A 114,738-nucleotide genomic window follows, 5' to 3' on the forward strand; every position below is an offset into this window, starting at 1 on the left:
CACGGTTCAGGTGCGTTAACAAGGTTTGTTTTTCTTGCGCGGTCACCGAGTCATCAGCGGACTTCGGGATCCCTGCGTCAGCAAATTGCTGTACCAGGCGGTCCACGGAGGTCTGAATCTCAGCAGCCAGCGATTTTACAGTTACATCAGTCATGCTGTTCCTTCCTGCTACAGTTTATTACGCTTCGTCGCCGAACCAGCAAATATTACGTGCGGCCATGATGAGCTCGCCGGCTTTCTCGTCGGTTAAACCTTCGATATCAGCCAGGTCATCAACGCCTTGCTCAGCGAGATCTTCCAGCGTACAAACACCACGGGCAGCCAGCTTGAACGCAATCGCACGATCAAGACCTTCCAGATTCAGCAGGTCATCAGCCGGCTTCTTATCGCCAAGGCTTTCTTCCTGAGCCAGTGCCAGGGTGGTCAGTGCGTTTTTAGCGCGTTCACGCAGGGCTTCAACAGTCTGTTCATCCAGACCGTCAATTTCCAGCAGCTCTTTCATTGGCACATAGGCCAGTTCTTCCAGCGTAGAGAAACCTTCTTCAACCAGAACAGTGGCGAAGTCTTCGTCAATGTCGAGGTATTTAGTGAAGGTATCGATCGCCGCATGGGCTTCAGCCTGATGCTTAGCCTGCAGGTCGTCAACGGTCATCACGTTGAGTTCCCAGCCGCTCAGCTGTGACGCCAGACGTACGTTCTGACCGTTACGGCCAATCGCCTGCGCCAGGTTACCCGCTTCTACAGCGATATCCATGGTGTGTTTGTCTTCGTCAACAACGATAGACGCTACATCAGCCGGAGCCATTGCGTTGATCACGAACTGCGCCGGGTTGTCGTCCCACAGAACGATATCGATACGCTCGCCACCCAGTTCGGTCGAAACCGCCTGAACACGCGCGCCGCGCATACCGACGCAAGCACCGACCGGGTCGATACGCTTGTCGTTGGTTTTCACCGCGATTTTCGCACGGGAACCCGGATCGCGAGCCGCCGCTTTGATCTCGATAACTTCTTCACCGATTTCCGGCACTTCGATACGGAACAGTTCAACCAGCATTTCTGGTTTAGAACGGGTCACGAACAGCTGTGCACCACGCGCTTCAGGACGCACAGCGTACAGAACACCACGGATACGGTCGCCTGGACGGAAGTTTTCACGCGGCAGCATGTCTTCGCGCAGGATTACGGCTTCAGCGTTACCCGGCATCCCTTCGGATTTGATCTCCAGAGAGATGTTGTCGCGATTCACTTTCTTCACCACGCCGGTGATGATTTCGCCTTCCTGATCGCGGAACTGATCGACAACCAGCGCGCGCTCGGCTTCGCGAACTTTCTGCACGATAACCTGTTTAGCGGTCTGGGTCGTGATACGGTCGAAGGTCACAGATTCAATCTGATCTTCAACGTACTCACCCACGTTCAGACTTTCGTCTTCATAACGCGCCGCTTCCAGCGTGATCTCTTTGGTCGGCTGGGTCACTTCTTCAACGATTACCCAACGACGGAATGTATCGAAGTCACCGCTTTTACGATCGATTTCTACGCGAACATCGATCTCTTGTTCGTATTTTTTCTTGGTTGCTGTAGCCAGTGCACTTTCCAGCGCTTCGAAAATCTTCTCACGCGGCAGTGATTTCTCGTTGGAGACGGCTTCAACAACAGCCAAAATTTCTTTGTTCATCGCGGGCTTTTCACCTCAATCCAGACTGTTAAAAGTGGGGAACCAGGTTCGCCTTCTGGATATTACTCAGCGCGAACACTTCATCTTTGCCGTCGACTGTCACCGTGATCATTTCACCATCAACGGCTTTGATAATTCCCTGCCATTTACGGCGGTTCTGTACGGCCATACGCAGAACGAGAGCCACTTCTTCACCGGTAAAGCGCACATAGTGCTCGGCCGTGAACATCGGGCGATCGAGGCCAGGTGAGGAAACTTCCAGGTTGTACGCAACGGTAATCGGGTCTTCAACATCAAGAACCGCACTCACCTGGTGGCTAACATCAGCACAATCATCAACATTGATGCCATCTTCACTATCAATATAGATGCGCAGCGTCGATGTACGGCCGCGAACGAATTCGATGCCGACCAGTTCGTAGCCCAGTGCTTCGACCGGTGCAGTAATCATCTCTGTTAATTTTTGCTCTAATGTGGACAAGCCCACCCCCAAGACATAAAAAAAGGGCGTAAAGCCCAGTTATTCTGTAGTCAGATAACAAAAAACCCCGATAAATCGGGGCTTTAGATAACTGAACCCTATAGCCACAACTGTGGCCTGGAGCACTCTCCGAAAGAATTTTTTCAAATCCAGCTACGAAGGCTCTAAGTCTTCACAGTATATTTGAAAAAGAACTTTATGGGAAAGTGGTTGCGGGGGCCGGATTTGAACCGACGACCTTCGGGTTATGAGCCCGACGAGCTACCAGGCTGCTCCACCCCGCGCCTGAAACGTGGCAAATTCTACGCGTTTTAGGTAGAAAATGCAAATAATGCTGGGATTTGGTACCGAAGACGGGACGTAAAATCGGCGTTCAGTATATTGATAGTTGACCCCGCCTGTCAAGGCGACTTCCGCCAGATCGTTTAGACCAAATTTTTTACAAAAAACGCATGAGTCTCTTCCGGTCTTCGGTAAAAGATGATTAAATGAATACTCACTTATTTTGCATAAAAATGCACAAGAGAGCGAAAGCGGTCTCTAATCAGTCAATCAAGCAGGGTTTTATTATATGACGACGATTCTCAAGCATCTTCCGGTAGGACAACGTATTGGCATCGCTTTCTCAGGCGGCCTGGATACCAGCGCTGCACTGCTGTGGATGCGCCAAAAGGGAGCGGTTCCGTATGCATATACTGCGAACCTGGGACAGCCAGATGAGGAAGATTATGACGCGATCCCTCGTCGTGCCATGGAGTATGGCGCAGAGAACGCACGACTGATTGACTGCCGCAAACAGCTGGTAGCCGAAGGTATCGCTGCGATTCAGTGCGGTGCTTTTCATAACACCACTGGCGGCCTGACCTATTTCAACACCACTCCGCTGGGCCGCGCCGTGACGGGCACCATGCTGGTTGCCGCCATGAAAGAAGATGGCGTGAATATCTGGGGTGACGGCAGTACCTATAAAGGCAACGATATCGAACGTTTCTATCGTTATGGGCTGCTGACCAACGCCGAGCTGCAGATTTACAAACCATGGCTGGATACCGACTTCATCGACGAACTGGGTGGTCGTCATGAGATGTCTGAATTCATGATTGCCTGCGGTTTTGACTATAAGATGTCCGTCGAAAAAGCGTACTCCACCGACTCCAATATGCTGGGTGCAACGCACGAAGCGAAAGACCTGGAATTCCTGAACTCCAGCGTGAAGATCGTTAACCCGATCATGGGCGTGAAGTTCTGGGACGAGAACGTCAACATTCAGGCTGAAGAAGTCACCGTACGCTTCGAGCGCGGCCATCCGGTTGCCTTGAACGGTAAAACTTTCTCAGACGACGTTGAGCTGATGCTGGAAGCTAACCGCATTGGCGGTCGTCACGGTCTGGGCATGAGCGATCAGATTGAAAACCGTATCATCGAAGCGAAAAGCCGTGGCATCTATGAAGCCCCGGGAATGGCGCTGCTGCACATCGCTTACGAGCGCCTGCTGACCGGTATTCATAACGAAGACACTATCGAACAGTATCACTCTCATGGTCGTCAGTTGGGTAAACTGCTGTACCAGGGCCGCTGGTTCGATCCGCAGGCGCTGATGCTGCGTGATGCACTGCAGCGTTGGGTGGCAAGCGCGATCACCGGTGAAGTAACGCTGGAACTGCGTCGCGGCAATGACTACTCCATCCTGAATACCGTGTCTGACAACCTGACCTATAAAGCAGAACGTCTGACCATGGAGAAAGGTGATTCGGTCTTCTCTCCGGATGACCGTATCGGTCAACTGACCATGCGTAACCTGGACATCACCGATACCCGTGAGAAGCTGTTCAACTATATTGAGAATGGCTTGCTTTCCGCGAACTCAGGTAACGGCCTGCCGCAGGTTGAGAACCTGGAACACAGCGATAAGAAGTAATCGGCAGCAAGACATGCAAAAGGCGCCCAACCGGCGCCTTTTTTATTTGGTATTTTTAGGGCGGATAAGCACAGCGCCACCCGCCATTTTGGCCGCCACCACAATATACAGACGAAAAAAAAGACGTCTTGCGACGTCTTTCTTCTGGAATATTGGTACCGAGGATGGGACTCGAACCCACAAGCCCGTTAGGGCACTACCACCTCAAGGTAGCGTGTCTACCAATTCCACCACCTCGGTACTGAATACTTACTGCGGGATATCGCTGGTTGGCTTAGCCGGTGCAGCTGGCTGAGTTTGCTCAGTTTTCGCTGGCGCGCTCAGATTTTCCCACTCGCTTCCTTTACTGGTCTTGTTGCTGTTGATATTACCCAGCACCAGACTGATGATGAAGAACAGCGTAGCCAGAATCGCCGTCGTACGGGTCATGAAGTTCGCAGAACCACTTGAACCAAACAGCGTACCGGAAGCGCCTGCTCCGAAGGAGGCTCCCATATCAGCGCCTTTACCTTGCTGCAGCATGATCAGCGCTACAAGAGCGATGGCTACAATAAGGAAAATAACTAAAAGAGCTTCGTACATAATCAACCTGTTCCTTGCGGATTTGCCGCATACCAATGCTTCGACCAATTAGCAGGATTTTTGTTTCCCACTGAAGCGGGTGTGAATACTAACCAAAGCGAATGACCTTCGCAAGGGCATTTTCGACGCATTGTATCAACTGCGGAAAAAAACAGCAAAAAGCCATTAAATGCTTAAAACAAAGGCGGCAAGCGCCGCCTTTTTAAACACTTACTGTGAAAAGTTATGCAGCTTTTACCGCATCCGCGATGCGATGCGCGAATTCAGTCACCTGCGCTTCGTCTTCGCCTTCAACCATCACGCGAATCAGTGGCTCAGTACCCGATTTACGCAGCAGTACACGGCCACGATTGCCCAGGGCCGCTTCAACGTCAGCCATCACCGCTTTCACGTTGTCATTTTCAAGCGGATCGCCTTTACCCGCGGTGAAACGCACGTTAACGAGGATTTGCGGGAACATCTTCATACCGCTGCAGAGATCGTGCAGGCTCATATGGTTGCGCGCCATGGCAGCAACAACCTGCAGGCCCGCCACGATGCCGTCACCGGTGGTGGTTTTATCGAGCAGGATCACGTGACCGGAGTTTTCCGCACCGATTCGCCAGCCCTTCTCCTGCAATTTTTCCAGCACATAGCGGTCTCCCACTTTCGCGCGGACAAACGGAATACCGAGCTGTTTCAGCGCCAGTTCCAGGCCCATGTTACTCATCAGCGTACCTACCGCGCCGCCACGCAGCTGACCCTGACGCAGACCTTCACGTGCAATGATGTAGAGGATCTGATCGCCATCGACCTTGTTACCTTCGTGGTCGACCATGATCACACGGTCACCGTCGCCATCGAGGGCAATACCCAGATCGGCTTTTTCCGCCAGCACGCGCGCCTGCAGAGCACGCACGTCCGTCGCCCCCACTTCTTCGTTGATGTTAAGACCATCCGGCTCACAGCCGATGGTGATGACTTTCGCACCTAGCTCGCGGAAAACATTCGGAGCAATGTGGTAGGTCGCGCCGTTTGCACAGTCCACCACAATTTTAAGATGGGCCAGACTCAGCTCATTCGGAAAGGTGCCTTTGCAGAATTCGATATAGCGACCCGCGGCATCGACGATACGGTTCGCTTTACCCAGCTCAGCGGAGTCGACACAGGTGATCTCTTTTTCCATTTCCGCTTCAATGGCCTCTTCAACATCATCCGGCAGCTTGGTGCCGTCAATGGAGAAGAACTTGATGCCGTTGTCATAGAACGGGTTATGAGAAGCCGAGATAACAATCCCCGCTTCCGCACGGAAGGTGCGCGTCAGGTAAGCCACAGCAGGCGTTGGCATTGGGCCTGTAAAGGAGGCAGAAAGCCCCGCCGCTGCCAGACCGGCTTCCAGCGCAGATTCCAGCATATAGCCTGAGATACGGGTGTCTTTACCGATGATGATCTTACGGGAACCATGACGTGCCAGCACCTTGCCAGCAGCCCAGCCCAGCTTCAGGACAAAATCAGGGGTGATTGGAGCATCGCCTACGCGCCCACGGATACCATCGGTACCAAAATATTTACGATTACTCATAGCGTTTGTTTTCCTTCGCTGCCAGTGTGGCTTCCACCACACGCATGGCTTCAACTGTTTCTTTTACGTCATGGACACGAATAATGTGCGCGCCTTGCATCGCTGCGATCACCGCGCAGGCCAGGCTACCACTCAGGCGTTCGCTCGGCCCCACATTCAGCAACTGCCCAATCATCGACTTTCTCGACATCCCCACCAGCAACGGCAGGCCGAAGTGATGAAATTCTGATAAGCGCGCAAGCAGCGCATAATTGTGAGAGAGATTTTTACCGAAACCGAACCCCGGGTCGAGCAGCAATTTCTCTTTTGCGATACCCGCACGCTCGCAGCGTGCAATATGCTCAATAAAGAAGCGATTCACGTCGGCAAAGACATCGTCATACTTCGGCGCTTCCTGCATGGTTTTCGGCTGGCCCTGCATATGCATCAGACAAACTGGCAGCCCGGTTTCCGCTGCTGCTTCAATCGCGCCAGGCTCAGTCAGTGAGCGAATGTCATTGATAATGTGAGCGCCCACTCTCGCCACTTCACGAATCACTTCAGGCTTGGAGGTGTCAACGGAGATCCACACCTCAAATCGCTGAGCAATGGCCTCAACCACGGGCACGACGCGCGCCAGCTCTTCTTCCACAGAAACGTCCGCCGCGCCCGGACGCGTCGATTCGCCACCGACATCAATGATGGTGGCACCTGCATTGATCATTAAATTTGCGTGCTTAACCGCCTCGATAAGCGTGTTATGCGTGCCGCCGTCAGAGAAGGAGTCAGGGGTAACATTCAGGATCCCCATCACGTGCGGATGCGAGAGATCGAGATGCGAGTCCTGGGCGAAGAGTTTCATGGCTAAAATCCCTGGTATTCATAAGGTTTAACGGATAAGAAAAACCCCGGAGCAAGCTCCAGGGTTTGAGGTACAGACAAACATTTCAACAGAAGAGACTTACTTGTCGCCCAACTGTTCTGACATGGTATTACCCGGGTTTGGCGTACGCGGTTCATCAACCGGGCGCGGCGCACGCGGGGTGCCATTGTTGTCAGAATTGTTGGAAGCACCTGGATCTTCCCAGCCAGCTGGCGGACGCACTTCACGGCGTGCCATCAGGTCGTCAATCTGCGGTGCATCGATGGTCTCATATTTCATGAGCGCATCTTTCATCGAATGCAGGATGTCCATATTGTCGTTCAGGATCTGGCGAGCACGTGCATAGTTACGCTCTACCAAAGATTTTACTTCCTGGTCGATGATACGTGCCGTCTCATCGGACATATGTTTCGCTTTAGCCACAGAACGGCCCAGGAATACTTCACCCTCTTCCTCTGCATACAGCAGCGGACCGAGTTTGTCGGAGAAGCCCCACTGCGTCACCATGTTACGTGCCAGGTTTGTCGCGACTTTGATGTCGTTGGACGCACCGGTAGAAACATGTTCCACACCATAGATAATCTCTTCTGCCAGACGACCGCCGTACAGGGTAGAGATCTGGCTTTCCAGCTTCTGACGGCTGGCGCTGATCGCGTCGCCTTCAGGCAGGAAGAAGGTCACACCCAGCGCACGACCACGCGGGATAATCGTCACTTTATGCACCGGATCGTGTTCCGGTACCAGGCGACCGATAATCGCGTGACCTGCTTCGTGGTATGCCGTGGACTCTTTCTGCGCTTCCGTCATCACCATGGAGCGACGTTCCGCACCCATCATGATTTTGTCTTTCGCTTTCTCGAACTCCACCATGGACACTACGCGCTTGTTACCGCGAGCGGCAAACAGGGCAGCTTCGTTGACCAGGTTAGCCAGATCCGCACCGGAGAAGCCCGGAGTACCGCGCGCAATAATTGCTGCGTCGATATCTGGCGCCAGCGGTACACGACGCATGTGGACTTTCAGAATCTGTTCACGACCGCGAACATCCGGCAGACCCACCACGACCTGACGGTCGAAACGGCCTGGACGCAGCAGCGCTGGGTCAAGTACGTCCGGACGGTTAGTCGCCGCGATAACGATAATACCTTCGTTACCTTCGAAGCCGTCCATTTCAACCAGCATCTGGTTCAGCGTCTGCTCACGTTCATCATGACCACCGCCCAGACCTGCGCCACGCTGGCGGCCTACGGCGTCGATTTCATCGATGAAGATGATGCACGGTGCTGCCTTCTTGGCCTGTTCGAACATGTCACGCACACGAGATGCACCCACACCCACGAACATTTCTACGAAGTCAGAACCTGAAATAGTAAAGAACGGCACCTTCGCTTCACCTGCGATAGCTTTCGCCAGCAGGGTTTTACCGGTACCCGGAGGACCCACCATCAGAACGCCTTTCGGGATCTTACCGCCCAGTTTCTGGAAACGGCTCGGCTCACGCAGGTATTCAACCAGTTCGCCCACTTCTTCTTTTGCTTCGTCACAACCTGCAACGTCAGCAAACGTGGTCTTGATCTGATCTTCCGTCAGCATACGCGCTTTGCTCTTACCGAACGACATGGCACCTTTGCCACCGCCGCCCTGCATCTGACGCATAAAGAAGATCCAGACGCCGATAAGAAGCAGCATCGGGAACCAGGAAATGAAGATAGAAGCCAGCAGGCTTGGTTCTTCTGGCGGCTCGCCGACCACTTTGACATTTTTAGTCAGAAGGTTATCGAGCAGCTTAGGATCGTTCACCGGGATGTAGGTCGTGTAACGGTTACTATCTTTCTTGGTAACGTTTATCTCACGTCCGTTGATACGCGCTTCGCGAACCTGGTCCTGATTGACCTCCTGCAGGAAGGTAGAATAATCCACCTTGCGGCCATTCGACTCGCTGGGCCCAAAGCTCTGGAATACTGACATCAGCACGACGGCAATGACCAGCCAGAGAATTAGGTTTTTCGCCATGTCACTCAAGGGATTAACCTCACATTACAACTGTGTTAAAAACAGCGTCAGGATACTCTATATCCAGTTTCATTCAAACTTTCGCCTGAAATCTACCGGTTATCATTTTCGCCCGGTCGCTACAATATACACTTCACGGGAACGCGCCCGGGAAGAGTCCGGCTTACGAACTTTAACCTTCGCAAACAGGGAGCGAATTTCCTTAAGGTACTCCTCGAAACCTTCGCCCTGGAACACCTTCACAACAAAACTACCACCAGGCGCTAGTACATCACGACACATTTCTAACGCTAGCTCCACCAGATACATGCCGCGGGGGATATCCACCGCCGGTGTTCCGCACATATTTGGTGCCATATCAGACATGACAACCTGGACCTTACTGTCACCCACACGTTCAAGTAACGCTTTTAGCACTAATTCATCACGAAAATCGCCCTGAAGGAAGTCGACACCGACGATGGGATCCATTGGTAAAAGATCGCATGCGATGATTCGACCCGCTCCGCCGATCTGCGTTACCGCATACTGGGACCATCCGCCAGGGGCAGCACCGAGGTCAACAACCGTCATCCCCGGTTTAAAAAGTTTGTCACTTTGCTGTATTTCATCAAGTTTAAACCAGGCGCGGGAACGTAACCCCTTTTTCTGCGCCTGCAGAACATATTTATCGCTAAAGTGTTCCTGAAGCCAGCGGCTGGAACTGGCAGAACGCTTTTTACCTGTCATTTAACTTTTCCGTCCGGGTTCATCGTTGCTTACCTTTGACGTAAATTTCTACGCTGCTATTTGGCGATATTAGGGAGATGGCGGTAGAATGAACCGTTTTCAATCCCAACGTAAGCAAAAATATACGATGAATCTGAGTACTAAACAAAAACAGCACCTTAAAGGTCTGGCACATCCGCTCAAGCCTGTAGTTATGCTTGGCAACAATGGTTTGACCGAAGGGGTGCTTGCCGAGATTGAACAAGCGCTGGAACACCACGAGCTGATCAAGGTGAAAATCGCCTCTGAAGACAGAGACACTAAAAACCTGATCGTGGAAGCCATCGTGCGCGAAACCGGCGCCTGTAATGTACAGGTCATCGGTAAAACGCTGGTGCTCTACCGCCCATCTAAAGAGCGCAAAATCTCGCTGCCACGTTAAGGATATCCCTAATCGAACACATTTTCTGTGTAAAACGAGGGATTTCTGTCAGCAGGTGAGCAAAATGCCACGCTCCTTGAGTTGTTAAAAGGCCGCTATGCGGCCTTTTTCTTTTCTTTACAATGTATCAACATCTCAGTGGAGAAGCGAATTACAGGTACTCGACCTTAATAATTTCGTATTCCACTTCACCACCTGGGGTACGGATCACGACTACATCGTCTTGCTCTTTGCCAATCAGGCCACGCGCGATGGGTGAGTTCACTGAAATCAGGTTCTGCTTAAAGTCAGCCTCATCGTCACCCACGATGCGGTAGGTCTGCTCTTCGTCGTTGTCCAGGTTCAGGACGCTCACGGTACAACCAAAGATCACGCGGCCATTGTTTGGCATCTTAGTGATGTCGATCACCTGCGCATTAGACAGCTTTGCTTCGATGTCTTTAATACGCCCTTCACAGAAGCCCTGCTGCTCACGCGCCGCATGGTATTCAGCGTTCTCTTTCAGGTCGCCATGCTCGCGCGCATCCGCGATAGCGGCGATGATTTCAGGGCGACGCACGGATTTCAGGAAATCCAGCTCTTCGCGCAGTTTTTCGGCACCACGTAAGGTCATCGGAATAGCTTGCATTTGTTATACCTCTTAAACATTCCTGTTGGGAGCAGTGTTCCCTGCTCCTGCCCCCCTAAGCGGGCAAGAAGCAAAAAGAAAACCGACCCGGGAGCAACGCCCCAGGTCAGCAGCAATTTTTCAATTTGATACGCATTTTACCGCGAAGTTCACTATGGGTCATCGTTTACTTTGCAGTGCTATGCACCGTAGTATGACGGTTTGTTTTCGGGTTGTTAGCGCGAGATTATGCGATTTTCCAGTTTTATCATCGGATTGACTACCAGTATGGCGTTCGCCGCTCAGGCCGCGAACGTTGATGAGTACATTAATCAGCTGCCCGCAGGCGCTAATCTCGCGCTAATGGTGCAGAAGGTTGGCGCCCAGGCCCCTGACATTGACTTTCACAGTCAACAGATGGCGCTGCCTGCCAGTACCCAGAAGGTGATCACTGCGCTCGCCGCCCTGCTTCAGCTTGGCCCTGACTTCCGGTTTACTACCACGCTTGAGACCAAAGGTAACGTCGAAGGGGGCGAACTGAAAGGCGATCTGATTGCCCGCTTTGGGGGTGATCCAACCTTCAAGCGCCAGGATATCCGCAATATGGTGGCGGTGCTGAAAAAATCCGGCGTGACAAAAATCGATGGTAACGTGCTGATCGATACCTCCATTTTCGCCAGCCACGATAAAGCGCCCGGCTGGCCGTGGAATGACATGACGCAGTGCTTTAGCGCCCCGCCTGCTGCGGCCATCGTTGACCGTAACTGCTTCTCCGTGTCCCTCTACAGCGCCCCCAAGCCGGATGATTTAGCCTTTATCCGCGTAGCGTCATACTACCCGGTCACGATGTTCAGCCAGGTACGCACATTAGCAAAAGGATCGCCGGATGCGCAGTATTGCGAACTGGACGTCGTGCCGGGCGATCTTAACCGTTTCACTCTCACCGGCTGCCTGACGCAGCGTGCCGATCCGTTACCGCTGGCCTTCGCCATTCAGGACGGAGCGGGTTATGCAGGTGCGATACTCAAAGACGAACTGAAACAGGCTGGCATCACCTATTCTGGCTCACTGATGCGTCAGACACAGGTTAATCAACCGGGTACCGTCATCGCCAGTAAACAGTCTGCGCCGCTACATGACCTGCTTAGGATTATGCTGAAAAAGTCAGATAACATGATTGCTGACACCGTGTTCCGCATGATTGGTCACGCCCGTTTCGGCGTACCCGGTACCTGGCGTGCGGGGTCAGACGCCGTTCGTCAGATCCTGCGCCAGCAGGCGGGGATCGATCTTGGTAATACCATCGCCGTCGATGGCTCCGGGTTATCGCGTCACAATCTGATCTCCCCAGCCACCATGATGCAAGTGCTTCAGTACATTGCCCAACATGACACTGAGCTAAACTTTATTTCGATGCTGCCACTTGCCGGGCATGACGGTTCGCTTCAGTATCGGGCAGGGCTTCATGCTGCGGGTGTTGATGGCAAAGTGTCAGCGAAAACAGGTTCACTGCAGGGGGTTTATAACCTTGCAGGCTTTATCACTACAGCCAGCGGACAACGCATGGCATTCGTGCAGTATCTTTCCGGCTATGCCGTCGAACCGACCGATCAGCGTAATCGCCGTATTCCGCTGGTGCGCTTCGAAAGCAGGCTATACAAGGACATCTACCAGAATAACTAGCGATGAAACTACTCATAGTTGAAGACGATTTGTTATTGCAGGAAGGGTTGGCGCTCGCGTTGGCGAATGAAGGATACGCGCTCGATTGCGCCGCTACGGCGGCAGAAGCCGATGCGCTGATCCAGAGCGGTGAATATAGCCTGGTGATCCTCGATTTAGGTTTACCGGATAAAGACGGCGCGACGCTGCTCAGCCAGTGGCGCCGCCGTGGCGTTGAAAATCCCGTGCTGATCCTCACGGCGCGCGATGCCATTGAAGACCGCATTAACGGTCTGGACTCCGGTGCGGATGATTATCTGGTTAAACCTTTTGCCCTCGCAGAACTTCAGGCGCGCGTGCGGGCACTGATCCGCCGCTATCAGGGACACAGCGATAACATGCTGACCGATGGTGATATTACGCTGAATCTTCAGACGCAGCAGGTGTTGCGTAAGTCCCAGCCTGTCGAAGTGACCCCAAAAGAATTTGCCCTCCTGACGCGTCTCATCATGCGGAGCGGTCAAACGGTACATCGCGAGACGCTGCAGCAGGATATCTACTCCTGGCAGGACGATCCGGGTTCAAATACCCTTGAGGTTCATATTCACAATCTGCGCCGCAAGCTCGGCAAAGAACGGATCAAAACGGTACGTGGCGTCGGATACCGCCTGGAGAGCCAGAAATGAACAGTATGCGTCGGCGATTAATGGTTTTGCTGGCGATTATCTTGCTGTTTTTCCAGTTAATTAGTGTCATCTGGTTATGGCATGAAAGCCGTGAACAGATTGGCTTTCTGGTGAATGAAACACTCTCGGCAAAAGCACGTAACAAGCACGTTGAGAAAGAGATCCGTGAAGCGATTGCGTCGCTGCTGGTCCCTTCTCTGGTGATGGTCGGTTTTACCTTGCTCTTCTCCTTCTGGGCGGTGACCTGGATAACCCGGCCGCTTAACAAATTACGGGCCAGCCTGGCCAACCGCTCAGCCGACAATCTGACGCCGCTGCCCATGTATTCCGATATGGAAGAAATTGGCGCAGTGACGACATCGCTAAACCAACTACTGGCGCGTCTTGATCACACCCTACAGCAGGAGCGTCTTTTCACCGCTGATGCCGCACACGAGCTACGCACACCGCTTGCCGGGATTCGGTTGCATCTGGAATTAATGGCCCAGTCTGGCTCACCACAAGCCACCACGCTGATTAGTCGTATCGATCAGTTGATGCACACCGTTGAGCAACTGCTCATGCTGGCGCGAGCCGGACAGGCGATGGCAAGCGGTCACTACGATACCGTCAACTGGACAGAGAATATTATTGCGCCGCTGGGTCTTGAGCTCGAAGCCAAAGACCATACGGTGATATGGCCCGCTAAAAGCACACTTACCGTGCAGGGAGACGCCGTACTCCTGCGCCTGATGCTCAGAAATTTGCTTGAAAATGCCGCCCGCTATAGCCCAACGGGGACGACCATCGAAGTGAAATTAGTGGAAATTGACGGCGGAACGCAGGTCAGCGTGGTGGATCAGGGCCCCGGAATCGATGAGGCACATCGACAGTCCATTACCGAGCCTTTCCGTCGGCTCGACCAGCGCTACGGTGGCAGCGGCCTGGGGCTGAGTATTGTTCAGCGCATCGTTCAACTCCACCATGGCAATTTAATGCTGGAGAACGGCGCTGAGGGCGGCTTAATCGCCAGCTGCTGGTTGCCGTCGACGTTAGGATAAAAAAAAGCCCCTTAGCGGGGCTTCTTTCAGGTATTAATGCTTGTAGATGAACTCAACGCCTTCTTCGTCGTCTTCATCCCAGTCATCGTCCCAGTCTTCATCATCGTCTTCCGCTTCCAGCTCTTCGAGCTGCTGACGGTGGTAGTCATCCCACATGAATTCGACTTTTTCAGGCTGTTTCGCCTCTTCCGCCTGAACGATTGGGTTCTCGATGATAAAGGTCATCACATCCCAGCAGAGATCTTTCACGCCAACCTGGCTTGCCGCAGAGATCAGGTAATATTTATCTTCCCAACCCATCGCTTCAGCAATGGCTTTCGCTTTTGCTTCAGCTTCGGCTTTATCCATCAGGTCGATCTTGTTGAAGACCAGCCAGCGTGGCTTACCTGCGAGTTTTTCGCTGTATTTTTCCAGTTCGCCGATGATGATACGGGCGTTTTCGACCGGATCGGACTCATCGATTGGATTAATATCAACGATGTGCAGCAATACGCGGCAGCGCTCAAGGTGTTTCAGGAAGCGAATACCCAGTCCTGCGCCTTCTGCTGCGCCCTCGATCAAACCAGGGATATCAGCGACAACAAAGCTCTTTTCGTGGTCCATACGGACAACGCCCAGGCTTGGCACCAGCGTCGTAAACGGATAATCCGCCACTTTTGGCTTAGCGGCTGATACAGCACGGATAAACGTCGATTTACCGGCGTTAGGCATACCCAGCATACCGACGTCAGCCAGCAGCATCAGTTCCAGCTGCAGCTCGCGCGTATCGCCCGGTGTCCCCATGGTTTTCTGACGCGGAGCACGGTTAACCGATGATTTAAAACGGCTGTTACCCAAACCGTGCCAGCCACCTTTAGCAACCAGCAGGCGCTGACCGTGTTTGGTCATATCACCCATGGTTTCACCGGTGCCCTGGTCAATCACACGCGTACCGACCGGAACCTTGATATTGACGTCTTTACCACGTTTACCCGTACAGTCACGGCTCTGGCCGTTCTGGCCGCGCTCGGCACGGAAAGATTTTTCGAAACGGTAGTCGATCAGCGTGTTGAGGTTTTCATCAGCCTCCAGCCACACGTCACCACCATCGCCACCGTCACCGCCGTCAGGGCCGCCACGAGGAATATATTTTTCACGGCGGAAGCTTACACAACCGTTACCGCCATCACCTGCCACGACCAGAATCGTCGCTTCATCAACAAACTTCATTTTACTCTCCGTAACTCATTCGCCTGAGCGGGGGACTACTACGACCGCTTCATTTTTGCGCCAACGCCCCCAGAGACGATGACCAATGGCGGAATACATCGCACCCGCAACCACGACAAACGCACCGAGATAACCCAACAAGTTGAGCATCGGCTTGACGAAGACATCGGGCCAGGCCATTGATAACAAATCTGAAAATAACAGCGTAAACAGCGGAGTCAGCGTGATTAACGCACTGACCTGCGCTGCCTGCCAGCGCGCCATTGCCTCAGCCAGCGCGCCATAACCGACCAGCGTATTAAGCCCACAAAAGATGAGGCACGCCAGTTGCCAGTCGCTAAGCTGAGTAATCACACCCGGCTTTGCTAACGGCAGTAATGCTATTGTACACAAAGTGTACAATAAAAGGAGGATCTGCGGTGAGGCCAGACGACGCAATAACACCTTTTGCGCGACGCCATAACTCACCCAGACCGTTGCTGCCCCGACACCGAAAATCACACCCCAGGTGTAATCCGTCAGGCGGGTGAAAATCTCAACCAGGCTGGTGTTGAAAAACATCACCAGACCACAGAGCAGCATGCTCGCCCCGATAATCTGCGTTCCGCGCATCTTCTCCTTGAGGATAAAGACGCTGGCGACCATCATGCCGACCGGTGAAAGCTGGCCGATCACCTGCGACGCCGTAGGGCTGAGATATTGCAGGGAGGAGCTAAACAGGATGAAGTTACCGAACAGACCACCCGTCGCAATAGCCAGTAAAACCAGCCAGCGCGGCTTTCGGAAGAGACGCAGCGGTGGAAGCTTACCTTTGATCGCCAGAATGGCACCGAGGCCTATGCTTGCCATCAGGAAGCGATAAAACACTACCGTCGGCGGCTCCATCACGTCCAGTACCTGCTTCATTGCAATTGGCAGTGCACCCCAGCACATTGCGGTGGTGAGCGCCAAAAGAATACCTATGCCGGCCTGCTGCTTCATGCCCGTTTTCCCTACAGAAAATTTTCCGGGTTTCCAATGTAAAAAGCCCCGCAACACGTTGCGGGGCTTTAATCCGTTACCGGACCGAGAAAACCTTACTCAGCAACGATGCTGATGTATTTACGGTTGTTCGGGCCTTTAACTTCAAATTTCACTTTACCGTCTGCTTTAGCAAACAGAGTGTGGTCACGACCGCAACCTACGTTGTTGCCAGCGTGGAATTTGGTACCACGTTGACGAACGATGATGCTACCCGCCAGAACGGATTCGCCACCGAAACGCTTAACGCCAAGGCGTTTAGCTTCTGAATCGCGACCGTTACGTGTGGAGCCGCCAGCCTTTTTATGTGCCATTTAAATCTCTCCTCAGGTCTTAGGCGCTGATGCCAGTAATTTTCACATCAGTGAACCACTGACGGTGGCCCTGCTGCTTACGGTAGTGCTTACGACGACGAAACTTAACGATTTTAACTTTCTCGCCACGACCGTGTGCAACAACTTCAGCTTTGATCACGCCGCCATCAACGAAAGGAACGCCGATTTTGACTTCTTCACCGTTTGCGATCATCAGAACTTCAGCGAATTCAACAGATTCGCCAGTTGCGATGTCCAGCTTTTCCAGGCGAATGGTCTGACCTTCGCTTACTCGGTGTTGTTTACCACCACTTTGGAAAACCGCGTACATATAAACTCCGCTTCCGCGCACATCCTCGTATGAATCAGAGTGCGCTATAAATATTCACAATAGGGCGCGAATATTACGCAAAACGCGAGCCTTTGACAAGTGCTACCATCAATACATGAAGAAAAAAAACACAACACGTACGGTAACGTTTATCTGAGCCGTTTTTTCAGTACAATCAGCGATACTATTGATAAACCGAAACCCTTTGTGAACCCACACTCCGTGGGATAAACAGGATAAAAAGCCCGGCTTTTGCGATGAATTTAGAAAAAATCAACGAGTTAACCGCGCAAGATATGGCGGGTGTAAATGCAGCAATCCTGGAGCAACTCAACTCTGATGTTCAGCTGATCAATCAGTTGGGCTATTACATCGTTAGCGGCGGCGGTAAACGCATTCGCCCGATGATTGCCATTCTGGCCGCTCGCGCCGTTGGCTATCAGGGAAATGCCCACGTCACGATTGCGGCCCTGATCGAATTTATCCACACCGCCACGCTGCTGCATGATGACGTGGTGGATGAATCAGACATGCGCCGTGGCAAAGCAACCGCGAACGCCGCATTTGGCAACGCAGCCAGCGTTCTGGTGGGGGATTTCATCTATACCCGCGCTTTCCAGATGATGACCAGCCTCGGCTCGCTGAAAGTGCTGGAAGTGATGTCTGAAGCGGTAAACGTTATCGCTGAAGGTGAAGTCCTGCAGTTGATGAACGTTAACGACCCGGATATCACCGAAGAAAACTACATGCGCGTGATTTACAGCAAGACGGCGCGCCTGTTTGAAGCGGCGGCGCAATGCTCTGGCATCCTTGCTGGCTGCACTGAAGCCCAGGAAAAAGGGCTTCAGGATTATGGCCGTTATCTGGGGACTGCCTTCCAGCTGATCGATGATTTGCTGGACTACAGTGCCGATGGCGAAACGCTCGGCAAAAACGTTGGGGATGACCTGAACGAAGGCAAACCAACGCTGCCGCTGCTCCATGCAATGCGTCACGGAACCCCCGAGCAGGCGAAACTGATCCGTGAAGCGATCGAGCAAGGAAATGGTCGCCATCTTCTGGAACCTGTACTGGAAACAATGGCACTCTGCGGATCGCTGGAATGGACGCGTCAGCGTGCTGAAGAAGAGGCAGATAAAGCCATCGAAGCACTTCAGGTGATTCCGGACAGCCCGTGGCGTGATGCGCTGATTGGCCTTGCCCACATCGCCGTTCAACGCGATCGTTAATCCTTCCCCCTTCTCCCCGTGGCTACACGGGGAGATTCTAATAAGCACCAATAAATTCCATAACCATGTTAAATCATCGGCTTACATCCCGCATGAATAAAGCCATGTCATATTCTGAATATTGCTTCCAGTAACGCGAACTTTTTAGAACACATGTTCGAAGAAGGTATAGTAGCCCTGTCATTTCAGAAGAAATGGCGTGGGTGAAAACGAACACAAGGACAGCTTTATGGATATGAAACTGATCGACTGGCACTCAGCGGATATTATTGCGGCACTGCGCAAAAAAGGGACATCACTGGCGGCGGAATCGCGCCGTAACGGGTTGAGTTCATCGACGCTGGCAAACGCACTGACTCGCCCGTGGCCGAAGGGAGAATTGATTATTGCGACGGCGCTGGAAACGCACCCGTGGATCATCTGGCCGTCACGCTATCACGACCCTATAGACAGAACGCGCACGATGCGCCAGAAGAAGTTGCAGAAGGAGCAGTCGAAGTAACATTGCAAATTTGACAGCATCAGCAATCCCCCGGCCTTTACAGGCCAGGGGGGTGCAAGAACGATTACTCGCCTTTCACACGCTCGATATTTGCACCCAGCGCGCGCAGTTTGTCTTCGATACGCTCATAGCCACGATCGATGTGGTAGATACGATCAACAACGGTCGTCCCTTCCGCGATACACCCAGCCAGCACCAGGCTTGCAGACGCGCGAAGATCGGTTGCCATCACCTGCGCACCAGACAGTTTTTCCACGCCATGGCAAATGACCGTGTTGCTTTCGATCTCAGCGTGTGCGCCCATACGGATGAGTTCCGGTACGTGCATGAAGCGGTTCTCGAAGATGGTTTCAGTGATGAAGCCAGTGCCTTCAGCAACCAGGTTTAACAGCGTAAACTGAGCCTGCATGTCCGTCGGGAACGCAGGATGCGGTGCAGTACGCACATTGACGGCTTTTGGACGCTGGCCGTGCATATCAAGGCTGATCCAGTCTTCGCCGATTTCGATATCCGCACCCGCATCGCGCAGTTTAGCCAGCACCGCATCCAGGGTATCAGGCTGTGCGTTGCGACAAACAATCTTACCGCCAGAGATCGCCGCAGCAACCAGGAAGGTACCGGTTTCGATACGGTCCGGCAGAACGCGATAAACACCGCCGCCAAGGCGTTCAACGCCTTCGATGGTGATACGGTCAGTGCCCTGGCCGGAAATCTTCGCACCCAGCGCCACGAGGAAGTTTGCGGTATCCACAATTTCCGGTTCACGTGCGGCGTTTTCGATGATGGTCGTGCCTTCTGCCAGCGTCGCCGCAGACATAATGGTGACGGTAGCGCCCACGCTCACTTTGTCCATGACAATGTGCGCACCTTTCAGACGACCGTTAACGGACGCCTTGACGTAACCTTCTTCCAGTTTGATCTCCGCGCCCAGTTTTTCCAGGCCAAAGATGTGCAGGTCAACCGGACGCGCACCGATAGCGCAGCCGCCCGGCAGTGATACCTGACCCTGACCAAAACGCGCCACCAGCGGGCCAAGCGCCCAGATGGATGCGCGCATGGTTTTCACCAGATCGTATGGCGCAGAGAAGTTGTTCACGTTGCTGGCGTCGATCCAGACGGAGCCGTTACGCTCGACTTTCGTGCCCAACTGGGTGAGCAACTTCATGGTGGTGTCGATATCTTTCAGCTTAGGTACGTTCTGAATTTCTACCGGCTCTTCCGCGAGCAATGCAGCAAAGAGGATGGGTAGCGCAGCGTTTTTTGCGCCAGAAATTGTGACTTCGCCCTGGAGACGCGTTGGCCCCTGTACACGAAATTTGTCCATGTAATTGCTCTCTTATAAATTCAACCGTGCTGCGGGCGTCTCGCCCTCAGCTCAAAAACCGTTTAGTTTGCGATCGCGTGCCCACTCTTGCGGGGTGAACGCTTTAATCGACAGGGCGTGGATGCGGTTATCCGCAATGTATTCCATCAGCGGCGCATAGACAGCCTGCTGTTTCTTCACACGACTCATCCCGTCAAAGATCTCACCCACAGCAATAACCTGGAAGTGACTGCCATCGCCTGAGACGTGGACTTCCTGAAGGGTGAGTGCATTCATCAGCACTGCCTGGATTTCATTATTTTCCATGGGGTCTATATCATCTGATAGTGAAAACAAGCCCAACATCTTAGAGCAAAGTGGCGTCGTCTTAAACAAGCAAAAAGCCCCGACGATGAAACTGTCAGGGCTTTCAGAAGTAACGCACTGAAAATATTAGTGCGGTAAAACGTCCTGAGGCAGATTATAAAGCTGCGCCAGGGTCATGACGTTATCGCTCGCGCCGTGAAGCCTGACGCTTGCTCCCTGCGTTTTACCCACTGCGATCAGATGGGTGAGCAGCGCAACACCCGCCGTATCGACACGCGAGACATCGCTTAAATCAATCAGCGTCACGCCCTGCATGGCTTCATGGCGTTTATCCCACAGCGGGTTCAGCAGATCCTGATCGAGCTCACCCGACAGCTTCAACGTCTCGCCTTCACGCGACCAGCTCAGCTGCTGCGACATTACTTCTTCTCGTCCAGGGTAATTTTCTGACGAGAGATAGACTGCAGCTGTGCGGTCAGGCCATCAATGCCTTTCGTGCGCAGCAAGTCGCTCCACTCGTTCTGTTTGGTGGTGATCATGCTCACCCCTTCGGCAATCATGTCATACGCCTGCCAGTTTCCAGTCTGGCTGTTTTTACGCCACTGGAAGTCCAGACGAACCGGAGGACGGCCGTTAGGATCGTTAATCGTCACGCGGATAGGCACGATGGTGGCATCGCCCAGCGGCTGTTCAGGCGCAATCTGGTAGGTCTGGCCGTGGTACATCGCCAGCGCCTGGCCGTAAGCCTGTTTCAGGTATTCACGGAACGCAGCAAAGTAAGCCTCACGCTGTGCAGGGGTTGCATCTTTGTAGTAACGGCCCAGCACCAGCGCGCCTGCATATTTGATCTGCACATACGGCAACAGTTCCTGATCGACCACATCACGCAGATAATCAGGATTAGCACGAATCTTCGGCTGTTCATTTTTAAGACGATCAAAGGTTTTCTTCGCGGCCGCGTCCATCTGTTTGTACGGGTTGCTCTGATCTGCAGCCTGTGCCGCAGTGAGAGGGGCAATGACCAGCATGGCAACCATTAGCAGTCGTTTAAACATGAATGACTTCTCCTGAAATTAATTCGCAGCACCAGGGGTTGGCGCAACATTGGTAGGGTCTTCACTCTGCGCAGGGGCAGCGTCAGACTTTTTATCATCCCCTTTACTGTTGTAAAGGAACTGACCAATCATATCTTCCAGCACCATCGCGGACTTCGTATCCTGGATCACGCTCCCGTCTTTAAGGATAGTCGTTCCCAGCTCAGGATCTTCAAAGCCAACGTTAAGTGCCAGATATTGTTCGCCAAGCAGACCGGAGGTACGGATGGAGAGCGAGCTGGTATCAGGAATGTGGTTATAACGCTCTTCAATATCCATCGCGACGCGCGGCAGATAGGTTTTCTCATCCAGCGTAATGTCTGATACGCGTCCAATCACCACGCCGCCAATACGGACCGGTGAGCGCGCCTTCAGGCCACCGATGTTATCGAAGGTGGCATAAACGCGATACGTCGGCTCGGTGCGGACAGAGGTGATATCCGCCGCTCTCAGGCAGATAAACAGAGCTGCCAGCAGCGCCAGTAACAGGAATACGCCAACCCAAATTTCATTTTTTCTCGTTTGCATGAACTCAATTCCCAAACATCAGTGCGGTGAGCACAAAATCCAGACCCAGTACGGCCAGCGACGAATGAACGACGGTACGTGTCGTTGCACGGCTGATGCCTGCCGAGGTTGGAATAGCATCATAACCGTTGAATAACGCAATCCAGGTGACCGTAATGGCAAAGACCACGCTCTTGATTAGACAGTTCACAAGATCCATCCGCAGGTCGATGGCGTCCTGCATCGCGGACCAGAAGAAACCGGCATCAATACCTTTCCAGTGCACGCCGACTAACGACCCACCCCAGATACCGACCGCCACAAAGAGGATAGTCAGCAGCGGTAACGAAATCACACCCGCCCAAAAACGCGGTGAGATGACGCGACGCAGCGGATCGACCGCCATCATTTCCATACTGGAAAGTTGCTCGGTGGCGCGCATCAATCCGATTTCTGCCGTTAAGGCAGAGCCCGCACGTCCGGCGAACAGCAGCGCAGCAACAACCGGCCCCAGCTCACGCAGCAGCGAGAGCGCCACCAGCATTCCGAGGCTGGTTTCCGCACTGTAGGTTGTCAGCACCAGGTAGCCTTGCAGCCCAAGCACCATACCAATAAACAGACCGGACACGATGATGATCAGCATCGACAACACGCCGACATTATAAAGTTGCCGCACCAGCAAAGGCGCGTGCTTGCGGAATTCCGGTTTGCCGACCAGCGCGTTGAATAACATCAATCCGGCACGCCCGAACGTCCTGATGGTTTTTATGCCACGGTGTCCGAGCGCAGCCAACGCATTTAACAGCATGAGTGGCTTAACTCCCTATTCCCAGTAAATCGTCACGATAGTCGCCAGCCGGGTAGCGGAATGGCACAGGGCCATCGGCAATACCGTCGAGGAACTGCCGCACCCGCGGATCGCAATTTTCCTGCAGCGCCTGGGCGCTACCGTGTGCGACGATCTTTTTGTCCGCCACGATGTAGGCGTAATCGGCAATGCTCAACACTTCCGGCACATCGTGAGATACCACAATGCAGGTGACGCCCAGCGCGCTGTTTAATTCAGAAATTAGCTTCACCAGCACGCCCATGGTGATAGGGTCTTGTCCCACAAACGGTTCGTCAAACATGATTAAATCGGGCTCAAGCGCAATGGCACGCGCCAGCGCGGCACGGCGCGCCATACCGCCAGAGAGTTCAGACGGCATCAATTTTGCTGCGCCACGCAGACCAACGGCTTCAAGCTTCATCATGACGGTGCTTTTCAGCAGTTCGGGCGGCAGATGGGTATGTTCACGCAGCGGGTACGCCACATTGTCAAAGACGTTCATATCTGTGAACAAAGCCCCCGACTGAAAGAGCATGCTCATGCGTTTGCGGACGGTATACAGACGCGAGCGCGACATCTCCGGGACGTTCTCGCCGTCGAAGAGGATTTCGCCGCCGTCCGGGGGAATTTGCCCCCCAATAAGACGCAGCAACGTCGTTTTACCGATCCCTGACGGGCCCATAATGGCGGTGATTTTGCCATGCGGCACAGTCAGCGAAATATCATCAAATATCAATCGGTTGCCGCGAGAGAAACTGACACCACGGACATCGACTAAATTCGCCATCGTTTGGCTCATTTATGGTTCCTTTCTTACCCTGCCTCACGCTAAGCATGAGGCTTAAATCAGCCCTAAACGCCACATTTTTACAGAATATTGCCTGTAGAGGTTAGCGAAAGCTGGCATTTGTTTTACTTTTCCGGCGCATAAAGTCAAAATTAGGAATTCGTTACGACTCAGGCTGTATGCAGCGCCAACAATTCCTGCGCGGTGGACCGGCAAGTATACCTGAAGAAAGGACTTTTGATGCTTTTAGCAACAGCACTGTTAATAATTGGTTTACTTTTGGTGGTCTACAGTGCTGACCGTTTAGTGTTTGCCGCATCAATTTTGTGCCGACTGATTGGCGTTCCCCCTCTCGTCATCGGAATGACGGTTGTTAGCGTCGGCACCTCACTCCCTGAAATCATCGTCTCTGTCACGGCATCGCTGCATGACCAGACAGACCTTGCTATTGGCACCGCGATTGGCTCCAACATCGTCAATATCCTACTGATTTTAGGTTTAGCCGCATTGCTGCACCCATTTCGCGTGCATTCCGATGTTCTGCGCCGTGAATTGCCGCTAATGTTAATCGTAAGTTTGCTGGCGGGCTATGTGCTGTATGACGGGGTGCTGAGCTACGATGATGGCATTTTCTTGCTCGCCCTCGCCGGGATATGGCTGCTGTATAGTGTTAAAATCGCCCGTCAGGCAGAAAAACAGGGGCACGACAGCCTGACCCGAGAACAGGTTGCCGAACTCCCGCGTGAAGGTACGCTGCCTGTGGCGTTATTGTGGCTGGGCGTCGCGCTAATCATTATGCCGATGGCAACGCGCATGGTCGTCGATAACGCGACGGTGCTGGCAAACTATTTCGCCATGAGCGAACTGACAATCGGCCTGACGGTGATTGCTATCGGTACCAGTCTGCCTGAGCTGGCCACCGCCATCGCGGGCGCGCGCAAAGGTGAAGATGATATCGCCATTGGTAATATCATCGGCTCGAATATTTTCAATATCGCGATCGTGACGGGCCTGCCAGCCCTGATCGCACCGGGGCCGTTTAACCCGATGGCGTTCACGCGCGATTACGGAGTGATGTTGCTTGTCAGCGTCATTTTTGCCCTGCTCTGCTGGCGGCGGCAACGACAAATTGGCAAAGGCGCAGGCGCACTGCTGACGGGTGGATTTATCGTATGGATGGCGATGCTGTACTGGCTCTCGCCGCTTCTCTCTGGGTAAACGGAAACGCATTATGTCGCAAATAGAATTGCAGCCGGGTTTTGACTTTCAGAAAGCAGGAAAAGAGGTTCTGGAGATTGAACGTGAAGGTCTGGCGCAGTTAGATCAGTACATTAATCAGGATTTTAGTCTGGCATGTGAGAAGATACTCTACTGTGCCGGTAAAGTCGTGGTGATGGGCATGGGCAAGTCCGGCCACATTGGACGTAAAATGGCGGCGACTTTTGCCAGCACGGGAACGTCATCGTTCTTCGTGCACCCAGGGGAAGCTGCGCACGGCGACCTCGGGATGGTCACCCCGCAGGACGTGGTTATCGCACTGTCGAATTCCGGTGAATCCAATGAGATCCTGGCCCTGATCCCGGTACTGAAGAGACTGCAGGTCCCGCTTATCTGTATGACCAGCCGCCCGGAAAGCAGCATGGCGCGTGCGGCGGATATTCATCTGTGCGTAAAGGTGCCCAAAGAAGCCTGCCCGCTTGGCCTTGCGCCAACGTCCAGCACGACGGCAGCACTGGTGATGGGCGATGCCCTTGCCGTTGCGCTGCTTGAAGCCCGTGGTTTTACCCCTGAAGATTTTGCGCTTTCTCACCCAGGCGGTGCGCTGGGCCGTAAGCTGCTGCTCAGGGTCAACGATATTATGCACACGGGCGATGAGATCCCTCACGTCAGCAAAGAGGCTTCCCTGCGCGACGCGTTACTGGAAATTACCCGTAAAAATCTGGGTATGACGGTGGTGTGCGACGATCTGATGAAAATTCAGGGAATATTCACCGACGGCGACTTACGCCGGGTGTTCGATATGGGCGTGGACGTTCGCACATTGGGTATCGCAGACGTCATGACGCCAGGCGGAATTCGCGTGCGTCCGGGCATCCTTGCGGTAGATGTCCTGAACCTGATGCAGTCCCGTCATATTACCGCAGTGATGGTTGCCGATGGCGACCAGTTGCTGGGTGTGGTACATATGCATGATCTTCTGCGCGCAGGCGTAGTGTAATGAAGGATAAGACAATGAGTAATGCGGGTGCATCCCTTGCAACCTGTTATGGTCCGGTAAGCGCGCACATGATGGCAAAGGCGGAAAACATCCGTCTGTTGATCCTTGATGTGGATGGCGTGCTCTCCGATGGCCTGATTTATATGGGCAATAGCGGCGAAGAGCTGAAAGCATTTAACGTTCGCGACGGGTACGGCATTCGTTGCGCGCTCACGTCCGGCATTGAAGTTGCTATTATCACCGGACGGAAAGCTAAACTTTTAGAAGACCGCTGCGAAACGCTGGGCATTACCCATTTGTATCAGGGGCAGTCCGACAAAATGGTCGCCTTTAACGATTTGCTGGCGAGGCTGGCAATCGCACCTGAGAACGTGGCCTATGTTGGCGATGATTTGATCGACTGGCCGGTAATGGCGGAAGTGGGTTTGAGCGTAGCGGTTGCTGACGCGCATCCGCTGCTTCTCCCACGCGCGGATTACGTCACCCGGATCAACGGTGGACGTGGGGCGGTCCGTGAAGTCTGCGATCTGCTTCTGCTCGCGCAGGGCAAGCTTGATGAGGCCAAAGGGCAATCGATATGAGTAAAACCAGACGTTGGGTTATCATTCTGCTTTCGCTTGTCGCATTGGTACTGATTGGCGTGAACCTTGCCGACCGTGACGATGAACAAACAGAAGTGGTTAATACGAGCGATCCAACCTATAAAAGCGATCACAGTGATACTGTGGTGTATAGCCCTGAAGGTGCGCTGAACTATCGCCTGATTGCCCAGCATGTGGAATATTTTTCCGATGACGGTATCTCGTGGTTTACCCAACCGGTGATGACCACTTTTGATACTGACAAAACCCCGACATGGTCAATTAAGTCAGACCGGGCAAAACTGACAAATGACCGTATGCTTTATCTGTACGGCCACGTTGAAGTCAACGCCCTGACCGCTGACTCACAACTGCGCAAAATTACGACGGATAACGCCCAGATCAACCTGGTGACCCAGGACGTGACTTCGCAAGATTTGGTCACACTGTATGGCACAACATTTAATTCCAGCGGTTTAAGAATGCGCGGGAACTTACGCAGCAAAAACGCCGAGCTGATTGAAAAGGTTAGAACCTCCTATGAAATTCAAAACAAACAAACTCAGCCTTAAAGCCATTATCGCCAGCGCACTGCTGGCGGCCAGTCTTCCCGCGATTGCTGTGACTGGCGATACCGAACAGCCGATTCATATCGAATCCGACACTCAGTCCCTTGATATGCAAGGTAACGTCGTCACCTTCACCGGTAACGTCGTGATGACCCAGGGCACCATCAAAATTAACGCCGATAAAGTGGTCGTTACCCGTCCGGGCGGCGAGCAGGGCAAAGAGATTATTGATGGCTATGGTAATCCGGCCACGTTCTACCAGATGCAGGACAACGGCAAACCGGTGAAAGGCCGCGCGTCGCATATGCATTATGAGCTGGCGAAGGATCTGGTCATCCTGACCGGTAACGCCTATCTGGAACAGCTGGACAGCAATATTACCGGCGACAAGATCACCTATCTGGTCAAAGAGCAGAAAATGCAGGCCTCCAGCGAGAAAGGCAAACGCGTCACCACCGTGCTGGTTCCATCGCAGCTGCAGGATAAAGGCAAAGCCCAGGCTCCGGCACAAAAGAAGAGTAACTAATTCGTTATGGCAACATTAACTGCAAAAAACCTCGCGAAAGCGTATAAGGGCCGCCGTGTCGTCGAAGATGTCAGCCTGACCGTCAACTCCGGCGAAATTGTGGGTTTGCTTGGCCCTAACGGTGCAGGGAAAACCACCACCTTCTACATGGTGGTGGGCATTGTGCCGCGTGATGCTGGCAACATCATCATTGATGACGAAGACATTAGCCTGCTGCCGCTGCACGCGCGCGCGCGCCGTGGTATCGGCTACCTGCCGCAGGAAGCCTCAATCTTTCGTCGTTTGAGCGTCTACGACAACCTGATGGCCGTGCTGCAGATCCGTGACGACCTGACCAGCGAGCAGCGCACCGACCGCGCCAACGAGCTGATGGAAGAGTTTCATATCGAACATCTTCGCGACAGTCTTGGTCAGGCGTTGTCCGGGGGTGAGCGTCGTCGTGTCGAGATTGCACGTGCGCTGGCCGCCAACCCGAAATTCATCCTGCTGGATGAACCCTTCGCGGGCGTTGACCCAATCTCCGTTATTGATATCAAACGCATTATCGAACACCTGCGCGACAGCGGGCTTGGCGTGCTGATCACCGACCACAACGTCCGTGAAACGCTGGCCGTCTGTGAACGCGCCTACATTGTGAGCCAGGGCCATCTGATTGCCCACGGTACACCGCAGCAAATCCTCGAAGATGAGCATGTTAAGCGCGTGTACCTTGGGGAAGACTTCAGACTCTGATAGGGTAGAGGTAACGTAACGCCGAACCGGAGAAAAATGCTCTGAACATGAAGCAAGGTTTGCAATTAAGGCTCAGCCAACAACTGGCGATGACGCCGCAGCTACAGCAGGCGATTCGTCTGTTGCAGCTGTCCACGTTAGAACTCCAGCAGGAGCTCCAGCAGGCGCTGGACAGTAATCCGTTGCTGGAGCAAACCGATCTTCATGACGAGGTAGAAACCCAGCAAACGCAGGACACTGAAACGCTCGACACCGCTGATGCGCTCGAACAAAAAGAGATGCCGGACGAGCTGCCGCTGGATGCCAGCTGGGATGAAATCTACACCGCCGGAACCCCTTCCGGCACGCGTGCAGACTACCAGGACGACGAGCTACCGGTTTATCAGGGTGAAACCACCCAGTCACTACAGGATTACCTGATGTGGCAGGTGGAATTGACCCCCTTCTCTGATACCGACCGCGCCATTGCGACCTCGATTGTCGATGCCGTTGACGATACGGGTTATTTAACCGTAACCCTGGACGACATCCTGGAAAGTATCGGCGACGACGAGATCGAACTCGAAGAGATCGAAGCGGTTCTGAAGCGCATTCAGCGTTTCGACCCGGTCGGTGTGGCCGCGAAAGATCTCCGGGATTGCCTGCTGATCCAACTGTCGCAGTTCACCAAAGAGACGCCGTGGATTGAAGAAGCCCGCTTAATCATCAGCGATCATCTTGATCTGCTGGCGAATCACGATTTCCGCACCCTGATGCGCGTCACGCGTCTGAAAGAAGAGGTGCTGAAAGAGGCGGTGAATCTGATCCAGTCTCTCGATCCGCGCCCCGGCCAGTCGATCCAGACCAGCGAACCGGAATATGTCATTCCGGATGTGTTAGTCAGAAAACACAACGGTCGCTGGGTGGTCGAGCTGAACTCAGACAGCATTCCTCGCCTACAAATCAACCAGCAGTACGCCTCCATGTGCACCAGCGCGCGCAATGACTCCGATAATCAATATATTCGTAGCAATTTGCAGGAAGCACGCTGGCTGATAAAAAGTCTGGAGAGTCGAAATGACACGCTGCTGCGCGTTAGCCGCTGTATTGTTGAACAACAGCAGGCCTTTTTTGAGCAGGGCGAAGAGTTTATGAAACCGATGGTACTGGCGGACATCGCCCAGGCCGTCGAGATGCATGAATCAACCATTTCTCGCGTGACCACGCAGAAGTATCTGCACAGTCCACGCGGTATTTTTGAGCTTAAGTATTTCTTCTCAAGTCATGTGAATACCGAAGGCGGCGGCGAAGCCTCGTCAACGGCCATTCGCGCACTGGTGAAGAAGTTGATCGCCGCGGAGAACCCCGCGAAGCCACTGAGTGACAGTAAGTTAACCACCATGCTGTCCGACCAGGGTATTATGGTGGCACGTCGTACTGTTGCGAAGTATCGAGAGTCTTTATCCATTCCGCCGTCTAACCAGCGTAAACAACTGGTTTGACACAACCGATAAGGAAGACACTATGCAGCTCAACATCACAGGACACAACGTCGAGATTACTGAGGCTTTACGCGAGTTTCTGAACACGAAGTTCGCGAAGCTTGAACAGTATTTCGAAAGGATCAATCAGGTCTATATTGTGTTGAAAGTGGAGAAAGTGACTCATATCTCGGATGCAACCCTGCATGTTAACGGGGGTGAACTCCATGCCAGTGCGGAAGGGCAAGACATGTATGCGGCTATCGACGGCTTGATTGATAAGCTTGCGCGACAGCTCAATAAACATAAAGATAAACTGAAACAACACTAATTGTCCGGGCAGTTAACGGGTGCAGGACGGCCTGTTGTGCGACACAACAGGCCATTTGTACAGTTAGCGCTTAGGTGAAATTATGATGAACAACGATTCGGCTCTTCAACTGAGCAATGTCCTTAACCAGGAATGTACCCGCAGTGGCGTTCACTGCCAGAGCAAAAAACGTGCGCTGGAGATCATCAGTGAACTGGCCGCAAAACAGCTGGGCCTGCCGCCACAGGTGGTGTTCGAAGCTATCCTGACCCGTGAAAAAATGGGCAGTACCGGCATCGGCAACGGCATCGCGATCCCGCATGGAAAACTCGAAGAAGACACCTTGCGTGCCGTCGGCGTGTTTGTGCAGCTTGAAACACCCATCGCCTTTGATGCCATTGATAACCAGCCCGTCGATCTCCTCTTCGCGCTGCTGGTGCCAGCAGACCAGACAAAGACCCATCTGCATACGTTGTCGCTGGTCGCTAAACGCCTGGCCGATAAAACCATTTGCCGTCGACTGCGTTCAGCGCAAAGTGATGAAGAGCTCTTCCAGATTATCACTGAAGCAGAAGGCAATCAGGATGATGCGTAACCGGGAGATGGCATTCACATCTGTTGTCCTGAGGAGAAACGGAACATGGTGCTGATGATCGTCAGCGGTCGCTCGGGGTCGGGGAAATCCGTCGCCCTGCGCGCGCTGGAAGATATGGGTTTTTACTGCGTAGATAACCTGCCGGTGGTGCTGTTGCCCGATCTGGCGCGGACGCTAGCGGACAGACAAATTTCTGCCGCCGTCAGCATCGATGTCCGTAACATGCCAGAATCACCAGAGGTCTTTGAACAGGCCATGAGCAATCTGCCAGAGTGCTTCTCGCCTCAGCTGTTGTTCCTTGATGCCGATCGTAACACCCTGATCCGTCGCTACAGCGATACCCGTCGTTTGCACCCGCTTTCCAGTAAAAACCTTTCGCTGGAAAGTGCCATCGACGAAGAGAGCGATCTGCTGGAACCGCTGCGCTCCCGGGCCGACCTGATTGTTGACACCTCCGAAATGTCCGTACACGAACTGGCGGAAATGCTGCGAACCCGTCTGCTGGGTAAACGCGAGCGTGAATTGACGATGGTGTTTGAATCCTTCGGCTTTAAGCACGGTATTCCTATCGATGCGGATTATGTTTTCGACGTGCGCTTCCTGCCGAACCCGCACTGGGATCCCAAACTGCGTCCAATGACCGGTCTGGATAAGCCCGTGGCGGCCTTCCTCGACAGACACACAGAAGTTCACAATTTTATTTACCAGACGCGAAGCTACCTTGAGCTATGGTTACCTATGCTGGAGACAAACAATCGTAGCTATCTGACGGTAGCGATTGGCTGTACCGGCGGTAAACATCGTTCGGTTTATATCGCCGAACAGCTGGCCGACTACTTCCGCTCACGCGGAAAGAACGTTCAGTCCCGTCATCGCACGCTGGAAAAACGTAAAACATGACCGTAAAACAAACCGTTGAGATCACCAACAAGCTGGGCATGCATGCACGCCCGGCAATGAAATTGTTTGAACTGATGCAAGGTTTTGATGCAGACGTTTTGCTGCGCAATGACGAAGGCACTGAAGCTGAAGCGAATAGCGTCATTGCGCTGCTGATGCTGGACTCAGCGAAAGGTCGCCAGATTGAAGTCGAGGCCACCGGCCCCCAGGAAGAGGAAGCGCTGGCGGCGGTGATTGCGCTGTTCAACGCAGGGTTCGACGAAGACTAAGGTCTGCCAGTCAGGCGGGTGGCGCTGCGCTTACCCGCCCTACATAAGGTTATTTCGCTGCATAAACCCTTCCCCACCTAGCTGACGCATCTGGCGCATGATCCACGCCTGACGGCTTCGCACGTACCCTGACGGCGCACTGGCTTTAAAACGGATGGGATTCGGTAAAACAGCGGCCAATAGCGCCGCTTCTGACATACTCAGACGGCTGGCTGGCTTATTGAAATAACGCTGCGCGGCAGCTTCCACACCGAATATGCCGTCGCCAAACTCAGCGACGTTGAGATAGACGGTCAGAATGCGCTTTTTGCTCCAGACCGTTTCCATCCCCAGGGTTAACCCCGCTTCCAGCCCTTTTCGCACCCAGCTTCGACCATCCCATAAAAACAGGTTTTTGGCCGTCTGCTGCGACAACGTCGACGCACCGCGCACGCGATTTTCGTGACGCTCGTTGTGGGCGAGCGCCTTCTCGATGGCCGCCATGTCAAAACCCCAGTGCTCCGGGAATTTCTGATCTTCTGCCGCAATCACGGCCAGCCCCATGAACGGTGATATCTCATCCATGCTTACCCAGTCCGAATGGGCGACATAGCCGAAATCACCGGTCAACCACGCGCTGAGCTGGCGCTCAACCATCACGGCGGAAAAGGGTACCGGCAGAACGCTGAATAAGGCGATCCCGCCGCCCCAGAAGACGGCCAGTACAAGCACAACGCGTAACAGGGTACGTTTTATCCACGTACCCGCAGCAAATTTACGGCTCATTGCGAGAGAACCAGCACTCTGTCCACCAGCTTATCAATGCCCGTGGCTGCTTCAGCGATGGATTGCGCCAGCATATAGGCGGGCGTGGTGACGATCTTGTTGTCTTCATCGACCACAATATCATCCACCGGACAAGGAACATGCTCGCCGCCCATATCTTCGACGATCTCTGCGGTATCAATATCGGTCCCGATGGTCAGGCGCAGCGGGAAGTCAAAGATCCGGGGCAGCATGGCTGGGGCAATACAGATGAAACCCAGCGGCTTGCCTGCTGCATGCAGCGCCTGGGCAAGCCGTTTTAAATCGGGATCGACATGGCACTCCGCCCCTTCCGAAGCAAAAGTGCTGAGATTTTTAGCTGCGCCAAAGCCACCCGGCACGATCAACGCATCCAGCGTTGAGGCATCAGCCTGCGCCAGGGGTTGGACCGCGCCCCGGGCGATACGCGCGGCTTCAATCAGGACGTTACGCGTTTCCGCCATCGGCTCGCCGGTAAGATGGTTGATCACATCCGCCTGGCTTTTATCCGGCGCGAAGCAGATCGCTTCAACGCCCTGACGAGATAATGCCAGCAGCGTTAATACGGCTTCATGTATCTCTGAACCGTCGTAAACACCACAACCGCTCAGCACGACACCAATCTTTTTCATTATGACGTTCCTTCTTTGCAACCTGCTGAAGCACATTAAAAATTCTGATTAAATCGCTATGCTTCACACATTTCACTGATTCATGTAACAAACCATTTAAGATTTGCTATCTTATCTGCGTGCGGCCTCAATATTCAGGCGGCGTCCAAGCGAAAACAACACGAAAAATCAGGCGCAGCCACGATTTCCCTGGTGTTGGCGCAGTATTCGCGCACCCCGGTTAAGCCGGGGTCATTTTTTTCTGGCATCCACCCAGGCTTTCAGTACCGCCACATCGTTTTGCCACTCTTGTTTCATCTCTTCAACCCATTCACCAACATTATCTTCCCACGCAGGTAAATCAGGCGATTGAATCTGTTGACCCAGCTGCTGCAGATGGCGTAAACCCACCGATCCGGCCGCACCTTTGATTTTGTGCCCCTCTTCAACGATACCTTTCCGATCGCGCGCCGTCAGGTTGGACTCAAGCACGCTCAAGTAGCCCGGCATCATTTTTTCGAATACCGCCAGACCATCGGTAATCAGTTTTGGCCCCACCAGATCGATATACTGCTCCAGCATCGCGGTATCGAGTAGGGTATGTGCTTTCGCGCTATCAACAGACGTCATGGTGCTCTCCTTTTCATCACGGGTATCCCAGAACTTCTTGATCATGGCGGTCAGGGCAGGCACCGCCAGCGGCTTGCTGAGCACATCATCCATACCGGCATCGAGGTACTCTTTTTTGTCTTTCAGTACGTTCGCCGTCAGCGCCACCAGCGGCGGCAGCTCATCGGCAGCATATTTGCGCGTAAGCTCACGGGAGATATCCAGCCCGGTCATGTCCGGGAGCTGGATATCCAGCAGGACGAGGTCATACTCGCCAGGCGTAAACATCTCCAGCGCCGCTTTACCGGTCATCGCCACATCCACGCTGTTACCAAGTTTTTCCAGTACGGAACGCGCCACAATCACGTTCAGTTCGATGTCCTCAACCAGCAGAACATGCAGAGCGGGCAGCGGCATATCGTCGTTCTCAAAGGTATCTTCCACCTCTTCAGCCACCGCGGGCGCATGCACGGTCAGGGTAAAGGTTGAACCTTTGCCCGGATGGCTGGCAACAGTGATATCACCGCCCATGCTTTTCGCCAGACGTTTCGACACCGCCAGACCAATACCGGTCCCGGTCGCCGGTTTACCGCCGTTACTGTCTTTTACCTGGTAGTACATGGCAAAGATCTTATCCTGCTCTTCCTGCGGAATGCCGATACCCGAGTCCTCAACCTCGAAGTGCAGCATGTCCCCTTCGTCATAGCGAATACGCACCGCAACCCGCCCCTTCTGGGTAAACTTCACGGCGTTGCTGATCAAATTCCACAGGATCTGGCGCAGGCGCGTGCCGTCCGTCACCACTTTATGCGGCAGCGGCAGGGTTGGCTCCATCACAAAGCTCAGCCCTTTTTGCTGGGCCTGCAGGCCGGAGAGGTTCTCCAGGTCTGCCAGGAAACCGGTGAAATCCACCGGCTGGTTATCAAGCTGCACCTTACGGCGCTCCATTTTATCCATGTCGATAATATCGTTAAAGATATTGCCCAGCGTGACTGCCGAGACATGGATCGTTTTGAGGTATTTTTCCTGCTCGCCGGTCAGGTCGGTGTCGAGAAGAATACGGCTCAGCCCAACGATGCCGTTCAGCGGCGTACGCAGCTCGTGGCTGATGGTTGAGATAAAGGTGGTCTTGTCGCGGCTGGCGCGTTCCAGCGCATCCTGATAGCGCTTACGCTCGGTGATATCGCGGCCAAAGCCCATCAGACCGTGGCGTTTCCCCACGCGGTCGTAATACGGCACTTTGCGAATCTCAAAGCAGGCTTTACGCCCGTCGGGATAATCCAGCCACTGTTCATAGGTGAGCGACACGTTGTGGCGGAAGACTTTTTCATCCGTCTCCATCACTTTGGCAGCCGCTTCTTCAGAATAGACATCCTGCGGTTTGAGGTTAACCAGCTGTTTTTCACTTTTGCCGGTCAGCAGCTCCATTGCGCGGTTACAGCCGGAGAATTCTTTATCTTCGTTACGATAGAAAACCAGATCCGGCGAGGCATCCAGGAAGGAGCGCAGGAAAGAGGATTGTTGTTCGAGCTGGATCTGCGTCACTTCGCGCTCTTTCATCTCGATTTTCAGTTGCTCCAGCGTAGCCTGACGTTCAGCTTCAGCCTTCTCGCGGTCCGAAATCTCCTGATTCAACTGCGCAATATTATCCTTGAGCTGGACGTTAAGCTTGAGATCGCGCTCGCGCATCTCTTCCAGCTTATCCACCAGTTTTGATAAACGCTGACGGGACTCCTCCAGTTGCTCCACGACCACCGACAGGAAATAGACCGCCCACGGCGTGATCAACAGGCCGAAGAAAATAGAGCGGATCACGTCGATGCTTTCAACCTGACCATGCAGAACCATGGTCACGGCCATTTGCACGACAATCGCCAGAACGACCAGCGCCAGTGCCAGCAGTAAGGAGAAACGCACCAGCCCGAGCTTCATCATCAGGTCGACGTAATACTGGGCCAGCATTCGAATTTGCTTCATAGGGGATCCCTTCACGACGTTATCGCTCAATAATACTCAAATTCGCGGCGAGGCGTTGAAGGTTGTGAGAAAAAGTGCGGGGTGAAACAGGTGATTAGCCTCGCTTCCGGCAAACCGGAAGCGAGGAGAGAACAATCAGGAACGTCTGAGCAGCAGCCAGAGGCTGATCAGGAAGAAGCTGGCGCTTGGCAGCAGCGCGCCGATAATCGGCGGGATACCGTAAACCAGCGTCAACGGACCGAAGATCTGGTCGAGGACGTAGAACACAAAGCCGAAGCTGATCCCGGTCACGACGCGCACGCCCATCGGCACGCTACGCAATGGACCGAAGATAAACGACAGCGCCATCAGCATCATTACCGCGACAGACATCGGCTGGAAAATTTTGCTCCACATATTGAGCTGATAACGCCCGGCGTCTTGTCCACTCGACTTCAGATACTTCACGTAGTTATGCAGGCCGCTGATAGAAAGCGCATCAGGGTCCAGCGCAACCACGCCCAGCTTGTCCGGCGTCAGGTTGGTTTTCCAGGTACCGGAAACCGTCTGCGTCCCGGTGATCTGTTTCGGATCGTTCAGGTCAGACTCATCCACCTGTGAGAGACGCCACTGTTTGTGTTCAGCATCAAATTTTGCAGAGGAGGCGTGACGCACAGACTTCAAACGACGTTCATCGTTAAAGGTGTAAATACTCACACCGCCCAGTTCGTCATCACCTTTCACGCGCTCGATATAGACGAAGCTATTACCGTCTTTCGCCCACAGACCTTGCTGCGTTGAGAGCAGTGAGCCGCCGTACATGGCCTGAGCGCGGTAGTTACGCGCCATCTGTTCGCCCTGCGGCGCCACCCACTCGCCAATCGCCATGGTCAATAGCACCAGTGGGATCGCGGTTTTCATGACGGACAGCGCAACCTGCATACGGGTAAAGCCGGAAGCCTGCATCACCACCAGTTCGCTACGCTGCGCCAGCATCCCCAGCCCCAGCAGCGCGCCGAGCAAGGCCGCCATCGGGAAGAAGATTTGCACGTCTTTTGGCACGCTGAGCAGGGTATACATCCCCGCGCCCAGCGCGTCATAGCTCCCCTGCCCGGCTTTTTTCAGCTGGTCGACAAACTTGATAATGCCGGAGAGCGACACCAGCATGAACAGGGTCATCATGATGGTGGTAAAAATCGTTTTACCGATATAGCGGTCAAGAACGCCAAATGCCTGCATTAGATGGCTCCTTTACGCGTAAACCGGGCACGGATTCGACGCATTGGCACCGTATCCCACAAGTTGAGGCCCACCGCCAGCAGCAGATACAGACCATTCACTACCCAGGTCCAGACAACCGGGTCAATTTTCCCTTTGCCACCGTTGGACTTAATTGACGTCTGGAGCAGGAAGAACACCAGATACAACAGCATGGCCGGAAGCATCGACAGCACGCGTCCCTGACGCGGGTTCACCACGCTCAGCGGAACAACCATCAATGCCATCATAAACACGGTGAATACCAGCGTGATGCGCCAGTGCAGTTCAGCACGCGCACGATCGGTATCGGTGTTGATCAGGGTACGCATATCCATCTGTTCGGTGTCAGTCGGATCGAGCGCGACGGCCTGATGACCAATAATCGCCTGGTAGTTCTGGAAATCGGTGATACGGAAATCGCGCAGCATCGCTGTGCCTTCAAAGCGCGTCCCTTTGTTCAGCGTCACAACCTGGGAACCATCTTTACGCTGTGCCAGTTGACCAGAATCAGCGACCACCACGGAAGGACGGGCGTTACCTTTGGTACGTAACTGAGCAAGAAACACATCGTTAAAGCGGCTGCCGTCAACGCTTTCGATAAAGAGAACTGAGTTACCGTCGGTGGCCTGCTGGAACTGGCCCTGGGCCAGCGCGGCCAACCCCGGGTTAGCTTTTGCTTCCGCCAGCACTTCGTCCTGATGACGAGATGACGCCGGGCCTGCCCACATGACGTTTACGGCAGCAACGATCCCCGTGAACAACGCCAGCACCATAGCCGCTTTCACCAACACGGCTTTGCTTAAGCCGCAGGCGTGCATCACCGTGATTTCACTTTCGGTATACAGCTTACCGAGCGTCATCAGTAAACCGAGGAAAAGGCTTAACGGCAGAATGAGCTGCGCCATTTCAGGCACGCCTAATCCGAGCAGAGAAAGCACCAGATTTGTTGGGATTTCACCGTCAACCGCCGCGCCGAGGATCTTGACCAGCTTCTGACAGAAAAAGATCAGAAGAAGGATAAAGAGGATCGCCAGTTGGCTCTTCAGCGTCTCCCGCACCAGATATCTTATGATTATCACTTTAAATACGCCCGTTAAAACTCGTCTTTTGCAGGAATTTAGCTTGTTTCATGGCTTAAACGTCATTTATTCTCTTGAGTCGTCGAAATCATCGCTAAGATTAAAAAACCCGGCGGATTCGCGCTTCAGAACATTTAATGACGTGCCGAAACCGTAGTAACGTAAGATTAACACGAAGTCACCACAACCGCGGACATGAGTTACGAAAGGTTTCAATTCTATCCGTAGCTGCCGCCGTTGTCTTTAAGATTCAGGAGCGTAGTGCATGGAGTTCAGTGTAAAAAGCGGTAGCCCGGAGAAACAGCGGAGTGCCTGCATCGTTGTGGGCGTGTTTGAACCGCGCCGACTCTCCCCGATCGCCGAACAACTCGATAAAATCAGTGACGGCTACATCAGCGCCCTGCTGCGCCGTGGCGAACTGGAAGGTAAACCTGGGCAGACGCTGTTACTGCACCATGTTCCGAACGTCCTGTCCGAACGCATTCTGCTGATTGGCTGCGGCAAAGAGCGTGAGCTGGATGAGCGTCAGTATAAGCAGGTGATTCAGAAAACGATTAATACCCTGAATGATACCGGCTCAATGGAAGCCGTCTGCTTCCTGACTGAACTGCACGTCAAAGGCCGTAACACCTACTGGAAAGTGCGCCAGGCCGTCGAAACCGCAAAAGAGAGCCTGTACAGCTTCGACCAGCTCAAGACCAATAAAAGCGAGCCGCGCCGCCCGCTGCGTAAAATGGTCTTCAACGTGCCTACACGCCGTGAGCTGACCAGCGGCGAGCGCGCTATTCAGCACGGTCTGGCGATTGCCGCCGGTATTAAAGCCGCTAAAGATCTCGGCAACATGCCGCCAAACATCTGTAACGCCGCGTACCTGGCCTCTCAGGCGCGTCAGCTGGCGGATTCCTACAGCAAGAATGTCATCACTCGCGTCATCGGCGAACAGCAGATGAAAGAGCTGGGAATGCACTCTTATCTGGCGGTCGGCAACGGCTCGCAGAACGAATCCCTGATGTCGGTGATTGAGTACAAGGGCAACCCGTCCGAAGACGCGCGCCCGATCGTGCTGGTCGGTAAAGGCCTGACCTTCGACTCCGGCGGTATCTCCATCAAGCCTGCCGAAGGCATGGACGAGATGAAGTACGACATGTGCGGTGCGGCGGCGGTTTACGGCGTCATGCGCATGGTCGCTGAGCTTCAGCTGCCGATTAACGTCATCGGCGTGCTGGCGGGCTGTGAAAACATGCCTGGCGGTCGCGCTTACCGTCCTGGAGACGTGCTGACTACCATGTCCGGCCAGACTGTTGAAGTGCTGAATACCGACGCCGAAGGCCGTCTGGTGCTGTGCGACGTGCTGACCTACGTTGAGCGCTTCGAACCTGAAGCGGTGATCGACGTGGCAACGCTGACCGGCGCCTGCGTGATTGCGCTGGGTCACCACATCACCGGCCTGATGTCGAACCACAACCCGCTGGCACACGAGCTTATCGGCGCGTCCGAACAGGCCGGTGACCGCGCGTGGCGTCTGCCGCTGGGCGATGAGTTCCAGGAGCAGCTGGAGTCCAACTTTGCGGATATGGCAAACATCGGCGGTCGTCCTGGCGGTGCGATCACCGCGGGCTGCTTCCTGGCGCGCTTCACCCGCAAGTACAACTGGGCGCACCTGGACATCGCGGGCACCGCATGGCGCTCCGGTAAAGCCAAGGGCGCAACCGGTCGTCCGGTCGCGCTGCTGTCGCAGTTCCTGCTTAATCGTGCGGGTTTTAACGGCGACGAGTGATGAAAAACGCCGGGTGGCGGCTTCGCCTTACCCGGCCTACAGCGTTACTCAACCGTAGGCCGGGTAAGCGTAGCGCCACCCGGTTTTGCATTTAAATCCACGACAAGAAGCCCCATATATGAAGAATGCAACGTTCTACCTTCTGGACAACGACACGCATCAGGATGGCCTCAGCGCCGTCGAACAACTGGTGTGTGACATTGCCGCAGAACGTTGGCGGGCAGGTAAACGCGTGTTGATTGCCTGTGAAGATGAGCAGCAGGCGATTCGCCTTGATGAAGCGCTGTGGGCCCGCCCGCCGGAGAGTTTTGTGCCGCATAACCTGTCGGGCGAAGGCCCGCGCGGTGGCGCACCGGTCGAAATTGCCTGGCCGCAGAAGCGCAACAGCAGCGCGCGCGATATTCTCATTAGCCTGCGGGTAGACTTTGCAGATTTTGCCACCGCTTTCACAGAAGTGGTAGACTTTGTCCCTTACGAAGAATCTTTGAAACAACTGGCGCGCGAACGCTATAAAGCGTACCGCCTGGCTGGTTTTAACCTGAATACGGCAACCTGGAAATAATGGAAAAGACATATAACCCACGCGATATCGAACAGCCGCTTTACGAGCACTGGGAACAGCAGGGCTATTTCAAGCCTAACGGCGACGAAAGCAAAGAGTCCTTCTGCATCATGATCCCGCCGCCGAACGTCACCGGCAGTTTGCATATGGGACATGCTTTCCAGCAGACCATCATGGACACCATGATCCGCTACCAGCGCATGCAGGGTAAAAACACCCTGTGGCAGGCGGGGACTGACCACGCGGGTATCGCGACCCAGATGGTGGTTGAGCGTAAAATTGCCGCTGAAGAAGGTAAAACCCGCCACGACTACGGTCGCGATGCGTTCATCGACAAAATCTGGCAGTGGAAGGCAGAATCCGGCGGCACCATTACCCGCCAGATGCGCCGTCTCGGCAACTCCGTGGACTGGGAGCGCGAGCGCTTCACCATGGACGAAGGCCTGTCCAACGCCGTGAAAGAAGTCTTCGTGCGCCTGTATAAAGAAGACCTGATTTACCGCGGCAAGCGCCTGGTAAACTGGGATCCGAAACTGCGCACCGCAATTTCTGACCTGGAAGTGGAAAACCGCGAGTCTAAAGGCTCCATGTGGCACATCCGCTATCCGCTGGCCGACGGCGCGAAAACCGCCGACGGCAAAGATTACCTGGTGGTCGCAACGACGCGTCCGGAAACCCTGCTGGGCGATACCGGTGTCGCCGTTAACCCGGAAGATCCGCGTTATAAAGATCTGATCGGCAAATTCGTGGTGCTGCCGCTGGTGAACCGCCGTATTCCGATTGTGGGCGACGAACACGCCGACATGGAAAAAGGCACCGGCTGCGTAAAAATCACCCCGGCGCACGACTTCAACGACTACGAAGTCGGCCGTCGTCACGCCCTGCCGATGATCAACATTCTGACCTTCGACGGCGATATCCGCGAAAGCGCAGAAGTGTACGACACCAAAGGTGAAGAATCCGACGTTTACTCCAGCGACATCCCGGCTGAGTTCCAGAAGCTGGAACGTTTTGCCGCGCGTAAAGCGATTGTGGCTGCCGTCGACGCGCTCGGACTGCTGGAAGAGATAAAACCTCACGATCTGACCGTGCCGTACGGCGACCGTGGCGGCGTGGTTATCGAGCCGATGCTGACCGACCAGTGGTACGTGCGTGCCGACGTGCTGGCGAAACCGGCGGTGGAAGCGGTTGAGAACGGCAGCATTCAGTTCGTGCCGAAGCAGTACGAAAACATGTACTTCTCCTGGATGCGCGACATTCAGGACTGGTGTATCTCCCGCCAGCTGTGGTGGGGTCACCGTATTCCGGCATGGTACGACAACGACGGCAACGTCTACGTTGGCCGCACCGAAGACGAAGTGCGTCAGGAAAACAACCTGAGCGCTGACGTTGCCCTGCGTCAGGACGAAGACGTGCTGGACACCTGGTTCTCCTCCGCGCTGTGGACCTTCTCCACGCTCGGCTGGCCTGAAAACACCGACGCGCTGCGTCAGTTCCACCCAACCAGCGTGATGGTGTCCGGTTTCGACATTATCTTCTTCTGGATTGCCCGCATGATCATGATGACCATGCACTTCATCAAAGACGAAGACGGCAAGCCGCAGGTTCCGTTCCATACCGTCTACATGACCGGTCTGATCCGCGACGACGAAGGCCAGAAGATGTCCAAGTCCAAGGGTAACGTTATTGACCCGCTGGACATGGTTGACGGTATCTCTCTGGAAGAGCTGCTGGAAAAACGTACCGGCAACATGATGCAGCCGCAGCTGGCTGAGAAAATCCGCAAGCGCACCGAGAAGCAGTTCCCGAACGGGATTGAATCTCACGGTACCGACGCCCTGCGCTTTACCCTGGCGGCGCTGGCCTCTACCGGCCGTGACATCAACTGGGACATGAAGCGTCTGGAAGGCTACCGTAACTTCTGTAACAAGCTGTGGAACGCCAGCCGCTTCGTGCTGATGAACACCGAAGATCAGGATTGCGGCTTCAACGGCGGCGAAATGACCCTGTCGCTGGCGGACCGCTGGATCCTGGCGGAATTCAACCAGACGGTGAAAGCGTTCCGCGACGCGCTGGACAGCTACCGCTTTGATATCGCCGCGGGCATCCTGTACGAATTCACCTGGAACCAGTTCTGCGACTGGTATCTGGAGCTGGCGAAGCCGGTGATGAACGGTGGTTCTGAGGCGGAGCTGCGCGGCACGCGCAACACGCTGATTACCGTTCTGGAAGGTCTGCTGCGCCTGGCGCATCCGGTCATTCCATTCATCACCGAAACCATCTGGCAGCGCGTGAAGGTAATTGCAGGCATCAACGCTGACACCATCATGCTGCAGCCGTTCCCGGAATTCGATGCGGCGAAGGTTGATGAAGCGGCGTCTGCGGACACCGAGTGGCTGAAACAGGCGATCGTTGCGGTACGTAACATCCGTGCTGAAATGAACATTGCCCCAGGCAAACCGCTGGAGCTGCTGCTGCGCGGCTGCAGCGAGGCTGCGGTGCGTCGCGTCAGCGAGAACAACACCTTCCTCAAGACCATGGCGCGTCTGGAAAACATCACCGTGCTGCCTGCTGATGACAAAGGTCCGGTTTCCGTGACCAAAATCATCGACGGCGCCGAACTGCTGATCCCGATGGCGGGCCTGATCGACAAAGACGCCGAACTGGCGCGTCTGGCGAAAGAAGTGGCGAAAGTCGACGTGGAAATCGGCAAAATCGAAAGCAAACTGGCGAACGAAGGCTTTGTGGCCCGCGCGCCGGAAGCGGTCATCGCCAAAGAGCGTGAACGTCTGGTTGCTTTCGCCGATGCGAAGACCAAACTGATTGAGCAGCAGGCGGTTATTGCAGCCCTGTAATGCTTTTACCCCTTACGCTTCAGGGCGTAAGGGGTAACCTTCCTGAAAACTCCTCGCTTGCACTCCCCTTTCTGCGGTGCTATTAACAGCAGTTGTGTGTCAATTTTTGTCATGAGTAATGCTATGAGCGTGATTACCCCCGTCGCGACGACAATGCGTCGGATCACTGAGCAGGACAACCCGGCCATTGCCGCTGTTATCCGCACGGTTTCCGCCGAATATGGCCTGACGGCCGATAAAGGCTACACCGTGGCCGATCCTAATCTCGATGAGCTTTTCCATCTGTACAACCAGCCCGGCCATGCCTACTGGGTTATCGAGCAGAATGGCAAGGTCGTGGGCGGCGGCGGCGTGGCACCACTGAGCTGCAGCGAGCCGGATATTTGTGAGCTGCAGAAAATGTATTTTCTGCCGTCGGTTCGCGGACAGGGTCTGGCGAAAAAGCTGGCGCTGGTCGCCCTGGAACATGCGCGCACCCAGGGTTTCAAACGCTGTTACCTCGAAACCACCGCCTTCCTCAAAGAGGCCATCGGCCTGTATGAGCATCTCGGCTTTGAGCATATTGATGCACCGCTGGGCTGTACCGGCCACGTTGATTGTGAAGTCAGAATGCTGAAAAGTCTGTAACTTCCGTTCCTGCCCTCTTCTGTTAAGCGGCTGTAAACTGGATGCTCTACACTCACAGTTCACACCATAACAGGGGAAACACGATGTCGAAGATAAAAAGCTACGCCGCACCGCAGGCGGGTGCAGAACTTGAGCTGTACGAGTACGATGCGGGCGAACTAAAAGCAGAAGACGTCGAAGTACAGGTTGATTACTGCGGGATCTGCCACTCGGATCTCTCGATGATCGACAACGAATGGGGCTTCTCCAGCTACCCGCTGGTTGCCGGGCACGAAGTCATTGGCCGCGTCGTGGCGCTTGGTAGCGCCGCGCAGGACAAAGGGCTGAAGGTAGGCCAGCGCGTGGGCATTGGCTGGACGGCACGCAGCTGTGGTCACTGCGACGCCTGTATCAGCGGCAACCAGATCAACTGCCTCGAAGGCGCCGTTCCCACCATCCTGAATAAAGGCGGTTTTGCCGACAAGCTGCGCGCCGACTGGCAATGGGTCATCCCGCTGCCGGACAGCATTGATATCGAATCCGCCGGTCCGCTGCTGTGCGGCGGTATCACCGTCTTCAAACCCCTGCTGATGCACCATATCACCGCCACCAGTCGTGTGGGCGTGATCGGTATTGGCGGTCTGGGCCATATCGCCATCAAGCTGCTGCACGCGATGGGCTGTGAAGTCACGGCATTCAGTTCTAACCCAGCGAAAGAGAAAGAAGTGCTGGCGATGGGTGCGGATAAAGTGGTGAACAGCCGCGATCCGGAAGCGCTGAACGCGCTGGCGGGTCAGTTTGATCTGATCATCAACACCGTTAACGTGGATCTCGACTGGCAGCCGTACTTTGAAGCGCTGGCCTACGGCGGTAACTTCCACACCGTGGGTGCGGTAATGAAGCCGCTGCCGGTTCCGGCGTTTACCCTGATCGGCGGGGATCGCAGCGTGTCAGGCTCCGCGACCGGTACGCCGTTTGAGTTGCGCAAGCTGATGAAGTTTGCCGGACGCACCAAAGTGGCCCCGACCACCGAACTGTATCCGATGTCGAAAATCAACGAAGCGATCCAGCACGTGCGTGACGGCAAAGCCCGCTACCGCGTGGTGTTGAAAGCGGATTTTTGATGTGACATTGCCGGGGTATGTGCGGCCTGATGCTCTCACCCCAACCCTCTCCCACTGGGAGAGGGCGCAAACACTATAAACGGTAACGGTTGTTACCGTTTTGCTTCTACCATGGCCTTAAACACCTCTGCCACCGCGACCGCACCCGGATCCATCACCCCGTCCAGATTCTCTTTATTCACATACGACGAGCGCCCCGCTCCGGCTTTCTCCATTTTCGCCGTTGCCTCTGCCCCCTGCTGTGCCGCCTGCGCCGCTGACTGAAGATCTTTTTTCTGCAAGGCCTCCAGCGCCGGTTGTAGCGCGTCGATCAGCGTGCGATCGCCAAGATCTGCACCACCATACTGCTTCATCTGCGCCAGTCCGCTGAGCAATGCCTCCGGTAGCGGCTGTCCATCGTGAAGCTTTTGTCCGGCCGCCGTGAAGAAGATCGACATCAGCACCCCGCTCGATCCGCCCATCACCGTCGCCAGCCGCTCGCCCACCAGCAGCAGCAGCGTCGACACGTCGTTCAGCGGAAGTTTGTGCTTCTCCAGACGCTGCGCAATATCCCGCGCGCCTTGCGCAAAGGTAGAGCCCGTATCACCATCGCCCACTTTCGCATCCAGCGCGTTCAGGCGATTTTCAAGTTCGATCAGCGTCCCGGTTACCGAGGAGACATACTCACTCACCCGCGGGTTTTCCGACGGGGTGTATTCCACACGATCGTGAATGGCGCTATGCGCAACGGTACGCAGCGGTGCAAACGCCACCGGCTTCTGCCAGCCCAGCGTCTCGACCTCGGCGTGAATCGCCTTTTCGAAGAAATCGTTGAGCTTCAGCAGCGTCAGAGAAAAGCCTTTCATGTCCAGCGCGCTCACCAGCGGCGCCGGACCAATCAGGTACGCAATGTTCTCTTTCAGCGCCGAATGCGCCAGCTCTTTGGTCAGCAACGCCATTTCGAGCGCCGAGACGCCGCCGAGGTTGTTAATCAGCACGGCAAAGCGCCCTTCGCCTGCCTGCGCTTTGAGCGGTGTCACCAGCGTGTCGATAATCGCTTTGCTGTTTTGCGTATCCACCACGGACGCCCCCGGCTCACCGTGAATGCCCAGTCCCAGCTCGACGTGGCCTTGCTTAATCCGCCCCTCTTCCTCGTCGCTACCGGGTAGGTTGCACGTTTGTATCGCAACGCCCAGGCTCCAGAGGTTGTCGCAGGCCTGTTGCGCAATATCCCGCACCTCACTCAACGATTTCCCGTGCTCCGCCGCATAGCCCGCAATCTTATGCACCAGCGCCGTACCGGCAATACCGCGCGGCTGCTTGTTGTCCGGCAGCGCGATATCGTCTGCCACAATCACCATCTCCACCTTCAGGCCGTAGCGTTTGGCCTTTTCTGCCGCCAGACCAAAATTCAGGCGGTCACCGGTGTAATTTTTGACGATCAGCAGGCAGCCGCGATCGCCCGTGACCGCCACAATGGCATTCAACACCGCATCCACGCTCGGCGAGGCAAACAGGTCGCCACACACTGCCGCCGTGAGCATCCCTTTTCCGACAAACCCAGCGTGCGCCGGTTCGTGGCCGGAACCCCCACCTGAGATCACCGCTACGCGGCTTTTATCCCAGTCACCGCGCGCAACAATTCGAATGGCAGGATCAACATCAAGCTTGACGAGGTTTCCGTGCGGAGCAGAAATCAGAATGCCTTCAATAGCATCGTTGACCAGTTGTTTGCGATCATTAAAAAAGAATCTGGACATACATTCCCAAAATGTTGTGAACCGTATGCAAAAGCATAGTCCGCGCTGGATAATGCGCCGCAAAGTCAGGAATTTACTCAACCAAATTGCGACCAGTTTGCCTATACTCCACCCAGGACAAAGAGAGGAAGCGCATCATGAGTACACCATTGTTAATTGCCCGGACGCTGGAAAAAGAGCTGTATTTACTGCCCGCGATGGCGAACCGCCATGGTCTGATCACCGGAGCGACCGGGACGGGGAAAACCGTCACCCTGCAAAAGCTGGCGGAGTCGCTTTCGGAGATTGGCGTACCGGTCTTTATGGCTGACGTGAAAGGCGATTTAACCGGTGTGGCTCAGGAAGGGACGGCCTCTGAAAAACTGCTCGAACGGCTGAAGAATATTGGCATCACGGACTGGACGCCGCATAGCAATCCGGTGGTGGTGTGGGATATCTTTGGTGAGAAAGGCCACCCGGTGCGCGCCACCGTCTCCGATCTCGGTCCTCTTCTCCTGGCGAGGCTCCTTAACCTCAACGACGTGCAGTCCGGCGTGCTGAACATTATCTTCCGCATTGCCGACGATCAGGGACTGCTTCTGCTTGATTTCAAAGATCTGCGCGCCATTACCCAGTACATCGGCGATAACGCCAAATCCTTTCAGAACCAGTACGGCAATATCAGCAGCGCCTCGGTAGGGGCCATTCAGCGTGGGTTGCTGACGCTGGAGCAACAGGGGGCCGAACACTTTTTCGGCGAGCCGATGCTGGATATCAAAGACTGGATGCGCACCGACAGCAGCGGCAAAGGCATCATCAACATTCTGAGTTCAGAAAAGCTCTACCAGATGCCAAAGCTCTACGCCGCCAGCCTGCTGTGGATGCTCTCCGAACTGTACGAACAGTTACCCGAAGCGGGCGATCTGGAAAAACCGAAGCTGGTCTTCTTCTTTGACGAAGCGCACCTGCTGTTTAACGACGCGCCGCAGGTATTGCTGGATAAAATTGAACAGGTCATTCGCCTGATCCGCTCCAAAGGCGTTGGCGTCTGGTTTGTGTCGCAAAACCCATCGGATATCCCGGATAACGTGCTCGGTCAGCTGGGCAACCGCGTGCAGCACGCCCTGCGTGCCTTTACGCCAAAAGATCAGAAAGCGGTGAAAGCCGCCGCGCAAACCATGCGCGCCAATCCGGCCTTTGATACCGAAGCGGCGATTCAGGCGTTAGGCACCGGTGAAGCGCTGATCTCGTTCCTGGATGCGAAAGGCAGCCCGTCCGTGGTGGAACGCGCTATGGTGATCGCGCCCTGCTCGCGCATGGGGCCGGTTACTGACGATGAACGCAACGGCCTGATTAACCACTCTCCGGTTTACGGGAAGTACGAAGACGAAGTGGACCGGGAGTCCGCATTCGAGATGCTGCAAAAAGGGGTTCAGGCGACGACGGAATCGCAGGATGCGCCTGCCGCAAAAGGGCAGTCTGTCGTCGTGGATGACGGTATTCTCGGGGGGCTCAAAGACATCCTGTTCGGCAGCACCGGGCCGCGCGGCGGCAAGCGCGACGGCGTGGTACAAACCATGGCGAAAAGCGCCGCACGACAGGTCACCAATCAGATAGTGCGCGGCATGCTGGGGAGCCTGTTAGGCGGCCGTCGCCGGTAGACGAGGAACCCACGGGCGGCCAAGCGCCGCCCCCTGTACACCGTTCTCCTGTAGATAGCGGTCGATTTCCACCATCCCCGTCCAGCGGTTCTCACACCATAGCGGTGCCAGAAGCGTTGGACGGCGGGCGCTGGCGGAGATGCGGTGGTAGACAATTTCCGGCGGCGTGTGGCGAATCATCTCCCCTGCCGTCACCGTATAGTCGTCGAGCTCAATACCGCTTAACCGCCCGGCTTCCCAGGCTTTCGCCATAATGCTTCCCGTAACGATATGCAGCGGATGCAGCTTAATGCCGTCCACGCCGGTCTCAACCACCTTTTCCAGCGTTTCAAGACCATGCTGTTGACCTTCACCGGGTAACCCAACAATCAGATGCGAACAGACTTTCAGCCCACGCTCACGGGCCAGCCGCGTGGTGCGCTGGTAGCAGGCGAAATCATGACCGCGATTGATGCGGTGCAGGGTTTTGTCGTGCGCGGTTTGCAAGCCCAGCTCCAGCCAGATCTCGTAGCCTTGTTCTTTGTACTCGCTGAGCAGGTCCAGCACCGCGTCCGGTACGCAGTCCGGGCGCGTCCCCACGCACAGCCCTACGATGTTAGCCTGGCTGACCGCCTGCTGATACATCGAGCGCAGCACCTGCACCTCCGCCCACGTGCTGGTGTAGGCCTGGAAATAGGCCAGATACTGCTTCGCGCGGTTCACCAGGCTCGCCTGATGCGCGAGCTGTTCCGCGATAGAGTGATGCTGCTGAGCTTCGTCAGCAAAGGACGCAACGTTACAGAAGGTGCAGCCGCCGCGCCCGATGGTGCCATCGCGATTCGGGCAGCTAAACCCGCCGTGCAGCGTCAGCTTATGAACCTTTTGTCCGTATCGCTGCAAAAGATCCCCACCAAACATATTGACTAATTTCTGTAACTGCATAATCTGATAGACCGTCCCGGAGAAAGGGGACAAGCCTGCCATTTTTAGCCTCTGTCGGCGATGACCTGGATCAATCGCCCTGGACGGCCTTTATCCATATGAATAAATACTCAAGATTACTGCAATTTCATTCACGCCACTCGTGATTACTTTTCCTTATGTTCTGATTGTTTTTTTCATTTATAGCGCCACCACTGAAAAACAGTGGGTTTATGCGGGTTTGCAGTCAATGCCAGATTATTATTCTGCTATAAAACGGCTATTCAGCACGCTACATTGATAATACCGCTTTCATATAGTGAGTCAGATCACACTCCGCTGCGTCCTGTCAGGGCATACAATCAATGTAAAAATAGTTAAATACCCTTTAATTACAATCAGATAAACTCTCTTTAGCACATTTTTGTATAAATAAGATTGCCATTTGACCTGTGTACCAATTCCCGATAAGTTGGAAATCCGCTGGAAGCTTTCTGGATGAGCGGCCTGCTCATCATATTTATGCAGTAATTGAGATTCCCTCTGAAGCAAGTCCTCAAACTTGTTTACCTGCGCGAAAGGATGAAAAAGAGGGCGAATGCGAGGTCCGCGTATGAAACGCAAACCCCGTCGCCATGCTCTTTCTGTGCCTGTGCGCCACGGTAAAGTTCAGTGGGAAGCCCGACGAGCCTGGGGAGGTTCACTGATATGTTGTACGATAAATCCCTTGAGAAGGATAACTGTGGTTTCGGCCTGATCGCCCACATAGAAGGCGAACCTAGCCACAAGGTAGTGCGTACTGCTATTCACGCACTGGCCCGTATGCAGCACCGTGGCGCCATCCTGGCTGATGGTAAAACCGGCGACGGTTGCGGTCTGCTGCTGCAAAAACCGGATCGTTTCTTCCGCATCGTGGCGGAAGAGCGCGGCTGGCGTTTAGCCAAAAACTACGCTGTCGGCATGCTGTTCCTGAATCAGGATCCTGAAAAAGCTGCCGCCTCACGCCGCATCGTCGAAGAAGAACTTCAGCGTGAAACCCTGTCTATTGTCGGCTGGCGCGATGTGCCAACCAACGAAGGGGTGCTCGGTGAAATCGCCCTCTCCTCGCTGCCTCGTATTGAACAGATTTTCGTTAACGCGCCTGCGGGCTGGCGTCCACGTGATATGGAACGCCGTCTGTTCATCGCCCGCCGCCGCATTGAAAAACGTCTCCAGGACGATAAAGAGTTCTACGTCTGTAGCCTCTCTAACCTGGTGAACATCTATAAAGGTCTGTGTATGCCGGCTGACCTGCCGCGCTTCTACCTGGACCTGGCGGATCTGCGTCTGGAATCGGCCATTTGCCTGTTCCACCAGCGCTTCTCCACCAACACCGTTCCACGCTGGCCGCTGGCTCAGCCGTTCCGCTACCTGGCGCATAACGGTGAGATCAACACCATCACCGGTAACCGCCAGTGGGCCCGCGCCCGTACCTATAAGTTCCAGACGCCACTGATCCCTGACCTGCACGATGCCGCGCCGTTCGTGAACGAAACCGGCTCTGACTCCAGCTCCATGGATAACATGCTGGAACTGCTGCTGGCAGGCGGGATGGACATCGTGCGCGCCATGCGTCTGCTCGTGCCACCGGCGTGGCAGAACAACCCGGATATGGATCCGGAGCTGCGCGCGTTCTTTGACTTTAACTCCATGCACATGGAGCCGTGGGACGGCCCGGCGGGCATCGTGATGTCCGACGGTCGTTTTGCCGCCTGTAACCTGGACCGTAACGGTCTGCGTCCTGCGCGCTACGTCATTACTAAAGACAAGCTCATCACCTGTGCCTCTGAGGTTGGGATCTGGGATTACCAGCCTGACGAAGTGGTCGAGAAAGGCCGCGTCGGTCCGGGCGAGCTGATGGTTATCGACACCCGCGGTGGGCGCATCCTGCACTCCGCCGAAACCGATCACGATCTGAAAAGTCGCCATCCGTACAAAGAGTGGATGGAGAAAAACGTCCGTCGTCTGGTGCCGTTCGAAGATCTGCCGGACGAAGAAGTGGGCAGCCGCGAGCTGGACGACGATACCCTCGCTAGCTTCCAGAAGCAGTTTAACTACAGCGCGGAAGAGCTGGACTCCGTCATCCGCGTACTGGGTGAAAACGGTCAGGAAGCGGTCGGCTCCATGGGTGACGATACCCCGTTTGCCGTGCTCTCCAGCCAGCCGCGCATTATTTATGACTACTTCCGTCAGCAGTTCGCGCAGGTCACCAACCCGCCGATCGATCCGCTGCGTGAAGCGCACGTGATGTCGCTGGCAACCAGCATCGGTCGCGAGATGAACGTCTTCTGCGAAGCCGAAGGCCAGGCGCACCGTCTGACCTTTAAATCGCCGATCCTGCTGTACTCCGATTTCAAACAGCTCACTACGCTGAAAGAGGATCACTACCGCGCCGACACGCTCGATATTACGTTCGACGTGACCGAGGCGACCCTCGAAGAGACGGTGAATGCGCTGTGTGACAAAGCCGAACAGATGGTGCGTAACGGTACCGTTCTGCTGGTACTGTCCGACCGCAATATCGCGAAAAACCGTCTGCCGGTCCCTGCGCCAATGGCGGTGGGCGCAATTCAGACGCGTCTTGTCGATAAGAGCCTGCGCTGCGACGCCAACATCATTGTTGAAACCGCCAGCGCCCGCGACCCGCACCACTTTGCCGTGCTGTTAGGCTTTGGCGCGACGGCGATCTATCCGTACCTGGCCTACGAAACGCTGGCCCGCCTGGTGGATACCCGCGCCATCGACAAAGATTACCGCGCGGTGATGCTGAACTACCGTAACGGCATCAACAAAGGCCTGTACAAGATCATGTCCAAAATGGGCATCTCGACCATCGCCTCCTACCGCTGTTCGAAGCTGTTTGAAGCGGTCGGTCTGCATGACGATGTGGCCAACCTCTGCTTCCAGGGCGTGATCAGCCGTATCGGCGGTGCCGGTTTTGCTGACTTCCAGCAGGATCTGGTGAACCTGTCCAAACGCGCCTGGCTGGCACGTAAGCCGCTGGATCAGGGCGGTCTGCTGAAATACGTTCACGGCGGCGAGTATCATGCTTACAACCCGGACGTGGTGCGCACGCTGCAGCAGGCGGTTCAGAGCGGCGAATACAGTGATTATCAGCAGTACGCTGAACTGGTAAACAACCGTCCGGCGGCGACGCTGCGCGACCTCATTGCCCTCAATCCGGGTGATGAAGCGGTCAGCATCGACGAAGTAGAGCCTGCGTCCGAACTGTTTAAGCGCTTCGACACCGCGGCGATGTCCATCGGCGCGCTGAGCCCGGAAGCCCACGAAGCATTGGCGGAAGCCATGAACAGCATCGGCGGCAACTCCAACTCCGGCGAAGGCGGTGAAGATCCGGCCCGTTACGGCACCAATAAAGTGTCCCGTATCAAGCAGGTGGCCTCAGGTCGCTTTGGCGTCACGCCAGCGTACCTGGTCAACGCCGACGTGATTCAGATTAAAGTCGCTCAGGGTGCAAAACCGGGCGAAGGCGGTCAGCTGCCAGGTGATAAAGTCACCCCGTACATCGCCAAACTGCGCTATTCGGTACCGGGCGTGACGCTGATCTCCCCGCCGCCGCACCACGATATCTACTCTATCGAGGACTTAGCGCAGCTGATTTTCGACCTGAAACAGGTCAACCCGAAAGCGATGATCTCCGTGAAGCTGGTTTCCGAACCGGGCGTTGGTACCATCGCCACCGGTGTGGCGAAAGCCTATGCGGATCTCATCACCATCGCCGGCTACGATGGCGGCACCGGTGCAAGCCCGCTCTCCTCCGTGAAATACGCGGGCTGCCCGTGGGAGCTTGGCCTGGTAGAAACCCAGCAGGCGCTGGTGGCTAACGGTCTGCGTCACAAGATCCGCCTGCAGGTGGACGGTGGTCTGAAAACTGGCCTCGACATTATCAAGGCGGCAATCCTCGGCGCGGAAAGCTTCGGCTTCGGTACCGGCCCGATGGTTGCGCTGGGTTGTAAATACCTGCGTATTTGCCACCTGAACAACTGCGCAACCGGTGTTGCGACCCAGGACGAGAAGCTGCGTAAGAACCACTATCACGGCCTGCCGTTCAAAGTGACCAACTACTTTGACTTCATCGCCCGTGAAACCCGCGAGCTGATGGCGCAGCTGGGCGTGAAGCGCCTGGTCGACCTGATTGGTCGTACCGATCTGCTGAAAGAGCTGGAAGGCTTCACCGCGAAGCAGCAGAAGCTGGAGTTGAGCAAGCTGCTGGAAACCGCGCAGCCGCATCCTGGCAAAGCGGTTTACTGCACCGAGAACAACCCGCCGTTTGATAACGGCGTGCTGAACGCGCAGCTGCTGCAGCAGGCGAAACCGTATGTGGACGAGAAGCAGAGTAAAACGTTCTGGTTCGATATCCGCAACACCGACCGTTCTGTGGGTGCCTCCCTCTCCGGTTATATCGCGCAAACGCACGGTGACCAGGGGCTGGCAGCGGATCCGATCACCGCGCACTTCAGCGGTACCGCGGGTCAGAGCTTCGGCGTGTGGAACGCAGGCGGCGTTGAGCTGTACCTGACTGGCGATGCCAACGACTACGTTGGTAAAGGCATGGCGGGCGGTCTGCTGGCGGTGCGTCCTCCGGTCGGCTCAGCCTTCCGCAGCCATGAAGCCAGCATTATCGGTAACACCTGCCTGTACGGCGCGACCGGCGGTCGTCTGTTTGCTGCAGGTCGTGCGGGCGAGCGTTTTGCGGTGCGTAACTCTGGTGCTATCACCGTGGTGGAAGGCATTGGCGATAACGGTTGTGAATACATGACGGGCGGGATTGTTTGCGTAATGGGTAAAACCGGCGTGAACTTCGGCGCGGGCATGACGGGCGGTTTTGCGTACGTCCTGGACGAAGACGGTGAGTTCCGCAAACGCGTGAACCCGGAGCTGGTGGAAGTGCTGGACGTTGAAACGCTGGCTATCCACGAAGAACACCTGCGCGGTTTGATTACCGAACACGTGCAGCATACCGGTTCTTCGCGCGGTGAAGAGATCCTGGCGAACTGGCCTGCGTTCTCAGCGAAATTCGCGCTGGTTAAACCGAAGTCCAGCGATGTTAAAGCCCTGTTGGGTCACCGTAGTCGTAGCGCAGCAGAGCTGCGCGTGCAGGCGCAGTAAGGAATTCAGATGAGCCAGAACGTATACCAGTTTATCGACCTGCAGCGTGTTGATCCGCCAAAGAAACCGCTGAAGATCCGTAAAATTGAATTTGTAGAAATCTACGAGCCGTTTTCAGAAGGCCAGGCCAAAGCGCAGGCAGACCGCTGCCTGTCCTGCGGTAACCCTTACTGCGAATGGAAATGCCCGGTCCACAACTACATCCCGAACTGGCTGAAACTGGCCAACGAAGGACGTATTTTTGAAGCCGCCGAGCTGTCTCACCAGACCAACACCCTGCCGGAAGTGTGCGGCCGCGTGTGCCCTCAGGACCGTCTGTGTGAAGGCTCCTGTACGCTGAACGACGAGTTCGGCGCGGTGACCATCGGCAACATCGAGCGCTATATCAACGATAAAGCGTTTGAGATGGGCTGGCGTCCGGATATGACCGGCGTGCGTCAAACCGACAAACGCGTGGCGATCATCGGTGCAGGCCCGGCGGGCCTGGCCTGTGCGGACGTGCTGACCCGTAACGGCGTGAAGGCGGTGGTCTTTGACCGTCATCCGGAGATCGGCGGTCTGCTGACCTTCGGGATCCCGGCCTTCAAGCTGGAGAAAGAGGTCATGACCCGCCGCCGTGAAATCTTCACCGGCATGGGCATTGAGTTCAAACTGAATGTGGAAGTGGGCCGCGACGTGCAGCTCGACGACCTGCTGAAGGATTACGATGCGGTGTTCCTCGGCGTCGGCACCTATCAGTCCATGCGCGGGGGCCTGGAGAACGAAGACGCGCCAGGCGTATTTGACGCTCTGCCGTTCCTGATTGCCAACACCAAGCAAATCATGGGTTACGGCGAAACCGCCGACGAGCCGTTCGTCAGCATGGAAGGCAAACGCGTGGTGGTGCTGGGCGGCGGTGATACCGCGATGGACTGCGTGCGTACCTCCATTCGTCAGAATGCGGCACACGTGATCTGCGCCTATCGTCGCGACGAAGAGAATATGCCGGGCTCTAAACGCGAAGTGAAAAACGCGCGTGAAGAGGGCGTGGAATTCCAGTTCAACATCCAGCCTCTGGGTATTGAAGTGAATGCCAACGGCAAAGTGAGCGGCGTGAAGATGGCGCGTACCGAGATGGGTGCGCCGGATGCGAAAGGCCGTCGTCGTGCGGAGATCGTGGCTGGCTCTGAACACGTGATCCCGGCCGATGCGGTGGTGATGGCGTTCGGTTTCCGTCCTCACAGCATGGAATGGCTGGCGAAGCACAGCGTTGAGCTGGATTCACAGGGCCGCGTGATTGCGCCAGAAGGCAGCGATAACGCATTCCAGACCAGCAACCCGAAAATCTTCGCCGGTGGCGATATTGTTCGCGGTTCTGACCTGGTGGTCACGGCCATTGCTGAAGGCCGCAAAGCGGCTGACGGGATCCTGAACTACCTGGAAGTGTAATAAGAATGGCCCGGGACGTACCGGGCCATTTTTTTAATTAGTGGGTAAGTAACTGCCAGGTCAAATCGCTTTCCAGCGTGGTTTGATCGGAAATATTGCTGAAAGCACTGTCGTTAAGTACCGGGAAAATCGTTACCGTAAAGTTCATTTGCTGCCCGGTCGGCACCTTGCCATTTTCTACCGCAATGACTGCTTCGTTATTTTTAATATACAGGGATGACCCCGTATCATTCTCAGGCGTAAAGTTCAGCTGATCGGTCGTTTTACCGACGCTGTACGATTTGCCATCCAGCGTCATGTTGCTCACCTTGATCGCCACGCCACCGTTTTGCCCAAACTTGAAGCGCCCCTTTTCGCCCGCCGCCCCCTGAACTAACGCCGCCATCTGCTGTTTATCAGGGCAGAACACGTTCACGCTAATCTCCCGTTCGGGCATTTTGTTCCAGTTCTGCTGGGTGCTGACGATGTTTTCGCGGCGCATGTTGTTGTAGGCCACATTCGGCTGAGAGAGCGTAATCTGGCAATCCTCTGCATAAGAAAGCATTGGTACAGAAAGCGCCATAAGCAGCGCGATGCTGGATAAGCGTTGAATGTTCATCGACATACTCCGTTTACTTCCTCATAAAATGCGTCTTCGTCTTTCTTATCACTCAGGGTGTAATCCAGTTTGCACACGCGATTATTATTGTCATCGACGGCATACAGCTCCGGGAGTTGATCCGCATCGTTCAGGAAGACATGACCATCGTCGACAACCGTGACGACATAGTTATCTTTGTCATCAATAATGGATAACCCCTTCGCCAGTGCCTGGCCGTCTGCGCGTTTTATACGCAGCATGACGCGACGGCTATTCAGCACTTTGAAGTTCACTTCACTTACCGAACCGTGCGCAGCGGCCACGTATTTTGTGCCGTTGGCGAGGGTCATACTTTGTGGCAGCTTGTTGGCATCCACCTCGATGCGCGAGTTACGCCACTCCGTCAGCCCCGGTATCACGGCCTGGCCCCAGCGGTCAGTCCAGATGGTACCCTGTGGCGTGGTGATTTCCACGCCCGCTTTCGGTTCACTCAGTTTGGCGATCGCGAAGGTATCTTTGATGGAATACGGCGAGAACGTGACGCCGTCTTTGTGCATGGCGATTCCGCCCGACAGCGTCGCATTGTAGTTACGCTGATTGTTGCCGCTGGTGCCGCCGCCAACACTCAGTTGGGTGTAATGCAGGTTGGTGTTAATGTTCCCGTTGAAGCTGTTTTCTTTCGACTCTTGATCGCGGTCAGCGGCAATGTAGTAATGGGTGTTCTCCCCCAGTGCGCCGCTGTTGGCTAAACCGTAGCTGGTGCTGTCGCCCTGCTTACGCATATAGGAGCTCAGGCTCTGCGAGCCGCCGAGTGGAATGCTGAGATTGACATAGAGAAGATCGTCGTTCTGATCGTCGTCGCTATTCCCCACCGCACTCTGCCAGTTCACGGTGACGGAGGCATACTTGAACGTTCTCGCCCATGAGAGCAGTAAGTAGCGTGAGTCTTCATCATCGCCGGAGGCCTGGTTATAGCTAAACCCTGCGCTGAAAGCCCCGGCCACAGCGTTCGACCAACGGATATTACCCGAGTAGCTGTTGTCATCCCCCTGGTAATCGTCGTCCATCGCATCTGACAGTTCACGGTATTCACCGTTGTAATGGGAAACACTGGCAGACAGCCCTATGTTTTCCGTTAGCGAGTAGTCACTTTGTAATTCATTTTTGATGCCGCTGTCGCTGTCGCCAAAGTTCGCTTTGCTGGCTGCCATAGTGGTCGAGACACCCCAGCTGTCGGTCACCATCAGCTCCGCTCTGCCACCCGCGGCCTGGTAGTTTTCGGCTGCCACGCCAGAAGCCACAAGATTCATCCACGGCAGAATTTTCCAGCCATCGGAAACATTTAGCACCAGCGGATCGCTATAGTCACTTTCAATACTCCGAACCTGTCCTGCGGAGACGGTCAGGCCGTTTGGACGTGACAGTTTATTGGATTTAACGGCAGAAGCAGGCACGATGAAATGGCTGGACGAACCGTCAGACTCCACCACAGTGACGTCGAGATCGACATTGTTACGCACCATAGGCACGTCATCGAGTTTGAAGGGACCCGCAGGCACCAGAGTGTTATATATTAAGCGCCCGTTCTGACGCACTTCGACACGCGCCTGTGATGAGCGGGCAATACCTGACACGCTCACGCCTGAGCCACTTTTCTGCAAACCGGTGGTCGGCATAAGCTGAATACCGGTTATCGGTACACCGCTCAGCACGTCCGAATTGGCGTTGATTTGCCCCACCTGCATGGTTAAACGCTGCGGTACAAAGACATGCTCGGCGTAGGTATAAATGCTCTCTGCGTTGCGCTTGCCGTCATCGTCTGTCAGGATATAGCTGCTGCGCAGGGACCAGTCCAGCGCGTTAAACCCTGCTTCCAGGCTTGCCTGTGAATAGCGGTTGCTGTCGCTGTCACCGTATTCGTTACGGGTGCTGAATAAGGAGTAATTCAGCATCCCCGCCGTACCGCCGTGCTGGAAATTTTTGACATCTGCCGACAGGCTATTAATGGCTTCCTGGGGAAGATAGAGTTCTACGGCTTCCTGGTTTGGCAGCGCATTGACAACGGCCTGAGCATAATCAGTGTGAATATCATGGCAGGTTTCATCTGCTTTAATAGGTAACGGCATGATCCCGGCAAATTCCAGGAAGTCGTTATCCACGCACATGACGCCGTCTTCATTGAAGCGTACTGCGGCGACGCCGCGATCCTGACCATTCACTTTTATCGAGACAGAATGAGTACCCGGTAAAAATCGCGGTGCTTCTGCAAAATAGCGGTTGAGATCGGCTCCCAACCCACGCGACTGCAGAATACCCGTATCAAACGTCACTTCCCTCGCCTGGAGGGAAGTCGAATTCAACAGTAGCAGAGGTAATGCGCCGGAAATAACAGCGCGCACAAAAAGTGCTAGGTGGCTTTTTTTACGCACCGCGATAATCCTTTATTATTTATTAAATTCCGTGGTAAAGCTCGGGACTTCAACGCCATAGCGGCTGGCCGGGAAAAACTTAACTTTATTATTCCCGCTGACGGATTTGCCCATGGAAAGCGTCATGCTTTCCCCTGGCAAAATATAGGTTTTAGCCAGCATTCCGGAAACGCCGGTTGGCTGTAGTACAACGTTTTGAGCCAGACGAACGACATATTTGCTTGGGTTTTTAACCGTGACAGATGAGCCGGATGCATTCCATTCCAGATATTTCCAGGCATCAGTCACAACACTCAGTTTCGCCGGGCGGATCAGTACAGGAATATCCTGACGAATATTGATACCGATTTTGACGTTTTTGCTGTCGCTTTTTGGCGGGATACCTTCAAAGGTAACACGCTTAACGTGCTCAACGCTCAGCGGCTCTTTATTTTGTAGGATAAAGCGAAGCTGCTGAGTCTGACCTGGCTCAAGGCGAACAACCGGTTGTGTTGCAATCAGCTTAATGCCTTTATCATCAGGCAGGTCAACCACGTTGGTATATAACAGTGACGGATGGGTGTCCGTATTTTTAACGTTTATCGTGCCGCTGTGCGTGGCTTCATCGATAACCAGTAAGCTAGTTTCAGGCACCATACCTGCCGCGTTCACAGAAAAGTGAAAGGCAAATAATGAAGCAGTAAACGCTAACTTAGTAAAACCCGACTTTGAATAAAACATATTTCTATTGCCTATGATAAGAGTGTGCAAATATCCTTTTTATCGACTTGATTTAAAAAAAGTAAAGCTTTGGTCTTTACTCTTTTTTGTTTTAAAGTCACTGCGATAGATTAATCAGAGATAGGTCAGCGTAATGGTCGCCTGACCATCGAGTGACGTATCATCCGTAATTGCCAGTGAATTGGTATCTTTAATGGCTAATGTTGTCACCAGTGGGAAAACGGCTGTTTTAAATGCAACAGGATCTGAAGTACCGGCATTAGCAGCACTGACTATCTGAAAGCTATCTGAACGTATAGCGCTTGGTGCAGGTGCCCACGAGCCTTCAGCCCAGTCCTTATTACGACCCGTTATATCGCCCTGTGTACTATCAATAGTGACTTTGTTATCTCTAACAAAGATGGAGTAGTTACCAATACTGATGCCGTTATTTGTCTTACCGACACCATATAGGAAATAGCTTTCACTAGCATCATTGCCACTTGCCTTTCCGCCGCTAATAGTGATTCCAGCACTCGAATCGGCACGATCGTCAGAAACACTCCAGCCGACTTTCGTTGCCGCAGTACAGTTAATGGTCAGGCCGATCTCTTTTTGACCCAGCTGATTATTTGACGTGGAGGACAATTCCCCCAAACGAATAATACCGTAATCCACGACCCCGCCATTACTAAGCTCTGGCGTACATGCCGAGTTAGTCAGCGTACCCGTTACTTTCAGTACCGCCGTTTCCGCAGCGAAAGCCGAACTGACACAAAGAGATAATACTGTCGCTACTAATAGCTTTTTCATTGTTAATCCTTAACATTGAGTTGTAAACATTGTGTTATAGACATTGCTCTTACGGGGCAGGAAAAACCGTCCTTTTATACCTGCGTAAATGCAGCGGTGCATGAGTAAATAATATACAAATACCGAATGCTTTCAATTTAGAATTATTAAATCAGCCGTTAAGATTTCTTATATATATATAAATTGAATATTTTTACCTAAAGAAAATCTGTGAAAAGGCACCATAATAAGGGTGGGGACGCTTGATTCAATAAACCCCAGCTATATAACAACCCTCTCTGACAAAGCAAAACATGCAAGATATTAATGATATGGGTTATTTTTAGCACACTGGAGGTTATAGAATTAATGCTCAGAACTTCGCTTGATAAAAAAAGAGCGATTAAATCGCTCTTTTTTATCTCTATATCACAGAGTACCTGAACGTTATTACAGATAGACCAGGCTAATCGTCGCCTGTCCCGCGATTGCCGTATCATCCGTAATCGCAAGCGTGTCAGTGCCCTGAATCGCCAGTGAGGTCACCAGCGGGAATACTGCGGTTTTGAACGCAACAGGCTCAAGCGTTCCTGGGTTTGCCGCCGTCACGATGTTATACGCATCGCTACGTGGGCTAGGTGTTGTTCTCCAGTTAGTATCGGTAACCATACGCCCAATGGTTGTCATATTTACACCATCTAATACAGGAGTACGATCTTTAACAAATACGCCGTAGTTGCCGATTTTAACATCACCCGCCGTTTTACCCACACCAAACTGATAGTAGGCCATATCGTTATCTGCACCTTCAGGCGTCGCATTTTTGATATTGATACCGGCGCTGGTGCTGCTCTGGTCATCCATCATCGACCAGCCAACTTTAGTCTCTACAGTACAGTTGATGGTTAAATCAATATTTCTGTGGCCTAACTGATTAACATCGGTCGCAGAAAGTTCGCCCAGACGAATAATACCGTAATCAACAACACCGCCGTTGCTGAGTTCTGGCGTGCACGCGGAATTCGTTAATGTACCTTGTACTTTCATGACAGCGGTTTCTGCTGCAAATGCAGACGTCACGCAAAGAGAAAGGGCTGTAGCAAGTAAAATCTTTTTCATTGTTAATCCTTAACGTATGATATACATAATAGTTATCCAGATATAATATTAAATTCATCATTAATATTAAATCCAAAAGTTCATGCTTGACTGCATGCCGCTATAATATCCATCATATTAATATATGCAAATTAGCAATATTAACTGTCACGTTTAGATAAACTCAAATGATTAACTCGGCATTATAAAATCAGGGGGTAACTGCGTAAATATCGGCATTTATGTTCACAAAACATATATTTTTGAACAATATGCTTACAGCGGATTTAAGTAAGAATCCATCACACATATAAATATTTTATTACACATACGGGATCTTTTATACATTCTGAAAAAAAATAACCAACCGTGATGTATTATCAGGCTGGTTATTTTCTTGATACTTATCAGCACATTATTTAACGACTCTAAGCGCCGGGCGGCCACCACGTGGCGGCGGATCGTCATCCGGTCCATTGCCGTCGTCGTGATCGGATTTATCGCCGTCAATAACAGACATCACCGTATCACTTTCGCTTCCGGTTGAGCCTTCATCATCATTCAGGCTGGCAACCTCTTCATCGTACGCCGCTTCCGGCTCGAACATTGTCCCCGCACCATTTTCACGGGCATAAATGGCCAGCACAGCGGCCAGCGGGACAGAAACCTGACGCGGGATACCGCCGAAACGCGCGTTAAAGCGCACCTCGTCGTTCGCCAACTCCAGGTTACCCACCGCACGTGGCGCAATGTTCAGTACAATTTGTCCGTCGCGAGCATATTCCATAGGAACCTGCACGCCCGGCAACGTCACATCCACAACCAGGTGCGGCGTGAGCTGGTTATCCAGCAGCCATTCATAGAAGGCGCGCAGCAGATACGGACGGCGTGGTGAAAGTTGTGACATTTCCACAGTCATTAGCCTCGGCCGAGACGCATTTCACGTTCCGGTTCAGTTAAAGATGCCAGGAAGGAGTCGCGCTCAAAGACGCGGGTCATATAGCCTTTCAGCTCTTTCGCGCCCGGGCCGCTGAACTCAACGCCAAGCGTAGGCAGACGCCACAGCAGCGGTGCCAGGTAGCAATCCACCAGGCTGAACTCATCGCTCAGGAAGAATGGTTTCTGACCAAACACAGGCGCAATTGCCAGCAGCTCTTCACGCAGTTGTTTACGTGCAGCATCCGCTTCAGACGACGTACCGTTAACGATAACGTTCATCAGCGTGTACCAGTCTTTTTCGATACGCTGCATGTACAGGCGGCTTTCACCACGCGCAACAGGGTAAACAGGCATCAGCGGTGGATGCGGGAAACGCTCATCCAGATATTCCATAATGATACGGGATTCCCACAGGGTCAGCTCGCGATCCACCAGCGTTGGTACGCTCTGGCTCGGGTTGAGATCGATCAGATCCTGAGGCGGGTTATCCTTTTCCACATGCTCGATCTCAAAACTGACACCCTTCTCGGCCAGCACGATACGAACCTGATGGCTATAAATGTCAGTAGGACCAGAAAACAGCGTCATTACCGAACGTTTGTTGGCAGCGACAGCCATGAAAACCTCCAGGTATATTCAGAATTTTTACTGCTACCAGCCCAACAGGGGCCAGCCAGATGTTGTATCGCCCATCCCAGAGAAAACACATTGTTCAAGAATCGAACAAAAATCGAGTATTCACTGATATTTGGGCAGAAAATTGGATGATAGTTTACCAGATTTTGATGGCTTTGTGGTGAGGGGATTCTGGAAATGTGGAAAAAGAGGAGATATATCAACTCATGTTGTGGATAACCTACGCATTATCCATAAAAAAACCCGCCGAAGCGGGTTTTTCGCCAATCGTTCTGCGTGAGCAGAAAATGATTAACGTTTGGAGAACTGTGGACGACGACGTGCTTTACGCAGACCCACTTTCTTACGTTCAACCTGACGCGCGTCACGAGTAACGAAGCCAGCTTTACGCAGTTCAGAACGCAGGGATTCGTCGTACTCCATCAGAGCGCGGGTGATACCGTGACGGATCGCACCTGCCTGACCGGAGATACCACCACCTTTAACGGTGATGTACAGATCCAGTTTTTCTACCATATCAACCAGTTCCAGCGGCTGGCGAACTACCATGCGGGCAGTTTCACGACCGAAGTACTGTTCCAGAGAACGTTGGTTGATTACGATTTTACCGCTGCCCGGTTTGATGAACACGCGAGCTGCGGAACTTTTGCGGCGACCAGTGCCGTAGTATTGATTTTCAGCCATTGCCTATAATCCCGATTAGATGTCAAGAACTTGCGGTTGCTGTGCCGCGTGGTTGTGCTCGTTGCCTGCGTAAACTTTCAGTTTACGGAACATAGCACGACCCAGCGGGCCTTTTGGCAGCATGCCTTTAACCGCGATTTCAATCACACGCTCAGGACGGCGAGCAATCATCTCTTCAAAGGTCGCTTCTTTGATACCACCGATGTGGCCAGTGTGGTGATAGTACACTTTGTCAGTACGCTTGTTGCCGGTTACAGCAACTTTATCAGCGTTCAGAACGATGATGTAATCACCGGTATCAACGTGCGGAGTGTATTCCGCTTTATGCTTACCGCGCAGGCGACGAGCCAGTTCAGTAGCCAGACGGCCCAGAGTTTTACCGGTCGCGTCAACAACATACCAGTCGCGCTGTACGGTTTCTGGTTTAGCTGTAAAAGTTTTCATTAAAAGCTTACCCAAATAATAAGTTACACGTTGGTGAACACCCAAACGTTTAGTCAGTTGAGGCTCACACGACAAAGTCCGGCAAACCTACCCCTTCGAATAGCACATGCCGACACATAGAAAGTTTCGGGAAAAAAACCTTCTCGTAACGTGGGGTCGCAAGATTATAGAGAAGTTGAGGTCAAAGATCGACCCTTAAATGCGATTCAAATTGGGTTTTTTGAGGGTGTGGAAAATGCCGGGTGGCGGCTGCGCCTTACCCGGCCTGCAAGGTTCCCTTCTCAGGGAGAGGGTGGCATTTGTTACGGCATATGCTCCAGCTTGAGGTATTCCTCGCTCTGCATCTCCTGCAGGCGCGACAGGCAGCGCTGGAACTCAAACTTCAGCCGCTCGCCCTGGTAAATCTCATATAAAGGTACCTCGGCGCTGACCACCAGCTTAACGTGGCGCTCGTAAAACTCGTCCACCAGCGCAATGAAGCGTCGCGCTTCGCTTTCCATCAGGCGCGTCATCACCGGCACATCCAGCACCATCACGGTGTGGAACAGGCGCGAAAGCGCGATGTAATCATGCTGGCTGCGTGCATCGACGCAGAGTGTCGCAAAGGAGACGGCCAGGGTTTGATTTTCTACGCCCTGAGTTTGCAAGGGACGATGGTTAATCTCGAGTTCCGGGGCGCGCTCACGTTTTGCCCCCGCCAGCGCCAGCCACAGTTTATCCATCTGGTTTGTGGTTTCGGCGTTCAACGGCGAAAGCCACAAATGGGCCTGAGTCAGCGTGCGCAGGCGGTAATCCACGCCCGCGTCGACGTTCATGATGTCGCAATGCTGTTTTATCGCATCGATAGCGGGCAGGAAGCGCGCGCGCTGCAAACCATTGCGGTACAGCTCGTCCGGCGGGATGTTCGAGGTCGCCACGAGCGTAATCCCACGCGCAAACAGCGCTTTCATCAACCCGCCCAGCAGCATCGCATCCGTAATATCGGAAACAAAAAATTCGTCAAAGCAGAGGACGTCCGTTTCCGCCTTAAAGCGGTCGGCCACAATCTCCAGCGGATCGCTTTTGCCCTGCAATGCCGTCAGCTCTTCGTGAACCCGCAGCATGAAGCGGTGAAAATGCAGGCGCTGTTTACGCGTGCCCGGCAGGCTCTGGTAGAACATGTCCATCAGCCAGGTTTTACCGCGCCCGACGCCCCCCCACATATATAAGCCACGTACCGACGCGTTAACCTGAAGTTCTTTTTTCCCCAACAACCGGCCGAATGCCGCCTTCAGCCCACCGCTTTGCACCGCCTCTGCGGGTTTCGCTGTGAGCGCCTGATAAATCGTATCCAGGCGATTAACCGCTTCACGCTGGACGTCATCCGGCTGATGTGAGCCCTCGTTCAGGGCCAGTTGGTAACGCGATGAGGGGGACAGGCTTTGCATAATCTTATTGTTATTCCTTCGGTTATGACTCATCAGCAGGCGCGACTGATGAAAAAAAGGCCGTTCTACACTACGCGATGATACGTCAGGATTCCACTTCTGCGGAAATAGCGGTTATAGTGGCAATATCAGGCACAGGCAGGAGCCGAGCCAACACCCTACGGAACAACAAGACAACGGGAGAAGTTCATGACCTGGGAATATGCGCTAATCGGTTTAGTCGTCGGCATCGTCATCGGTGCTGTGGCCATGCGTTTCGGTAATCGCAAATTGCGTCAGCAGCAGTCACTGCAGTACGAACTGGAAAAGAACAAAGCAGAACTGGAAGAGTATCGTGAAGAGCTGGTCAGCCACTTTGCCCGTAGCGCCGAGCTGCTGGACAACATGGCGACCGACTATCGCCAGCTGTATCAACACATGGCGAAAAGCTCCAGCAGCCTGCTGCCGGAAATGACCGCAGAAACGAACCCGTTCCGCAACCGTCTGGCAGACTCTGAAGCGGGTAACGATCAGGCTCCGGTTCAGATGCCACGCGACTATTCGGACGGCGCGTCCGGCCTGCTTCGCGGTGGCGCAAAACGCGATTAATCGCAAAACATGAATAAATTTTACGGGCGCATCTCTTGCGCCCGTCCTTTCTTCCCGTCCCCAGCTATTATTTAGTCAAACACCTCATTGTTCAGCGGTTGAAAATTCAATAACATCAAGATGTTTTTGGGCCGTTCTTCTTTCATTCCAGGATACGAGAGTCAGCATCAATGAAGAAAAAAAACCAGCTGTTGAGCGCTTTAGCGTTAAGTGTCGGGTTATCTCTCTCGGCGTCCTTCCCTGCCCACGCGGCACTGCCTTCGCAGGTGCCGGGACAGGCAGCCATTCCTAGCCTCGCGCCGATGCTGGAAAAAGTGCTGCCCGCCGTGGTCAGCGTCCAGGTCGAGGGCACCGCGCGGCAAAGCCAGCGCGTGCCGGAAGAACTGAAGAAATACTTCGGTGATGAATCTCCCGACCAGCAGGCGCAGCCATTTGAAGGACTGGGCTCTGGGGTGATCATTGATGCGGCCAAGGGATATATCCTGACCAACAACCACGTGATCAGTCAGGCGGATAAGATCAGCGTCCAGCTCAATGATGGCCGCGAATTTGACGCCAAACTGATCGGCGGCGATGACCAGAGCGATATTGCACTGCTGCAGATCCTAAAACCCAGCAACCTGACGCAGATTACCATTGCGGACTCCGACACGCTGCGCGTGGGCGATTTTGCCGTCGCCGTCGGTAACCCCTTTGGCCTGGGCCAAACGGCCACCTCCGGGATCGTCTCCGCACTTGGGCGCAGCGGCCTGAACCTGGAAGGACTGGAAAACTTTATTCAAACCGACGCGTCTATTAACCGCGGTAACTCGGGTGGTGCCCTGCTCAACCTGAACGGTGAGCTTATTGGTATCAACACGGCGATCCTCGCGCCCGGCGGCGGCAGTATCGGGATTGGCTTTGCCATACCGAGCAATATGGCCAAAACCCTGTCTCAACAGCTCATTCAGTTTGGTGAAGTCAAACGTGGACTGCTGGGCATCAAAGGGATGGAGATGAGCGCGGATATCGCCAAAGCCTTTAACGTCAACGTCCAGCGCGGCGCGTTTGTCAGCGAAGTGCTGCCAAATTCCGGGTCGGCGAAAGCAGGCGTGAAATCCGGCGATGTGATCGTCAGCCTGAACGATAAACCGCTGAACAGCTTCGCAGAACTACGTTCTCGCATTGCCACCACCGAGCCTGGCGCCAAAGTGAAACTCGGTTTGATTCGCGACGGCAAACCGCTGGACGTTGAAGTCACGCTGGATAAGAGCACCTCTTCTTCCGCCAGCGCGGAGCTGATCGCCCCGGCCCTGCAAGGCGCGACGTTGAGCGACGGCCAGCTTAAAGACGGCACGAAAGGCATTACTATTGATACCGTCGAGAAGAGCAGCCCTGCCGCACAGGCGGGATTGCATCAGGATGATGTCATCATCGGCGTGAACCGCACTCGCGTGCAATCTATTGCAGAAATGCGCAAGGTGCTGGAAAGTAAGCCAACGGTCATTGCCCTGCAGGTTATGCGTGGCAAAGAGACTATCTATATTTTATTGCGCTAAGCATTTGCGACCCCGGACATCACCGCTGCATGTGATGTCCGGATAACTCATGTTATGCTGCAAACCGTTCATTTTTTAACGACACGCGCATCATGCTTTTAAAGCTCTTTCGTTCCATTGCTATCGGTTTGATCGTTGCTGGCCTGCTGTTGGTGGCTATGCCGTCTTTGCGTCAGTTCAACAAACTGACGGCCCCCCAGTTTGACAGTACGGATGAAACGCCTGCCACTTACAATCAGGCTGTTCGCCGTGCCGCACCCGCCGTGGTCAACGTTTATAACCGAGGACTGAATACCTCGACCCATAACCAGCTGGAGATCCGCACGCTCGGCTCCGGCGTAATTATGGATGAACGTGGGTACATCATTACCAACAAGCACGTGATTAACGATGCCGACCAGATTATCGTCGCCTTGCAGGATGGTCGCGTATTTGAAGCGTTACTCGTGGGTTCCGACAGCCTGACCGATCTGGCGGTTCTTAAGATCAACGCCACGGGCGGCCTGCCCACCATTCCGATCAACCGTAAACGCACGCCGCATATTGGCGACGTCGTGTTGGCGATAGGTAACCCGTACAACCTGGGCCAGACCATTACCCAGGGGATTATCAGCGCTACCGGTCGAATCGGCCTGAACCCGTCTGGGCGGCAGAATTTCCTTCAGACCGATGCCTCTATCAACCACGGTAACTCCGGCGGCGCGCTGGTGAACTCACTGGGTGAGCTCATGGGCATCAACACCCTCTCGTTCGATAAGAGTAACGATGGCGAGACGCCGGAAGGGATTGGTTTTGCGATTCCATTCCAGCTGGCAACCAAGATCATGGACAAGCTCATTCGCGATGGGCGCGTGATCCGTGGCTACATTGGTATTGGTGGACGTGAAATTGCGCCGATGCATACCCAGGGCGGTGGGATCGACCAGATTCAGGGGATTGTGGTGAATGAAGTGTCGCCTGGTGGCCCGGCCGCTAATGCGGGTATTCAGGTTAATGATGTCATTGTGTCGGTTAATGGCACGCCAGCAGTTTCTGCTCTCGAAACGATGGATCAGGTGGCGGAAATCCGACCTGGCTCAATCATCCCTGTTGAAGTCATGCGGAATGATAAGAAGCTGACGATTCAGGTGACGATTCAGGAATACCCGGCGACAAACTGATGTGTATAAAAAAACCGAAGCCTGTGCTTCGGTTTTTTTTTGCCGGGTAGCGCTTACGCTTACCCGGCCTACAACGGGAGAGGACGTTTTACTTGTTAACGAACTCTTCGCCCAGAGTGATATCTTTCTTCAGCGTATCCAGCATGCCTTCCATCGCGTTTTGTTCAAACGCGCTCAGCGTACCAATGGATTTACGCTCTTCAATACCGTTTTTGCCCAGCAGCAGCGGCTGAGAGAAGAAGCGAGCATGTTCGCCGTCGCCTTCAACGTAAGCGCATTCAACCACATTTTTCTCGCCCTGCAGAGCACGAACCAGAGACAGACCGAAACGCGCCGCAGCCTGACCCATAGACAGGGTTGCCGATCCGCCACCCGCCTTCGCTTCCACCACTTCGGTGCCCGCGTTCTGGATGCGTTTAGTCAGGTCAGCCACTTCCTGCTCGGTGAAGCTCACGCCTGGGATCTGCGACAGCAGAGGCAGGATCGTCACGCCAGAGTGACCACCGATAACCGGCACTTCCACTTCCGTTGGCTGCTTGCCTTTCAGCTCAGCGACGAAGGTGTTGGAACGGATGATATCCAGCGTGGTCACGCCGAACAGTTTGTTCTTGTCGTAAACACCCGCTTTCTTCAGCACTTCTGCTGCGATAGCGACGGTGGTGTTCACCGGGTTAGTGATGATACCGATACAGGCTTTCGGGCAGATTTCAGCGATCTGCTGAACCAGGTTTTTCACGATGCCCGCGTTGACGTTAAACAGGTCAGAACGATCCATACCAGGTTTACGTGCCACACCCGCAGAGATCAGTACGACGTCAGCACCCTGCAGCGCAGGACGCGCATCTTCACCGGAGAAGCCTTTGATTTTCACAGCGGTCGGGATGTGGCTCAGGTCAACCGCCACACCTGGGGTTACCGGAGCAATATCGTACAGGGAGAGTTCTGAGCCTGAAGGCAGTTGGGTTTTCAGTAGTAGGGCAAGCGCCTGGCCGATACCACCAGCAGCGCCGAGGACTGCAACTTTCATCCTAAACTCCTTATTATGGTTAACTTTAAGTATCTGTAACTCCGTTGCGGCGACCATAATTCAGCGAGTAAATAATTACAATTTTCGTAGCTAAAGAATTTGAGGTCGCGCGTCTTTCACCTTCGCCTGAATGCTATCGGGCAGCGGGCAGCAACGAAATAAGAGGTGGTTACAATACACCTTGCCACACCACCAAAACAACATCATTTTGATAACATTTAATTTACTTTTAAGCTTATTTGCGCGGCGTGACCCAGGCATGTTTTCCGATAACGAAATCTGATAAAATCACTCCCTTTCATAACATTATTTCAGCCTGGCGCCAGGTAGATAGTTTGCATAAAAATTCATCCACATGCATAATAATGTTGTTTCTATCGTCATATTCCGGGTGACTTATGCGAAGCTCGTCTAAGCAAGAAGAATTAGTGAAGGCGTTTAAAGCGCTACTCAAAGAAGAGAAATTCAGTTCTCAGGGAGAAATTGTTCAGGCGTTGCAGGAACAAGGCTTCGAAAACATCAATCAGTCGAAAGTCTCCCGTATGTTAACCAAGTTTGGCGCAGTGCGTACCCGCAATGCCAAAATGGAAATGGTCTATTGCCTGCCTGCTGAACTTGGCGTGCCGACCACCTCCAGCCCGCTGAAGAACCTGGTCCTCGACATCGACTATAACGATGCCGTGGTGGTTATCCACACCAGTCCGGGCGCAGCGCAGCTGATTGCTCGCCTGCTGGACTCATTAGGTAAAGCGGAAGGTATCCTCGGCACCATCGCCGGCGATGACACTATCTTTACCACCCCGGCAAACGGTTTTTCGGTGAAAGATCTCTACGAAGCGATTCTGGTCCTGTTCGAACAGGAACTGTAATCCTCCTCCCCGCGGCCTGCTGCGGGGATTGTTCTGCCCCCGCTGCGTTAACCCCTCTTTTCTACTGCCTCTTACTTTGACAAATAGTGCTTTTTACCAGCCATTAACATTCATATGGTGAATGCTAAGGCGCAAAACCGCACAAAAAATCAAAGTGATATATCCCTATGATTCTATTGATTTTCACCTCGCAATCCGATGATAAAATAACCACTTTTATGCATTTTGGTTATATAAATCTTACCCGTTAACACGTAATCACACATGAAACAATTAGTCTGGTATTAATTTATTACGTTATTAGTGTATACTTGATTTTGTGATGAGGGTCACAAAGCAAGACCCCACTAAAAAATTCGACGAGGTAAAGAATCATGAAAATCAAAACTACTGTAGCGGCTCTGAGTATCCTGTCTGTCCTGTCATTCGGCGCTTTTGCGGCTGATTCCATCAACGCAGATCAGGCGCAATCCCGTGAGGCAATCGGCACGGTGTCTATTGGCGCGGTCGGTACGTCTCCGATGGATATGCATGAGATGCTGAACAAGAAAGCGGAAGAAAAAGGTGCATCCTCTTATCGCATCATTGAAGCGCGTAGCGGTGACACCTGGCACGCAACTGCTGAACTCTATAAATAAACCCTCGTCGTATCTGCGCATACGACTTGCCCCTGGCCTCACGGTCAGGGGCTTTTTTTTAATGTCTCGCATTAAAACGCAACTGTCCTTCCAGCTCTTCTTCGGCTTCATCAAACAGCAGGATCAGCGCGCCAAAGCGTCTGCGCAGCTTGTCGGGCAAATGAATGAACTCGATCTCCAGCGGTAAGGGCAACTGACTGCCGGTAACCACATCCCACAGCGTATCCAGATTGGTGACGCTTTCCCGCTCCAGGTTAAATACCCGGGTAAATTCTCGATAAAAGTCGTCCTGACTGTCTATTTCGTCAAAATCAAAGGTATACGTTTTCATTGCCAGCCATCCGGTACAGGCGGGCGGAATATGCCGCCCTGTCTATTATAATCCCCCGATATGCAGGGTTTTGACTTCCAGAAACTCTTCCAGCCCCAGCACGGATCCTTCGCGCCCCAGCCCGGACTCTTTTACGCCGCCAAACGGTCCCAGTTCGGTGGAGACGGCACACTCGTTAATCCCAATCATCCCGCTTTCAATCGCCTGTGAGACGCGGAACACGCGCGACAGGTTCTGAGTGTAGAAATAGGCTGCCAGCCCGTAAGGCGTGTTGTTGGCGCGCATAATCACTTCATCTTCCGACGTAAACCGGAAGCAAGCAGCCACCGGGCCAAACGTCTCCTCTTCCGCCAGCTTCATCCCTTCATGACAATCACCGAGTACCGTGGGTATCCAGAAGTTGCCGCCAAGGGAATGCGCTTTACCGCCAGCCAGTACCGTGGCGCCTTTTGCAACGGCATCTTCCACATGTTCGCGTACTTTATCGACGGCGGAAGCGTCAATCAGTGGGCCAACAACGACGCCCTCTTCCAGACCGTTGCCGACTTTCAATGCGTTTACCGCATCGGCGAGCTGGTTCACAAACTTGTCATAGACCGTTTCCTGAATATAAAAACGGTTTACGCTGACGCAGACCTGCCCGGCATTGCGAAACTTGTTCGCAATCGCGCCCTTAACGGCTGCATCAATATCTGCATCCTCAAAAACGATATAGGGCGCATTGCCCCCCAGCTCCATTGACACTTTCTTCATCGTCTCGGCAGCGTTGCGCACCAGGGTTTTCCCCACAGAGGTTGACCCGGTAAACGAGATTTTGCGCACATCATGGCTGGCCATGATCGCGTCGCTGATTTCATGCGTATTGCCCGCCACCGCATTGAGTACGCCGTCTGGCACACCGGCCTGCTTCGCCAGTGTGAGCAGTGCAAAAGCGCTCAGCGGAGTATTGTTGGCGGGTTTAATCACGCCGGTACAACCTGCGGCCAACGCCGGGCCGAGCTTGCGGGTGAGCATCGCCATCGGGAAGTTCCACGGCGTAATGGCGGCAACCACGCCGATGGGTTCGCGGGTCGCCAGAATGCGGGAGCCGGGTTTAACCGGAGGGATAATTTCACCGTTCGCGCGCTTGGCCTGCTCAGCAAACCACTGGATAAAGCTGGCGGCATACTCCACTTCGCCCTCGGCTTCTTTCAGGGGCTTGCCCTGTTCGGTGGTCATTAGCCGCCCAAGCCAGCTTTTGTTTTCGATAATCAGCTCATACCAGCGGTAGAGGATCGTCGAACGCTCCTTCGCGGTTTTGGCGCGCCATGCGGGGAAGGCTTTGGTCGCGGCGGCAATCGCTTCTTCGGTTTCCGCTTTACCGGCTTTCGCCACTTTGGCGATCACCTCACCTGTCGCCGGGTTCAGCACGTCAAACGTGGTGTCGAGTGTTTTCCAGATGCCGTTAACAAGATATCCGTTTTGAAAAAGAATGTTGTCCTGGAGAGCCTGGGTAGTCATGTGTCCTCCCTTCCTGAATGTAAGAGCCTGCAGAACTAAGTATAGCCACAAAAAAACCGACGCTTTTGGCGTCGGTTTTTAATCTCACTTAATTGTCAGTCAGGACATTCTGGTAGCGATGCAGCATGAAGACCAATCGCCCCACCGGCTCGGTTACCTGAGGCGGCGCGTCCCAGACCTTAAGCTTCTCCTGATAGATGTCTAACTCTTCAAGCAGCTGTTTAAAATAGCGACGTCGTTTGTCATCGCTGGACGCCGCAATCACATGGTCAGCCGTGTGGCGCAACTGGCGGTGAAAGGCAGACAGATCGTCGTTAATCGGCACAGGCGCATTCCGCAGGCGCTGGTGCGCGATGATCATGGTTAACGCCAGACGGAACCTGGCAACATCCCCCGGGAATTTATTGAGCAGCAGGAACAGCTGCTGATAAAGCGCCGGAAGGTGGTTTTCTTTGCGTCGCGCGGTGTTGGTGGTCAGAGACGAGACAGCAGCCGACACAAACTGATTCAACAGCACACGACCGGTCCGCGCCTGAGAGTTATCCCGCACCAGCAGAATCACCATCATCGCCAGGAAACAGCCCACCAGCTGACCTAACGCGCTGTCGAGGAACTGGCTGAAATGGAAGGTCATCGGGTTATCCAGCACAATAATGTTAATGGTACTGGCCAGCGCCCCCAGCGATCCCAGACGGCGCTTCTGCACTTCTATCCCAATAAAGAATGCCATTACCGCCAGGCTAATGCAGAGCAGAAGCATGCTCTGCTGTGTCGACGGGATAATCACCAGGAAGTAGAGCGCACCAATGGGCAGTGCGGCAATGGTACCGTAAAGAAAATCGATAGCGACCATGCGCGGGTTGGGCAGACGCATCGCCAGCGCGGTAACGACGGCAATCATGACCATCGCACCGCTACCGGACGTCCAGCCGGTCCACAGCCAGAACAGCGTGCCGAGCATGCAGGCCAGCGTGGTACGCCAGAAGTTGACCATGGCGTGATGGCGCTCGGCGGATTCCGGCTTGATCACCACTTCGCCCTGCAGCACCTCTTCTTCCGCCGCGCTGATTTTGGTATTACCCGTCACACCGCGCTTAAGCAGCAGGTAGCGCGTCGCGGCACCGACCCAGGTATAAATCGTCACCGGCGTATCGCGTTCACCCGTCCAGGCGATGACGCGACGCATGCGTTTAAGCTGTCTGTGCACGTCTTGCACCGTTTCGACCGGCTCGTCAAAGAGCTCACGGAACGTGTCCGTTACCACCTCCGGGCGGGTATTCTGAATCAGATAAGTTTCGCACGCCTGGGTGATCAGCGTTAAGGAAACGGTATTGATCGCTTTCAGGCGACGGTTGGCGCGTTCCCAGCGCGAAGATTCCATATTGAGGTTGCTGCGCATCCCCTCCAGCGCCTGCGTGCGGCGCACCAGGCTGCTCCACGCTTTATCGACCTCTTCGCTGTCACCGTGCTTGATGCACAACTGCATCAGCTGGTACTGGGCAACAATCAGCGCGTCGAGCTCACGGTCCACTTCTTGCTTGATGGAGCGCGGGGAGAAAAGCAGGTCCGCAACGATCGCGCAGACGATACCAATGACAATCTCGCTGCAGCGTTCAACAGCAAACTGCGGAGCAAGCAGCGGTTCGGACTGAATGGTAATGACAATGATCAGCGCGGTATAGCCCGCCAGCCCCCATGCGTAGGAGTTTTCAACTTTGACCAGCGACGAAATCCAGGTGCAGAACCCTGCCCAGATACAGCACACCATGATCATCAGCAGAGGGGTGCGGATCATCAAAATAATGATGGTGAGCGCGGCGAAACAGCCGATAAACGTCCCGACGATACGCAGCATACCGCGGTAGCGGATGGCGCCAGAGTAGGGCTCACCGCCCGCGGCAAAGGCAGGGCCAGCCGCAACGATAGCAGCCGTCAGCACCGCCCAGCGGGGCGTTTCCAGCTGGAAGTGAAAGCCGACAAACAGCGCCAGCACGATGGCACATGCCAGCTTCACGGCGAAGCGAATGTGCTGGCTGGCGATGGAAAAGAGTCCCATAACGATTAACCAAACTCGCGCAGGCGGTGGGCGATTTTACGGAAAATAGAGTCCTGGCTGGCATCGCGGTCTTTTTCCCCGGTGATGACCACCGTTGCCGTGGTGCCCGCAGGCCACAGGTTCCCCTGCTGCTCATCCAGATGGATACGTACCGGCACGCGCTGCGCCAGACGAACCCATTCCAGGTTGGAATCCACCGTCGCCATCCCTTTGGTATCGTTAGAGCTGCTGGAGTTGGTGACCCCTGCCGCGACGCTGTCGACGGTACCTTTAAACACACGATTGCTGCCGAGCGGCGTGATCTCCGCGCGATACCCTGGACGTACCCCTTCAAGCTTGGTCTCTTCCATATAGGCGAGCACGTAGAAAGAGTCCTGTTTAACCAGCGCTACGGCGGTAGAGCCACGGGTAATGAATTCCCCGGCATAGACGTTCAGGTTGGTGACCCAGCCATCGGACGGCGCGCGGATCACGGTGCGTTCGAGATCGAGCTTCGCCAGATCGCGCGTTGCTTGCGCTTTCGCCAGCTGGTGCAGCACGGTTTGCAGCACGTTGTTAGACTGGTCAATCTCTTCGCGGGACATTGCCTGAACGCCCAACTGGTTACGGCGACCGGCTTCACGGCGTTTCTCCGCAGCCAGCGCCTGGTAATAGGCCACGTCCGCTTCCGCTTCTTCTAACGCTTTTTGATAGCGGGGCTGGTCAATGGTGAACAGAACCTGATCTTTTTTCACCAGTTGGTTATCGTGGACGTTAACCGCGGTGATAAGACCGGCCACGTCGGGGGCAATCGCCACCACATCGGCGCTGAAACGCGCATCGCGCGTCCACGGTGATTCAGTGTAATAAACCCAGGCGCGGAAAATGGCGATAAACGCCAGAACGACCAGCGCCATGGTGATGGCAGTGCGGGAGACTTTTCTTATTAGCGTTTTCACATCAACCTCAGACAAACATGCGCGATATCAGATAGAACAGGCAGCAATACAGCGCGGTATTGAACAATGCAGGGTGCCAGACGAAATCGTAGATCCCGGTAGGGACCAGCACCTTGCGCACCAGCCAGAAGATCGCCAGTGATAAAAGAAGCTCGAAAAATATCGGTGGGAACGACAGACCGAACACCACGATTACAGGAAACAGACTCATGTTGACCTTGATAAGAGAGAGTGCAGGCTTCAGATTTTTTTTAGCGCACGCCATCGCAGGAGAGCAAGAAACGCCGGGCGAGAATGGCGCAGCCGTTATGTAATTAATAATATATTAACGTAACTGTTATGCTGTTATCTATAATATGTGATCTAAATCACTTTTAAGCCAGAGTGAACAATGGAACGTTTAAAACGCATGTCCGTCTTCGCCAAAGTGGTGGAGCTCGGCTCATTTACCGCCGCTGCGCGTCAATTGCAGATGAGTGTCTCTTCCATCAGCCAGACGGTGTCAAAACTGGAAGATGAGCTGCAGGTGAAGCTGCTCAACCGCAGTACCCGCAGCATTGGCCTGACGGAAGCCGGTAAAATTTATTACCAGGGCTGCCGCCGAATGATGCACGAAGTGCAGGATGTGCACGAACAGCTCTACGCCTTCAATAACACCCCCATCGGCACGCTGCGCATTGGGTGTTCTTCAACTATGGCACAAAATGTTCTCGCTGCCATGACGGCGGAAATGCTGAAAGAGTATCCGGGTTTAACGGTGAATCTGGTGACGGGCATCCCTGCGCCGGACCTGATCGCCGACGGATTAGATGTGGTGATCCGCGTCGGGGCGTTACAAGATTCAAGTCTCTTTTCGCGTCGGCTGGGGAGCATGCCGATGGTGGTCTGCGCCTCAAAAAGCTATCTGGCGCAGTACGGCGTTCCGGAGAAACCTGCCGATCTCAGCAACCACTCGTGGCTGGAATACAGCGTGCGCCCGGACAACGAATTCGAACTGATTGCCCCGGAGGGGATCTCCACCAAACTGCTGCCGGAAGGCCGGTTCGTCACCAACGATCCGATGACTATCTCCCGCTGGCTGGTCGCCGGGGCCGGGATCGCTTACGTGCCGCTGATGTGGGTGATCAATGAGATCAACAGCGGCGTACTGGAGATCCTCTTCCCGCGTTACCAGTCCGATCCGCGTCCGGTCTACGCTCTGTATACCGAGAAGGACAAACTCCCTCTCAAAGTACAGGTGTGTATTAACTATCTGACCGAGTATTTTGTCGAAGTGGCGGAGCTGTTTCAGGGGATGCGCGGCAGAAGAAAGGAGTAATAAAATTATCGCTATAATAATATATGGCATGAATATTTCCCGGATGATACTCACATTCATTCAGGAATAATTCCGCCCTCCTCTCAGGAATGGCTAATTGACACTCCCGCCACCCGCCCTTTACCTTATAAGCAGTCTGAGCATCAGACTGTTATATATTTGTTACCAACATGAATAATAAAATGTATTTCGCAGGATGACGTTAAACAAGGAAAAGAGATGAATATATTCGAACAAACACAGCCTTCGCGCAGGCGCTATGGACTCGCCGCGTTCATTGGTTTGATTGCCGGGATTGTCTCCGCGTTTGTCAAATGGGGAGCCGAGGTGCCGCTTCCACCACGCAGTCCGACAGATTTATTTGCCGGCGCATGCGGGCCAGAGCAATTATTACGGGCAGCAAGTCAGATTGACTGTTCCCGCAACTTTTTAAACCCACCTTATGTCTTTTTACGCGACTGGCTGGGCGTCGTCGATCCTAATGCGGCGGTTTATACCTTTGCCGGGCATATATTTAACTGGGTTGGCGTAACACATATTATTTTCTCAATCGTGTTCGCCGTAGGTTATTGCGTAGTTGCTGAAGTCTTCCCGAAAATTAAACTCTGGCAGGGTTTGCTGGCGGGTGCGTTAGCTCAGCTTTTTGTTCATATGATCTCCTTCCCGCTGATGGGGCTGACGCCACCGCTGTTTGAGCTGCCGTGGTATGAACACGTGTCAGAGATCGTGGGCCATCTGGTCTGGTTCTGGTCGATCGAAATCATTCGCCGTGATTTGCGTAATCGCATCTCTCACGAGCCGGATCCGGAGATACCGCTGGGTAACTTACGTTAAAAAAAAGGCGCTACATTAGTAGCGCCTTTTTTTATGCATGGTCAGGTCAGGCTGTGCCGCCCACCGTCAGGTTGTCCACTTTCAGCGTTGGCTGGCCCACGCCAACCGGCAGGCTCTGGCCCTCTTTACCGCAGACGCCCACGCCGTTATCCAGCTTCAGATCGTTACCAACCATGGATATCTGCTGCATGGCTTCAATACCGGAGCCAATCAGCGTCGCGCCTTTCACCGCTTTGGTCACTTTGCCTTTCTCGATCAGATACGCTTCTGACGTGGAGAAAACAAACTTACCGGAGGTGATGTCCACCTGGCCGCCGCCAAAGTTTGGCGCGAAGATCCCGTAATCGACGGATTCGATAATCTCCTGCGGCGTGGACTGGCCCGGCAGCATATAGGTATTGGTCATGCGCGGCATCGGCAGGTGCGCGTAGGATTCACGGCGGCCGTTACCCGTCGGCGCAACGCCCATCAGGCGCGCGTTGAGTTTGTCCTGCATGTAGCCTTTCAGCACGCCGTTTTCAATCAGCACGTTGTACTGGCCTGGCGTACCTTCGTCGTCGATAGAAATCGAGCCGCGACGATCGAGCATGGTGCCATCATCCACGACGGTACACAGTTCAGAGGAGACGAGCTGCCCCATCTGACCGCTGAATACGGACGTCCCGCGACGGTTAAAGTCGCCTTCCAGACCGTGGCCCACCGCCTCGTGCAACAGCACGCCCGGCCAGCCAGCGCCCAGAACAACCGGGAATGATCCCGCGGGAGCCGCGACAGCAGAGAGATTCACCATTGCCATACGCACGGCTTCTTTTGCCCACGCGTCAGCGCGCGCTTCACCGCCGACGTCGCCAAGGAACCAGTCATAACCAAAACGACCGCCGCCGCCGCTTGAGCCACGCTCACGCTTACCGTCGTCTTCGACCTGTACGCTAATGGAGAGACGCACCAGCGGACGCACATCAGCGGCCAGGGTTCCGTCAGTTGCTGCCACCAGAATCAGTTCATAGACGCCGCTCAGGCTGGCAGACACTTCCTGCACGCGTTTATCCGCAGCGCGCGCCACTTTGTCCACGCGACGCAGGATATCCAGCTTCTCTTCGCGGCTCATGCTCTGCAGCGGATCGATGCTGGTGTACAGCGCAGCGTGCTGCACTTCACCCAGGGTTTTCACGCGGCCATCACCCGAATCACGCACGATAGTACGCGCGGCCTGCGCGCTCTGCTCCAGAGCAGCCAGGCTAATCTGATCGGCATAAGCGAAACCGGTTTTTTCGCCGCTGACGGCACGCACGCCGACGCCCTGATCGATGTTATAAGAACCATCTTTAATGATGCTGTCTTCTAAAACCCAGGATTCGTGATAGCTCGACTGGAAATAGAGATCGCCGTAGTCGAGACGGCGTTCGGTCAGTTGACCAAGAATGGAGAACAGGTCCTGATGGCTCAGGCCGTTCGCTGCGAGCAAATGTTCACTTACCAGGTTCAGACTCATCGTATTGCTACTCGTTCGTTGCCGCCCGTGGCGGTAAAAAGATCGTATTTATTGAGAGTGAGGCAATTACCTGCCCACGTCAAATCATTGCTGTGCATCTTTGCGCGGCTGGCGCAGCACCTCGTTAATCTGCGGTTTATCGATCGGACCGGTAATGCGGTAGCGCAGAATCGAGACCTTGCTCCACAGTGGCCCCAACACTTTACTGGCGGCAAACACCGCCGCACCGACGATCGGGTTCACCACAAAGGCCGCCGCAACGCCCACGCTTGCGGAAATTTCCGGCGCCACCACGGCTTCCATATCCAGCTCGCGACGCACGAGGTTCACCGAGCCTTTCATGGCGATATCCGCTTCAAGGCCATCGACCAGCGTGTCGTCAGTGTGCAGAACGCCGTCCTTGATCCACGCCGTGCTGCGAATGGAGTCGTAGTAGAAACCTTCGCTGAAGGTGTCGCTAAAATCGAAGCGCAGCTTGCGCAGCAGGGCATCAAAACTTAACAGGCGCAGGATCTGCCCGGCGCGCCCCGTACTCACATCGGCAATTTCACCCTTACCGAACTGGGTTTTCAGTATCCCGTTGAGCGAAGCCTCATCCGGCTTCCATGGCGCCGCGCGCCAGTGCAGATCGTAATTGACGTCAAATGACGAGCCGCGAAGCGGTGTGCTGATGCCAAAGAAGTTAGCCGCTGCGTCCAGCTTGTTGCCCTTGATGTCGCCTTTCAGCGAGGTGCGCTGCTCGCCTGGGTTATTGACCCATTCGCCCGCAGCCGTCAGGCGGCCAAAGCCGGTATCGACCAGCCCACCGGTCAGGCTCAACGTATTGCCTTTGATGGCAACATCTCCGTCAATGCGTCCGTACTTTTGCCCCCACAGCCAGCATTCAGCGCAGCGTAGCTGCAGATCGGGCCAGCCGCTGAAATCAATGCGGGAAGCGTTACTGAACGGCGACGGGCCTGCGGCCTGGTCTTGACTGCTCGCGACTGTCGGGTTGTAGTAGAGGTAGCGGATCGCGGCCAGCCACGGCGCGTTATCGCGCATATTTAACGTGGCGTTAATTTCCCTGCCCTGAGCCTCTACCTTTGTCCCGCTACTCGTCGGCTGAGAGACAATGCTCAGGTTGTTCCACCGCTGTCCGCCCAGCGTCAGCGCAGGCGTGCGCAGGGTAACGGTCTGCGGGAACTGAGCGGTCTCGTCTACGTTCTGCCCCACGCCTTTCTGGAACAGCGCCAGCCATTCGGCACCATCCATCGCCGGAAGGTTGAGTTCAATGCCTGCATGATCCGGCAGCGGCGGCGTGGTGCGGCTGTCAGTCGTCCAGATGGCCCTGTCGAGCGTAAGCTTGCGGTTAAGCAGCCAGCGGCTGTTGAAGTGGTTTGTCTCGCCTGCGCTGCCGGTCAGCGCGAAGCTATTGAGGTTGCCATCAACGTTGAGCTTCACTGGCAGCGCCTGCCCGGCGTCTTTATCCAGCGGCGCGGGAAGCTGGCTGCTGATGTTTTTCAGGTCGCCAGTGATATCGACCTTATAGCGGGCGCCGGCGTGATAAGGCAGATCGATAGCGACCTTACCGTTCCAGGAGACGGCGCCATCCACCGATTGCTCGATTGGCTTCGGCAAAACATCCATTCTGGCAGGCTGCCAGTTAGCATCCAGATTAACCGCCACCTGATAGGCCTTTTCCCCTTCGGTGGTTGAGAAATCAATATTGACGGGCTGATTGAACCAGTTGGCTTTAAGTGGCTCACTCTTCAGGTTGCCGTTCACGAAGCTGAACTGCCCCGTGAGGTTTTTCAGCGTGCTGTCGAGCGGTTTGATGTACAGGCTATTGTTGTTCAGACGAACATCGCCTTTCGCGGTGGTCATCTCACCGTCCAGCGGGATATCCAGATGTAAGCGAGCACTCACATCGCCATCCAACTGGAGCTCCTGAAGGGTGGCTCCCAGGGAATCATCCAACGGCGTATCCTCAAAGTACGGCCCAACCGCCTTGCCCGGGCCGTTGATATCCGCATCAATAAGCAGCTTCTCTTTCGAATAGTCCGGGATATTTGCCGTCAGATTGCTGGCCGTCACGCCACCCAGCGCAACGCTGTCTGACTTCATCCACAATCCGTCATTGAGGAAGTTGAGTTCAATATCCAGATTTTTCAGCGCTGGCCAACCCGGCTGGAAGGCGAAAGTGGCGTTGTGCAACGGCACCAGCACCTGGAACTGGCCTTCATTATGCTTGTAAGGGAACAGATGCGGATTACCGCCATAGGCCAGCGTGGCGTTATCCGCCTGCCCGCCCTGGATCGCGCCGCTCAGGTAATCCACCAGCGCTTTGCCCATCAGGTTCTCCGGGAAGTAGCGCCAGGCCTGCGAGCCGTCGCTAGTGCTGATCCCTGCAAGAATACCCAGCCACGGCTCATCGCCTTCGGGCTTCAGATAGCGGAAATCCCCACGTGCATGTACGGCTTTTGCTTTGACATCAATATCGCGGCCATCAAGCTGAAAACCTTTGTCATTTTTAAGCCAGCTCAGCGTAGCGTTGCCATGCTCGATTTCCAGAGGAGCGCGGAAGACGGTTTCATACGGCATTTTGGCGTCGTGCATATCGACCGTCAGCCTGCCGTTTTCCACGCTACCTTCCAGTTTGCCGCTGAAGTGTTCTGCGCCTGGCAGTAGTTTCCACTGCTTCCAGGCAAGGTCTTTCCATGTGGCCTGGAAGCGCGTTTTCTCCGTCGCCTGAAGCGGGATGTCCAGCCCCAGGGCGTCAATCGTCCCGCTTGGCTGCGTGGCCAGCCAGATCTCACCAAGGTCAGGCGAGAGCTTTGCGGCCATTGAGCGCAGCCCTTCGATGGCGGTCAGATCCAGATTGCTGGCTCGAATACGTAGCTCGTCACTGCGTTTGCTGCTTGCCCCGCCGACATCCTGTTCTGGCATCCAGGCCAGGGTCAGCGCACCGCGTGGCCACGGCTTGTTGTCCATGGTGATGCGCGTATCGGGAATAGCAAACTGCCAGCCTTCTTTCTCCTGAGTCACGTGCGCAGTGAGATTATCCACGGAAAGCTGATGCTGCTGGTTCTCCGCTTTCCAGCTCGCGCCCCCCTGCTTCAGCCAGATGTCGCCGCTGGCGAATTCCCCGTTTGTCAGCGTCATCCAGCCTTCCAGGCTGAAACGAGCGGTTTCCAGCTGCATGTTTTGCTGCAGCCAGTCACCCAGCCAGGGTTTCACATCCACATCGTCGGCCTGTAGCCAAACCTTACCGTTGTTCAGTAACCCATTGTCGTCACGCAGATCCATACGCACCTGCATCACGCCATGCTGCCCGTTCAGGCTGGAGAGATTCACCTGTCCCTCGGCACGATGACGGTCTTTACCGTTCAGCCAGGTCAGCTGTGGGATCGCCAGCTCGGCACGCTGCCCCGAAAGGGTAATAAAGCTCACCTCGCTGTCACGGAGATCAAAGTGATCGAACTGGCGCAGGAAGAGATCGCTGATGCGGTTGGTTTCCAGCCCCTGATCGCCATCGCCACTACGCAGCGGCGTATTGGTCAGGAACTGGAGTTGCCAGAAGGTGAGATCGCGAAACTGCCAGCGCAGATGCAGCAGGCTTTGCCAGACATCCAGCGCCAGCGTTACGCGTTTAATTTTCAGATGGCCGCCGTCTTTCAGGCTGGCATTGATATCCCGCGCATCGAGCGTTGGACCGAAGTTCTGCCAGCTCGCACTGATCTGGCTTACGTCCACCGGCACGCCGGTGGCGGATTCGATTTTCGCCAGCACCTGCGGGCGCCAGCTATCCAGATGCGGCAGAACGAGGCGTAGCCCGCTCACGAGCAACGCGACAATCACGACCAGCGTTGCCCCTGTAAGCAGTAAAATCCCCGGCAATCGCCTCACGCATCTCTCCTTGTCAGCTTTGGTCTCGCAGCGAACTGCGGTTTACATCATCACGACGTCAAACTGCTCCTGGTTATAGAGCGGTTCGATTTGTACTTTCACCTGCTTGCCGACAAAGATTTCCACTTCCGCCAGCGCGTGCGACTCTTCGCCTTTCAGGGCTTCCGCCACCGCAGGGGAAGCATAGACCAGAAAACGGTCTGAGTCGTAGGCATGATGGACACGCACGATTTCTCGCATGATTTCATAACAGACGGTCTCAACCGTCTTTACCGTACCGCGTCCGTGGCAGGTTGGACATTCGTTACACAGCACATGCTCCACGCTTTCGCGGGTCCGTTTCCGGGTCATTTCCACCAGACCCAGCTGAGAGAAGCCGTTGATGCTGGTTTTCACGCGATCTTTACTCAGCGCCTGCTCCAGCGAGTGCAGCACGCGACGGCGATGGTCTTCATTACTCATATCGATAAAGTCGATGATGATAATGCCGCCCAGATTGCGCAGACGAAGCTGGCGAGCAATGGCCTGCGTGGCTTCGATATTGGTGTTGAAGATGGTGTCATCCAGATTGCGATGGCCGACAAACGCGCCGGTGTTGATATCCACGGTCGTCATCGCTTCGGTCTGATCGATGATCAGATAGCCGCCGGATTTCAGCTCGACCTTACGCTCCAGCGCGCGCTGGATTTCGTTTTCGACATCATAGAGATCGAAAATCGGCTGGCGGCCAGAGTAATGCTCCAGCAGGCCCGGCATTTCCGGGATGTACTCGGCGGTAAATTCCAACAGCGCTTCATAGGTCAGGCGGGAATCCACGCGAATGCGGTCAAGCTGCGCGTCGGCGAAATCACGCAGAACACGCTGCGCGAGCGCCAGCTCACCGTACAGCTGATAGCGGGTCTGGTTGCGTTTTTTACGCTCCATCACTTTGGTCCAGACGCGCTTGAGGTAGGCCGCATCGGATGCCAGGTCTTCTTCGCTGATCCCTTCCGCGGCGGTACGGATGATAAACCCGCCCTGTTCGTCGCAGTAGGCGCTGACGACTTTTTTCAGACGTTCACGTTCGGTTTCGCTCTCAATACGTTGGGAAACCCCCACGTGCGATGCACCCGGCATAAAGACCAGGTAACGGGAAGGTAACGTGATGTCGGTGGTCAGGCGGGCACCTTTAGTACCCAGCGGATCTTTCACCACCTGCACCATCAGATCCTGGCCCTGACGCACCAGCTCGGAAATGTCGCGGACGGCAAACTGTTTTTGCTCTTCACCTGCCACACACTCGGTGTGCGGCATGATGTCGGAAGCATGAAGAAATGCCGCCTTATCGAGCCCAATATCTACAAAAGCCGCCTGCATACCCGGTAGTACACGACTGACACGACCTTTGTAGATATTGCCTACGATTCCGCGTCGCGCTTCACGCTCAATATGAATTTCCTGAAGAATGCCACCATCAATGTAGGCCACACGGGTTTCCGAGGGCGTTACGTTTACCAACAATTCAGCCGTCATAATTATCCCTTCCCTCACGCAGTGAGTTAAAATTGCTCAGCAACTCATACGTTTCCACCAGCGGTAAGCCGACTACGGCGTGATAGCTGCCATTAATCTTCCTGACAAAACAGCCACCCAACCCTTGAATACCGTATGCACCTGCTTTATCCATCGGTTCACCGCTGGCAATGTAAGCGGCGATCTCGTCGTCGGTAAGCACTCTGAACGTCACGTCCGTCACGACCAGGCAATCGAGCACGTTTTGACTGTCCGCCAGCGCAACGGCCGTCATCACCTGATGCGTTTGCCCGGACATTTTACGTAGCATTCGCGCTGCATGGTCAGCGTCATGCGGTTTCTCCAGCACTTCACCGTTAAGGATAACGATGGTATCCGCCCCCAGAACCGGAAGGTCACGCGGCGTTTGCATCACGCCAGCCTGCGCTTTTTCACGCGCCAGACGGGAAACATACTGCTGGGCACTTTCACCCTCAGCACGTTTCTCTTCAATACCCGTAACGATACGTTCAAAGGAGACGCCCAACTGAGTGAGCAACTCCTGACGACGCGGAGAACCAGAGGCAAGATAGATAGACGTCATAGAAACCTTTTACTGCACGGCAAACTGCTGGCGAATTTTACGCATCAGCAGGAACAGCCATGGCCAGAGCACACCGTTTACTACACTACTCCAGAACACTTCCGGTCGGAAAGAGACGTTGATCACTAAAAACTCTGCCCAGAAAACAACGATATCCGCAGCAAGTGACAACAACATCACCACCAGCGCCTGTTGCCAGAGCGCGAGGTTACGAAAGAGCTGGAATTTGAGTGCGACGAGGTACGCAATTATGCTCATGGATAACGCGCGTACGCCAAGCGTAGAGCCGCTAATGAGATCCAGTATGGCACCCATCACAAAACCTGTGCCCACATTTACGCGGTGCGGCAGGGCGAGGATCCAGTAGAGCAAAATGAGCAATACCCAGTTTGGCCGGAAAACGAGGATGTCGTCCGGCCAGGGCATGATTTGCAGCAACAATGCGATAAGAAATGAGAGCCAGATAACCCAGCGTCCCTGGCTACGATAACTTGCCACTACTGCCCTCCACCCGACACTTGAGGTGGCGGTGGCGGCTGCGTTAATCCCGTAGCAGGAGCCGGTACAGGCGCAGGCGGCCCCATCGCGTCTGGCGCAGGGAGAACCTGAGGCATCATCTGCATCAGACGTTCATTTGCCACGCGATGCACATCTTCAGGCGTCATCGGATTGGCGCCGTTACGATCGGCACCCCACAGCAGCAGCAGGTAGCGCAGACGCTGTAAACCGGCGGTTGGACGCGCCTGGATGACGGTATATGCACGTTGCGTATCCAGCTTCACGGAAGAGACAACCGCAACGGGATAGCCTTCAGGGAAGCGTCCGCCCAGACCTGACGTCACCAGCACGTCACCCACACGGATGTCCGTGTTGGCAGGCAGATGTTCGAGTTGCAGATCGTCCGTACAGCCGTTACCGGCCGCAATCACGCGAATGTCGTTACGCAGAACCTGAATCGGCAGCGCATGGGTGGCATCACAAATCAGCAGCACGCGGCTGGTCAGTTTGGCAACCGCCACGACCTGACCCACAACGCCTTTATCACTGATAACAGGCTGGCCTTCATAAACACCGTTGACGCTGCCTTTGTCGATCACCACCTGATCGCTGTAAGGATCGTTGACGGTAGAGATCACCTGCGTGACCATTTTCTGCTCATCCTGACGCAGCGGCGAGCCAAGCAGCTCGCGCAGACGCGCGTTTTCCTGCTTGTACTGTCCCAGCATCAGCAGTTCGCTGTTTTTCAGCAGCAGTTCCTGACGTAATGCCCGGTTTTCGAGTTCGAGTTGGTCGCGTGAAGACAGCGTTTGAGAAACGGAGTCGAGCAGTTCACGGGGACCATTTGATACAAAGTAGAAAGGACTGACGGCGGTATCCATGTACGTTCTGATCTGGCTGAACGTACCGAGGCGGCTATCGGCAATAATGACCCCAAGCGCAACCAGAACCGCCAGGATTAGGCGAAACTGTAGCGATGGGCCACGGCTAAAAATTGGCTTCATAGGCTATGCGTATTCTCGCGTCAGAGAGAAAGGGTAGCAATGCGCTACCCTTTCACAATGACTACTCTTCGCTGAACAAGTCGCCGCCGTGCATGTCGATCATTTCCAGCGCCTTGCCACCACCACGGGCTACGCAAGTCAGTGGATCTTCTGCAACTACGACAGGAATTCCTGTCTCTTCCATTAACAGGCGGTCGAGGTTACGCAGCAGCGCACCACCACCGGTCAGAACCATACCGCGCTCGGAGATATCGGACGCCAGCTCTGGCGGGCACTGTTCCAGCGCAACCATTACCGCGCTCACAATACCGGTCAGCGGCTCTTGCAACGCTTCCAGGATTTCGTTGGAGTTCAGGGTAAAGCCGCGTGGAACGCCTTCAGCCAGGTTACGACCGCGAACTTCGATTTCGCGAACTTCATCGCCTGGGTAAGCAGAACCGATTTCGTGCTTAATACGCTCTGCGGTGGCTTCACCAATCAGAGAGCCGTAGTTACGGCGCACGTAATTAATGATGGCTTCGTCGAAACGGTCACCACCGATACGCACGGAAGAGGAGTACACCACGCCGTTCAGGGAGATAACGGCCACTTCAGTGGTACCACCACCGATATCCACCACCATAGAACCGGTCGCTTCGGAAACAGGCAGACCCGCACCGATTGCCGCAGCCATTGGTTCTTCAATCAGGAACACTTCACGTGCACCGGCACCCTGTGCGGATTCACGGATTGCGCGACGTTCAACCTGAGTCGCGCCAACGGGCACACACACCAGCACACGCGGGCTTGGACGCATGAAGCTATTGCTGTGAACCTGCTTAATGAAGTGCTGAAGCATTTTTTCAGTCACGAAGAAGTCAGCGATAACGCCGTCTTTCATTGGGCGGATTGCGGCAATGTTGCCAGGGGTACGACCCAGCATCTGCTTCGCGTCATGACCCACTGCGGCCACGCTTTTTGGCGAGCCAGCACGATCCTGACGAATGGCCACAACAGAAGGCTCATTCAATACGATGCCTTGTCCTTTTACATAAATAAGGGTATTCGCGGTACCCAGGTCAATGGACAGGTCATTGGAAAACATGCCACGAAATTTTTTCAACATACTAAGGGATAATCCTGAAAGCTGGGGCGGAAAACAAAATCCGCTTACTTTACCAACCACACGCAGCAGCGACAAGGCGCAAAAATCATCTGCAGCGGTGAAAATTTGTGCAGTACGTTTCCTTTGTTACAAATGCATCCCCGGATTCCCTCAGGGCTGAGTAAACAGCAGCGTCCCTCATGTTCATTTGTAACCCGTTAAAGGTCGTTCACTGGCGTTTTGCTCGTCATACTCAAAGCTACAGGCGCGATATTCTACGTGAAAACAAATTAAACGGCAGGTCAAACAGAGTATCTTTGCAAATATTTTTTCACATTGGTGTCAAGCGGCTGAGAGGCGGCAAAAAAATCCCCCTGACCTCCTGTTACACCGCGCTCTGTCAACATCTGCCATTCACTTCGCGAACGCACGCCTGCGGCAAATACTTGTGTTTGCGTTCCTTTGCATGCTTCCACCAGACTCTGTACCAGCAGCTGGTTTTCCGTGCGCTTTTCGATATTCCTTACCAGACCTGGATGTAACTTTAATAACTCAACATCCAGCTCCTTGATCCAATGGGTGCTGACCAGCGTTAAACCGGCCTGCGTGACCGCTACTCGCGCACCCAACGCATTGATCAAACGCACCACCGGACGCAACCGGCTGATGTGTTGACCTACATCCGCCTCAGCAAGTTCAAAAATAATGCGTTTGCGTTGCGATTTTTCGCATTGCATTAAAGTATCGCGCAGCCAGCGTTGAAAACGCGGGCGTATTAACGACTCTACGGTAACCTGTAATGCCAGGTTTTCTTCCGGCCAAAACGATAAAAACGGAATCAACCGGGTTATCTGCTGGCGGTCATACTCTTCAGATAATCCAAATTGCAGCACCATCGGCAGGTATTCAGCAGAAATAACCTCTTCCGAGCCGTCAAAAATACGGCACATCAACTCGCGGTGGTGCACATGTCCATTTTTCAGGACCGCCGGTTTTTGATAGATCCGTGGCCCGCCACGACTGAGCATTTGCTCAATCAAAGTACGCCAGCGCACGTTTCCGCGTCCTTTTTCCGGCAGCGAATCGTCGTAAACCGCCCATCCGTTTGCGCCCTGCAATACGGCGTTGCGGGTAGCGGCTTCCGCATGCTCCATCACCTGCTCAGTCGATTGCCCACCGCGCCAGGCACAGATCCCCATATGTACCATATCGTCTCTGTCGAGCATTTTGCTTTGCGGCAGCGCATCGACGGCTTTCAGTAGCTGGCTGGCGATACTTTCCGCCTCTTTCAACGTGCGGTGCGGCAATAACACGGCAAAGTCGCTCCGGTGATAACGTGCCAGCAGCGCCCCCGGGTAGCGCATGATAAAAGTAGACAGGAGATTGATCAGCGTAAAGAGGTTCTCTTCCGCCACACGCTGTCCCCAGGTGTCGCGCAGCAGATCGAAATCAGGCAAGCGGACCATCATGACTACGCCGTGGGTACCCACCTTTTCGGAGTCATCCAACAACGTCGCCAGCTGATTATCAAAAAAGAGACGGTTATTCAGACCGGTTTTATTATCCTGTGCCGCGTAAGAGCGGATTAGCGTGTCCATGCGGCTACGCTGATCGCTGGCGAACTGGATTTCTGAGAGCAACACATCCAGTGCGCTACTGGTGCGCGTCGGCCATTCATAGACCGAACCCCGCACCTGCGGGCCACGCTCACCGTTCAGGATCCTTACGGAGCGTGTTTCAAGCAATTCTTGTCCGGCAAGCTGACGGCGCAACCAACGAACCGCCAGAAAAATAAGCAGCACGATAAAAGCAACAGCAATGGTGAGAGGCGCGGTGGTCATCAACGAGTGGAAATAGTTGGCCATCGGATCCTGATAGACCATGCGAATGGTCATACCCGGATGTTTAAGCGAATCGACCGTGACGACCCGATACTGACTGACCGTACCGGCTGGACGGTAGCTCCCCCGCCGGGTGTGACTGAACACTGTCTGCTTTCCCTGGACGATATCGACCCGAACAATATCAACAGGCACCATCAGCTCATCCAGCTCTGGCGACAGTGCCGGGAGTGAAGTTGTAATCAAACGCGTATCAATAACCGATGCAACCGACTCTACCCGATTAACCAGCTTGTCCTGGATGGCATTATAAAAACTTAAGGAGCAGCCAATCAGGGTGACAAAAATCGTTAACCCCGTTAGCAGGGTGATAAAAGCCGAGAACTTCGTCGTTAATCGCATCCTTGAGATTACTCCGTGGGTTGATGGGGTAGCGAGTAAGCGCTAACTTGCATTTGAGATGCGGCATACTACCAAATCGGGTGTATCTGGCAATTTATTGCGTTAAATCGGCATGGCATTGCACTGAGCGAGTATAGTCTTCAGACGTTATTTTCCAATCATCTTAATCGTAATGGGGACCCTGTATGCAGGCTTTGATCTTAGAACAGCAGGACGGCAAAACGCTTGCCTCGGTGCAAGCCATTGAAGAGAGTCGACTGCCCGAAGGCGAAGTAACCGTCGATATCGACTGGTCCAGCTTAAATTACAAAGATGCACTGGCAATTACCGGTAAGGGTAAAATCATCCGAAATTTCCCGATGGTGCCAGGGATCGATTTTGCGGGCCGCGTGCATACCAGCGAAGATCCTCGCTTCCATGCGGGTCAGCAAGTACTGCTCACGGGCTGGGGCGTGGGAGAAAATCACTGGGGCGGGCTGGCTTCACAAGCCCGCGTGAAAGGTGACTGGCTGGTACCGCTGCCAAACGGTCTGGATGGTCGTAAAGCGATGATCATCGGTACCGCAGGGTTTACCGCCATGCTGTGCGTGATGGCGCTGGAAGATGCCGGTATTCGTCCAGAGTCCGGTGAGATTGTCGTGACCGGTGCCAGCGGTGGCGTGGGTAGCACGGCGGTGACGCTGCTGCACAAGTTGGGGTATCAGGTTGCTGCTGTGTCTGGCCGCGAAAGCACCCATGACTATCTGCGTCAACTCGGTGCCAACCGAATTCTGGGCCGCGAAGAGTTTGCCGAAACTCGCCCGCTGGAAAAACAGATCTGGGCGGGAGCAGTGGATACCGTCGGTGACAACGTCCTGGCGAAAGTGCTGGCGCAGATGAACTACGGCGGCTGCGTGGCGGCCTGTGGCCTGGCGGGCGGTTTTGCCCTGCCAACCACCGTGATGCCATTCATTCTGCGTAACGTTCGCCTGCAGGGTGTGGATTCCGTGATGACTCCGTCTGCCCGTCGTGCGGAAGCCTGGGAACGTCTGGCACGCGACCTCCCTGAATCATTCTATACCCAGAGCGCCACCGAGATTACGCTCAGCCAGGCACCTGAATATGCCAGTAAAATCATGGACAACCAGTTCCACGGTCGTGCGCTGGTGAAAATTGCCTAATCTTCAATTTTTCGTGACATATTCGCGCTAACGCTTCTCCTCCGTCATGCTTAGAAAAACGCATGACGGAGGATGCCATGAAAAACCGAAAACTGACGGAAGCCGACGTAACGTCAGAATCTGTCTTTATGTTACAGCGCCGCCAGATCCTGAAAATGCTTGGCGTCAGCGCCACTGCGCTGACCCTGACTCCTGCGGCTCATGCCGATCTGCTCGACTGGTTTAAAGGCAACGATCGTCCGAAAGCCCCTTCCGGTGCCCCGCTCACCTTTACGAAACCGGCTGAATGGCAAAACAAACTGACGCTCACGCCGGAAGATAAAGTTACCGGCTATAACAACTTCTACGAATTTGGTCTGGATAAGGCCGATCCTGCCGCCAATGCAGGCAGCATGAAAACCGATCCGTGGACCCTGAAAATCGACGGTGAGGTAGCAAAGCCCCTCACGCTGGATCATCACGACCTCACCACACGTTTTCCGCTCGAAGAACGTATCTATCGCATGCGCTGCGTGGAGGCCTGGTCGATGGTGGTGCCCTGGGTCGGCTTCCCGCTGCACAAGCTGCTGGCGCTGGTTGAACCCACCAGCAATGCAAAATATGTCTCCTTCCAGACGCGCTACGCCCCGGACGAGATGCCGGGCCAGAAGGATCGGTTCATCGGCGGCGGGCTTGAGTATCCTTATGTGGAGGGGTTACGCCTCGACGAAGCCATGCATCCGCTCACCCTGCTGACCGTTGGGGTTTACGGCAAAGCGCTTCCGCCGCAAAACGGCGCACCTGTTCGCCTGACCGTACCGTGGAAATACGGTTTTAAGGGGATTAAATCTATCGTCAGCATTAAGCTTACCCGCGAACGTCCGCCAACCACCTGGAACCTGGCGGCCCCCGGCGAGTACGGTTTTTTTGCTAACGTGAACCCCCACGTTGACCATCCGCGCTGGTCGCAAGCCACCGAGCGGTTTATCGGCTCCGGAGGCGCACTGGATGTGAAGCGTCAGCCTACGTTGCTGTTTAACGGCTACGCGGATGAAGTGGCATCGCTCTATCGCGGGCTGAATTTACGGGAGAACTTCTGAGTGCGTTTAACCGTTAAGCATATAACCTGGCTCAAAGTGTTATTGCACCTGGCCGGGCTGCTTCCTTTTATCTGGCTGTTCTGGGCGGTCAGTCACGGCGCATTCAGCGCCGATCCAGCGAAAGATATTCAGCATTTTACCGGTAGGATGGCTCTGAAATTTTTACTGGCAACCTTGCTGATATCGCCGCTGGCACGCTACGCTAAACAGCCACTTTTGATACGCACCCGTCGGCTGCTGGGGTTATGGTGTTTTGCCTGGGCGACGCTGCACCTCACCAGCTACGCGCTTCTGGAGTTGGGCATTAATAATCTGTCACTGTTAGGCCGCGAACTGGTTACGCGCCCGTATTTGACGCTGGGTATCCTCAGCTGGCTGGTGTTGCTGGCATTAGCGCTGACCTCCACGCAATATGCCCAGCGAAAACTGGGCAGGCGCTGGCAACTCCTGCATAACTTCGTCTATCTTGTTGCGATCCTCGCCCCCATCCACTACCTGTGGTCAGTGAAGATTTTATCACCGCAGCCGGTCATCTATGCCCTGCTGGCACTGGCGCTTTTAGCGTGGCGTTACAAGAAGTTCCGCCAGTGGTTGCGATAGTTCGCGAAACTGTGCGTTTTCCCGCAGATTACTTATCGACCGTGAATCTTTTTCCGATAGCGGTTGATAATCTTCCCTGATAAGACCAGTATTTAGCTGCCAAATGCTACGAAATCGTTATAATGTGCGACTTTGGTTTTCCTGATGGAGTTTTCAGACTCTGATTAGGTGACAATCGCGCATTGAAGGTATATTTTGTTTTTTACCGGAAATTCGCAGGAGATAGCGGCACAATGGCGGATAAATTCCAGATCTTAGTTTTGAACGGACCGAACCTGAACATGCTCGGCACCCGTGAGCCAGAGAAGTACGGCACGCTAACATTGAGTGAAATTGTTAACCGTCTGATGACGGAAGCAGCTTCGTTGAATGTCGATTTGGACCATTTTCAGTCAAATGCGGAGTACGCAATCATCGACCGTATTCATCAGGCTAAAGACAATGTGGACTATATCCTGATCAATCCGGCCGCGTTTACGCACACCAGTGTAGCTATTCGCGACGCACTGCTCGCGGTGAGTATCCCGTTTATCGAGATCCACCTGAGTAACGTGCACGCCCGAGAGCCGTTCCGCCACCATTCCTATCTGTCAGATATCGCTGCTGGCGTGATCTGTGGTCTGGGTGCAGACGGTTATTCATACGCTTTACAGACAGCGGTAAAACGCTTGTCACAATCAAACTAAACAAGAGTACGGAACCCACTCATGGATATTCGTAAGATTAAAAAACTGATCGAGCTGGTTGAAGAATCAGGCATCTCCGAACTGGAAATTTCTGAAGGCGAAGAGTCTGTACGCATCAGCCGTGCAGCCCCAGCCGCTAGCTTCCCGGTAATGCAGCAAGCTTATGCTGCGCCAGTGCAGCAGCCTGCGCTTTCCGCAGCCGTTGCGCCAGCCGCAGAAGCCGCACCTGCAGCAGCTGCAGAAATCAGTGGTCACATCGTACGTTCCCCAATGGTTGGTACTTTCTACCGCACCCCGAGCCCGGACGCGAAGGCGTTCATCGAAGTGGGTCAGAAAGTCAACGTAGGCGATACCCTGTGCATCGTTGAAGCGATGAAAATGATGAACCAGATCGAAGCTGACAAGTCAGGTACTGTGAAAGCGATTCTGGTCGAAAGTGGTCAGCCGGTAGAATTTGACGAGCCGCTGGTCGTCATCGAGTAACGAGGCGAACATGCTGGATAAAATTGTTATCGCCAACCGTGGCGAGATTGCACTGCGTATTCTTCGTGCCTGTAAAGAACTGGGCATCAAGACCGTGGCCGTGCACTCAAGCGCGGATCGCGATTTAAAACACGTATTGCTGGCGGATGAGACGGTCTGTATTGGCCCGGCTCCGTCCGTAAAAAGCTATCTGAACATCCCGGCTATCATCAGCGCCGCTGAAATCACCGGCGCGGTGGCAATTCATCCGGGTTACGGCTTCCTCTCTGAGAACGCCAACTTTGCTGAGCAGGTTGAACGCTCTGGCTTTATTTTCATCGGCCCGAAAGCCGACACCATTCGCCTGATGGGCGACAAAGTGTCTGCAATCACCGCCATGAAAAAAGCCGGTGTTCCAACCGTACCCGGCTCTGACGGCCCTCTGACCGACGACATGGATGCTAACCGTGCTCATGCTAAACGCATTGGCTATCCGGTTATCATCAAGGCGTCCGGCGGCGGCGGCGGTCGCGGTATGCGCGTTGTGCGCAGCGATGCTGAACTGGCTCAGTCCATCTCCATGACCAAAGCAGAAGCGAAAGCCGCTTTCAGCAATGACATGGTGTACATGGAAAAATACCTGGAAAATCCACGCCACATCGAAATTCAGGTGCTGGCTGACGGTCAGGGTAACGCCATCTATCTGGCAGAACGTGACTGCTCCATGCAGCGTCGTCACCAGAAAGTGGTCGAAGAAGCGCCAGCACCGGGCATTACCCCGGAACTGCGTCGCTACATCGGCGAGCGTTGCTCCAAAGCGTGTGTCGATATCGGCTATCGCGGTGCAGGTACCTTTGAGTTCCTGTTCGAAAACGGCGAGTTCTATTTCATCGAAATGAACACCCGTATTCAGGTTGAACACCCTGTGACAGAAATGATCACCGGCGTTGACCTGATCAAAGAACAGCTGCGTATCGCAGCCGGTCAGCCTCTGTCCATCAAACAGGAAGAAGTTGTGGTGAAAGGCCATGCGGTGGAATGCCGTATCAACGCCGAAGACCCGAATACCTTCCTGCCAAGCCCGGGTAAAATCACGCGTTTCCACGCGCCGGGTGGCTTTGGTGTGCGTTGGGAGTCTCATATCTACGCCGGTTACACCGTACCGCCGTACTATGACTCAATGATCGGTAAGCTTATCTGCTACGGCGAAAACCGTGACGTGGCGATTGCCCGCATGAAGAACGCCCTGCAGGAGCTGATCATCGACGGTATCAAAACCAACGTCGATCTGCAGATGCGCATCATGAGCGACGAGCACTTCCAGAATGGTGGGACTAACATCCACTATCTTGAGAAGAAACTCGGTCTGCACGAGAAGTAAGACTGCAGCAACGCGAAAAGGCCGGATTATCCGGCCTTTTTTATTTCTGGGGATCGCCAGGCCCCATCATGTACAATCCCCGCTTTCTTCATCCACAAGGGACATAAAATGGACAAGCGTTTTGTTCAGGCCCATAAAGAAGCGCGCTGGGCGCTGTGGCTGACCCTTCTCTATCTTGCCGCCTGGTTGGTAACCGCTTACTTACCTGACTCTGCTATTGGCATCACCGGCCTGCCACACTGGTTTGAAATGGCCTGCCTGCTGGTACCGCTGGTCTTTATCCTGCTCTGCTGGGCAATGGTGAAATTCATTTATCGTGATATTCCGCTGGAGGACGATGATGCAGCTTGAAGTCATTCTGCCGCTTATCGCGTACTTGTTAGTGGTGTTTGGTTTGTCCGTTTACGCCATGCGGAAACGCACGACAGGTAGCTTCCTGAACGAGTATTTCCTCGGTAGCCGCTCGATGGGCGGCGTCGTGCTGGCCATGACGCTGACCGCGACCTACATCAGCGCCAGTTCATTTATCGGTGGACCCGGTGCCGCCTACAAATACGGGTTAGGCTGGGTACTGCTGGCAATGATCCAGCTTCCTGCCGTCTGGCTCTCGCTCGGCATACTGGGCAAAAAATTTGCCATTCTGGCGCGCCGTTACAATGCCGTGACGCTCAACGATATGCTGTTTGCTCGCTACCAGAGCCGTTTACTGGTGTGGCTGGCCAGCTTAAGCCTGCTGGTGGCCTTTATTGGCGCGATGACGGTACAGTTTATCGGTGGGGCACGCCTGCTGGAAACGGCTGCCGGGATCCCCTACGAGACAGGTCTGATCATCTTCGGGGTAAGCATTGCGCTGTATACCGCGTTTGGTGGATTCCGCGCCAGCGTGCTGAACGACACGATGCAGGGCATGGTTATGCTTATCGGCACTATCGTCCTGCTGGTCGGCATCGTCCACGCCGCGGGCGGCCTGAGCCATGCGGTTGAAACGCTCGAGGCGATCGATCCAAAACTGGTTTCGCCGCAGGGCGCCGATGACATCCTTTCTCCAACATTTATGACCTCGTTCTGGGTATTAGTGTGCTTTGGGGTTATCGGTCTGCCGCATACGGCTGTGCGCTGTATCTCTTATAAAGACAGCAAAGCCGTGCACCGAGGTATCATTATCGGCACTATCGTTGTCGCGATCCTGATGTTTGGTATGCACCTGGCGGGCGCATTAGGGCGCGCGGTGATCCCCGATCTCACCGTGCCGGATCTGGTGATCCCAACGCTGATGGTCAAAGTGCTTCCGCCGTTCGCTGCCGGGATTTTCCTTGCCGCACCGATGGCCGCCATCATGTCGACAATCAACGCTCAGCTGCTGCAAAGTTCCGCTACGATCATTAAAGATCTTTATCTGAACCTGCGCCCGGAGCAGGTCGAAAATGAGCGACGCCTGAAGCGCATGTCGGCCGTTATTACGCTGGTGTTAGGGGCATTGCTGCTGTTAGCTGCCTGGCGCCCACCAGAGATGATCATCTGGCTGAACCTGCTCGCGTTTGGCGGCCTTGAAGCCGTTTTCCTGTGGCCGCTGGTATTGGGACTCTACTGGGAGCGCGCGAATGCTGCAGGCGCGCTGAGCGCCATGATTGTCGGCGGCGTGCTTTACGCCGTGCTCGCAACATTTAAAATTCAGTATCTGGGCTTCCATCCGATTGTGCCTTCGTTACTGCTAAGTTTACTGGCGTTTGTGGTGGGAAACCGTTTCGGTCAGCCCGTTCCACAACCCGCTATGATTTCTACTGATAAATAAAGAGTTTTGCCATGCCGTGGATCCAACTAAAACTGAACACAACCGGCGCTAACGCCGAGGAACTGAGCGATGCGCTGATGGAGGCCGGTTCGGTCTCAATCACCTTCCAGGACACGCATGACACGCCGGTCTTTGAGCCGCTGCCGGGCGAAACCCGCCTGTGGGGTGATACCGACGTTATCGGCCTGTTCGATGCGGAAACCGATATGAAAGAGGTGGTTGCCCTTCTGGAAAACCATCCGCTGCTGGGCGCAGGCTTTGTGCATAAAATCGAACAGCTGGAAGACAAAGACTGGGAACGCGAGTGGATGGATAACTTCCACCCGATGCAGTTCGGCAAGCGTCTATGGATTTGCCCAAGCTGGCGCGACGTACCGGACGCGAATGCGGTCAACGTGATGCTCGATCCGGGTCTGGCGTTTGGAACTGGCACCCATCCAACAACTTCACTCTGTTTGCAGTGGCTGGACGGACTGGATCTGGAAGGCAAGACGGTGATCGACTTCGGCTGCGGTTCCGGGATCCTTGCGATTGCAGCCCTGAAACTGGGCGCGGCAAAAGCCATCGGGATCGATATCGATCCGCAGGCGATTCAGGCCAGCCGCGATAATGCCGAGCGTAACGGCGTTTCCGACCGTCTGGAGCTGTATCTGCCTGATGCTCAACCTGAGGCCATGAAAGCCGACGTGGTAGTGGCAAACATCCTGGCTGGCCCATTACGTGAACTGGCACCATTAATCAGCGTGCTGCCCGTTGAGGGCGGTCTGCTGGGGCTTTCTGGTATTCTGGCAAGCCAGGCTGACAGCGTCTGTGAAGCCTATGCCGATCTCTTCGCGCTCGACCCGGTGGTTGAGAAAGAAGAGTGGTGCCGCATTACCGGTCGTAAAAAATAAGCCTTTGGCGTGGTCCTCTGACCACGCCTCTTTTCCTCTGATATTTCTCCCGCCTTTCACCTGTCTCCGCTAAAATAACCCCACAAATCATAAGTTTTATTTTTGATTTGAATAATAAAATTCACAGGAAGAATGTAATGAAACACGTTTATGGCAAGGCAGCACTGCTGGCGCTGAGCATGGTCTCGGCTTCCGCTATTGCATCACACTGGAGTTATCAAGGTGAAGGCGCACCGGAGCACTGGGGCGAGCTGGACGAGGCGTACAAGACCTGTAAAAGCGGGATGAACCAGTCTCCCATTAACATCGATTCCACCGAGAAAGCACACCTATCCCCCCTGGATACACACTATATTGACGGCCCCGTTACGCTGACAAACAACGGACATACTATTCAGGCCGCTGAAAAGGCGGACACCCGCGACAGCATTACCCTCGATAACCAAACCTGGACCTTACAGCAGTTCCACTTCCACGCGCCGAGTGAAAACACGGTGCACGGTAAGTCGTTCGCAATGGAAATGCATCTGGTGCATAAGAACGAGAAGGGTGAACTGGTGGTGGTTGCCGTGATGTTTAATCAAGGTGCCGCTAACGCTGAGCTGGATAAACTCTGGGGCGTGATGCCGGGCCAGGTTGACCAGAATGTCAGCATCAAGCCAAACCTCGACATGAACCAGCTGCTGCCAAAGGATAAGACGTACTGGCGCTTTAGCGGGTCACTCACCACCCCACCGTGCTCCGAGGGCGTCACCTGGATTGTGCTCAAGCATCCGCTGACCGTCTCAGCAGAACAGTTGGGTAAATTCACCCACACGATGCATCACGATAATAACCGTCCGGTACAGTCACTTCATGGCCGCGTCGTCGTTGAATAATGTGCATTTTTTGCGCTGAGATGATGTTCTAAAATGCGACGCAGATCGCAAAGAAGCGGGATAATCTGCTGTTAAAAACAGCAGATTATCCCGCTGAAGTGATTCATTTATTCAGAAATGATGAGAAGTTACGGGAAATTGTAAGCGCCCATAAAATAACCATTAATGCATAACACAATGATTTAAATGGTGAATAATTTTCACCGAATAGTCTTAGCGGCGATTCCTTGATCTACAGCAGTGGATTGTTCAAAGTTTGGCCTTTCATCTCGTGCAAAAAATGCGTAATATACGCCGCCTTGCAGTCACAGTATGGTCATTTCTTAACTCATGCGCATCGGACACCACCAGCTCAGAAATCGCCTGATCGCAGCGCCAATGGCAGGTATTACCGACCGGCCGTTCAGGACGTTGTGCTACGAGATGGGAGCAGGATTAACCGTTTCCGAGATGATGTCGTCTAACCCACAGGTGTGGGAAAGCGATAAGTCACGTTTGCGGATGGTGCATGTGGATGAGCCAGGTATTCGCACCGTGCAAATTGCCGGAAGCGTGCCTGAAGAGATGGCAGACGCCGCGCGTATCAACGTGGAAAGTGGTGCCCAAATTATTGATATCAATATGGGTTGCCCGGCCAAGAAAGTGAATCGCAAGCTTGCAGGTTCAGCCCTTCTGCAATACCCCGACCAGGTGAAGTCAATCCTGACGGCGGTTGTCAGCGCAGTGGACGTTCCTGTTACGTTAAAGATTCGCACGGGTTGGTCGCCGGAACACCGTAACTGTGTAGAGATTGCCCAACTGGCCGAAGACTGTGGCATTCAGGCCCTGACCATTCATGGACGCACTCGCGCCTGTTTGTTCAACGGTGAAGCTGAATACGACAGCATTCGGGCAGTTAAGCAGAAAGTTTCCATTCCGATTATCGCGAATGGTGACATTACTGACCCGCTTAAAGCCAGAGCTGTGCTCGACTATACGGGAGCTGATGCTCTGATGATAGGACGTGCCGCTCAGGGAAGACCCTGGATCTTTCGGGAAATCCAGCATTATCTGGACACTGGGGAGCTGCTTGCTCCGCTGCCACTGGCAGAGGTCAAGCGCTTGCTTTGTTCGCATGTTCGGGAATTGCATGACCACTACGGTCAGGCAAAAGGGTACCGAATTGCGCGTAAACACGTCTCCTGGTATCTCCAGGAGCACGCTCCAAATGACCAGTTTCGGCGCACATTCAACGCCATAGAGGATGCCAGCGTACAGCTGGAGGCGTTGGAGGCATACTTCGAAAATCTTGCGTAATGAAATAAAGAGCTGACAGAACTATGTTCGAACAACGCGTAAATTCTGACGTACTGACCGTATCTACCGTTAACTCCCAGGACCAGGTAACTCAAAAGCCCCTGCGTGACTCGGTTAAACAGGCACTGAAGAACTATTTTGCTCAACTGAACGGTCAGGATGTTAATGACCTGTATGAGCTGGTACTGGCTGAAGTTGAACAGCCACTGTTGGACATGGTGATGCAATACACCCGCGGTAACCAGACCCGCGCTGCGCTGATGATGGGTATCAACCGTGGTACTCTGCGTAAGAAATTGAAAAAATACGGCATGAACTGATACTAATCAGTTAAATGCTTGTTTAAAAAGGCGCTCTTCGGCATGGGGAAGCGCCTTTTTTATTGCCCATACTGGTAACCGTCAACGCTTTGTAAACCTTCACTTCTCCCGCTTTTAAAGCGCGACTTTTCGTGTATATTTCCAGCACCTTACTGGTTCTTTCCTGCGGAATGGCACAATGATTCGTAAATACTGGTGGCTGGTTGTTTTTGCTGTCTCTGTTTTCATTTTCGATGCGCTGCTGATGCAGTGGATTGAACTGATGAGCACCGAAACCGATAAGTGCCGCAATATGAATTCCGTGAATCCTCTAAAACTGGTCAATTGCTCTGAGCTCGACTAGCCTGCGAACATCGCCAAAAACACGATAATCACACAGTAAAAACGGGGATTTAAATCCCTTTGAGTCATTACCTTACGGTGATAATGTCTCGCCCTTCACAACCGCTCTTGCGTAACCTCACACTCGAGTAGAACCGTCCATGCTGGTCAGCCAATACAATCATATCCTGGTAGTCCTCTCCTTTGTTGTTGCCATCCTTGCTGCGTATACCGCTCTGAACATGGCTGCACGCGTTGCCGGGAGCCAGGGCGTCGCTGCCCGCGTCTGGCTGGCTGGTGGCGGTATTGCAATGGGTATTGGCGTGTGGGCCATGCATTTTATCGGCATGCTGGCGATGGACCTCTCCATGAGCATGAGCTACAACGCCACTCTGACGGTGTTATCCATGATTATCGCCGTGGGTTCGTCGCTATTTGCGCTATGGCTCGTGAGCTGCGAGCAATTACGTTTGCGCCGACTGTTGCCCGGCGCGCTGGTGATGGGAAGCGGTATTGTTGCCATGCATTACACCGGCATGGCGGCGCTGGAAGTGATGCCCGGGATTATCTGGGACAGGGTCTGGGTGGCCATTTCGGTCGCGATTGCGCTTGCCGCTTCACTCGCGGCATTATGGCTGACCTTCCGCCTGCGTCACGAAGCCGCGCAGGTCGTGCTGATGCGCATGGGGGCCGCCATCACGATGGGAATTGCGATTGCCGGGATGCACTATGCAGGCATGAAAGCGGCGCAGTTTCCGATGTCCACAATGGTTCACCATGAAGGTATCAACGGGAGCTGGCTGGCGGTGCTGGTCAGCGTCGTCGCACTCTCTATTCTTGGGATCACCCTGCTGGTGTCGATGCTGGATGCCCGCCTCCAGGCACGTACCGCCCTTCTGGCCTCGTCGCTTGCAGAAGCGAACCGGGAACTCGCGCAACTGGCGCTGCACGATACCCTGACGCGTTTGCCCAACCGTATCCTGCTGGAAGACAGACTCGATCAGGCTATCAGTAAAGCAGATCGCGAGGGTACGCACTTTGCGCTGATGTTCATGGATCTCGACGGGTTTAAAACCATCAATGACGCCTACGGGCATGATGTCGGCGATAAACTCCTGGTCGCCGTGACGGAGCGTTTATTGCTGCCACTGAAGGGCCAGTTCACTCTCGCCCGTATCGGTGGCGATGAATTTGTTCTGCTGGCGGAGAGTGAAGGCCCGGATGATGCGGCCTCGCTGGCCAATTCGCTGGTTCGCGCTATTGATAACCCGTTTAACCTTGAACCTTATGAACTGGTTGTGACCCTCAGCATTGGGATCGCGCTTTACCCGCATGACGGAAAAACCGATCGCGAGCTGATGTTCAATGCCGATGCGGCGATGTACCACACAAAACATATGGGCCGGAACGGGTACCATTTTTTCCAGCCCTCCATGAATACGCTGGCGCAGACCCATCTGCAGTTGATGAACGATCTGTGGCTGGCCATCGATCGCGATGAACTTCGTTTGCTCTATCAGCCTAAATTCCATGCACCTGCAGGCCCCCTCCTCGGTTTTGAAGCACTACTACGCTGGCAACATCCGAAGCAGGGATTATTGACGCCCGAACTCTTCCTGCCGCTGGCAGAAAAAACGGGTCTGATTATTCCCATCGGTAACTGGGTTATCAATGAAGCCTGCCGCCAGTTGCGTGAGTGGCACCTACAGGGGCACCGTAACTGGTCGATGGCGGTGAACCTGTCGACGCTGCAGTTTGAACAACCTTCACTGGTAAAAACGGTGCTCGACTGCCTGACCCGTCACGACGTCCCTCCGGAAATGCTGATCCTTGAAGTGACCGAAACCACAGCGATGAGCAACCCTGACGAAAGCGTGCGGGTACTGACAGAACTGACCAATGCCGGGGTGAAAGCCTCCATTGATGACTTCGGAACCGGGTATTCAAGCCTGCTATACCTTAAGCGCCTACCCGCCAGTGAACTGAAAATTGATCGTGCTTTTGTGCAGGAATTGAGTGGGGAAAGTGAAGATGCCACCATTGTCTCAGCCATCGTGGCGCTGGCAAAAACGCTCAATCTAAAAGTGGTGGCGGAGGGTGTGGAAACCGAAGCACAGCAAACGTTTTTGACAGAGCTGGGCTGTCACACACTCCAGGGTTATCTGTTAGGTAAGCCGGTCAGTGCTCAAACCATTGAGGCACTTTGTGAACATGGGGAGATGTTGCCCGGCGCGGAAGTATAAACGTCATCCTGCGGCGACACGCGTATCACAGGAAGTGTCCCCAGGATGTTGTCGACCAGAGCGGGTGCCTGCTGATAAAGATTAAAACTGTCGCTATTCATTAACCAGTTTTTAATTATCCCGCTAAAAAAACCATGGAGAACGATCAGCGTCAAATCAACATTAACCTGCGGTGAAATCACTTTCCGTGAAATGCAATTCTCCAGCGTCGCGCGCAGATAATCAATGTTAAAACCAATACGATTACGAATTTCACATTCTGAAATCATATCATTTTTAAATTCACATTTATGATACAGAATTTGTAAAAGCGCACACTGCCGTGGTTCACGCGCGATATATTGCAACGCTGTGATAAATTGCTCACGGAGCATTAACAAAGGATCATCATTTTCGGTGAGCGACAGCCTGTCACGAATAATTTCACGCAGGGGGATCTGCTGCTCCCAAATGGCATTAAATATTTCGGCTTTACTGGAAAAATGCCAGTATACTGCGCCGCGCGTAACCTTTGCGGCATCAGCGATGTCCGTAAGCGTCGTGTTGGCTACGCCACGGGTAGCAAACTCACTGATTGCCGCCTCGATCAGCAATTGCCGGGTTTTCTGGGCATCTTCTTTCTTTTTACGCGCCATAGACAGTTACTCGTTATTCACACGTTGAAGACTTAATTTTGGAGTCAGGTAACAAAGTATTCCCTAAAATCGGTTTTAATTTTGCACAAAAAAAGTTAATCCTCTTAATTTATAATTAAGGTGAATGAATGGAGGTAATTAAATTGATCCCAGATATGAATGAGACCATTAAATCCCATTTACTTGATTATTCATGAGTAAGTATATCGTCTAATGGACCCGGTCTGATTCTGATTTTTGTCTTCCCCCCTCTTCATTCGCACTTATAAATTAAAAAACATTAAATACCCTCATTATTATATGCAGCTACATTTTTGTATTTGTACCCTGCCCCTGTCACCGATTTACGGCAAATATCGGTTAATGGGTATTTAAAGGAACAGTAATGACGAATCATTTCAGACTCTTACCCTTAGCCGGTTTTATTGTCTGCGCCGCACTGCTCACCGGATGCGATGGGCAGGAAAACCAGCAACAACATCCGCAAGCCCCTCAGGTGAGTGTACACATTGTCAAAAGCGCTCCACTGGCAGTCACAACGGAACTTCCTGGTAGGACAGATGCGTATCGCGTTGCGGAGGTTCGTCCTCAGGTTAGCGGCATCATTCTGCGCCGTAACTTCACAGAAGGCAGTGATGTGAAGGCAGGCGACTCCCTTTATCAAATCGATCCTGCAACGTATCAGGCGGCCTATGACAGTGCGAAAGGCGAACTGGCGAAAGCGCAGGCGGCAGCGAATATCGCGCATCTGACGGTGAAACGCTATGTCCCGCTGGTCGGCACCCAGTACGTCAGCAAGCAGGAATACGATCAGGCAGTGGCGACGGCGCAACAGGCCGATGCCAGCGTCGTTGCCGCAAAAGCCGGTGTTGAAAGCGCGCGCATCAATCTTGCCTATACCAAAGTGACATCACCCATCAACGGACGTATCGGCAAATCCAGCGTCACCGAAGGGGCTCTCGTCACTAACGGGCAGGCTACCGCCCTGGCAACGGTACAGCAGCTTGATCCCATCTACGTCGATGTGACTCAATCCAGCAAGGATTTTATGCGCCTGAAACAGACCAGCCTGGAAAAAGGGGACGCCACCAGCACCGTTGAGCTGTTGATGGAAAACGGTCAGCCATACCCGCAGAAGGGTACGCTGCAGTTCTCGGATGTGACGGTCGACGAAAGCACCGGCTCGATTACTCTGCGCGCGATTTTCCCAAATCCTCAGCATCAACTCTTACCCGGTATGTTTGTCCGCGCGCGCATTGATGAAGGCACACAGCCGGATGCCATTTTGGTTCCGCAGCAGGGCGTGACCCGTACACCGCGCGGTGACGCAACGGTGATGGTGGTTAACGATAAAAACCAGGTTGAATCGCGTACCGTCGTTGCACCTCAGGCGATTGGCGACCGCTGGCTGGTGACCGAAGGGCTGAAAAATGGCGACCGTGTGATTGTCAGCGGCCTGCAAAAAGTCCGTCCTGGCGTCACCGTCGTGGCGACACCTGACACCGCTGCCACGCCAGCCAGTTAAGGACAACGACATGGCTAATTTCTTTATTCAAAGGCCGGTTTTCGCCTGGGTACTCGCTATTATTTTGATGATTGCGGGCGGGCTGGCTATTCTGAAACTGCCCGTTGCGCAGTATCCAACCATCGCCCCTCCTGCTGTTGCCATCACAGCAACCTACCCTGGCGCTGACGCCCAGACGGTGCAGGATACCGTGACGCAGGTTATCGAGCAGAACATGAACGGCATCGATAATCTGATGTATATGTCGTCCACCAGCGATTCTGCGGGTAACGTCACCATCACTCTGACCTTCGAGTCGGGTACAGACCCGGACATCGCGCAGGTTCAGGTTCAAAACAAACTTCAGCTCGCCATGCCGCTGCTGCCACAAGAAGTACAGCAGCAAGGGATTGGCGTTGAAAAATCCAGCAGTAGCTTCCTGCTGGTTGCGGGCTTTGTGTCGGACAATAAAAACCTGACTCAGGATGATATCTCTGACTACGTCGCGTCGAATGTGAAAGATGCGATTAGTCGCACAACGGGTGTTGGTGATGTGCAGCTGTTCGGTGCGCAGTATGCGATGCGTATCTGGCTTGACAGCAATGCGATGAATAAATACCAACTGACGCCTCTGGATATTATCAATCAGCTGAAAACGCAGAATGACCAGATTGCTGCCGGTCAGCTAGGTGGAACGCCATCTGTTCCGGGCCAGCAATTGAACGCCTCTATCATCGCGCAAACCCGCCTAAAATCGCCGGAAGAGTTTGGCCGCGTGACGCTGAAGGTAAACCAGGACGGCTCCATGGTGCACCTGAAGGATGTGGCTCGCATTGAGCTGGGCGGCGAAAACTACAACATGGTCACCAGGATTAACGGGCAGGCGGCGACGGGTCTCGGGATCAAGCTGGCAACCGGGGCAAACGCGCTGGATACGGCGGCAGCAATTAAGAGCAAGCTGGCACAGCTGCAGCAATTCTTTCCGCAGGGATTGAAGGTTGTCTATCCCTATGACACCACGCCGTTCGTGAAAATCTCCATTCACGAAGTGGTGAAAACCCTGTTCGAAGCGATTGTTCTCGTCTTCCTCGTCATGTATTTGTTCCTGCAAAACCTGCGGGCAACGCTCATTCCTACAATTGCGGTTCCGGTCGTTCTGTTGGGAACCTTCGCGGTTCTGGCGGCATTCGGTTTCTCCATCAATACCCTGACGATGTTCGGGATGGTGCTGGCGATAGGCCTGTTGGTCGATGATGCGATTGTGGTTGTTGAGAACGTCGAACGCGTCATGGTTGAGGACAAGCTGCCGCCAAAAGAGGCAACGCAGAAGTCGATGGAGCAGATCCAGGGCGCGCTGGTCGGTATCGCCATGGTGCTTTCGGCAGTATTCATCCCGATGGCCTTTTTTGGCGGCTCGACGGGGGCCATCTATCGCCAGTTCTCGCTCACCATTGTCTCCGCGATGGCGCTGTCCGTGCTGGTTGCACTGATCCTCACCCCTGCCCTTTGCGCCACATTGCTCAAGCCCGCGTCCAGTGAACATCACGAGAAGAAAGGTGGCTTCTTTGGCTGGTTCAATACCCTCTTTGATAAGAGCGTGGAACACTACAGCAACAGCGTGAGCGGTATTCTTCGCAAGACCGGACGCTACCTGGTGGTGTACGTGCTCATCGTCGGCGGCATGGCGGTACTGTTCCTGCGCTTGCCGACCTCCTTCCTGCCTGAAGAGGATCAGGGGGTGTTTATGACGATGGTTCAGCTTCCTGCCGGAGCAACCCAGACACGTACGCAGCAAGTTCTCGATCAGGTTCAGAACTACTACCTGACCAAAGAGAAAGCGAATGTTGAGTCCGTCTTTACCGTGAATGGTTTTAGTTTTAGCGGCCAGGGGCAAAACTCCGGCATCGCCTTCGTCAGCCTGAAACCCTGGGAAGAACGCCCGGGCGAGAAAAATGGCGTCGGGGCTATTGTCGGTCGCGCGACCAAAGCCTTCAGTCAGATTAAAGATGGCCTCGTGTTCCCGTTTAACCTGCCAGCAATTATTGAGCTGGGTACCGCTACGGGCTTCGACTTTGAGTTGATTGACCAGGCTAACCTGGGGCATACACAGTTGACTCAGGCGCGTAACCAACTGCTCGGGATGGTGAAAGAGCACCCTGACCTTCTGGTTCGCGTGCGTCCTAACGGTCTTGAAGATACCCCTCAGTTCAAGCTTGATGTCGACCAGGAGAAAGCACAGGCGCTGGGGGTCAGTATTTCTGACGTCAACCAGACGATCTCGACGGCTTTAGGTGGCACCTACGTGAACGACTTTATCGATCATGGCCGCGTGAAAAAAGTGTACGTCCAGGCCGATGCCCGCTTCCGCATGCTGCCGGGAGACATCAACAACCTTTACGTGCGCAGCGTAAATGGCGAAATGGTACCGTTCTCGGCCTTTAGCAACGCCCACTGGGTGTATGGTTCTCCTCGCCTTGAACGTTACAACGGCATGCCATCAATGGAGATCCTCGGTGAATCCGCACCGGGCAAAAGTACCGGTGAAGCGATGGTCATGATGGAAAGCCTCGCCTCAAAACTGCCTTCTGGCATCGGCTACGACTGGACAGGTATGTCATATCAGGAACGACTTTCAGGCAACCAGGCACCAGCGTTGTATGCTATCTCACTGATAGTGGTGTTCTTATGCCTGGCTGCGCTGTATGAGAGTTGGTCTATTCCATTCTCCGTCATGCTGGTTGTGCCATTGGGGGTGATTGGCGCGCTTCTCGCAGCATCATTGCGAGGACTGAACAATGACGTCTATTTCCAGGTCGGCCTTCTGACAACAATTGGGTTATCGGCCAAAAATGCCATCCTGATTGTAGAGTTTGCCAAAGACCTGATGGAGAAGGAGGGCAAAGGGATAATTGAAGCGACGCTGGAAGCCTCCCGGATGCGCCTTCGTCCTATCCTGATGACTTCGTTGGCCTTTATTCTGGGTGTCATGCCGTTGGTAATGAGCAGCGGTGCCGGGAGCGGCGCGCAAAACGCTGTCGGGACAGGTGTGATGGGAGGCATGCTATCTGCAACGCTTTTGGCTATCTTCTTCGTACCCGTATTCTTTGTAGTTGTCCGTCGGCGATTCACAAACCATAAAGAATAACCCATCACTAAAGGCACCTCGGGTGCCTTTTTATTTAAGGTAAACAACAGTTTTAAATTTTTACAGCTTCATATTTTCTCCATTAATTCTTTTTGTCGCTCAACTTTCTCCATGATTTTTACAATTCACATAATTTGAGATTATTCCCCCTGCAACGCGAACTTCTACCGATGGTAAAATAGCCACTAATTCGTTAATTGCCGTTTTGGCTTTATGGCGAATGTGAGAAAACACTGAGGTAACATCATGAAAAGATTCATTTCCGTTGCACTTCTCGCTGCGCTGCTTGCTGGTTGCGCGCACGATTCTCCATGTGTACCGGTATACGACGATCAAGGCCGACTGGTTCATACCAACACCTGCATGAAAGGCACTACCCAGGATAACTGGGAAACAGCCGGTGCTATCGCTGGCGGTGCTGCCGCAATAGCGGGTCTGACGCTGGGGATCGTGGCTCTGACCAAATAACCACTGGGGCATGACTCATTCCTGAAAGCGCGGCTCTGTCCGCGCTTTTGCTTTTAAATAGTGCACTAATTTCTTATAAGTAAAAAAAAGAGCCCTCTTTTATTCACGCCTGGTATTTTTTATAAGATTTACGTCACATCTTTATTGGTTATTCTGACGAATTACCAGTTCCATCGTGATGATATTCACATATTAAATCCATTTAATACCCTGCCAATATTCACGGCTGAAACTATCTCTGGCTTTAACCTTATCCTTCAACCAACTTTTGCTCTAATTTGTGGCGCAGGTTGGAATTTCGCACCGTTTCGGGGCATTCGATTTATTTAAGCCTGTCTACACTCAGCATTATGCGTTCACTTGTGTTTATTTAATCGAGCGCAAAACCTGGCATTACGTTTGCTTTATAAACGTTGGCCAAAGCCACAGACAGGTAAAAGCGTTTTAAAACGCCTCTATAACGATAAATTTCGCCACACAGGATCCATTATGAAAAAGACGATGATAGCCAGCCTGGCCGCCGCGAGCGTGTTGTTTGCTGTAGCCGGACAGGCGCAGGCGGGCACGACGCTGGATGCCGTTAAAAAGAAAGGTTTTGTACAATGTGGTATCAGTGACGGTTTGCCAGGCTTTTCCTATGCCGACGCGAACGGCAAGTTTACCGGTATTGACGTTGATGTCTGCCGTGGCGTTGCCGCAGCGGTTTTCGGTGATGACAGCAAAGTAAAATATACCCCACTGACGGCGAAAGAACGTTTCACTGCGCTACAGTCTGGCGAAGTTGATATGCTCTCCCGCAATACGACCTGGACCTCCTCGCGCGACGCGGGAATGGGAATGTCATTTACCGGCGTCACCTATTACGACGGCATCGGCTTCCTTACTCACAATAAAGCCGGTCTGAAAAGCGCTAAAGAGCTGGATGGTGCGACCGTGTGCATCCAGGCGGGTACTGACACAGAGCTTAACGTCGCGGACTACTTCAAATCCAATAAAATGAAGTACACCCCAGTCACCTTTGATCGCTCCGATGAGTCGGCTAAGGCGCTGGAGTCAGGCCGTTGCGATACCCTGGCGTCTGACCAGTCACAGCTCTATGCATTACGCATCAAATTGAGCAACCCTGCCGAGTGGATTGTCCTGCCTGAAGTGATCTCCAAGGAGCCTCTTGGCCCCGTCGTTCGCCGCGGCGATGAGGACTGGTTCTCCATCGTTCGCTGGACATTGTTTGCCATGCTGAATGCCGAAGAGATGGGCATCAGCTCGAAAAACGTCGATGAGAAAACCGCTAATCCGTCCACGCCGGATATGGCACATCTTCTGGGCAAAGAGGGTGATTTCGGCAAGGACCTGAAGCTGGATAACAAGTGGGCTTATAACATCATTAAACAGGTCGGTAACTATGCCGAGATCTTTGAGCGCAACGTGGGTTCGGAAAGCCCGCTGAAGATCAAACGCGGCCAGAACAATCTCTGGAATAACGGCGGTATTCAGTACGCACCGCCTGTACGTTAAGTCTTTGCTGTAACGGGCACTGCAAGCGCAGTGCCCAGTCCAGAGTCATGGTTACCGAGGTTTTTTATGTCCCATCGCCGCTTAGCCGTAAAAGGATCGCTGTCCTTTTCTCATCCCGCGGTCCGCGCCTGGCTGTTCCAGATTATTGCTGTTGTCGTGGTTGTGGTTATCGCCATTTATTTAATCCACAACACCGTTACCAACCTGAATAACCGAGGCATCACCTCTGGTTTTGCCTTCCTGGATCGCAGCGCGGGTTTTGGCATTGTTCAGCATCTTGTTGATTATCAGGAAGGCGATACGTATGGACGCGTATTCATCGTAGGTCTGCTGAATACGCTGCTGGTGTCAGCGCTCTGTATTGTGTTCGCTTCCGTACTCGGCTTTTTCCTTGGTCTGGCCCGACTGTCTGAAAACTGGCTGCTGCGGAAACTGTCGACCATTTATATCGAAACCTTTCGTAATATCCCGCCACTGCTGCAGATTTTCTTCTGGTATTTCGCTGTCCTGCGTAACCTTCCCGGTCCACGCCAGGCCGTGGATGCTTTCGATCTTCTTTTTCTGAGCAACCGCGGGTTATACATACCCTCTCCGCAGGTCGCTGAAGGGCTTTATGCCTTCATCATCGCAATAATTATCGCACTCGCGATTTCTGTCGGCGTGTTCCGCTATAACCGTAAGCATCAGATCAAAACCGGGCAGTTGCGTAAAACATGGCCGGTTGGCGCGGCACTGATTGTTGGCCTGCCGTCAGTCGCCCACTGGCTATTTGGCGCAGCCTTGCACTGGGATATTCCGCATCTGCGTGGATTTAACTTCCAGGGTGGGATGGTGTTAATTCCTGAACTGGCCGCACTGACGCTGGCGCTCTCGATTTATACCTCCGCATTTATTGCGGAAATCATCCGCTCCGGGATCCAGGCGGTCCCTTACGGACAGCACGAGGCGGCGCGCTCACTGGGCTTGCCAAATACCGTGACGCTTCGCCAGGTCATTATTCCGCAGGCTTTGCGGGTCATCATTCCGCCACTGACCAGCCAGTACCTTAATATTGTCAAAAACTCATCACTGGCCGCAGCCATCGGCTACCCCGATATGGTGTCACTGTTCGCTGGGACCGTGCTTAACCAGACCGGGCAAGCGATTGAAACTATTGCCATTACCATGTCTGTTTATCTGATCATCAGTCTGATGATTTCATTGTTGATGAACCTTTATAACCGCCGTATAGCACTGGTTGAGCGCTAAGGATCCATGATGACAAAAGCGATATTGTCGCACTCCTCGCGTCCTGCCAGCACAACAGGTGGGCGCTTCATTATCTGGGCACGTAAGAACCTGTTCTCCAGCTGGAGTAACAGCCTGCTGACGATTGTGTGCCTGTGGTTAATCTGGGAACTGATCCCGCCGCTGCTTAACTGGGCTTTCCTGCAGGCGAACTGGGTGGGCTCCACGCGCGCGGACTGTACGAAAGCGGGTGCATGCTGGGTCTTTATCCACGAACGCTTTGGTCAGTTCATGTATGGATTGTACCCACATGAACAGCGCTGGCGGATTAATCTGGCGCTGGTTATCGGTCTGCTCTCCATCGCCGTAATGTTCTGGAAAAAGCTTCCTCACCGTGGCCGATACATTGCGAGCTGGGCTGTTGTTTATCCGATTATTGTTTGGGTGTTGTTGTATGGCGGTTTTCTGGGGCTCGAGCGTGTTGAAACCCGTCAGTGGGGCGGACTGACGCTGACGCTCATTATTGCTTCTGTGGGGATCGCTGGCGCTCTGCCGTGGGGGATTTTACTGGCTCTGGGACGACGTTCAAAAATGCCGGTTGTACGCGTCCTCTCCGTTATCTTCATTGAGTTCTGGCGCGGCGTACCGCTTATCACCGTTCTGTTTATGTCGTCGGTCATGCTGCCGCTGTTTATGGCAGAAGGTACAACGATCGACAAACTGATACGCGCCCTGGTCGGGGTCATTCTCTTCCAGTCCGCCTATGTCGCAGAAGTTGTGCGGGGTGGTTTGCAGGCGTTACCTAAAGGCCAGTACGAAGCGGCGGAATCACTGGCGCTCGGCTACTGGAAAACGCAGGGGCTGGTCATTCTTCCCCAGGCACTCAAACTGGTCATTCCGGGTCTGGTCAACACGATCATTGCCCTCTTCAAAGATACCAGTCTGGTGATCATCATCGGATTGTTCGATCTCTTTAGCAGCGTGCAGCAGGCTACCGTTGACCCTGTCTGGCTGGGTATGTCCACCGAGGGATATGTCTTTGCTGCCCTGATCTACTGGATCTTCTGTTTTAGCATGTCGCGCTATAGCCAGCATCTGGAAAAGCGCTTTAACACCGGGCGTACACCGCACTGAGGAAATTATGAGCCAGATTACTATGACACCTGCCGACGCGATGATTACGCTGGAAAACGTCAATAAATGGTACGGACAATTTCATGTCCTGAAGGATATCAATCTCAAGGTGAAGCAGGGCGAACGTATCGTACTTTGTGGTCCTTCCGGTTCAGGGAAATCCACAACTATTCGCTGTATTAACCATCTTGAAGAGCATCAGCAGGGGCGTATTGTGGTTGATGGTATCGAGTTGAATGAAGATATTCGCAATATCGACCGTGTACGACAGGAAGTGGGGATGGTGTTCCAGCACTTCAATCTGTTCCCGCATCTGACCGTTCTGCAAAACTGCACGCTGGCCCCCATTTGGGTTCAAAAGATGCCGAAAAAAGAGGCCGAAGCGTTGGCAATGCATTATCTGGAGCGTGTGCGCATTGCTGAACATGCCAATAAATTCCCTGGGCAGATATCCGGCGGTCAGCAGCAGCGTGTGGCCATCGCCCGTTCCCTGTGCATGAAACCTAAGATAATGTTGTTTGATGAGCCGACATCAGCGCTGGATCCAGAAATGGTGAAAGAGGTGCTGGATACCATGATTGGGCTGGCGCAATCCGGGATGACGATGCTGTGCGTGACGCATGAGATGGGGTTTGCCAGAACTGTCGCTGACAGGGTGATCTTTATGGATCGTGGAGAGATTGTCGAACAGGCACCGCCGGATGAGTTCTTTGCGCATCCGAAGTCAGAACGCACGCGGGCATTTTTATCGCAGGTGATTCATTAATCGTTTGTTATGCCGGGTGGCGGCTTCGCCTTACCCGGCCTACAGTTTGTGCAGCGTAGAAACGCAAAAAGGCCATCCTTTCGGATGGCCTTCTCACTTATTTGATGTCTGGCAGTTCCCTACTCTCACATGGGGAGACCCCACACTACCATCGGCGCTACGGCGTTTCACTTCTGAGTTCGGCATGGGGTCAGGTGGGACCACCGCGCTAAAGCCGCCAGACAAATTCTTTTACTTCTTGCCGAACTTTAACCTAAGTATAAAGTGGTGCTGATACCCAGAGTCGAACTGGGGACCTCACCCTTACCAAGGGTGCGCTCTACCAACTGAGCCATATCAGCACGCTAAATTTGATGCCTGGCAGTTCCCTACTCTCACATGGGGAGACCCCACACTACCATCGGCGCTACGGCGTTTCACTTCTGAGTTCGGCATGGGGTCAGGTGGGACCACC

106 protein-coding genes, 3 tRNA genes and 2 rRNA genes (1 of these 111 cut by a window edge) are annotated in these 114,738 nt (G+C 54.0%); 54 read left to right on the forward strand and 57 right to left on the reverse strand.

The features are described 5' to 3' along the window. The 4 genes from infB to ACTJJA_RS12110 all read right to left on the reverse strand — a co-directional run. A protein-coding gene (infB, locus tag ACTJJA_RS12095) for a translation initiation factor IF-2 (protein WP_089599828.1) crosses the window boundary here: on the reverse strand, positions 1-154 show its 5' portion. 2,534 nt of this gene lie to the left of the window's left edge; the window shows 154 of its 2,688 coding nt (coding positions 1-154); it begins with the start codon at positions 152-154; its stop codon lies off the left edge, out of view. Between the two features lie 24 nt (positions 155-178). Continuing rightward, positions 179-1,681 carry a transcription termination factor NusA gene (gene nusA, locus ACTJJA_RS12100; RefSeq protein WP_089599826.1) on the reverse strand — a complete coding sequence of 501 codons (1,503 nt, stop codon included), beginning with the start codon at positions 1,679-1,681 and terminating at the stop codon, positions 179-181. Positions 1,682-1,709: 28 nt separating this feature from the next. Next, the gene (gene rimP, locus ACTJJA_RS12105; RefSeq protein WP_032639709.1) at positions 1,710-2,162 is read right to left on the reverse strand and encodes a ribosome maturation factor RimP; all 453 of its coding nucleotides are present in this window, start codon (positions 2,160-2,162) and stop codon (positions 1,710-1,712) included. 207 nt (positions 2,163-2,369) lie between these two features. Next, positions 2,370-2,446, reverse strand: a tRNA-Met gene (locus ACTJJA_RS12110). A 287-nt stretch (positions 2,447-2,733) separates the two neighbouring features. Between ACTJJA_RS12110 and argG the strand changes: the two genes are divergently transcribed. After that, positions 2,734-4,080: an argininosuccinate synthase gene (argG, locus tag ACTJJA_RS12115; protein ID WP_440668171.1), complete on the forward strand. Its 1,347-nt coding sequence runs from the start codon at positions 2,734-2,736 to the stop codon at positions 4,078-4,080. 153 nt (positions 4,081-4,233) lie between these two features. Here argG and ACTJJA_RS12120 read toward each other — a convergent pair. From ACTJJA_RS12120 to rlmE, 6 genes are all read right to left on the reverse strand, one after another. Beyond that, positions 4,234-4,320, reverse strand: a tRNA-Leu gene (locus ACTJJA_RS12120). Positions 4,321-4,329: 9 nt separating this feature from the next. Further along, complete coding sequence (gene secG, locus ACTJJA_RS12125) at positions 4,330-4,662, reverse strand: preprotein translocase subunit SecG (protein ID WP_003861803.1); 333 nt, start codon at positions 4,660-4,662, stop codon at positions 4,330-4,332. A 223-nt stretch (positions 4,663-4,885) separates the two neighbouring features. Beyond that, positions 4,886-6,223, reverse strand: a complete 1,338-nt coding sequence (gene glmM, locus ACTJJA_RS12130) for a phosphoglucosamine mutase (RefSeq protein ID WP_010436000.1) — start codon at positions 6,221-6,223, stop codon at positions 4,886-4,888. Continuing rightward, complete coding sequence (gene folP, locus ACTJJA_RS12135; RefSeq protein WP_010436001.1) at positions 6,216-7,064, reverse strand: dihydropteroate synthase; 849 nt, start codon at positions 7,062-7,064, stop codon at positions 6,216-6,218. The genes glmM and folP overlap by 8 nt, the downstream gene beginning before the upstream one ends. Positions 7,065-7,163: 99 nt before the next feature. Then, positions 7,164-9,098 (reverse strand): ATP-dependent zinc metalloprotease FtsH, encoded by a 1,935-nt coding sequence (ftsH, locus tag ACTJJA_RS12140; RefSeq protein WP_010436002.1) that lies wholly within the window; start codon positions 9,096-9,098, stop codon positions 7,164-7,166. Between the two features lie 102 nt (positions 9,099-9,200). Continuing rightward, positions 9,201-9,827: a 23S rRNA (uridine(2552)-2'-O)-methyltransferase RlmE gene (gene rlmE / locus ACTJJA_RS12145; RefSeq protein ID WP_010436004.1), complete on the reverse strand. Its 627-nt coding sequence runs from the start codon at positions 9,825-9,827 to the stop codon at positions 9,201-9,203. A 127-nt stretch (positions 9,828-9,954) separates the two neighbouring features. On the opposite strand from rlmE, the gene yhbY reads away from it, so the two are divergent. After that, positions 9,955-10,248: a ribosome assembly RNA-binding protein YhbY gene (gene yhbY / locus ACTJJA_RS12150; protein WP_003861814.1), complete on the forward strand. Its 294-nt coding sequence runs from the start codon at positions 9,955-9,957 to the stop codon at positions 10,246-10,248. A 151-nt stretch (positions 10,249-10,399) separates the two neighbouring features. Here the strand turns inward: yhbY and greA are convergent, their stop codons facing one another. Further along, the gene (gene greA, locus ACTJJA_RS12155) at positions 10,400-10,876 is read right to left on the reverse strand and encodes a transcription elongation factor GreA (protein ID WP_420985720.1); all 477 of its coding nucleotides are present in this window, start codon (positions 10,874-10,876) and stop codon (positions 10,400-10,402) included. 228 nt (positions 10,877-11,104) lie between these two features. Between greA and dacB the strand changes: the two genes are divergently transcribed. Genes dacB through pmrB form a run of 3 tightly spaced genes read left to right on the forward strand, consistent with a single transcriptional unit; the run spans position 11,105 to position 14,243 of the window. Further along, complete coding sequence (gene dacB / locus ACTJJA_RS12160) at positions 11,105-12,538, forward strand: serine-type D-Ala-D-Ala carboxypeptidase (RefSeq protein WP_010436012.1); 1,434 nt, start codon at positions 11,105-11,107, stop codon at positions 12,536-12,538. A gap of 2 nt (positions 12,539-12,540) precedes the next feature. After that, complete coding sequence (gene pmrA / locus ACTJJA_RS12165) at positions 12,541-13,203, forward strand: two-component system response regulator PmrA (protein ID WP_296272158.1); 663 nt, start codon at positions 12,541-12,543, stop codon at positions 13,201-13,203. After that, positions 13,200-14,243 carry a two-component system sensor histidine kinase PmrB gene (pmrB, locus tag ACTJJA_RS12170; RefSeq protein WP_421511101.1) on the forward strand — a complete coding sequence of 348 codons (1,044 nt, stop codon included), beginning with the start codon at positions 13,200-13,202 and terminating at the stop codon, positions 14,241-14,243. The genes pmrA and pmrB overlap by 4 nt, the downstream gene beginning before the upstream one ends. Positions 14,244-14,276: 33 nt before the next feature. Here pmrB and cgtA read toward each other — a convergent pair whose 3' ends face one another. From cgtA to rplU, 4 genes are all read right to left on the reverse strand, one after another. Continuing rightward, positions 14,277-15,452, reverse strand: coding sequence for an Obg family GTPase CgtA (gene cgtA, locus ACTJJA_RS12175; RefSeq protein ID WP_029739622.1), 1,176 nt, complete (start codon positions 15,450-15,452; stop codon positions 14,277-14,279). 15 nt (positions 15,453-15,467) lie between these two features. Beyond that, positions 15,468-16,433 (reverse strand): DMT family transporter, encoded by a 966-nt coding sequence (locus ACTJJA_RS12180; RefSeq protein WP_100166521.1) that lies wholly within the window; start codon positions 16,431-16,433, stop codon positions 15,468-15,470. Positions 16,434-16,528: 95 nt separating this feature from the next. Further along, complete coding sequence (gene rpmA / locus ACTJJA_RS12185) at positions 16,529-16,786, reverse strand: 50S ribosomal protein L27 (protein ID WP_004385076.1); 258 nt, start codon at positions 16,784-16,786, stop codon at positions 16,529-16,531. A gap of 19 nt (positions 16,787-16,805) precedes the next feature. Continuing rightward, positions 16,806-17,117 carry a 50S ribosomal protein L21 gene (gene rplU, locus ACTJJA_RS12190; protein WP_010436026.1) on the reverse strand — a complete coding sequence of 104 codons (312 nt, stop codon included), beginning with the start codon at positions 17,115-17,117 and terminating at the stop codon, positions 16,806-16,808. 257 nt (positions 17,118-17,374) lie between these two features. Here rplU and ispB point away from each other — a divergent pair, with 257 nt between their 5' ends. Together ispB and sfsB are read left to right on the forward strand one after the other, a co-directional pair. Continuing rightward, complete coding sequence (ispB, locus tag ACTJJA_RS12195; RefSeq protein ID WP_010436028.1) at positions 17,375-18,346, forward strand: octaprenyl diphosphate synthase; 972 nt, start codon at positions 17,375-17,377, stop codon at positions 18,344-18,346. A gap of 229 nt (positions 18,347-18,575) precedes the next feature. Then, positions 18,576-18,848 (forward strand): DNA-binding transcriptional regulator SfsB, encoded by a 273-nt coding sequence (sfsB, locus tag ACTJJA_RS12200; RefSeq protein ID WP_440668177.1) that lies wholly within the window; start codon positions 18,576-18,578, stop codon positions 18,846-18,848. A gap of 64 nt (positions 18,849-18,912) precedes the next feature. Here sfsB and murA read toward each other — a convergent pair whose 3' ends face one another. From murA to mlaF, 7 genes are all read right to left on the reverse strand, one after another. Further along, entirely contained in the window at positions 18,913-20,172 is a 1,260-nt protein-coding gene (murA, locus tag ACTJJA_RS12205) for a UDP-N-acetylglucosamine 1-carboxyvinyltransferase (RefSeq protein ID WP_089597743.1), read from the reverse strand. A 51-nt stretch (positions 20,173-20,223) separates the two neighbouring features. Beyond that, a complete protein-coding gene (gene ibaG / locus ACTJJA_RS12210; protein WP_010436035.1) occupies positions 20,224-20,478 on the reverse strand; it encodes a BolA family iron metabolism protein IbaG in 255 nt (84 codons plus the stop codon). A gap of 126 nt (positions 20,479-20,604) precedes the next feature. After that, positions 20,605-20,898, reverse strand: coding sequence for a lipid asymmetry maintenance protein MlaB (mlaB, locus tag ACTJJA_RS12215; RefSeq protein WP_010436037.1), 294 nt, complete (start codon positions 20,896-20,898; stop codon positions 20,605-20,607). Further along, entirely contained in the window at positions 20,898-21,533 is a 636-nt protein-coding gene (gene mlaC, locus ACTJJA_RS12220; RefSeq protein WP_010436040.1) for a phospholipid-binding protein MlaC, read from the reverse strand. The genes mlaB and mlaC overlap by 1 nt, the downstream gene beginning before the upstream one ends. Before the next feature lie 18 nt (positions 21,534-21,551). Continuing rightward, positions 21,552-22,100, reverse strand: a complete 549-nt coding sequence (mlaD, locus tag ACTJJA_RS12225) for an outer membrane lipid asymmetry maintenance protein MlaD (protein WP_010436042.1) — start codon at positions 22,098-22,100, stop codon at positions 21,552-21,554. Positions 22,101-22,104: 4 nt separating this feature from the next. Beyond that, positions 22,105-22,887: a lipid asymmetry maintenance ABC transporter permease subunit MlaE gene (gene mlaE, locus ACTJJA_RS12230; RefSeq protein ID WP_010436044.1), complete on the reverse strand. Its 783-nt coding sequence runs from the start codon at positions 22,885-22,887 to the stop codon at positions 22,105-22,107. Positions 22,888-22,894: 7 nt separating this feature from the next. Further along, entirely contained in the window at positions 22,895-23,707 is an 813-nt protein-coding gene (gene mlaF / locus ACTJJA_RS12235; protein ID WP_010436047.1) for a phospholipid ABC transporter ATP-binding protein MlaF, read from the reverse strand. Between the two features lie 228 nt (positions 23,708-23,935). On the opposite strand from mlaF, the gene ACTJJA_RS12240 reads away from it, so the two are divergent. The 11 genes from ACTJJA_RS12240 to npr all read left to right on the forward strand — a co-directional run bounded on the left by ACTJJA_RS12240 (position 23,936) and on the right by npr (position 31,855). Continuing rightward, a complete protein-coding gene (locus ACTJJA_RS12240; protein WP_440668180.1) occupies positions 23,936-24,913 on the forward strand; it encodes a calcium/sodium antiporter in 978 nt (325 codons plus the stop codon). A 13-nt stretch (positions 24,914-24,926) separates the two neighbouring features. Further along, a complete protein-coding gene (gene kdsD / locus ACTJJA_RS12245; RefSeq protein ID WP_010436053.1) occupies positions 24,927-25,913 on the forward strand; it encodes an arabinose-5-phosphate isomerase KdsD in 987 nt (328 codons plus the stop codon). A gap of 14 nt (positions 25,914-25,927) precedes the next feature. Beyond that, on the forward strand, positions 25,928-26,494 hold the full coding sequence (kdsC, locus tag ACTJJA_RS12250) for a 3-deoxy-manno-octulosonate-8-phosphatase KdsC (protein ID WP_440668273.1): 567 nt from the start codon (positions 25,928-25,930) through the stop codon (positions 26,492-26,494). Further along, positions 26,491-27,066, forward strand: a complete 576-nt coding sequence (gene lptC / locus ACTJJA_RS12255; protein WP_440668182.1) for an LPS export ABC transporter periplasmic protein LptC — start codon at positions 26,491-26,493, stop codon at positions 27,064-27,066. Before kdsC ends, lptC begins: the two co-directional genes overlap by 4 nt. After that, positions 27,035-27,589, forward strand: a complete 555-nt coding sequence (gene lptA, locus ACTJJA_RS12260; protein ID WP_440668184.1) for a lipopolysaccharide ABC transporter substrate-binding protein LptA — start codon at positions 27,035-27,037, stop codon at positions 27,587-27,589. Before lptC ends, lptA begins: the two co-directional genes overlap by 32 nt. 6 nt (positions 27,590-27,595) lie before the next feature. After that, positions 27,596-28,321, forward strand: a complete 726-nt coding sequence (lptB, locus tag ACTJJA_RS12265; protein WP_010436061.1) for an LPS export ABC transporter ATP-binding protein — start codon at positions 27,596-27,598, stop codon at positions 28,319-28,321. Between the two features lie 47 nt (positions 28,322-28,368). Further along, complete coding sequence (gene rpoN, locus ACTJJA_RS12270) at positions 28,369-29,802, forward strand: RNA polymerase factor sigma-54 (protein WP_440668186.1); 1,434 nt, start codon at positions 28,369-28,371, stop codon at positions 29,800-29,802. Between the two features lie 22 nt (positions 29,803-29,824). Continuing rightward, entirely contained in the window at positions 29,825-30,112 is a 288-nt protein-coding gene (hpf, locus tag ACTJJA_RS12275; protein ID WP_010436063.1) for a ribosome hibernation promoting factor, read from the forward strand. An 82-nt stretch (positions 30,113-30,194) separates the two neighbouring features. Next, a complete protein-coding gene (gene ptsN, locus ACTJJA_RS12280; RefSeq protein ID WP_010436064.1) occupies positions 30,195-30,686 on the forward strand; it encodes a PTS IIA-like nitrogen regulatory protein PtsN in 492 nt (163 codons plus the stop codon). 45 nt (positions 30,687-30,731) lie between these two features. Continuing rightward, positions 30,732-31,586 (forward strand): RNase adapter RapZ, encoded by an 855-nt coding sequence (rapZ, locus tag ACTJJA_RS12285; RefSeq protein WP_010436066.1) that lies wholly within the window; start codon positions 30,732-30,734, stop codon positions 31,584-31,586. Further along, positions 31,583-31,855, forward strand: a complete 273-nt coding sequence (gene npr / locus ACTJJA_RS12290; RefSeq protein WP_010436067.1) for a PTS phosphocarrier protein NPr — start codon at positions 31,583-31,585, stop codon at positions 31,853-31,855. Before rapZ ends, npr begins: the two co-directional genes overlap by 4 nt. 39 nt (positions 31,856-31,894) lie before the next feature. Here npr and mtgA read toward each other — a convergent pair whose 3' ends face one another. The 5 genes from mtgA to lptF all read right to left on the reverse strand — a co-directional run bounded on the left by mtgA (position 31,895) and on the right by lptF (position 38,153). Then, entirely contained in the window at positions 31,895-32,620 is a 726-nt protein-coding gene (gene mtgA, locus ACTJJA_RS12295; RefSeq protein WP_126545330.1) for a monofunctional biosynthetic peptidoglycan transglycosylase, read from the reverse strand. Then, the gene (gene elbB, locus ACTJJA_RS12300; RefSeq protein ID WP_440668190.1) at positions 32,617-33,270 is read right to left on the reverse strand and encodes an isoprenoid biosynthesis glyoxalase ElbB; all 654 of its coding nucleotides are present in this window, start codon (positions 33,268-33,270) and stop codon (positions 32,617-32,619) included. The genes mtgA and elbB overlap by 4 nt, the downstream gene beginning before the upstream one ends. Positions 33,271-33,501: 231 nt before the next feature. After that, the gene (gene arcB / locus ACTJJA_RS12305; RefSeq protein ID WP_440668192.1) at positions 33,502-35,835 is read right to left on the reverse strand and encodes an aerobic respiration two-component sensor histidine kinase ArcB; all 2,334 of its coding nucleotides are present in this window, start codon (positions 35,833-35,835) and stop codon (positions 33,502-33,504) included. A gap of 135 nt (positions 35,836-35,970) precedes the next feature. After that, the gene (lptG, locus tag ACTJJA_RS12310) at positions 35,971-37,053 is read right to left on the reverse strand and encodes an LPS export ABC transporter permease LptG (protein ID WP_440668194.1); all 1,083 of its coding nucleotides are present in this window, start codon (positions 37,051-37,053) and stop codon (positions 35,971-35,973) included. Continuing rightward, positions 37,053-38,153 (reverse strand): LPS export ABC transporter permease LptF, encoded by a 1,101-nt coding sequence (gene lptF, locus ACTJJA_RS12315; protein WP_089597752.1) that lies wholly within the window; start codon positions 38,151-38,153, stop codon positions 37,053-37,055. The genes lptG and lptF overlap by 1 nt, the downstream gene beginning before the upstream one ends. Before the next feature lie 265 nt (positions 38,154-38,418). Here lptF and pepA point away from each other — a divergent pair, with 265 nt between their 5' ends. From pepA to ahr, 5 genes are all read left to right on the forward strand, one after another. Beyond that, the gene (pepA, locus tag ACTJJA_RS12320; RefSeq protein WP_010436084.1) at positions 38,419-39,930 is read left to right on the forward strand and encodes a leucyl aminopeptidase; all 1,512 of its coding nucleotides are present in this window, start codon (positions 38,419-38,421) and stop codon (positions 39,928-39,930) included. Positions 39,931-40,048: 118 nt separating this feature from the next. Continuing rightward, entirely contained in the window at positions 40,049-40,492 is a 444-nt protein-coding gene (holC, locus tag ACTJJA_RS12325) for a DNA polymerase III subunit chi (protein ID WP_010436086.1), read from the forward strand. Then, positions 40,492-43,347, forward strand: coding sequence for a valine--tRNA ligase (locus ACTJJA_RS12330; RefSeq protein WP_440668197.1), 2,856 nt, complete (start codon positions 40,492-40,494; stop codon positions 43,345-43,347). Before holC ends, ACTJJA_RS12330 begins: the two co-directional genes overlap by 1 nt. A gap of 123 nt (positions 43,348-43,470) precedes the next feature. Beyond that, positions 43,471-43,974 carry a GNAT family N-acetyltransferase gene (locus ACTJJA_RS12335; protein ID WP_010436090.1) on the forward strand — a complete coding sequence of 168 codons (504 nt, stop codon included), beginning with the start codon at positions 43,471-43,473 and terminating at the stop codon, positions 43,972-43,974. Positions 43,975-44,057: 83 nt separating this feature from the next. Further along, complete coding sequence (ahr, locus tag ACTJJA_RS12340) at positions 44,058-45,077, forward strand: NADPH-dependent aldehyde reductase Ahr (protein WP_029739607.1); 1,020 nt, start codon at positions 44,058-44,060, stop codon at positions 45,075-45,077. Between the two features lie 92 nt (positions 45,078-45,169). Here the strand turns inward: ahr and ACTJJA_RS12345 are convergent, their stop codons facing one another. Then, positions 45,170-46,816, reverse strand: coding sequence for a dihydroxyacetone kinase subunit DhaK (locus ACTJJA_RS12345; RefSeq protein ID WP_440668199.1), 1,647 nt, complete (start codon positions 46,814-46,816; stop codon positions 45,170-45,172). Positions 46,817-46,953: 137 nt separating this feature from the next. On the opposite strand from ACTJJA_RS12345, the gene ACTJJA_RS12350 reads away from it, so the two are divergent. Further along, positions 46,954-48,456, forward strand: coding sequence for a helicase HerA-like C-terminal domain-containing protein (locus tag ACTJJA_RS12350; protein WP_440668201.1), 1,503 nt, complete (start codon positions 46,954-46,956; stop codon positions 48,454-48,456). Here ACTJJA_RS12350 and ACTJJA_RS12355 read toward each other — a convergent pair. Next, on the reverse strand, positions 48,436-49,377 hold the full coding sequence (locus ACTJJA_RS12355) for a TIGR01212 family radical SAM protein (RefSeq protein ID WP_440668275.1): 942 nt from the start codon (positions 49,375-49,377) through the stop codon (positions 48,436-48,438). The two genes, ACTJJA_RS12350 and ACTJJA_RS12355, sit on opposite strands and share 21 nt — an antisense overlap. A gap of 687 nt (positions 49,378-50,064) precedes the next feature. Here ACTJJA_RS12355 and gltB point away from each other — a divergent pair. Both gltB and ACTJJA_RS12365 read left to right on the forward strand, forming a co-directional pair. After that, positions 50,065-54,525, forward strand: a complete 4,461-nt coding sequence (gene gltB, locus ACTJJA_RS12360) for a glutamate synthase large subunit (protein ID WP_440668203.1) — start codon at positions 50,065-50,067, stop codon at positions 54,523-54,525. 9 nt (positions 54,526-54,534) lie between these two features. Then, entirely contained in the window at positions 54,535-55,953 is a 1,419-nt protein-coding gene (locus tag ACTJJA_RS12365) for a glutamate synthase small subunit (protein WP_063143594.1), read from the forward strand. A gap of 37 nt (positions 55,954-55,990) precedes the next feature. Here ACTJJA_RS12365 and ACTJJA_RS12370 read toward each other — a convergent pair whose 3' ends face one another. From ACTJJA_RS12370 to zapE, 10 genes are all read right to left on the reverse strand, one after another. Beyond that, complete coding sequence (locus ACTJJA_RS12370) at positions 55,991-56,551, reverse strand: hypothetical protein (RefSeq protein ID WP_440668206.1); 561 nt, start codon at positions 56,549-56,551, stop codon at positions 55,991-55,993. Further along, a complete protein-coding gene (locus tag ACTJJA_RS12375) occupies positions 56,548-58,968 on the reverse strand; it encodes a fimbrial biogenesis outer membrane usher protein (protein ID WP_440668277.1) in 2,421 nt (806 codons plus the stop codon). The genes ACTJJA_RS12370 and ACTJJA_RS12375 overlap by 4 nt, the downstream gene beginning before the upstream one ends. 9 nt (positions 58,969-58,977) lie before the next feature. Further along, entirely contained in the window at positions 58,978-59,682 is a 705-nt protein-coding gene (locus ACTJJA_RS12380; RefSeq protein ID WP_440668279.1) for a fimbria/pilus chaperone family protein, read from the reverse strand. A 114-nt stretch (positions 59,683-59,796) separates the two neighbouring features. Then, complete coding sequence (locus tag ACTJJA_RS12385; RefSeq protein ID WP_440668208.1) at positions 59,797-60,474, reverse strand: DUF1120 domain-containing protein; 678 nt, start codon at positions 60,472-60,474, stop codon at positions 59,797-59,799. Between the two features lie 429 nt (positions 60,475-60,903). Continuing rightward, positions 60,904-61,572, reverse strand: a complete 669-nt coding sequence (locus ACTJJA_RS12390; RefSeq protein ID WP_440668210.1) for a DUF1120 domain-containing protein — start codon at positions 61,570-61,572, stop codon at positions 60,904-60,906. Positions 61,573-61,966: 394 nt separating this feature from the next. Beyond that, a complete protein-coding gene (sspB, locus tag ACTJJA_RS12395) occupies positions 61,967-62,464 on the reverse strand; it encodes a ClpXP protease specificity-enhancing factor (RefSeq protein WP_440668212.1) in 498 nt (165 codons plus the stop codon). 5 nt (positions 62,465-62,469) lie between these two features. Next, a complete protein-coding gene (sspA, locus tag ACTJJA_RS12400) occupies positions 62,470-63,108 on the reverse strand; it encodes a stringent starvation protein SspA (RefSeq protein ID WP_010436114.1) in 639 nt (212 codons plus the stop codon). A gap of 309 nt (positions 63,109-63,417) precedes the next feature. Beyond that, positions 63,418-63,810 carry a 30S ribosomal protein S9 gene (rpsI, locus tag ACTJJA_RS12405; protein ID WP_003860436.1) on the reverse strand — a complete coding sequence of 131 codons (393 nt, stop codon included), beginning with the start codon at positions 63,808-63,810 and terminating at the stop codon, positions 63,418-63,420. 15 nt (positions 63,811-63,825) lie between these two features. Next, entirely contained in the window at positions 63,826-64,254 is a 429-nt protein-coding gene (gene rplM / locus ACTJJA_RS12410; RefSeq protein WP_006178824.1) for a 50S ribosomal protein L13, read from the reverse strand. Between the two features lie 302 nt (positions 64,255-64,556). Next, entirely contained in the window at positions 64,557-65,681 is a 1,125-nt protein-coding gene (gene zapE / locus ACTJJA_RS12415) for a cell division protein ZapE (RefSeq protein WP_440668214.1), read from the reverse strand. A 189-nt stretch (positions 65,682-65,870) separates the two neighbouring features. Between zapE and zapG the strand changes: the two genes are divergently transcribed. The 3 genes from zapG (at position 65,871) to degS (ending at position 68,967) form a co-directional block, all read left to right on the forward strand. After that, complete coding sequence (gene zapG / locus ACTJJA_RS12420; protein WP_010436126.1) at positions 65,871-66,269, forward strand: Z-ring associated protein ZapG; 399 nt, start codon at positions 65,871-65,873, stop codon at positions 66,267-66,269. A gap of 170 nt (positions 66,270-66,439) precedes the next feature. After that, complete coding sequence (degQ, locus tag ACTJJA_RS12425) at positions 66,440-67,807, forward strand: serine endoprotease DegQ (RefSeq protein ID WP_010436128.1); 1,368 nt, start codon at positions 66,440-66,442, stop codon at positions 67,805-67,807. 92 nt (positions 67,808-67,899) lie between these two features. Further along, positions 67,900-68,967: an outer membrane-stress sensor serine endopeptidase DegS gene (gene degS / locus ACTJJA_RS12430; protein ID WP_440668217.1), complete on the forward strand. Its 1,068-nt coding sequence runs from the start codon at positions 67,900-67,902 to the stop codon at positions 68,965-68,967. 88 nt (positions 68,968-69,055) lie between these two features. Here the strand turns inward: degS and mdh are convergent, their stop codons facing one another. After that, on the reverse strand, positions 69,056-69,994 hold the full coding sequence (gene mdh, locus ACTJJA_RS12435) for a malate dehydrogenase (protein WP_010436131.1): 939 nt from the start codon (positions 69,992-69,994) through the stop codon (positions 69,056-69,058). 398 nt (positions 69,995-70,392) lie between these two features. Between mdh and argR the strand changes: the two genes are divergently transcribed. Then, positions 70,393-70,863, forward strand: a complete 471-nt coding sequence (gene argR / locus ACTJJA_RS12440) for a transcriptional regulator ArgR (RefSeq protein ID WP_010436133.1) — start codon at positions 70,393-70,395, stop codon at positions 70,861-70,863. A gap of 374 nt (positions 70,864-71,237) precedes the next feature. Then, positions 71,238-71,501, forward strand: coding sequence for a peroxide/acid stress response protein YhcN (gene yhcN / locus ACTJJA_RS12445; protein ID WP_010436136.1), 264 nt, complete (start codon positions 71,238-71,240; stop codon positions 71,499-71,501). Positions 71,502-71,559: 58 nt separating this feature from the next. On the opposite strand, the gene ACTJJA_RS12450 is transcribed toward yhcN, so the two are convergent. The 5 genes from ACTJJA_RS12450 to aaeX all read right to left on the reverse strand — a co-directional run bounded on the left by ACTJJA_RS12450 (position 71,560) and on the right by aaeX (position 76,537). Next, a complete protein-coding gene (locus ACTJJA_RS12450; RefSeq protein ID WP_010436138.1) occupies positions 71,560-71,832 on the reverse strand; it encodes a barstar family protein in 273 nt (90 codons plus the stop codon). A 45-nt stretch (positions 71,833-71,877) separates the two neighbouring features. After that, positions 71,878-73,332, reverse strand: a complete 1,455-nt coding sequence (locus tag ACTJJA_RS12455) for an NAD-dependent succinate-semialdehyde dehydrogenase (protein ID WP_126545351.1) — start codon at positions 73,330-73,332, stop codon at positions 71,878-71,880. Positions 73,333-73,420: 88 nt separating this feature from the next. Next, positions 73,421-75,388, reverse strand: a complete 1,968-nt coding sequence (gene aaeB, locus ACTJJA_RS12460) for a p-hydroxybenzoic acid efflux pump subunit AaeB (RefSeq protein ID WP_440668220.1) — start codon at positions 75,386-75,388, stop codon at positions 73,421-73,423. A 5-nt stretch (positions 75,389-75,393) separates the two neighbouring features. Beyond that, complete coding sequence (gene aaeA / locus ACTJJA_RS12465; protein WP_440668222.1) at positions 75,394-76,326, reverse strand: p-hydroxybenzoic acid efflux pump subunit AaeA; 933 nt, start codon at positions 76,324-76,326, stop codon at positions 75,394-75,396. 7 nt (positions 76,327-76,333) lie between these two features. After that, positions 76,334-76,537, reverse strand: coding sequence for a p-hydroxybenzoic acid efflux pump operon protein AaeX (gene aaeX, locus ACTJJA_RS12470; protein WP_003860416.1), 204 nt, complete (start codon positions 76,535-76,537; stop codon positions 76,334-76,336). Positions 76,538-76,717: 180 nt separating this feature from the next. On the opposite strand from aaeX, the gene aaeR reads away from it, so the two are divergent. Beyond that, complete coding sequence (aaeR, locus tag ACTJJA_RS12475) at positions 76,718-77,644, forward strand: HTH-type transcriptional activator AaeR (protein WP_042715199.1); 927 nt, start codon at positions 76,718-76,720, stop codon at positions 77,642-77,644. A gap of 219 nt (positions 77,645-77,863) precedes the next feature. Further along, positions 77,864-78,478: a YagU family protein gene (locus tag ACTJJA_RS12480; RefSeq protein ID WP_440668224.1), complete on the forward strand. Its 615-nt coding sequence runs from the start codon at positions 77,864-77,866 to the stop codon at positions 78,476-78,478. Positions 78,479-78,524: 46 nt separating this feature from the next. On the opposite strand, the gene tldD is transcribed toward ACTJJA_RS12480, so the two are convergent. From tldD to csrD, 8 genes are all read right to left on the reverse strand, one after another. Further along, the gene (tldD, locus tag ACTJJA_RS12485; RefSeq protein ID WP_440668226.1) at positions 78,525-79,970 is read right to left on the reverse strand and encodes a metalloprotease TldD; all 1,446 of its coding nucleotides are present in this window, start codon (positions 79,968-79,970) and stop codon (positions 78,525-78,527) included. Between the two features lie 84 nt (positions 79,971-80,054). Then, on the reverse strand, positions 80,055-83,855 hold the full coding sequence (gene yhdP, locus ACTJJA_RS12490) for an AsmA2 domain-containing protein YhdP (RefSeq protein WP_440668228.1): 3,801 nt from the start codon (positions 83,853-83,855) through the stop codon (positions 80,055-80,057). A gap of 42 nt (positions 83,856-83,897) precedes the next feature. Then, positions 83,898-85,367: a ribonuclease G gene (gene rng / locus ACTJJA_RS12495; RefSeq protein ID WP_010436156.1), complete on the reverse strand. Its 1,470-nt coding sequence runs from the start codon at positions 85,365-85,367 to the stop codon at positions 83,898-83,900. Continuing rightward, complete coding sequence (locus ACTJJA_RS12500; RefSeq protein ID WP_440668231.1) at positions 85,357-85,950, reverse strand: Maf family protein; 594 nt, start codon at positions 85,948-85,950, stop codon at positions 85,357-85,359. The genes rng and ACTJJA_RS12500 overlap by 11 nt, the downstream gene beginning before the upstream one ends. 9 nt (positions 85,951-85,959) lie before the next feature. Beyond that, positions 85,960-86,448 (reverse strand): rod shape-determining protein MreD, encoded by a 489-nt coding sequence (gene mreD / locus ACTJJA_RS12505; protein ID WP_010436160.1) that lies wholly within the window; start codon positions 86,446-86,448, stop codon positions 85,960-85,962. Then, positions 86,448-87,452 (reverse strand): rod shape-determining protein MreC, encoded by a 1,005-nt coding sequence (mreC, locus tag ACTJJA_RS12510; protein ID WP_010436162.1) that lies wholly within the window; start codon positions 87,450-87,452, stop codon positions 86,448-86,450. The genes mreD and mreC overlap by 1 nt, the downstream gene beginning before the upstream one ends. A gap of 61 nt (positions 87,453-87,513) precedes the next feature. Next, positions 87,514-88,557 (reverse strand): rod shape-determining protein MreB, encoded by a 1,044-nt coding sequence (gene mreB, locus ACTJJA_RS12515; RefSeq protein WP_000913396.1) that lies wholly within the window; start codon positions 88,555-88,557, stop codon positions 87,514-87,516. Positions 88,558-88,838: 281 nt separating this feature from the next. Continuing rightward, positions 88,839-90,779 (reverse strand): RNase E specificity factor CsrD, encoded by a 1,941-nt coding sequence (gene csrD, locus ACTJJA_RS12520; RefSeq protein WP_440668233.1) that lies wholly within the window; start codon positions 90,777-90,779, stop codon positions 88,839-88,841. Positions 90,780-90,964: 185 nt separating this feature from the next. Between csrD and acuI the strand changes: the two genes are divergently transcribed. The 14 genes from acuI to ACTJJA_RS12590 all read left to right on the forward strand — a co-directional run bounded on the left by acuI (position 90,965) and on the right by ACTJJA_RS12590 (position 103,890). Beyond that, entirely contained in the window at positions 90,965-91,939 is a 975-nt protein-coding gene (acuI, locus tag ACTJJA_RS12525) for an acrylyl-CoA reductase (NADPH) (protein ID WP_440668235.1), read from the forward strand. 77 nt (positions 91,940-92,016) lie between these two features. Continuing rightward, positions 92,017-93,018: a protein-methionine-sulfoxide reductase catalytic subunit MsrP gene (gene msrP / locus ACTJJA_RS12530; RefSeq protein ID WP_440668237.1), complete on the forward strand. Its 1,002-nt coding sequence runs from the start codon at positions 92,017-92,019 to the stop codon at positions 93,016-93,018. Next, entirely contained in the window at positions 93,019-93,618 is a 600-nt protein-coding gene (msrQ, locus tag ACTJJA_RS12535; protein WP_440668239.1) for a protein-methionine-sulfoxide reductase heme-binding subunit MsrQ, read from the forward strand. A 233-nt stretch (positions 93,619-93,851) separates the two neighbouring features. Beyond that, a complete protein-coding gene (gene aroQ, locus ACTJJA_RS12540; RefSeq protein WP_108416103.1) occupies positions 93,852-94,304 on the forward strand; it encodes a type II 3-dehydroquinate dehydratase in 453 nt (150 codons plus the stop codon). Between the two features lie 21 nt (positions 94,305-94,325). After that, positions 94,326-94,787, forward strand: a complete 462-nt coding sequence (accB, locus tag ACTJJA_RS12545) for an acetyl-CoA carboxylase biotin carboxyl carrier protein (RefSeq protein WP_010436174.1) — start codon at positions 94,326-94,328, stop codon at positions 94,785-94,787. Positions 94,788-94,797: 10 nt separating this feature from the next. Further along, positions 94,798-96,147 (forward strand): acetyl-CoA carboxylase biotin carboxylase subunit, encoded by a 1,350-nt coding sequence (gene accC, locus ACTJJA_RS12550; RefSeq protein ID WP_010436177.1) that lies wholly within the window; start codon positions 94,798-94,800, stop codon positions 96,145-96,147. Between the two features lie 108 nt (positions 96,148-96,255). Beyond that, a complete protein-coding gene (locus ACTJJA_RS12555) occupies positions 96,256-96,498 on the forward strand; it encodes a YhdT family protein (protein ID WP_006178860.1) in 243 nt (80 codons plus the stop codon). Beyond that, positions 96,488-97,939, forward strand: coding sequence for a sodium/pantothenate symporter (panF, locus tag ACTJJA_RS12560; protein ID WP_263610480.1), 1,452 nt, complete (start codon positions 96,488-96,490; stop codon positions 97,937-97,939). Before ACTJJA_RS12555 ends, panF begins: the two co-directional genes overlap by 11 nt. An 11-nt stretch (positions 97,940-97,950) precedes the next feature. Next, positions 97,951-98,832 (forward strand): 50S ribosomal protein L11 methyltransferase, encoded by an 882-nt coding sequence (gene prmA, locus ACTJJA_RS12565; RefSeq protein WP_089598437.1) that lies wholly within the window; start codon positions 97,951-97,953, stop codon positions 98,830-98,832. 137 nt (positions 98,833-98,969) lie between these two features. Further along, a complete protein-coding gene (locus ACTJJA_RS12570; RefSeq protein WP_440668242.1) occupies positions 98,970-99,710 on the forward strand; it encodes a carbonic anhydrase in 741 nt (246 codons plus the stop codon). 330 nt (positions 99,711-100,040) lie between these two features. Further along, a complete protein-coding gene (gene dusB, locus ACTJJA_RS12575; RefSeq protein ID WP_010436190.1) occupies positions 100,041-101,006 on the forward strand; it encodes a tRNA dihydrouridine synthase DusB in 966 nt (321 codons plus the stop codon). 23 nt (positions 101,007-101,029) lie between these two features. Then, the gene (gene fis / locus ACTJJA_RS12580; protein ID WP_000462905.1) at positions 101,030-101,326 is read left to right on the forward strand and encodes a DNA-binding transcriptional regulator Fis; all 297 of its coding nucleotides are present in this window, start codon (positions 101,030-101,032) and stop codon (positions 101,324-101,326) included. Positions 101,327-101,504: 178 nt separating this feature from the next. Further along, on the forward strand, positions 101,505-101,669 hold the full coding sequence (locus tag ACTJJA_RS12585; protein ID WP_003860373.1) for a DUF2556 family protein: 165 nt from the start codon (positions 101,505-101,507) through the stop codon (positions 101,667-101,669). Positions 101,670-101,808: 139 nt separating this feature from the next. Further along, a complete protein-coding gene (locus tag ACTJJA_RS12590; protein ID WP_440668245.1) occupies positions 101,809-103,890 on the forward strand; it encodes a putative bifunctional diguanylate cyclase/phosphodiesterase in 2,082 nt (693 codons plus the stop codon). Here ACTJJA_RS12590 and envR read toward each other — a convergent pair. Beyond that, a complete protein-coding gene (gene envR / locus ACTJJA_RS12595; RefSeq protein WP_440668247.1) occupies positions 103,833-104,525 on the reverse strand; it encodes an acrEF/envCD operon transcriptional regulator in 693 nt (230 codons plus the stop codon). The two genes, ACTJJA_RS12590 and envR, sit on opposite strands and share 58 nt — an antisense overlap. A 385-nt stretch (positions 104,526-104,910) precedes the next feature. Between envR and ACTJJA_RS12600 the strand changes: the two genes are divergently transcribed. The 7 genes from ACTJJA_RS12600 (at position 104,911) to ACTJJA_RS12630 (ending at position 114,284) form a co-directional block, all read left to right on the forward strand. Continuing rightward, on the forward strand, positions 104,911-106,050 hold the full coding sequence (locus tag ACTJJA_RS12600; protein ID WP_440668249.1) for an efflux RND transporter periplasmic adaptor subunit: 1,140 nt from the start codon (positions 104,911-104,913) through the stop codon (positions 106,048-106,050). Positions 106,051-106,060: 10 nt separating this feature from the next. Beyond that, the gene (locus ACTJJA_RS12605; protein ID WP_440668251.1) at positions 106,061-109,174 is read left to right on the forward strand and encodes an efflux RND transporter permease subunit; all 3,114 of its coding nucleotides are present in this window, start codon (positions 106,061-106,063) and stop codon (positions 109,172-109,174) included. 246 nt (positions 109,175-109,420) lie between these two features. Continuing rightward, positions 109,421-109,642, forward strand: a complete 222-nt coding sequence (locus tag ACTJJA_RS12610) for a lipoprotein (RefSeq protein WP_006178893.1) — start codon at positions 109,421-109,423, stop codon at positions 109,640-109,642. 489 nt (positions 109,643-110,131) lie between these two features. After that, positions 110,132-111,157 (forward strand): amino acid ABC transporter substrate-binding protein, encoded by a 1,026-nt coding sequence (locus ACTJJA_RS12615; RefSeq protein ID WP_010436204.1) that lies wholly within the window; start codon positions 110,132-110,134, stop codon positions 111,155-111,157. Positions 111,158-111,223: 66 nt separating this feature from the next. Then, positions 111,224-112,405, forward strand: a complete 1,182-nt coding sequence (locus ACTJJA_RS12620) for an amino acid ABC transporter permease (RefSeq protein WP_182401659.1) — start codon at positions 111,224-111,226, stop codon at positions 112,403-112,405. Between the two features lie 9 nt (positions 112,406-112,414). After that, the gene (locus ACTJJA_RS12625; protein ID WP_010436209.1) at positions 112,415-113,518 is read left to right on the forward strand and encodes an amino acid ABC transporter permease; all 1,104 of its coding nucleotides are present in this window, start codon (positions 112,415-112,417) and stop codon (positions 113,516-113,518) included. Between the two features lie 7 nt (positions 113,519-113,525). Then, on the forward strand, positions 113,526-114,284 hold the full coding sequence (locus tag ACTJJA_RS12630) for an amino acid ABC transporter ATP-binding protein (protein ID WP_010436211.1): 759 nt from the start codon (positions 113,526-113,528) through the stop codon (positions 114,282-114,284). Between the two features lie 106 nt (positions 114,285-114,390). Here the strand turns inward: ACTJJA_RS12630 and rrf (ACTJJA_RS12635) are convergent. The 3 genes from rrf (ACTJJA_RS12635) to rrf (ACTJJA_RS12645) all read right to left on the reverse strand — a co-directional run. Continuing rightward, a 5S ribosomal RNA gene (rrf, locus tag ACTJJA_RS12635) occupies positions 114,391-114,506 on the reverse strand. 43 nt (positions 114,507-114,549) lie between these two features. Further along, positions 114,550-114,625 (reverse strand) — tRNA-Thr (locus ACTJJA_RS12640). Positions 114,626-114,639: 14 nt separating this feature from the next. Then, positions 114,640-114,738, reverse strand: a 5S ribosomal RNA gene (rrf, locus tag ACTJJA_RS12645); the annotation flags it as partial.

This window comes from Enterobacter sp. 22452 (assembly GCF_052045065.1).
GTDB lineage: Bacteria > Pseudomonadota > Gammaproteobacteria > Enterobacterales > Enterobacteriaceae > Enterobacter > Enterobacter mori.

Bases quoted from the DNA above. Each gene is read 5' to 3' on its own strand.
- nusA (WP_089599826.1), bottom strand. From the start codon at position 1,681: ATGAACAAAGAAATTTTGGCTGTTGTTGAAGCCGTCTCCAACGAGAAA.
- argG (WP_440668171.1), top strand. From the start codon at position 2,734: ATGACGACGATTCTCAAGCATCTTCCGGTAGGACAACGTATTGGCATC.
- secG (WP_003861803.1), bottom strand. From the start codon at position 4,662: ATGTACGAAGCTCTTTTAGTTATTTTCCTTATTGTAGCCATCGCTCTT.
- glmM (WP_010436000.1), bottom strand. From the start codon at position 6,223: ATGAGTAATCGTAAATATTTTGGTACCGATGGTATCCGTGGGCGCGTA.
- folP (WP_010436001.1), bottom strand. From the start codon at position 7,064: ATGAAACTCTTCGCCCAGGACTCGCATCTCGATCTCTCGCATCCGCAC.
- ftsH (WP_010436002.1), bottom strand. From the start codon at position 9,098: ATGGCGAAAAACCTAATTCTCTGGCTGGTCATTGCCGTCGTGCTGATG.
- rlmE (WP_010436004.1), bottom strand. From the start codon at position 9,827: ATGACAGGTAAAAAGCGTTCTGCCAGTTCCAGCCGCTGGCTTCAGGAA.
- yhbY (WP_003861814.1), top strand. From the start codon at position 9,955: ATGAATCTGAGTACTAAACAAAAACAGCACCTTAAAGGTCTGGCACAT.
- greA (WP_420985720.1), bottom strand. From the start codon at position 10,876: ATGCAAGCTATTCCGATGACCTTACGTGGTGCCGAAAAACTGCGCGAA.
- dacB (WP_010436012.1), top strand. From the start codon at position 11,105: ATGCGATTTTCCAGTTTTATCATCGGATTGACTACCAGTATGGCGTTC.
- pmrA (WP_296272158.1), top strand. From the start codon at position 12,541: ATGAAACTACTCATAGTTGAAGACGATTTGTTATTGCAGGAAGGGTTG.
- pmrB (WP_421511101.1), top strand. From the start codon at position 13,200: ATGAACAGTATGCGTCGGCGATTAATGGTTTTGCTGGCGATTATCTTG.
- cgtA (WP_029739622.1), bottom strand. From the start codon at position 15,452: ATGAAGTTTGTTGATGAAGCGACGATTCTGGTCGTGGCAGGTGATGGC.
- ACTJJA_RS12180 (WP_100166521.1), bottom strand. From the start codon at position 16,433: ATGAAGCAGCAGGCCGGCATAGGTATTCTTTTGGCGCTCACCACCGCA.
- rpmA (WP_004385076.1), bottom strand. From the start codon at position 16,786: ATGGCACATAAAAAGGCTGGCGGCTCCACACGTAACGGTCGCGATTCA.
- rplU (WP_010436026.1), bottom strand. From the start codon at position 17,117: ATGTACGCGGTTTTCCAAAGTGGTGGTAAACAACACCGAGTAAGCGAA.
- ispB (WP_010436028.1), top strand. From the start codon at position 17,375: ATGAATTTAGAAAAAATCAACGAGTTAACCGCGCAAGATATGGCGGGT.
- sfsB (WP_440668177.1), top strand. From the start codon at position 18,576: ATGGATATGAAACTGATCGACTGGCACTCAGCGGATATTATTGCGGCA.
- murA (WP_089597743.1), bottom strand. From the start codon at position 20,172: ATGGACAAATTTCGTGTACAGGGGCCAACGCGTCTCCAGGGCGAAGTC.
- ibaG (WP_010436035.1), bottom strand. From the start codon at position 20,478: ATGGAAAATAATGAAATCCAGGCAGTGCTGATGAATGCACTCACCCTT.
- mlaB (WP_010436037.1), bottom strand. From the start codon at position 20,898: ATGTCGCAGCAGCTGAGCTGGTCGCGTGAAGGCGAGACGTTGAAGCTG.
- mlaC (WP_010436040.1), bottom strand. From the start codon at position 21,533: ATGTTTAAACGACTGCTAATGGTTGCCATGCTGGTCATTGCCCCTCTC.
- mlaD (WP_010436042.1), bottom strand. From the start codon at position 22,100: ATGCAAACGAGAAAAAATGAAATTTGGGTTGGCGTATTCCTGTTACTG.
- mlaE (WP_010436044.1), bottom strand. From the start codon at position 22,887: ATGCTGTTAAATGCGTTGGCTGCGCTCGGACACCGTGGCATAAAAACC.
- mlaF (WP_010436047.1), bottom strand. From the start codon at position 23,707: ATGAGCCAAACGATGGCGAATTTAGTCGATGTCCGTGGTGTCAGTTTC.
- ACTJJA_RS12240 (WP_440668180.1), top strand. From the start codon at position 23,936: ATGCTTTTAGCAACAGCACTGTTAATAATTGGTTTACTTTTGGTGGTC.
- kdsD (WP_010436053.1), top strand. From the start codon at position 24,927: ATGTCGCAAATAGAATTGCAGCCGGGTTTTGACTTTCAGAAAGCAGGA.
- kdsC (WP_440668273.1), top strand. From the start codon at position 25,928: ATGAGTAATGCGGGTGCATCCCTTGCAACCTGTTATGGTCCGGTAAGC.
- lptC (WP_440668182.1), top strand. From the start codon at position 26,491: ATGAGTAAAACCAGACGTTGGGTTATCATTCTGCTTTCGCTTGTCGCA.
- lptA (WP_440668184.1), top strand. From the start codon at position 27,035: ATGAAATTCAAAACAAACAAACTCAGCCTTAAAGCCATTATCGCCAGC.
- lptB (WP_010436061.1), top strand. From the start codon at position 27,596: ATGGCAACATTAACTGCAAAAAACCTCGCGAAAGCGTATAAGGGCCGC.
- rpoN (WP_440668186.1), top strand. From the start codon at position 28,369: ATGAAGCAAGGTTTGCAATTAAGGCTCAGCCAACAACTGGCGATGACG.
- hpf (WP_010436063.1), top strand. From the start codon at position 29,825: ATGCAGCTCAACATCACAGGACACAACGTCGAGATTACTGAGGCTTTA.
- ptsN (WP_010436064.1), top strand. From the start codon at position 30,195: ATGATGAACAACGATTCGGCTCTTCAACTGAGCAATGTCCTTAACCAG.
- rapZ (WP_010436066.1), top strand. From the start codon at position 30,732: ATGGTGCTGATGATCGTCAGCGGTCGCTCGGGGTCGGGGAAATCCGTC.
- npr (WP_010436067.1), top strand. From the start codon at position 31,583: ATGACCGTAAAACAAACCGTTGAGATCACCAACAAGCTGGGCATGCAT.
- mtgA (WP_126545330.1), bottom strand. From the start codon at position 32,620: ATGAGCCGTAAATTTGCTGCGGGTACGTGGATAAAACGTACCCTGTTA.
- elbB (WP_440668190.1), bottom strand. From the start codon at position 33,270: ATGAAAAAGATTGGTGTCGTGCTGAGCGGTTGTGGTGTTTACGACGGT.
- arcB (WP_440668192.1), bottom strand. From the start codon at position 35,835: ATGAAGCAAATTCGAATGCTGGCCCAGTATTACGTCGACCTGATGATG.
- lptG (WP_440668194.1), bottom strand. From the start codon at position 37,053: ATGCAGGCATTTGGCGTTCTTGACCGCTATATCGGTAAAACGATTTTT.
- pepA (WP_010436084.1), top strand. From the start codon at position 38,419: ATGGAGTTCAGTGTAAAAAGCGGTAGCCCGGAGAAACAGCGGAGTGCC.
- holC (WP_010436086.1), top strand. From the start codon at position 40,049: ATGAAGAATGCAACGTTCTACCTTCTGGACAACGACACGCATCAGGAT.
- ACTJJA_RS12330 (WP_440668197.1), top strand. From the start codon at position 40,492: ATGGAAAAGACATATAACCCACGCGATATCGAACAGCCGCTTTACGAG.
- ACTJJA_RS12335 (WP_010436090.1), top strand. From the start codon at position 43,471: ATGAGCGTGATTACCCCCGTCGCGACGACAATGCGTCGGATCACTGAG.
- ahr (WP_029739607.1), top strand. From the start codon at position 44,058: ATGTCGAAGATAAAAAGCTACGCCGCACCGCAGGCGGGTGCAGAACTT.
- ACTJJA_RS12345 (WP_440668199.1), bottom strand. From the start codon at position 46,816: ATGTCCAGATTCTTTTTTAATGATCGCAAACAACTGGTCAACGATGCT.
- ACTJJA_RS12350 (WP_440668201.1), top strand. From the start codon at position 46,954: ATGAGTACACCATTGTTAATTGCCCGGACGCTGGAAAAAGAGCTGTAT.
- ACTJJA_RS12355 (WP_440668275.1), bottom strand. From the start codon at position 49,377: ATGCAGTTACAGAAATTAGTCAATATGTTTGGTGGGGATCTTTTGCAG.
- gltB (WP_440668203.1), top strand. From the start codon at position 50,065: ATGTTGTACGATAAATCCCTTGAGAAGGATAACTGTGGTTTCGGCCTG.
- ACTJJA_RS12365 (WP_063143594.1), top strand. From the start codon at position 54,535: ATGAGCCAGAACGTATACCAGTTTATCGACCTGCAGCGTGTTGATCCG.
- ACTJJA_RS12370 (WP_440668206.1), bottom strand. From the start codon at position 56,551: ATGAACATTCAACGCTTATCCAGCATCGCGCTGCTTATGGCGCTTTCT.
- ACTJJA_RS12380 (WP_440668279.1), bottom strand. From the start codon at position 59,682: ATGTTTTATTCAAAGTCGGGTTTTACTAAGTTAGCGTTTACTGCTTCA.
- ACTJJA_RS12385 (WP_440668208.1), bottom strand. From the start codon at position 60,474: ATGAAAAAGCTATTAGTAGCGACAGTATTATCTCTTTGTGTCAGTTCG.
- ACTJJA_RS12390 (WP_440668210.1), bottom strand. From the start codon at position 61,572: ATGAAAAAGATTTTACTTGCTACAGCCCTTTCTCTTTGCGTGACGTCT.
- sspA (WP_010436114.1), bottom strand. From the start codon at position 63,108: ATGGCTGTCGCTGCCAACAAACGTTCGGTAATGACGCTGTTTTCTGGT.
- rpsI (WP_003860436.1), bottom strand. From the start codon at position 63,810: ATGGCTGAAAATCAATACTACGGCACTGGTCGCCGCAAAAGTTCCGCA.
- rplM (WP_006178824.1), bottom strand. From the start codon at position 64,254: ATGAAAACTTTTACAGCTAAACCAGAAACCGTACAGCGCGACTGGTAT.
- zapE (WP_440668214.1), bottom strand. From the start codon at position 65,681: ATGCAAAGCCTGTCCCCCTCATCGCGTTACCAACTGGCCCTGAACGAG.
- zapG (WP_010436126.1), top strand. From the start codon at position 65,871: ATGACCTGGGAATATGCGCTAATCGGTTTAGTCGTCGGCATCGTCATC.
- degQ (WP_010436128.1), top strand. From the start codon at position 66,440: ATGAAGAAAAAAAACCAGCTGTTGAGCGCTTTAGCGTTAAGTGTCGGG.
- degS (WP_440668217.1), top strand. From the start codon at position 67,900: ATGCTTTTAAAGCTCTTTCGTTCCATTGCTATCGGTTTGATCGTTGCT.
- mdh (WP_010436131.1), bottom strand. From the start codon at position 69,994: ATGAAAGTTGCAGTCCTCGGCGCTGCTGGTGGTATCGGCCAGGCGCTT.
- argR (WP_010436133.1), top strand. From the start codon at position 70,393: ATGCGAAGCTCGTCTAAGCAAGAAGAATTAGTGAAGGCGTTTAAAGCG.
- yhcN (WP_010436136.1), top strand. From the start codon at position 71,238: ATGAAAATCAAAACTACTGTAGCGGCTCTGAGTATCCTGTCTGTCCTG.
- ACTJJA_RS12450 (WP_010436138.1), bottom strand. From the start codon at position 71,832: ATGAAAACGTATACCTTTGATTTTGACGAAATAGACAGTCAGGACGAC.
- ACTJJA_RS12455 (WP_126545351.1), bottom strand. From the start codon at position 73,332: ATGACTACCCAGGCTCTCCAGGACAACATTCTTTTTCAAAACGGATAT.
- aaeB (WP_440668220.1), bottom strand. From the start codon at position 75,388: ATGGGACTCTTTTCCATCGCCAGCCAGCACATTCGCTTCGCCGTGAAG.
- aaeX (WP_003860416.1), bottom strand. From the start codon at position 76,537: ATGAGTCTGTTTCCTGTAATCGTGGTGTTCGGTCTGTCGTTCCCACCG.
- aaeR (WP_042715199.1), top strand. From the start codon at position 76,718: ATGGAACGTTTAAAACGCATGTCCGTCTTCGCCAAAGTGGTGGAGCTC.
- ACTJJA_RS12480 (WP_440668224.1), top strand. From the start codon at position 77,864: ATGAATATATTCGAACAAACACAGCCTTCGCGCAGGCGCTATGGACTC.
- tldD (WP_440668226.1), bottom strand. From the start codon at position 79,970: ATGAGTCTGAACCTGGTAAGTGAACATTTGCTCGCAGCGAACGGCCTG.
- rng (WP_010436156.1), bottom strand. From the start codon at position 85,367: ATGACGGCTGAATTGTTGGTAAACGTAACGCCCTCGGAAACCCGTGTG.
- ACTJJA_RS12500 (WP_440668231.1), bottom strand. From the start codon at position 85,950: ATGACGTCTATCTATCTTGCCTCTGGTTCTCCGCGTCGTCAGGAGTTG.
- mreC (WP_010436162.1), bottom strand. From the start codon at position 87,452: ATGAAGCCAATTTTTAGCCGTGGCCCATCGCTACAGTTTCGCCTAATC.
- mreB (WP_000913396.1), bottom strand. From the start codon at position 88,557: ATGTTGAAAAAATTTCGTGGCATGTTTTCCAATGACCTGTCCATTGAC.
- csrD (WP_440668233.1), bottom strand. From the start codon at position 90,779: ATGCGATTAACGACGAAGTTCTCGGCTTTTATCACCCTGCTAACGGGG.
- acuI (WP_440668235.1), top strand. From the start codon at position 90,965: ATGCAGGCTTTGATCTTAGAACAGCAGGACGGCAAAACGCTTGCCTCG.
- msrP (WP_440668237.1), top strand. From the start codon at position 92,017: ATGAAAAACCGAAAACTGACGGAAGCCGACGTAACGTCAGAATCTGTC.
- aroQ (WP_108416103.1), top strand. From the start codon at position 93,852: ATGGCGGATAAATTCCAGATCTTAGTTTTGAACGGACCGAACCTGAAC.
- accB (WP_010436174.1), top strand. From the start codon at position 94,326: ATGGATATTCGTAAGATTAAAAAACTGATCGAGCTGGTTGAAGAATCA.
- accC (WP_010436177.1), top strand. From the start codon at position 94,798: ATGCTGGATAAAATTGTTATCGCCAACCGTGGCGAGATTGCACTGCGT.
- ACTJJA_RS12555 (WP_006178860.1), top strand. From the start codon at position 96,256: ATGGACAAGCGTTTTGTTCAGGCCCATAAAGAAGCGCGCTGGGCGCTG.
- panF (WP_263610480.1), top strand. From the start codon at position 96,488: ATGCAGCTTGAAGTCATTCTGCCGCTTATCGCGTACTTGTTAGTGGTG.
- prmA (WP_089598437.1), top strand. From the start codon at position 97,951: ATGCCGTGGATCCAACTAAAACTGAACACAACCGGCGCTAACGCCGAG.
- ACTJJA_RS12570 (WP_440668242.1), top strand. From the start codon at position 98,970: ATGAAACACGTTTATGGCAAGGCAGCACTGCTGGCGCTGAGCATGGTC.
- dusB (WP_010436190.1), top strand. From the start codon at position 100,041: ATGCGCATCGGACACCACCAGCTCAGAAATCGCCTGATCGCAGCGCCA.
- fis (WP_000462905.1), top strand. From the start codon at position 101,030: ATGTTCGAACAACGCGTAAATTCTGACGTACTGACCGTATCTACCGTT.
- ACTJJA_RS12585 (WP_003860373.1), top strand. From the start codon at position 101,505: ATGATTCGTAAATACTGGTGGCTGGTTGTTTTTGCTGTCTCTGTTTTC.
- ACTJJA_RS12590 (WP_440668245.1), top strand. From the start codon at position 101,809: ATGCTGGTCAGCCAATACAATCATATCCTGGTAGTCCTCTCCTTTGTT.
- envR (WP_440668247.1), bottom strand. From the start codon at position 104,525: ATGGCGCGTAAAAAGAAAGAAGATGCCCAGAAAACCCGGCAATTGCTG.
- ACTJJA_RS12600 (WP_440668249.1), top strand. From the start codon at position 104,911: ATGACGAATCATTTCAGACTCTTACCCTTAGCCGGTTTTATTGTCTGC.
- ACTJJA_RS12605 (WP_440668251.1), top strand. From the start codon at position 106,061: ATGGCTAATTTCTTTATTCAAAGGCCGGTTTTCGCCTGGGTACTCGCT.
- ACTJJA_RS12610 (WP_006178893.1), top strand. From the start codon at position 109,421: ATGAAAAGATTCATTTCCGTTGCACTTCTCGCTGCGCTGCTTGCTGGT.
- ACTJJA_RS12615 (WP_010436204.1), top strand. From the start codon at position 110,132: ATGAAAAAGACGATGATAGCCAGCCTGGCCGCCGCGAGCGTGTTGTTT.
- ACTJJA_RS12620 (WP_182401659.1), top strand. From the start codon at position 111,224: ATGTCCCATCGCCGCTTAGCCGTAAAAGGATCGCTGTCCTTTTCTCAT.
- ACTJJA_RS12625 (WP_010436209.1), top strand. From the start codon at position 112,415: ATGACAAAAGCGATATTGTCGCACTCCTCGCGTCCTGCCAGCACAACA.
- ACTJJA_RS12630 (WP_010436211.1), top strand. From the start codon at position 113,526: ATGAGCCAGATTACTATGACACCTGCCGACGCGATGATTACGCTGGAA.